Source organism: Psychrobacillus lasiicapitis (assembly GCF_006861795.1).
Classification (GTDB): Bacteria; Bacillota; Bacilli; order Bacillales_A; family Planococcaceae; genus Psychrobacillus; species Psychrobacillus lasiicapitis.
This window is the reverse complement of record NZ_VDGH01000005.1, coordinates 115,343-230,685: the sequence shown is the minus strand read 5'-3', so window position 1 is coordinate 230,685 and position 115,343 is coordinate 115,343. Positions and strand designations below refer to the sequence as shown.

106 protein-coding genes, 1 riboswitch and 1 other annotated feature (1 of these 108 cut by a window edge) are annotated in these 115,343 nt (G+C 37.1%); of the genes, 89 read left to right on the top strand and 17 right to left on the bottom strand.

Translation table 11 applies throughout. The features are described from left to right. Position 1 precedes the first annotated feature (1 nt). On the bottom strand, positions 2-481 hold the full coding sequence (locus FG382_RS10240; protein ID WP_142538807.1) for a GAF domain-containing protein: 480 nt from the start codon (positions 479-481) through the stop codon (positions 2-4). A 15-nt stretch (positions 482-496) separates the two neighbouring features. After that, on the bottom strand, positions 497-1,294 hold the full coding sequence (hisJ, locus tag FG382_RS10235) for a histidinol-phosphatase HisJ (RefSeq protein WP_142538806.1): 798 nt from the start codon (positions 1,292-1,294) through the stop codon (positions 497-499). Positions 1,295-1,443: 149 nt separating this feature from the next. Here hisJ and ezrA point away from each other — a divergent pair, with 149 nt between their 5' ends. The 10 genes from ezrA (at position 1,444) to FG382_RS10180 (ending at position 12,669) form a co-directional block, all read left to right on the top strand. Continuing rightward, the gene (gene ezrA, locus FG382_RS10230) at positions 1,444-3,144 is read left to right on the top strand and encodes a septation ring formation regulator EzrA (protein WP_142538805.1); all 1,701 of its coding nucleotides are present in this window, start codon (positions 1,444-1,446) and stop codon (positions 3,142-3,144) included. 115 nt (positions 3,145-3,259) lie between these two features. Further along, complete coding sequence (locus FG382_RS10225; RefSeq protein WP_142538804.1) at positions 3,260-4,393, top strand: cysteine desulfurase family protein; 1,134 nt, start codon at positions 3,260-3,262, stop codon at positions 4,391-4,393. 5 nt (positions 4,394-4,398) lie between these two features. Beyond that, positions 4,399-5,601, top strand: a complete 1,203-nt coding sequence (gene thiI / locus FG382_RS10220) for a tRNA uracil 4-sulfurtransferase ThiI (RefSeq protein WP_142538803.1) — start codon at positions 4,399-4,401, stop codon at positions 5,599-5,601. 82 nt (positions 5,602-5,683) lie between these two features. After that, a complete protein-coding gene (locus FG382_RS10215) occupies positions 5,684-5,893 on the top strand; it encodes an alpha/beta-type small acid-soluble spore protein (RefSeq protein WP_142538802.1) in 210 nt (69 codons plus the stop codon). Positions 5,894-6,425: 532 nt separating this feature from the next. Further along, a complete protein-coding gene (gene mbcS, locus FG382_RS10210; RefSeq protein WP_142538801.1) occupies positions 6,426-7,997 on the top strand; it encodes an acyl-CoA synthetase MbcS in 1,572 nt (523 codons plus the stop codon). Positions 7,998-8,193: 196 nt separating this feature from the next. After that, positions 8,194-9,090 (top strand): EamA family transporter RarD, encoded by an 897-nt coding sequence (gene rarD, locus FG382_RS10205; RefSeq protein WP_142538800.1) that lies wholly within the window; start codon positions 8,194-8,196, stop codon positions 9,088-9,090. 387 nt (positions 9,091-9,477) lie between these two features. Beyond that, a complete protein-coding gene (sppA, locus tag FG382_RS10195) occupies positions 9,478-10,491 on the top strand; it encodes a signal peptide peptidase SppA (RefSeq protein WP_142538799.1) in 1,014 nt (337 codons plus the stop codon). 12 nt (positions 10,492-10,503) lie between these two features. Then, positions 10,504-11,085, top strand: a complete 582-nt coding sequence (locus FG382_RS10190) for an RDD family protein (protein WP_142538798.1) — start codon at positions 10,504-10,506, stop codon at positions 11,083-11,085. A gap of 36 nt (positions 11,086-11,121) precedes the next feature. Beyond that, the gene (gene tpx / locus FG382_RS10185) at positions 11,122-11,628 is read left to right on the top strand and encodes a thiol peroxidase (RefSeq protein ID WP_142538797.1); all 507 of its coding nucleotides are present in this window, start codon (positions 11,122-11,124) and stop codon (positions 11,626-11,628) included. 111 nt (positions 11,629-11,739) lie between these two features. After that, positions 11,740-12,669 (top strand): class I SAM-dependent methyltransferase, encoded by a 930-nt coding sequence (locus FG382_RS10180; RefSeq protein WP_142538796.1) that lies wholly within the window; start codon positions 11,740-11,742, stop codon positions 12,667-12,669. A gap of 63 nt (positions 12,670-12,732) precedes the next feature. On the opposite strand, the gene FG382_RS10175 is transcribed toward FG382_RS10180, so the two are convergent. Continuing rightward, complete coding sequence (locus tag FG382_RS10175; RefSeq protein WP_142538795.1) at positions 12,733-13,185, bottom strand: universal stress protein; 453 nt, start codon at positions 13,183-13,185, stop codon at positions 12,733-12,735. Positions 13,186-13,569: 384 nt separating this feature from the next. Between FG382_RS10175 and ald the strand changes: the two genes are divergently transcribed. The 3 genes from ald (at position 13,570) to crcB (FG382_RS10160) (ending at position 15,471) form a co-directional block, all read left to right on the top strand. Then, entirely contained in the window at positions 13,570-14,685 is a 1,116-nt protein-coding gene (gene ald, locus FG382_RS10170) for an alanine dehydrogenase (RefSeq protein WP_142538794.1), read from the top strand. Positions 14,686-14,758: 73 nt separating this feature from the next. Further along, positions 14,759-15,121 carry a fluoride efflux transporter CrcB gene (crcB, locus tag FG382_RS10165; RefSeq protein ID WP_229677401.1) on the top strand — a complete coding sequence of 121 codons (363 nt, stop codon included), beginning with the start codon at positions 14,759-14,761 and terminating at the stop codon, positions 15,119-15,121. Then, entirely contained in the window at positions 15,118-15,471 is a 354-nt protein-coding gene (gene crcB, locus FG382_RS10160; RefSeq protein ID WP_142538792.1) for a fluoride efflux transporter CrcB, read from the top strand. The genes crcB (FG382_RS10165) and crcB (FG382_RS10160) overlap by 4 nt, the downstream gene beginning before the upstream one ends. 28 nt (positions 15,472-15,499) lie before the next feature. Here the strand turns inward: crcB (FG382_RS10160) and FG382_RS10155 are convergent, their stop codons facing one another. Then, on the bottom strand, positions 15,500-16,594 hold the full coding sequence (locus FG382_RS10155; protein WP_142538791.1) for a M24 family metallopeptidase: 1,095 nt from the start codon (positions 16,592-16,594) through the stop codon (positions 15,500-15,502). 113 nt (positions 16,595-16,707) lie between these two features. Between FG382_RS10155 and FG382_RS10150 the strand changes: the two genes are divergently transcribed. Both FG382_RS10150 and FG382_RS10145 read left to right on the top strand, forming a co-directional pair. Continuing rightward, positions 16,708-17,397, top strand: coding sequence for a metal-dependent hydrolase (locus FG382_RS10150; RefSeq protein ID WP_142538790.1), 690 nt, complete (start codon positions 16,708-16,710; stop codon positions 17,395-17,397). A 55-nt stretch (positions 17,398-17,452) separates the two neighbouring features. After that, on the top strand, positions 17,453-18,760 hold the full coding sequence (locus FG382_RS10145; protein ID WP_142538789.1) for a DRTGG domain-containing protein: 1,308 nt from the start codon (positions 17,453-17,455) through the stop codon (positions 18,758-18,760). 88 nt (positions 18,761-18,848) lie between these two features. Here the strand turns inward: FG382_RS10145 and FG382_RS10140 are convergent, their stop codons facing one another. Further along, positions 18,849-19,157 carry a YtpI family protein gene (locus tag FG382_RS10140; protein WP_142538788.1) on the bottom strand — a complete coding sequence of 103 codons (309 nt, stop codon included), beginning with the start codon at positions 19,155-19,157 and terminating at the stop codon, positions 18,849-18,851. Positions 19,158-19,262: 105 nt separating this feature from the next. Between FG382_RS10140 and FG382_RS10135 the strand changes: the two genes are divergently transcribed. From FG382_RS10135 to FG382_RS10100, 8 genes are all read left to right on the top strand, one after another. Then, complete coding sequence (locus tag FG382_RS10135) at positions 19,263-20,192, top strand: DHH family phosphoesterase (protein WP_142538787.1); 930 nt, start codon at positions 19,263-19,265, stop codon at positions 20,190-20,192. A 15-nt stretch (positions 20,193-20,207) separates the two neighbouring features. Further along, positions 20,208-23,267, top strand: a complete 3,060-nt coding sequence (gene dnaE, locus FG382_RS10130) for a DNA polymerase III subunit alpha (RefSeq protein ID WP_142538786.1) — start codon at positions 20,208-20,210, stop codon at positions 23,265-23,267. A 109-nt stretch (positions 23,268-23,376) separates the two neighbouring features. After that, positions 23,377-24,021: a FadR/GntR family transcriptional regulator gene (locus FG382_RS10125; protein ID WP_188713335.1), complete on the top strand. Its 645-nt coding sequence runs from the start codon at positions 23,377-23,379 to the stop codon at positions 24,019-24,021. After that, the gene (gene accD, locus FG382_RS10120; RefSeq protein WP_142538785.1) at positions 24,018-24,887 is read left to right on the top strand and encodes an acetyl-CoA carboxylase, carboxyltransferase subunit beta; all 870 of its coding nucleotides are present in this window, start codon (positions 24,018-24,020) and stop codon (positions 24,885-24,887) included. Before FG382_RS10125 ends, accD begins: the two co-directional genes overlap by 4 nt. Beyond that, positions 24,881-25,834 (top strand): acetyl-CoA carboxylase carboxyl transferase subunit alpha, encoded by a 954-nt coding sequence (gene accA / locus FG382_RS10115; RefSeq protein WP_142538784.1) that lies wholly within the window; start codon positions 24,881-24,883, stop codon positions 25,832-25,834. Before accD ends, accA begins: the two co-directional genes overlap by 7 nt. 86 nt (positions 25,835-25,920) lie before the next feature. Beyond that, positions 25,921-26,880 carry a 6-phosphofructokinase gene (pfkA, locus tag FG382_RS10110; RefSeq protein WP_142538783.1) on the top strand — a complete coding sequence of 320 codons (960 nt, stop codon included), beginning with the start codon at positions 25,921-25,923 and terminating at the stop codon, positions 26,878-26,880. A gap of 40 nt (positions 26,881-26,920) precedes the next feature. Continuing rightward, a complete protein-coding gene (gene pyk, locus FG382_RS10105; RefSeq protein ID WP_142538782.1) occupies positions 26,921-28,681 on the top strand; it encodes a pyruvate kinase in 1,761 nt (586 codons plus the stop codon). A gap of 275 nt (positions 28,682-28,956) precedes the next feature. After that, positions 28,957-29,349, top strand: a complete 393-nt coding sequence (locus FG382_RS10100) for an FxsA family protein (protein ID WP_142538781.1) — start codon at positions 28,957-28,959, stop codon at positions 29,347-29,349. On the opposite strand, the gene FG382_RS10095 is transcribed toward FG382_RS10100, so the two are convergent. Next, complete coding sequence (locus FG382_RS10095; protein ID WP_142538780.1) at positions 29,327-30,301, bottom strand: AI-2E family transporter; 975 nt, start codon at positions 30,299-30,301, stop codon at positions 29,327-29,329. The genes FG382_RS10100 and FG382_RS10095 overlap by 23 nt on opposite strands. Before the next feature lie 191 nt (positions 30,302-30,492). Here FG382_RS10095 and citZ point away from each other — a divergent pair, with 191 nt between their 5' ends. From citZ to FG382_RS10060, 7 genes are all read left to right on the top strand, one after another. After that, a complete protein-coding gene (gene citZ, locus FG382_RS10090; RefSeq protein WP_142538779.1) occupies positions 30,493-31,608 on the top strand; it encodes a citrate synthase in 1,116 nt (371 codons plus the stop codon). Between the two features lie 73 nt (positions 31,609-31,681). Continuing rightward, positions 31,682-32,947: an NADP-dependent isocitrate dehydrogenase gene (gene icd / locus FG382_RS10085; RefSeq protein ID WP_142538778.1), complete on the top strand. Its 1,266-nt coding sequence runs from the start codon at positions 31,682-31,684 to the stop codon at positions 32,945-32,947. A gap of 309 nt (positions 32,948-33,256) precedes the next feature. After that, a complete protein-coding gene (mdh, locus tag FG382_RS10080) occupies positions 33,257-34,195 on the top strand; it encodes a malate dehydrogenase (protein WP_142538777.1) in 939 nt (312 codons plus the stop codon). A 95-nt stretch (positions 34,196-34,290) separates the two neighbouring features. Continuing rightward, positions 34,291-34,737: a MaoC/PaaZ C-terminal domain-containing protein gene (locus FG382_RS10075; RefSeq protein ID WP_142538776.1), complete on the top strand. Its 447-nt coding sequence runs from the start codon at positions 34,291-34,293 to the stop codon at positions 34,735-34,737. Between the two features lie 62 nt (positions 34,738-34,799). Further along, positions 34,800-35,513: a response regulator transcription factor gene (locus tag FG382_RS10070; RefSeq protein WP_142538775.1), complete on the top strand. Its 714-nt coding sequence runs from the start codon at positions 34,800-34,802 to the stop codon at positions 35,511-35,513. Then, positions 35,513-37,048 (top strand): two-component system histidine kinase PnpS, encoded by a 1,536-nt coding sequence (gene pnpS / locus FG382_RS10065; RefSeq protein WP_142538774.1) that lies wholly within the window; start codon positions 35,513-35,515, stop codon positions 37,046-37,048. The genes FG382_RS10070 and pnpS overlap by 1 nt, the downstream gene beginning before the upstream one ends. Positions 37,049-37,059: 11 nt before the next feature. Beyond that, on the top strand, positions 37,060-38,274 hold the full coding sequence (locus tag FG382_RS10060) for a carboxylate--amine ligase (RefSeq protein WP_142538773.1): 1,215 nt from the start codon (positions 37,060-37,062) through the stop codon (positions 38,272-38,274). Between the two features lie 511 nt (positions 38,275-38,785). Here FG382_RS10060 and FG382_RS10055 read toward each other — a convergent pair. Continuing rightward, positions 38,786-39,091 carry a monooxygenase gene (locus tag FG382_RS10055; RefSeq protein WP_142538772.1) on the bottom strand — a complete coding sequence of 102 codons (306 nt, stop codon included), beginning with the start codon at positions 39,089-39,091 and terminating at the stop codon, positions 38,786-38,788. A gap of 185 nt (positions 39,092-39,276) precedes the next feature. On the opposite strand from FG382_RS10055, the gene hflK reads away from it, so the two are divergent. The 15 genes from hflK to FG382_RS09980 all read left to right on the top strand — a co-directional run bounded on the left by hflK (position 39,277) and on the right by FG382_RS09980 (position 54,617). Further along, complete coding sequence (hflK, locus tag FG382_RS10050) at positions 39,277-40,254, top strand: FtsH protease activity modulator HflK (RefSeq protein WP_188713334.1); 978 nt, start codon at positions 39,277-39,279, stop codon at positions 40,252-40,254. Then, complete coding sequence (hflC, locus tag FG382_RS10045) at positions 40,254-41,231, top strand: protease modulator HflC (RefSeq protein WP_142538770.1); 978 nt, start codon at positions 40,254-40,256, stop codon at positions 41,229-41,231. Before hflK ends, hflC begins: the two co-directional genes overlap by 1 nt. 283 nt (positions 41,232-41,514) lie before the next feature. Beyond that, positions 41,515-44,142 carry a DNA polymerase I gene (gene polA / locus FG382_RS10040; RefSeq protein WP_142538769.1) on the top strand — a complete coding sequence of 876 codons (2,628 nt, stop codon included), beginning with the start codon at positions 41,515-41,517 and terminating at the stop codon, positions 44,140-44,142. Positions 44,143-44,155: 13 nt separating this feature from the next. After that, on the top strand, positions 44,156-45,028 hold the full coding sequence (gene mutM / locus FG382_RS10035; protein WP_142538768.1) for a bifunctional DNA-formamidopyrimidine glycosylase/DNA-(apurinic or apyrimidinic site) lyase: 873 nt from the start codon (positions 44,156-44,158) through the stop codon (positions 45,026-45,028). 12 nt (positions 45,029-45,040) lie between these two features. Then, the gene (gene coaE / locus FG382_RS10030) at positions 45,041-45,640 is read left to right on the top strand and encodes a dephospho-CoA kinase (RefSeq protein WP_142538767.1); all 600 of its coding nucleotides are present in this window, start codon (positions 45,041-45,043) and stop codon (positions 45,638-45,640) included. Positions 45,641-45,852: 212 nt separating this feature from the next. Beyond that, positions 45,853-46,875, top strand: a complete 1,023-nt coding sequence (locus FG382_RS10025; protein ID WP_142538766.1) for a glyceraldehyde-3-phosphate dehydrogenase — start codon at positions 45,853-45,855, stop codon at positions 46,873-46,875. Positions 46,876-47,082: 207 nt separating this feature from the next. Next, positions 47,083-47,466 (top strand): adenosylmethionine decarboxylase, encoded by a 384-nt coding sequence (gene speD, locus FG382_RS10020; RefSeq protein ID WP_142538765.1) that lies wholly within the window; start codon positions 47,083-47,085, stop codon positions 47,464-47,466. A gap of 280 nt (positions 47,467-47,746) precedes the next feature. Further along, the gene (gene nrdR, locus FG382_RS10015) at positions 47,747-48,211 is read left to right on the top strand and encodes a transcriptional regulator NrdR (protein WP_142538764.1); all 465 of its coding nucleotides are present in this window, start codon (positions 47,747-47,749) and stop codon (positions 48,209-48,211) included. A 27-nt stretch (positions 48,212-48,238) separates the two neighbouring features. After that, the gene (locus tag FG382_RS10010; RefSeq protein ID WP_142538883.1) at positions 48,239-49,594 is read left to right on the top strand and encodes a replication initiation and membrane attachment family protein; all 1,356 of its coding nucleotides are present in this window, start codon (positions 48,239-48,241) and stop codon (positions 49,592-49,594) included. A 9-nt stretch (positions 49,595-49,603) separates the two neighbouring features. Next, complete coding sequence (gene dnaI / locus FG382_RS10005; protein WP_142538763.1) at positions 49,604-50,545, top strand: primosomal protein DnaI; 942 nt, start codon at positions 49,604-49,606, stop codon at positions 50,543-50,545. A 349-nt stretch (positions 50,546-50,894) separates the two neighbouring features. Further along, the gene (gene thrS, locus FG382_RS10000) at positions 50,895-52,820 is read left to right on the top strand and encodes a threonine--tRNA ligase (RefSeq protein WP_142538762.1); all 1,926 of its coding nucleotides are present in this window, start codon (positions 50,895-50,897) and stop codon (positions 52,818-52,820) included. Between the two features lie 255 nt (positions 52,821-53,075). Then, a complete protein-coding gene (gene infC / locus FG382_RS09995) occupies positions 53,076-53,639 on the top strand; it encodes a translation initiation factor IF-3 (RefSeq protein ID WP_186321401.1) in 564 nt (187 codons plus the stop codon). 30 nt (positions 53,640-53,669) lie between these two features. Continuing rightward, positions 53,670-53,870 carry a 50S ribosomal protein L35 gene (gene rpmI, locus FG382_RS09990; protein WP_053588661.1) on the top strand — a complete coding sequence of 67 codons (201 nt, stop codon included), beginning with the start codon at positions 53,670-53,672 and terminating at the stop codon, positions 53,868-53,870. 43 nt (positions 53,871-53,913) lie between these two features. Continuing rightward, entirely contained in the window at positions 53,914-54,273 is a 360-nt protein-coding gene (gene rplT, locus FG382_RS09985; protein WP_142538761.1) for a 50S ribosomal protein L20, read from the top strand. A 59-nt stretch (positions 54,274-54,332) separates the two neighbouring features. After that, a complete protein-coding gene (locus FG382_RS09980) occupies positions 54,333-54,617 on the top strand; it encodes a DUF1294 domain-containing protein (RefSeq protein ID WP_142538760.1) in 285 nt (94 codons plus the stop codon). Between the two features lie 421 nt (positions 54,618-55,038). Here the strand turns inward: FG382_RS09980 and FG382_RS09975 are convergent, their stop codons facing one another. Beyond that, on the bottom strand, positions 55,039-55,425 hold the full coding sequence (locus FG382_RS09975; RefSeq protein ID WP_142538759.1) for a sigma-w pathway protein ysdB: 387 nt from the start codon (positions 55,423-55,425) through the stop codon (positions 55,039-55,041). A 92-nt stretch (positions 55,426-55,517) separates the two neighbouring features. Here FG382_RS09975 and FG382_RS09970 point away from each other — a divergent pair, with 92 nt between their 5' ends. From FG382_RS09970 to argF, 4 genes are all read left to right on the top strand, one after another. Beyond that, positions 55,518-56,003, top strand: coding sequence for a dUTP diphosphatase (locus FG382_RS09970; protein ID WP_142538758.1), 486 nt, complete (start codon positions 55,518-55,520; stop codon positions 56,001-56,003). A 139-nt stretch (positions 56,004-56,142) separates the two neighbouring features. Continuing rightward, positions 56,143-58,065 carry a DUF2207 domain-containing protein gene (locus FG382_RS09965; RefSeq protein ID WP_142538757.1) on the top strand — a complete coding sequence of 641 codons (1,923 nt, stop codon included), beginning with the start codon at positions 56,143-56,145 and terminating at the stop codon, positions 58,063-58,065. A 78-nt stretch (positions 58,066-58,143) separates the two neighbouring features. After that, a complete protein-coding gene (locus FG382_RS09960; RefSeq protein WP_142538756.1) occupies positions 58,144-59,232 on the top strand; it encodes a M42 family metallopeptidase in 1,089 nt (362 codons plus the stop codon). Positions 59,233-59,374: 142 nt separating this feature from the next. Next, positions 59,375-60,340 carry an ornithine carbamoyltransferase gene (argF, locus tag FG382_RS09955; protein ID WP_142538755.1) on the top strand — a complete coding sequence of 322 codons (966 nt, stop codon included), beginning with the start codon at positions 59,375-59,377 and terminating at the stop codon, positions 60,338-60,340. A 203-nt stretch (positions 60,341-60,543) separates the two neighbouring features. Here the strand turns inward: argF and FG382_RS09950 are convergent, their stop codons facing one another. Further along, positions 60,544-61,524, bottom strand: coding sequence for a bile acid:sodium symporter family protein (locus tag FG382_RS09950; protein ID WP_142538754.1), 981 nt, complete (start codon positions 61,522-61,524; stop codon positions 60,544-60,546). Between the two features lies 1 nt (position 61,525). Beyond that, the gene (locus FG382_RS09945; RefSeq protein ID WP_142538753.1) at positions 61,526-62,926 is read right to left on the bottom strand and encodes an FAD-binding oxidoreductase; all 1,401 of its coding nucleotides are present in this window, start codon (positions 62,924-62,926) and stop codon (positions 61,526-61,528) included. Between the two features lie 274 nt (positions 62,927-63,200). Here FG382_RS09945 and FG382_RS09940 point away from each other — a divergent pair, with 274 nt between their 5' ends. Both FG382_RS09940 and FG382_RS09935 read left to right on the top strand, forming a co-directional pair. Next, positions 63,201-63,410 carry a helix-turn-helix transcriptional regulator gene (locus FG382_RS09940; RefSeq protein WP_142538752.1) on the top strand — a complete coding sequence of 70 codons (210 nt, stop codon included), beginning with the start codon at positions 63,201-63,203 and terminating at the stop codon, positions 63,408-63,410. Beyond that, positions 63,407-63,907 carry a hypothetical protein gene (locus tag FG382_RS09935; protein WP_142538751.1) on the top strand — a complete coding sequence of 167 codons (501 nt, stop codon included), beginning with the start codon at positions 63,407-63,409 and terminating at the stop codon, positions 63,905-63,907. Before FG382_RS09940 ends, FG382_RS09935 begins: the two co-directional genes overlap by 4 nt. A gap of 300 nt (positions 63,908-64,207) precedes the next feature. Here FG382_RS09935 and sspI read toward each other — a convergent pair whose 3' ends face one another. After that, the gene (sspI, locus tag FG382_RS09930) at positions 64,208-64,414 is read right to left on the bottom strand and encodes a small acid-soluble spore protein SspI (RefSeq protein ID WP_142538750.1); all 207 of its coding nucleotides are present in this window, start codon (positions 64,412-64,414) and stop codon (positions 64,208-64,210) included. Positions 64,415-64,504: 90 nt separating this feature from the next. On the opposite strand from sspI, the gene FG382_RS09925 reads away from it, so the two are divergent. From FG382_RS09925 to pheT, 3 genes are all read left to right on the top strand, one after another. Next, on the top strand, positions 64,505-65,266 hold the full coding sequence (locus FG382_RS09925) for a TrmH family RNA methyltransferase (protein ID WP_142538749.1): 762 nt from the start codon (positions 64,505-64,507) through the stop codon (positions 65,264-65,266). 589 nt (positions 65,267-65,855) lie between these two features. Beyond that, positions 65,856-66,091 (top strand) — a binding site (T-box leader). Positions 66,092-66,266: 175 nt separating this feature from the next. Beyond that, the gene (gene pheS, locus FG382_RS09920; RefSeq protein WP_142538748.1) at positions 66,267-67,304 is read left to right on the top strand and encodes a phenylalanine--tRNA ligase subunit alpha; all 1,038 of its coding nucleotides are present in this window, start codon (positions 66,267-66,269) and stop codon (positions 67,302-67,304) included. A 12-nt stretch (positions 67,305-67,316) separates the two neighbouring features. After that, positions 67,317-69,728, top strand: a complete 2,412-nt coding sequence (gene pheT, locus FG382_RS09915) for a phenylalanine--tRNA ligase subunit beta (RefSeq protein ID WP_142538747.1) — start codon at positions 67,317-67,319, stop codon at positions 69,726-69,728. A 158-nt stretch (positions 69,729-69,886) separates the two neighbouring features. Here the strand turns inward: pheT and FG382_RS09910 are convergent, their stop codons facing one another. Further along, positions 69,887-71,134, bottom strand: coding sequence for a Zn-dependent hydrolase (locus tag FG382_RS09910; protein ID WP_142538746.1), 1,248 nt, complete (start codon positions 71,132-71,134; stop codon positions 69,887-69,889). 114 nt (positions 71,135-71,248) lie between these two features. Here FG382_RS09910 and FG382_RS09905 point away from each other — a divergent pair, with 114 nt between their 5' ends. Beyond that, entirely contained in the window at positions 71,249-72,133 is an 885-nt protein-coding gene (locus tag FG382_RS09905) for an AraC family transcriptional regulator (protein WP_229677404.1), read from the top strand. A 140-nt stretch (positions 72,134-72,273) separates the two neighbouring features. Here FG382_RS09905 and FG382_RS09900 read toward each other — a convergent pair whose 3' ends face one another. Further along, on the bottom strand, positions 72,274-72,936 hold the full coding sequence (locus FG382_RS09900; protein ID WP_373287620.1) for a GntR family transcriptional regulator: 663 nt from the start codon (positions 72,934-72,936) through the stop codon (positions 72,274-72,276). Positions 72,937-73,319: 383 nt separating this feature from the next. Here FG382_RS09900 and FG382_RS09895 point away from each other — a divergent pair, with 383 nt between their 5' ends. The 8 genes from FG382_RS09895 to FG382_RS09860 all read left to right on the top strand — a co-directional run bounded on the left by FG382_RS09895 (position 73,320) and on the right by FG382_RS09860 (position 82,542). Continuing rightward, positions 73,320-73,700: a RidA family protein gene (locus tag FG382_RS09895; RefSeq protein WP_142538744.1), complete on the top strand. Its 381-nt coding sequence runs from the start codon at positions 73,320-73,322 to the stop codon at positions 73,698-73,700. Positions 73,701-73,718: 18 nt separating this feature from the next. Further along, positions 73,719-74,945: a diaminopropionate ammonia-lyase gene (gene dpaL / locus FG382_RS09890; RefSeq protein WP_142538743.1), complete on the top strand. Its 1,227-nt coding sequence runs from the start codon at positions 73,719-73,721 to the stop codon at positions 74,943-74,945. A 69-nt stretch (positions 74,946-75,014) separates the two neighbouring features. After that, on the top strand, positions 75,015-76,172 hold the full coding sequence (locus FG382_RS09885) for a M20 aminoacylase family protein (RefSeq protein WP_142538742.1): 1,158 nt from the start codon (positions 75,015-75,017) through the stop codon (positions 76,170-76,172). A 246-nt stretch (positions 76,173-76,418) separates the two neighbouring features. Then, positions 76,419-77,870, top strand: coding sequence for an alanine/glycine:cation symporter family protein (locus FG382_RS09880; RefSeq protein ID WP_142538741.1), 1,452 nt, complete (start codon positions 76,419-76,421; stop codon positions 77,868-77,870). 150 nt (positions 77,871-78,020) lie between these two features. Then, the gene (locus FG382_RS09875) at positions 78,021-79,358 is read left to right on the top strand and encodes a sigma-54 interaction domain-containing protein (protein WP_142538740.1); all 1,338 of its coding nucleotides are present in this window, start codon (positions 78,021-78,023) and stop codon (positions 79,356-79,358) included. A 260-nt stretch (positions 79,359-79,618) separates the two neighbouring features. Then, positions 79,619-80,914 (top strand): CitMHS family transporter, encoded by a 1,296-nt coding sequence (locus tag FG382_RS09870; RefSeq protein WP_142538739.1) that lies wholly within the window; start codon positions 79,619-79,621, stop codon positions 80,912-80,914. Positions 80,915-80,924: 10 nt separating this feature from the next. Then, the gene (locus FG382_RS09865) at positions 80,925-82,253 is read left to right on the top strand and encodes an acyclic terpene utilization AtuA family protein (protein WP_142538738.1); all 1,329 of its coding nucleotides are present in this window, start codon (positions 80,925-80,927) and stop codon (positions 82,251-82,253) included. Continuing rightward, on the top strand, positions 82,240-82,542 hold the full coding sequence (locus tag FG382_RS09860; RefSeq protein WP_142538737.1) for an AtuA-related protein: 303 nt from the start codon (positions 82,240-82,242) through the stop codon (positions 82,540-82,542). Before FG382_RS09865 ends, FG382_RS09860 begins: the two co-directional genes overlap by 14 nt. A gap of 47 nt (positions 82,543-82,589) precedes the next feature. Here the strand turns inward: FG382_RS09860 and FG382_RS09855 are convergent, their stop codons facing one another. Continuing rightward, positions 82,590-84,311, bottom strand: a complete 1,722-nt coding sequence (locus tag FG382_RS09855; RefSeq protein ID WP_142538736.1) for a sigma-54 interaction domain-containing protein — start codon at positions 84,309-84,311, stop codon at positions 82,590-82,592. A gap of 353 nt (positions 84,312-84,664) precedes the next feature. Here FG382_RS09855 and hutU point away from each other — a divergent pair, with 353 nt between their 5' ends. From hutU to hutH, 8 genes are all read left to right on the top strand, one after another. Next, a complete protein-coding gene (gene hutU, locus FG382_RS09850) occupies positions 84,665-86,383 on the top strand; it encodes a urocanate hydratase (protein ID WP_142538735.1) in 1,719 nt (572 codons plus the stop codon). Between the two features lie 106 nt (positions 86,384-86,489). Beyond that, positions 86,490-87,305, top strand: a complete 816-nt coding sequence (locus FG382_RS09845) for a basic amino acid ABC transporter substrate-binding protein (RefSeq protein WP_142538734.1) — start codon at positions 86,490-86,492, stop codon at positions 87,303-87,305. 73 nt (positions 87,306-87,378) lie between these two features. Then, positions 87,379-88,035: an amino acid ABC transporter permease gene (locus FG382_RS09840; protein WP_142538733.1), complete on the top strand. Its 657-nt coding sequence runs from the start codon at positions 87,379-87,381 to the stop codon at positions 88,033-88,035. Next, on the top strand, positions 88,032-88,754 hold the full coding sequence (locus FG382_RS09835) for an amino acid ABC transporter ATP-binding protein (protein WP_142538732.1): 723 nt from the start codon (positions 88,032-88,034) through the stop codon (positions 88,752-88,754). Before FG382_RS09840 ends, FG382_RS09835 begins: the two co-directional genes overlap by 4 nt. A gap of 82 nt (positions 88,755-88,836) precedes the next feature. After that, positions 88,837-90,186 carry a YjiH family protein gene (locus tag FG382_RS09830; RefSeq protein WP_142538731.1) on the top strand — a complete coding sequence of 450 codons (1,350 nt, stop codon included), beginning with the start codon at positions 88,837-88,839 and terminating at the stop codon, positions 90,184-90,186. A gap of 52 nt (positions 90,187-90,238) precedes the next feature. Continuing rightward, positions 90,239-91,492 carry an imidazolonepropionase gene (gene hutI, locus FG382_RS09825; protein ID WP_142538730.1) on the top strand — a complete coding sequence of 418 codons (1,254 nt, stop codon included), beginning with the start codon at positions 90,239-90,241 and terminating at the stop codon, positions 91,490-91,492. A gap of 23 nt (positions 91,493-91,515) precedes the next feature. Then, positions 91,516-92,685 (top strand): M20/M25/M40 family metallo-hydrolase, encoded by a 1,170-nt coding sequence (locus tag FG382_RS09820; RefSeq protein WP_142538729.1) that lies wholly within the window; start codon positions 91,516-91,518, stop codon positions 92,683-92,685. Positions 92,686-92,706: 21 nt separating this feature from the next. Then, positions 92,707-94,248: a histidine ammonia-lyase gene (hutH, locus tag FG382_RS09815; RefSeq protein WP_142538728.1), complete on the top strand. Its 1,542-nt coding sequence runs from the start codon at positions 92,707-92,709 to the stop codon at positions 94,246-94,248. A gap of 89 nt (positions 94,249-94,337) precedes the next feature. Here hutH and rpoN read toward each other — a convergent pair whose 3' ends face one another. Beyond that, positions 94,338-95,633, bottom strand: coding sequence for an RNA polymerase factor sigma-54 (gene rpoN, locus FG382_RS09810; protein WP_142538727.1), 1,296 nt, complete (start codon positions 95,631-95,633; stop codon positions 94,338-94,340). Positions 95,634-95,813: 180 nt separating this feature from the next. Continuing rightward, positions 95,814-96,956 carry an MFS transporter gene (locus FG382_RS09805; protein ID WP_142538726.1) on the bottom strand — a complete coding sequence of 381 codons (1,143 nt, stop codon included), beginning with the start codon at positions 96,954-96,956 and terminating at the stop codon, positions 95,814-95,816. Positions 96,957-97,131: 175 nt separating this feature from the next. Here FG382_RS09805 and FG382_RS09800 point away from each other — a divergent pair, with 175 nt between their 5' ends. The 5 genes from FG382_RS09800 to FG382_RS09780 all read left to right on the top strand — a co-directional run bounded on the left by FG382_RS09800 (position 97,132) and on the right by FG382_RS09780 (position 100,038). Continuing rightward, positions 97,132-97,365, top strand: a complete 234-nt coding sequence (locus FG382_RS09800) for a hypothetical protein (RefSeq protein ID WP_142538725.1) — start codon at positions 97,132-97,134, stop codon at positions 97,363-97,365. 15 nt (positions 97,366-97,380) lie between these two features. Next, on the top strand, positions 97,381-97,941 hold the full coding sequence (locus FG382_RS09795; protein ID WP_142538724.1) for a ribonuclease FAU-1 family protein: 561 nt from the start codon (positions 97,381-97,383) through the stop codon (positions 97,939-97,941). Further along, a complete protein-coding gene (locus FG382_RS09790; RefSeq protein ID WP_142538723.1) occupies positions 97,934-98,464 on the top strand; it encodes a GrpB family protein in 531 nt (176 codons plus the stop codon). Before FG382_RS09795 ends, FG382_RS09790 begins: the two co-directional genes overlap by 8 nt. A 66-nt stretch (positions 98,465-98,530) precedes the next feature. Further along, positions 98,531-99,595 (top strand): NAD(P)H-dependent flavin oxidoreductase, encoded by a 1,065-nt coding sequence (locus tag FG382_RS09785; protein ID WP_142538722.1) that lies wholly within the window; start codon positions 98,531-98,533, stop codon positions 99,593-99,595. Between the two features lie 26 nt (positions 99,596-99,621). Beyond that, positions 99,622-100,038, top strand: a complete 417-nt coding sequence (locus FG382_RS09780) for an SRPBCC domain-containing protein (RefSeq protein WP_244950531.1) — start codon at positions 99,622-99,624, stop codon at positions 100,036-100,038. A 686-nt stretch (positions 100,039-100,724) separates the two neighbouring features. Here the strand turns inward: FG382_RS09780 and rnhC are convergent. Continuing rightward, positions 100,725-101,666: a ribonuclease HIII gene (gene rnhC / locus FG382_RS09775; protein WP_142538720.1), complete on the bottom strand. Its 942-nt coding sequence runs from the start codon at positions 101,664-101,666 to the stop codon at positions 100,725-100,727. 78 nt (positions 101,667-101,744) lie between these two features. On the opposite strand from rnhC, the gene zapA reads away from it, so the two are divergent. From zapA to FG382_RS09710, 13 genes are all read left to right on the top strand, one after another. Beyond that, on the top strand, positions 101,745-102,005 hold the full coding sequence (gene zapA, locus FG382_RS09770; protein WP_142538719.1) for a cell division protein ZapA: 261 nt from the start codon (positions 101,745-101,747) through the stop codon (positions 102,003-102,005). 4 nt (positions 102,006-102,009) lie between these two features. After that, positions 102,010-102,552, top strand: a complete 543-nt coding sequence (locus FG382_RS09765) for a CvpA family protein (protein WP_142538718.1) — start codon at positions 102,010-102,012, stop codon at positions 102,550-102,552. A gap of 73 nt (positions 102,553-102,625) precedes the next feature. Further along, positions 102,626-104,329: a DNA polymerase/3'-5' exonuclease PolX gene (gene polX / locus FG382_RS09760; protein ID WP_142538717.1), complete on the top strand. Its 1,704-nt coding sequence runs from the start codon at positions 102,626-102,628 to the stop codon at positions 104,327-104,329. Positions 104,330-104,344: 15 nt separating this feature from the next. After that, positions 104,345-106,708 carry an endonuclease MutS2 gene (locus FG382_RS09755; RefSeq protein WP_142538716.1) on the top strand — a complete coding sequence of 788 codons (2,364 nt, stop codon included), beginning with the start codon at positions 104,345-104,347 and terminating at the stop codon, positions 106,706-106,708. Between the two features lie 68 nt (positions 106,709-106,776). Continuing rightward, positions 106,777-107,190, top strand: coding sequence for a DUF350 domain-containing protein (locus FG382_RS09750; protein WP_142538715.1), 414 nt, complete (start codon positions 106,777-106,779; stop codon positions 107,188-107,190). 245 nt (positions 107,191-107,435) lie between these two features. Beyond that, on the top strand, positions 107,436-109,133 hold the full coding sequence (locus FG382_RS09745; RefSeq protein ID WP_142538714.1) for a long-chain-fatty-acid--CoA ligase: 1,698 nt from the start codon (positions 107,436-107,438) through the stop codon (positions 109,131-109,133). A gap of 165 nt (positions 109,134-109,298) precedes the next feature. Next, positions 109,299-109,880, top strand: coding sequence for a fatty acid metabolism transcriptional regulator FadR (locus FG382_RS09740; RefSeq protein ID WP_142538713.1), 582 nt, complete (start codon positions 109,299-109,301; stop codon positions 109,878-109,880). A gap of 18 nt (positions 109,881-109,898) precedes the next feature. Beyond that, positions 109,899-110,672, top strand: a complete 774-nt coding sequence (locus FG382_RS09735; protein ID WP_142538712.1) for an enoyl-CoA hydratase — start codon at positions 109,899-109,901, stop codon at positions 110,670-110,672. A gap of 25 nt (positions 110,673-110,697) precedes the next feature. Next, positions 110,698-111,471, top strand: a complete 774-nt coding sequence (locus FG382_RS09730) for an electron transfer flavoprotein subunit beta/FixA family protein (protein WP_142538711.1) — start codon at positions 110,698-110,700, stop codon at positions 111,469-111,471. Between the two features lie 42 nt (positions 111,472-111,513). Further along, a complete protein-coding gene (locus FG382_RS09725; protein ID WP_142538710.1) occupies positions 111,514-112,491 on the top strand; it encodes an electron transfer flavoprotein subunit alpha/FixB family protein in 978 nt (325 codons plus the stop codon). Between the two features lie 170 nt (positions 112,492-112,661). After that, positions 112,662-112,976, top strand: coding sequence for a thioredoxin (gene trxA / locus FG382_RS09720; protein WP_142538709.1), 315 nt, complete (start codon positions 112,662-112,664; stop codon positions 112,974-112,976). 50 nt (positions 112,977-113,026) lie between these two features. Continuing rightward, positions 113,027-114,802 carry an excinuclease ABC subunit UvrC gene (uvrC, locus tag FG382_RS09715; RefSeq protein WP_142538708.1) on the top strand — a complete coding sequence of 592 codons (1,776 nt, stop codon included), beginning with the start codon at positions 113,027-113,029 and terminating at the stop codon, positions 114,800-114,802. Between the two features lie 167 nt (positions 114,803-114,969). Then, positions 114,970-115,149, top strand: a riboswitch (Lysine riboswitch). A gap of 92 nt (positions 115,150-115,241) precedes the next feature. After that, positions 115,242-115,343 carry the start of an aspartate kinase gene (locus FG382_RS09710; protein ID WP_142538707.1) on the top strand. 1,119 nt of this gene lie beyond the right edge of the window, so only the first 102 of its 1,221 coding nucleotides appear in the window; it begins with the start codon at positions 115,242-115,244; the stop codon falls past the right edge of the window.

Here is a 115,343-nt window from a genome sequence, read left to right as displayed (position 1 = left end):
TTTAAATATGTTTAACTAATACTTGAACAAATTGTTCTAAACCAATTGCATCTTGCTCAGAAAAGCGTTCTTTGATAGGACTATCGATATCAAGGACTCCAACCAATACGCCGTCTTTCACTATAGGTACAACAATTTCCGATTGTGAAGCTGCATCGCAAGCTATATGACCTGGAAAAGCATGTACATCAGGAACGATAATAGTTTCTAATTTTTGCGCGGCAGTACCACATACCCCTCGACCAACAGAGATTCTTACACAGGCAGGCAAGCCTTGGAATGGTCCCAATACTAATTCGCCATCCTCCATCAAATAAAAACCAACCCAGTTAATTTGGTCAAAAAACTGATTTAGTAAAGCAGAAGCATTACTAAAATTTGCTATTGCATTTGTTTCTCCGGATAACAATGCATCTAATTGTTTCGATAACATAGTATAATTTGCTGTTAAATCTTCTGAATAAGTTGTTTTTGTAAACATTTTTTTGTCTCCATTCTACAAATATAGTTTTACTTCATTATAAAATTGATGCAAATCCTCTACATTATGGGCATCTGATCCAAAAACAACAGGAACTTCAAGCTGTTTTGCTAACTGAATATAAGGAGTAGCAGGATAGCTCTCCAGACAATAAGGCTTTGCAAGACCAGCACTATTGGCATCTAATTGAAGCTGTTGATTTTTCATTTCAGATAAAATAGAAATGATTTCTTGATGATCATCTACTTTTTCTGGAAGTGCATGCTGAAATTTATGTACGAGCGTAATATGACCTATTCGTTTCGGTTTATAAATTCCTAGAGGACTCGTTATTGAATCCATTAATGTTTTATAATACAATTTATACACAGCGTCCTGACTTCCCACATGTTTAACAAACTCTAAAAAAGTGGATTTAGAATAATCTATACATGTGTAAGTGTTTTGGAAGGGCAAAAAATGTACCGATAAAATGGAATCATCCAAATACATTCCGTATGTATTTAAAAAAGAAATGGTGTTTTGTTCAAAACCAGAGATAAAATCTATTTCCAATCCTGTAGATATAACAATATCTTTTTCATATTGTTTTTTCAACCGATTTAAATCTGTGAAGTACGATTCGAGTTGGTTGAAATCCATTCCGCTGTCTTTGTCGGGTGTTGGATCGGTAAAATTAATGGGTAATGGTGCATGCTCGGTAAATGTAATTTCATGAAACCCATTTTGAATTGCTTTTTCAATATATAGATGGAAGGGGTCAAGCGTTCCATGTGGGCAATAGGGCGTATGAATATGACCATCCTTTTTCAAGAAAATCTGCCTCCTCGTCGTTGAAATATCATTATTTTAAATAATTCATTGCTTTTCTATTGTTTTATGAAACAATAACATAAAAAGCATGGTAATATATAGAGTAACATTTGAATTAGAATTTTTTGATTTGGAACAGGGGGCTTACGATGAAGTATATCATCCCAGCAGTCATTATACTTTTAGTAATTGCAGTTTTTGCGTTTATCATAAGAAGAAAACACAATACAGAGATTGAACGTTTAGAGCATGAAAAACATCAAATTCAAAACAAGCCAATTTTAGAGGAAATGACAAAAGTAAAACAATTGAACATGAATGGTCAAACAGAAGAAATGTTTGAAAGATGGAGAAATACATGGACGGAAGTAATGGATGTTCAAATGCCGAAAATCGATGTTCTCTTGTTTGATGCTGAAGAAAATATAGACAAGTTTATATTTCCAAAAGCTTCTAAAATTGAAAAAGAAATTCAAGTATTAATTTCTTCTTGTGACGAAAAAATGTCTGGGATTCTAAAAGAACTGGAAGAGCTAATCGGAAGTGAAGAAAAAAACAGGATAGAAATGGAGCAGCTGAAAGAGCAACATCGTGCTGCTAGAAAGACATTGCTTGCACACCAATATTCGTTCGGGGATGCACTTCCAGCATTAGAAACAGAATTAGAGTCATTTATACCGGATTTTGAGGAATTTGATAAATTGACCGAAACTGGAAACTATTTAAGTGCACGCGAAATTGTGATTACTTTGCAAGAAAAGGGGAAAGAATTTTTCCCTAAACTACATGAAATTCCAACTATACTGACGGAAATACAAAATAAAATACCCGGTACGATTCATGAATTACGAAATGGCCAGAAAGAAATGGAAGAAAGCTCTTATTACTTGCAGCATCTTGAAATGACGAAGAAATTAGAAGAAATTGAAGCGGAGTTAGTTGACTTAAAGGCAGCAGTTGTGGACCTTCAAGTTGATAAAACAATTATAAGAGTCGAAGAAATCAAAGATGAGATGGAAACATTCTATGATTTATTAGAAAAAGAAGTACTTGCTAAAAAATATGTAGATCAACATAAAGATCATACAGCTAGCCGTCTAAGGGAAGTAACTACAGTTACTCGTGCAGTGAGCGCAGAAGCTGCTTATGTTCAACAAAGCTACCGCTTGCCAGAAAAAGAAGCAGAAATTCCGCAAAGCTGTTTGAAGGAATTGGAAGATTTAGCGAAAAAGTTCGACTTACTTTCATCCCGAGTAGAAGAAGAACAATCTGCTTATTCTAGCTTACAGGAAGAACTAAACGAAATAGCAGAAGAGCTGGATCGATTGTATGAAGAACAAGATCGTTTTGCGGATCGTTTAAAAAATCTCCGAATTGATGAAAACAAAGCACGTGAAAAACTTGATGAACTAAAACATATTTTGCACGACACAGATCGTATGTTACAAAAAGCGAATATTCCTGGGATTCCTGAAGATATGGATGTTCGATTAGAAGAAGCAGAGGAACATATTTATGTTGCAATGCAAAGTCTTCAAGAAGTGCCACTAAATATGACGTTAGTAGATAATTATTTAGAAAAAGCAGAGGCTTGCATGGAAGAAGTGCATAAACGGGCAAAAGAAATGTTAGAAAATGTATTGCTAACAGAAAAAATAATACAATACGGCAATCGTTATCGTACAAGCCATCCCCATATACATGCGCGCTTATTAGAAGCAGAGGAAGCCTTTAGACAACTTAGATATGCAAAAGCGCTAGAAGATGCAGCTACAGCTGTTGAAGAAGTAGAACCAGGCGCATTAAAGAAAATCGAAGTAATAGTTAAAGAAGAGGCCTGGCGTACATAACTAGAAAGTCTAACGCATTCAATCCTAGAAACAACTAATGGCTTTGTATACAAACGTGAACCACCTCACTAGAAAAGTGATGGTGGTTTTTTTCCGAAAAGGAGTTGGAGTTATAATGATTTATTTTGATAACAGTGCTACAACAAAAGTGCATCCCGAAGTGATGAAAACATTTGTGGCAGTGAACGAGAAGTTTTGGGCAAATCCAGCCTCTATCCATGAATTTGGTCATCAAACAAACGAATTATTACAAACAGCTAGAAAACAAGTAGCGGAAATTTTACATACTTCTGCCGACAAGATTTATTTTACCTCTGGTGGAACGGAATCCAATAATTTAGCGATTTTTGGTTTAGCAAATAAATATAAAAACCGAGGAAGACATGTACTTGTTTCAGCAATTGAACATCCTTCTGTGCTTGAAGCAGCAAAACAACTAATGAAAAATGGCTTTGAAGTTGAGTGGATTCCGGTAAATTCGGAAGGTGTAATAATAATAGATGCTCTAAAAAAACTTTTACGTGACGATACAGTTTTAGTAAGTGTCATGCATGTGAACAATGAAACAGGAGTGATTCAACCAATTCAGGAACTGATCGCTTATATAAGAGGTAATAGTCGAGCGCTAATCCACATGGATGCGGTGCAAAGCTTTGGAAAGTTGCCTGTAGATTTTGCGGAAATGGATGTGGATGCTATCACCATTTCTTCCCACAAAATTCATGGTTTAAAAGGTTCGGGGCTTCTAGCATTAAAAACATTTATTGAAGTGGAGCCGATGCTTTTAGGAGGCGGTCAAGAATATGGTATTCGTAGTGGAACAACACCTGTCCCTTTAGCGGTTTGCACTGCGAAAGCTATTAGGCTTGCACAGGATCACCTGCAAGCAAATGCAAGTAAGTTAAAAAAAATGACGGATGAACTTATTCATTTTTTAGTGTCGTTTCCTGCGATTAAAATAATCTCGCCTTCCAATAGAGCACCGCATATTGTTTCTTTTTCTGTCCGAAAAATAAAAGGAGAAGTTTTGATTAATGCTTTGCAGCAAAAAAATGTTATAGTTTCAACAAGTAGTGCTTGCTCATCCAGACATACAAAAACAAGCCATGTACTAAAAGCAATGCATTTACAGGATGAGTATATAAAAGGAGTTATTCGTTTAAGCTTTAGCCCGCTCAATACCAAAGAGGAAATCGATCAGTTTAAAAAAGTATTTACAAATGTAATGAATGTTATTAAAGGAGATTAGTTTTTATGAAATGGGAAAAAATATTAGTAAGATATGGTGAGTTATCAACAAAAGGAAGAAATAGAAAACAGTTTATATCACATCTTCGAAACAACATAAAGTTTTCTTTTGTAGACTTACCAAATATTAAAGTACATGCAGAAAGAGATAGGATGTTCTTAACTTCAACAGATGACAATGAAATCGAAGCACTAATAAAACGACTACCCAAAATATTCGGTATTCAGTCATTTAGCCCTGTTGCTTCTTGTTCGCAGGATGTAGAAGATATTCAAGCAACTGCTCTTCAAATAATGGAAAGCTTAGATAATGAAAATAAAACATTCCGTGTAACAGTGAAACGTTCTGATAAAAGGTTCCCACTTGATACGTATGAATTGCAAAAGACAGTAGCAAGTCATGTATTAAGACAATTCCCATCTTTGCAAGTACAATTAAAAAAACCAGAAATCGATTTACGAATCGAAGTGCTAGCGGATGCTGTATATATGATGGCGCAAGTAATTCCTGGTGCTGGCGGTATGCCACTTGGTTCAAATGGCCGCTCGCTTTTAATGCTATCCGGTGGAATTGACAGCCCAGTAGCGGGATATATGCTTTTAAAACGTGGGGTTAGATTAGATGCCATTCATTTTCATAGTCCTCCGTTTACAAGCGAGCGTTCAAAAGAAAAAGTAATGGATCTAGCAAACCAATTAAGTCATTTTGGAGCAACCGTACGACTTCATGTCATTCCTTTTACGGAAATTCAACAAAGTATTGCGGCTCAAATTCCAGAAAATGTATCTATGACAACGACAAGAAGAATGATGTTAAAAATTGCAGATATTGTACGAGAAGAAATCGGCGCATTAGGAATTGTAACTGGTGAAAGCCTTGGTCAAGTTGCGAGCCAAACGCTCGAAAGCTTGACTGCTATTAATGCAGTCACATCCACACCGATTTTTAGACCGCTCATTTCGATGGACAAGTTAGATATTATAGATATTGCCCGGGAAATAGGGACTTATGAGACTTCTATCTTGCCATATGAAGACTGTTGTACGATATTCACTCCTTCTTGCCCTAAAACAAAGCCTAAGTTGGAGAAAGTAGAATACTACGAGAGCTTTAAGAATTACGATGAATTAATAAAAGAGGCAGTAGAAAATAGAGAAGTTCTCTCGTTTCCAACCAAAAAGAAAAATGATTTTGAAAACCTGCTTTAAAAATTAACAAAATATACCTCTCATACTCCGTGCATGAAATTCGAAAAAACGACCATTCTAATTTCACAAGGAGGTGAGAGACATGGCAAACAACAACAGTGGTAACTCAAATCAACTTTTAGTTCCTGGTGTAAAACAAGCGATTGATCAAATGAAATATGAAATTGCTCAAGAGTTTGGAGTACAATTAGGAGCTGATGCATCATCGCGTGCCAACGGATCCGTAGGCGGAGAAATTACAAAGCGATTAGTGCGTCAAGCTCAATCACAAATGAACGGTTTTAATAAATAATAAAACAGATAAACCGGTAGCTTCGGCTGCCGGTTTTTTGTTGTGTGAAATGAACAGTTTAGGTAAACTGCGCGGTAAGGTGTCCACCGTGATTTTCACTCCAGCCGGGCGCTTTCCGTGGGGTGAGCGATGAGCCATCCCCGCCGCTTAGGCGTACGTTGGGATGTCTCATTAGCCACTCATCCCACAGGAGTCGCCGTCTGGAGCGAAAATCAATAGATATTTCTTACTTATTCAGTATCGACTTGTTAAAAACAAAATCATAAACAGTTTTTGTACTGTATAAATCCAATAAATGGCTAAGGGCGACCAAACAGCTGTCGAAAGCGACCAATTCTAGTCTGAGAGCAACCAGTAGCAGTCTAAAAGCAACCAATTCTTAAAATAACAAGTTTACTTGGAGTGAGACGCCGATAACTAAGTCGTAGTATACTCAAACCGTCACAATTACATATTCAGAAAATTATTTTTATATTTAACAATCTAACTAATTCCTTTATAATCAATAGTATGATGTAAAGGAGGAATAGTATTGAATAAACAAGACCTAATCGCACCAACACAATATAACTTAGTAAGTGAGTTTGAAAAATATAGTATAAATGAAGAAAAATTAGCGCTTATTTGGGAGTCCGAAAACGGAGAAACGAAAAAGAGTACATATAAACAATTAATCCAGCAAGCGAATAAAATTGCAAACGCATTTACTCGAAGCGGCCTTAAAAAAGGGGATATCGTACTTGTAATGGTACCTCGATTAATAGAAGCGTATGAAGTGTACGTAGCAGCTTTAAAAGCTGGGTTAGTTGTTATTCCAAGTTCAGAAATGCTGCGAGCAAAGGATATAGAATATAGGCTAGTTCATAGTGGTGCAAAAGCGATTATTGCATATGAACCATTTTTAAGCCAGTTTAATGAAGTATCGAACTTAGACGATAAATTATTATTTGTAATTGGAAAGGGCCAAGATAATTGGAAGTCTTTAACAGAGGAAATAGTTAGCGAAGATGATGTGTTCCCAACAATCGAAACATCTAAAGATGATATGGCATTCATATCATACACAAGTGGGACAACTGGAAATCCAAAAGGGGTCGTTCATACGCATGCATGGGCATATGCTCATCTACGAACATCTGGACCAAATTGGCTAAGTATACAAGAAGGAGATATCGTTTGGGCAACAGCAAGTCCTGGATGGCAGAAGTGGATTTGGAGCCCGTTTCTTGCGGTTCTAGGAAGTGGTGCAATTGGTTACGTCTACAATGGTAAATTTGAGCCGAAAACATATTTAAAAAATATTCAAGAGAAAAAAGTAAATGTGCTTTGTTGTACACCAACGGAATATAGAATTATGGCGAAAGTAGACGGCTTAACCGACTATGATCTTTCTTCGCTTCATAGTGCAGTTTCTGCAGGAGAACCATTAAATAGAGAAGTAATTGAAACTTTTGAGCGCAATTTTAATTTAGAAGTGCGAGATGGGTACGGCCAAACCGAAAACACATTACTCGTTGGAACAATGAAAGGAATGAAAGCTAGACCTGGTTCTATGGGGAAACCAACTCCAGGAAATACAGTAGAGATTGTTAATGATCTTGGGGAAATTTGTGCACCTGGTGAAGTGGGCGATATTGCAGTGCATATTGAAACTCCAGCTCTTTTTAAAGAATATTTAAAAGATCCCGAACGTACTGCGATGCAATTCAGAGGAAATTATTATATAACTGGTGATCAAGCGAAAAAAGATGAGGATGGCTATTTTTGGTTTGAGGGCAGAAGTGACGACATTATTATCAGTTCCGGCTACACAATTGGGCCTTTTGAGGTAGAGGATGCTTTAACAAAACATCCTGCTGTGCAAGAATGTGCTGTCGTTGGTAGTCCACATGAAGTTCGTGGGACGATTGTAAAAGCTTTTGTTGTTTTACTAGATCCTTCGAAGGAAGGTTCGCCTGAATTAGTGAAGGAGCTTCAAGATCATGTGAAAACAATTACTGCTCCATATAAGTATCCAAGAGAAATTGAGTTTGTGAAAGAATTGCCAAAAACAACTTCTGGGAAAATTAGAAGAGTCGAGTTAAGGCAACGAGAACAATTATAGATAAATGGTGGAAAAGAAGCACGAAGGACAAATGTTCTTCGTGCTTTTCCACGTCTAGACTCTGTGCAAGCTAGTACCTAGCCTGTCGCAAATTTAGACTGTATATCTCCGACAGAGTTTTGGTGTTTACTTTAACTGATTAAAGCAATATAATGAATCTATTGTTTTTTTGTGGAAAAAATAAGGAGATGGGGAAGTGCAAAAAGAAGAAAAACAAGGAATCATAATAGTCGCAACCGCTTATGTTTTATGGGGATTCATGCCGATTTTTTGGAAAATGCTTAGCCATGTGTCCAGTGATGAAATTTTAGCAGGACGTGTTATTTGGTCATTCGTATTCACATTGCTACTAGTTGTAATTGGTCGCAATTATAAACAACTTGTAAACGATATACAAGAATTATGGAAGGATAGAAAAGCTTTCTGGAGTTTAGTGCTAGCTTCTTATTTAGTAACAGGAAATTGGTTTATATTTATCTATGCAGTTAATGCGGGATACATAGTTCAAACAAGCTTAGGTTATTACATAAATCCTCTGCTTTCTGTGGTACTTGGGATTGTCTTTCTAAAAGAAAAGTTATCAAGAGCTCAAGTATTAGCAGTAGTAATAGCAGCTATTGGTGTACTCATATTATCCATTTCTTATGGACAAGTACCATGGATCTCTTTTTCATTGGCGATAACATTTGCCTTTTATGGATTGATTAAAAAGACATTAAAAGTGGATGCCCTAAGAGGATTAACGATTGAAACTTTCTTTGTCCTACCAGTAGCACTCATTTATTTTGCATACATAGTCGTGACCGGGAAAGCGGTATTTTTTTCAACGGATATTCTGACAGTGATATTGCTTTTGTTGACAGGCGTTGCCACTGCTGTTCCACTTGTCTTGTTTGCTAAAGGAACAAAGAATATTCCATTGTACATGTCTGGATTTATACAATACATAGCACCAACGCTTATGCTTTTAATCGGTGTCATCATCTATAAAGAGCAGTTTAGTAAAATCGAATTTCTATCCTTTTCGTTTATTTGGTGCGCGCTTATATTGTTCACTGTATCGAAAATTATGGAAGTACGGAAACGTAAATAGTATTTATTCCGCATTAACTGGCAGTAAGACTCCCACTTCAAGATTTGAGAAAAGCGAAAAGATAAGTGGGAGATCAACTGCTGGCATGCGCCCGATATAATGATCCCAGACTAAGTACGCAATATCGTGTTGCTCCTGCGCGAAGCTCGTCGCAAAATAAAAGAGCGTTTGCAACGTCTGTGTGACCCACATCGTGTGGGTCACAACTAACAATCAGTGGGGGAAAGCGGATTAAAAGCGCGACGTCCATGTCGCAACGTCCGCACCAGCACGTCCTGTGCGTCGGAAAACCCCCACTGATTGAATTTCAATTTATTTTAACGATTTATGAAACATTTGAATTTTTTTAACGTAAGTAAAGAGAGAACAAAAGGAGGAGAATATAAAATGAATATGAAACGTTGGCTTGCTATTTTGGGTGCAGCCGTATTATTAGTCATTTCCCTATTCGTCAATACGATGTCTAGTATATTTTCAAAGGACTGGACTGCTATGTTAGATGAATTTGCTGCTGTTTCGAGTTCCGAGTTTTTCGAGACGGTATTAGAAGAAGGTAGTATGAACGAACGTATCGCACTATTAACGGTTGATGGGGTTATACAAGATACTGGGAGTGCTACTTCCCTTTTTGCAACAGAAGGATATAATCATTCTGTGTTTTTACAGCAATTAGAACAAGTAAAAACGGACGATACGGTAAAAGCAATTGTGCTCCAAGTTAATTCTCCAGGTGGAGGAGTAGTTGAATCAGCAGAAATCTACCGCGAGATTAGGGAAATACAAGAGGAAACAGAAAAACCAATTTATGTGTCTATGGGTAGCATGGCAGCATCGGGTGGATATTATATTTCAGCACCAGCTGATAAAATTTTTGTAAACAAAGAAACGATGACAGGTTCTATCGGGGTCATTATGCAAAGTATTAACTACGGAAAATTAGCCGAAGAATACGGTGTTGAGTTTGTAACGATTAAATCAGGTCCATATAAGGATATTATGAGTCCTACGAGAGAAATGACGGAACCAGAAAGAAATATGCTGCAAGAGATGCTAAATGATTCCTACGAAGATTTTGTAGACATTATCGAACAAGGTCGAAATATGACAGAAGCCGAAGTGAAAAAAGTAGCAGATGGTCGTATCGTAAATGGTCGCCAAGCTATTGAAGCAGGGCTTGCTGACGAAATTGGATTTTTAGATGATGCTGTTGCTGCGATTAAAACAGATTACGATTTAGAAAACGCGGAAGTGTTTGAATATGGATACTCGCAGAGCTTTGGTTCATTATTTGCGATGAAAGCACAATCGTTATTAGGGGTGGACATAGAGACGAAGCTAATTGGTAAGTTAATCGCAGATAATAGTGCACCTAAAATGATGTACTTATACGGAAATAATTAAGGAGGGGTCTAAATGAGTGAGATTATACAGCCAGATGAACAAAATGTGCAAGAAAAGGCACCAGTGTTCGAGCAAGCGGTCGTAAATCGAACGGAACAATATGAACATAAAGCTGCCGGTTTTTGGATTCGATTTTGGGCTTATACGGTAGATATCCTCATATTATCTTCTGTTGGTATGTTGATCATCAAGCCCGTGTTCCGACTTTTCTCCTTGGAACTTAATGATCCAGTTTGGTATGCGCCTTTTAGCCTTATTACAGCATTTCTTTTTTATGCGTATTTTGTGCTGATGACTAAATTTTGTTGTCAAACAGTTGGGAAAATGATATTTGGTATCCGAGTTATTTCAAAAAATGGAGCTAAACTTGCATGGAGTACGGTAATCTTTAGAGAATGGATAGGAAGGCTTATCTCTACGATTCCTTTGAATCTACCATATATAGCGGTCGCGTTTACTCCAAAAAAACAAGCAATTCATGATTTTATCGCAGATACGCTAGTCGTACATGAAGCAGTTTATGATAAAAAAGAAAAACTGGTACAGGAACATACTTCTGTTGCAAAAGAGTTGCAAGAACAGAATGTATTCTAGTAAGATGAAGATAATGAAAAAGGAGGCTACATAATTATGGCTCAAGTAACATTTAAAAACAATCCAGTAACTTTAGTTGGTCAAGAAGTAGTAGTTGGAGAGAAAGCACCAAACTATACGGTGTTAGCAAATGATTTATCACCAGTAACGCTACAAGATTCTGCAGGTAAAGTACGTTTAATCAGTGTAGTCCCATCGTTAGATACAGGTGTTTGTTCAACGCAAACGAACAAATTCAATCAAGCTGCTGCTAGTTTAGGTGATGATGTGGTGATTTTAACAATCTCTGCGGACTTACCATTTGCACAAGCACGTTGGTGCGGAGCAAACGCTGCGGACGCTATTCAAACACTTTCCGATCACCGTGATTTTTCATTCGCTGAAGCGTTTGGAGTTGGTATGAAGGAATTACGTTTGCTAGCTCGTTCTGTATTCGTAGTGGACAAAAATGATGTTGTTACTTATGCGGAATATGTTAGCGAAGGAACAAATCATCCAGACTATGATAAAGCATTAGAAGCAGTAAAAGAAGCAACAAAATAATAAAAAACAAACCCACTTATTCCATCAATTTTGTCTTGGACAAAGAATTAGCAGGGAGCTTAAGCTCCCTGCTAATTCTAGTTTAGTGGGTTTTATTTGAGGGATGTATATATGCATACAAATGTAGAACAAATTTTTACGTTTATCGATCAAGAAAGCACATTTATAGAAGAACAACAATCAGCTACTTATTTAGAAGGAGTAGTATATGCATTAGAATTGTGGTTAGAACAGAAAAAAGTACCTGTAATAACTAATCCAACAAAAGAACAAATTCGAAAAGCGATTCAATTGGCGATTTTAAAAGGAATGAAAGCAAGTTCCCAAGTGAATCACCAAATGACACCAGATGCTATTGGACTGTTAGTAAGTTATTTTGTCCAAGTAGTAGCAAAAGACAAGAAAGAATTGTCAATTTTGGATCCCGCGTTTGGAACGGGAAATTTACTATACACTGTAATGAATGCATTACCTTTTGAAAATCATGCTTATGGTGTAGAAATTGATGAGCTATTAATCCAACTGGCAGCTCAAACTGGAGAATTGCTTACTCATGATATTCAGCTATTCCGTCAAGATGCATTAAAACCGTTGTTAATTGATCCCGTCGATATAGTTGTAAGTGATTTACCCGTTGGATATTATCCAGATGCCGAAACTGCCCAGGACTATTTTTTGCATAGTACAGAGGAAATGTCTTATGCACATCATTTATTCATCGAACAATCGATGAAGCATGTTAAACCTGGTGGATATTTGTACTTTTTAGTGCCAAACACTATCTTTGAAACTAAACAAGCGCCACAGCTTCATAAGTTTATTAAGGAAAACGGATGGATTCAAGCGGTCATTCAATTCCCAACTTCGATTTTTAAAACGAAAGGGCAAGAGAAAAGCTTGCTGATTTTGCAAAAGAAAAGCGATGAATTGAAAGCTCCACGGGAAGTGTTGCTTGCAAAAGTTCCGAATATGACCAATAAAGAAGCGATGGAATTATTTTTCCAAAAAGTGGACATTTGGCAAGAAGAAAACGCAAAATAAGAGGGTAGCCCTAATGCAGGGCTACCCTCTAGCTAATTTCTAGTTTTTTTGAACACGCTTTTCTTAGTCTGGAATTTCTTCCGTACGAACAACTAGTACGTCACAAGTTGCAGAGCGTACAATGTACTCCGAAACACTTCCGATTAAAAATCTTTCCATAGCATTAAGACCAGTAGCACCACAAATGATTAAATCTGCTACTACTTTTTTTGCAAGGTCTTTAGAAATCATCGTTTTAGGAGAACCATATTCGACGATGACATTTACATGTTGAACTCCGCCTGCTTGTGCCTCTATTTTATAACCTTCTAACAATTCTTCTGCGAACGATTGTGCTCGCTCAGCTATAGAACGGTCATAAGCTTCGATGGCAGCAAACGATCTTGTATCGATAATATTAACGAGATTTAATGTCGCACTGTTTCTCGCTGCGATAGAAACTGACTTTTTAAATGCGTATTCCGCTTCTTTTGAACCGTCTACAGCAACTAGAATTTGTTTATATTTTAATGACATAATAAAAACCTCCTTATTCTTTGTATATATATATTTCGATATATATTGACATATTCCTGCTTATTTTCATTATTTAATTTTACAAAGTTAAAGTGTTTGAACTTAACGAGTTCTACCTTATTCCATGGCACTTATTGCTTGAGAATGATGTATTAATTATTCCGTCTAAGCGTACCAAAAATGAACAAGCGCAAAATGAGGTTTTAGAGCGTTTAGTATGAAATTTTAGTGGTATAATTTAATTAATATAAAATGGTCCTTATATAATTAAATTATTGAAGCATTATGAATATAGAAGTGATAGAATGGAATTGTCGAAAGTGATTTATTATGCTTGGCGAATCATTTATTCAACAATATCGGATTACATAGGGGGATATAGAAATGCGTATTGGAATTCCGAAAGAAACGAAAAACAATGAAAACCGTGTGGCAATGACGCCGGCTGGGGTAGTAAGTTTAACGCATTATAATCATGAAGTATATATTGAAACAGGAGCAGGCTTAGGTTCAAGTTTCACCGATCAGGATTATATAGACGCTGGGGCAACCATCGTTCAAACAGCACAAGAGGCATGGAATCAAGAAATGGTTATGAAAGTAAAAGAACCTACACATGCGGAATTTGACCTTATACGAGAAGAATCTATTCTTTTCACTTATTTACATTTAGCGCCAGAAGATGATTTGACAAGAGTACTTCTGGAAAAGAAAGTAAACGCTATAGCATACGAAACGGTTCAGCTTCCTAATAATACTCTACCATTACTGTCACCAATGAGCGAAGTAGCAGGACGTATGGCAACTCAGATTGGTGCACAATATTTAGAGCAAATTAACGGCGGTAAAGGAATATTGCTTGGTGGGGTGCCAGGAGTTCCTAGAGCGAAGGTAGCTATTGTAGGCGGTGGTATTGCGGGAACTAATGCAGCAAAAGTGGCAGTAGGTATGGGTGCACAAGTGACGATTATTGACTTAGATCCAAATCGTCTTCGTCAATTAGAAGATTTATTTGGCAGTCATGTTCAAACTTTAATCTCTAATCCATATAATATCGGAGAAGCAGTAAGAGAGGCTGATTTAGTCATTGGAGCTGTTCTTATTCCGGGGGCAAAAGCACCGAAGCTTGTTTCAGAGGAAATGATTAAATCTATGTCTCCAGGTTCAGTTGTGATCGATATTGCTATTGACCAAGGTGGTATTTTCGAAACTTCTGACCGTATTACAACACATGATAATCCAACATATGAAAAGCATGGTGTAGTACATTACGCTGTTGCGAATATGCCAGGAGCAGTTCCTAGAACATCTACAATGGCTTTGATCAATGCAACAGTACCTTATGCGCTTCAAATAGCAAATAAAGGCTATAAACAAGCTTGCTTGGATAACCTTGCATTACAAAAAGGTATTAACACATTAGCAGGTCATGTAACATTTAAAGCAGTTGCTGAAGCACAAGGATTACCTTATGTAGATGTAGCAACTCTTTTGAATTAATAGTAGGACATCATATCACCCAACTCTGTTTAAAGATTTGGGTGATTTCTAATTTTGTAGCAAGATGGAGTGGATGCAATTGATTTATTTTTATATTGGATTAGCTGGAGCTTTAGGTGCCATTTCACGTTATTTAGTAGGAATCTTCTTTTATTCAAATTCATCCTTTCCTTTTGCAACATTACTCGTGAATCTAGTTGGTTGTTATGCTTTAGCATATTTAAGTTCTAGAAAATTTTCTTTTTCTAGTCAGTTAAAGACGGTGATTGGTACAGGTTTTATAGGTGCCTTTACTACTTTTTCAGCTCTAAGTGTAGAAACTATTCGATTATTTGAACAAGGGAAAGTATTGCTTGCTTTTATGTACATTATTGTAAGTATACTCGGTGGTATTTTTATGAGTAATTTAGGATGGAAAAAAGAGGTGGTCGAATGAGTGTCTATTACATGCTTGCTGTAGGAGCTGGAGGTTTTTTAGGTGCAATTACTAGATATTATATCTCTCAGAAGTTGAACAAAGCGGAATCAGATCGTTTACCTATTGGAACACTTACAGTTAATCTGCTTGGCTCTTTTCTTCTTGGGTTCATTTTGAGTGTAGGATTAAAGGATATTTATACTTTACTTATTGGAACTGGCTTTCTTGGAGCTTTTACCACTTTTTCTACACTTCACAAAGAGCTATTCATCCTTCAAAAGTATCCTCGCAAGTGGTTAATATATTTTGTTGTTACTTACAGTGGAGGACTAGTATTTGCATTTATAGGATATCTATTGGGAAAGTAAAAAGCACCCATTGAAGAGTGCTTTTTCATCAAGAAATTATTTGTAAATCTTTCGGAAACTTTGTTAAAACTTCCACGCCGTCTGCTGTTACAACCACGTCATCTTCAATGCGAACGCCTGTGATTTCTGGGTGGTAAATACCAGGTTCAATCGTAAATACCATACCAGTTTCTAATTTCATCTCATTGACACCTGTAATAGATGGGAATTCATGTACAGAAATTCCAAGCCCATGTCCTAAACGATGGGTAAAGTACTCCCCATAGCCTGCGTCTGTAATAACATCACGTGCTATTTTATCCAGCTCCATCGCAGTAATTCCTGGTTTTACGGCTTGAACAGCAGCTTCTTCTGCTCGTAGAACTGTTTCATAAATTTCTCGTTTATCAGCTGTTGGTTCACCAAATGCAACTGTGCGTGTAATGTCTGAGCAATAGCCATTATAAACTACCCCAAGATCTAATAAGATAAAGTCGCCTTTTTGGATTTTACGCTCTCCAGGTGTACCATGTGGAGAAGCAGTTTTTGGTCCACTTAATACCATTGTATCGAAAGACATTTGAGCAGCGCCTTTTTCTTTTACAGCTAGTTCGATTGCGTTTAATATTTCTAACTCCGTTTTACCTTCTGCAATTTCTTTGCATCCGACTTCAATTGCAAAATCTGCAAGTTCCGCAGCTTTGCGCATATTTACTAATTCCTCTTCGGATTTGATTACACGAAGATCGTTTATTTTCTCATCAATTCTAGAAACTTGTAGATTGGGAAGTCTTTCTATTAAAGCTTCTAATCTTTCGACAGTTAAATGGGCTTTTTCAACTGCAAGCGTTGTAATATCCCCTGCTTTTTCTTTCATTGTTTGAACAACAATATCCCATGCGTTATCTGTATCTTGATGTCCAACAATCTGACCTTTCCAACCGGAAGCTTTTGCATCTGGGATTTCCATTTGCGGACAAATGATAAAAGGCTCTGCATCTTTAAAAATTGCGACACCAAGTAAGCGTTCATGTGGATTACTGCGGAAACCAGTAAAGTAAAATACATTATCAGGAGTGGTGATGAAAGCTGCTTCCATATTGTTTGTTTGTAAAAAGTTTTGGATTTTTTTGACTTGATTCATACTGACACCTCTTTTAAATTTATAAATTAAGGATAGCAGAATAAAGGAATTATCGCATCTACGTAGAATCAATACTGTAAGAAGTATAATAATTTTTAAGGAGAGATGACAACATGAATATCAGTTATCACGGACATTCAGTAGTAAAAATTCAAACAAATACACATACAATATTAATTGATCCTTTTATAAATGGAAATGGACAAACTGATTTAAAGGCTTCGGAAGTAGCGGCTGATATTATCTTATTGACACATGGACATAATGATCATGTAGGGGATACTGTTGAGATTGCCAAAAGAAGCAATGCGTTGGTAATTGCGCCGTTTGAGCTTGCAGAGTTTATAGAATCTCAAGATGTTAAAGTGCATGCAATGGGGATAGGTGGTTCAAGAGAATTTGAATTTGGTACAGTAAAATTTACCCAAGCATTCCATAGCTCCTCATATACGAAGGAAGATGGTCAATCCGTTTATACTGGAATGCCTGCTGGAATACTACTTACAGTAGAGGGAGAGACAATCTATCATGCAGGGGATACCTCTTTGTTTGGCGATATGAAGTTAATCGGTGATAGAAATAATATTAAAGTTGCTTTCTTACCTATTGGAGATAATTTCACGATGGGGCCAGAGGATGCTGCCTATGCTGTAGAATTATTAAAACCTGAAATAGTCGTACCAATTCATTACAATACTTTCCCACCAATCAAACAAGATCCAAATAATTTCAAGGAATTAGTAAAATCAGCCGATGTTCAAGTTTTAAATGCAGGAGACAGCGTACAACTGTCACGTGATTAGAAAAAAAGGAAAATGTGGTACAATAAACGTATAACAAGCGTTTGGATGTGACTACATGACAACAAAACACGAACAAATATTAGCGTATATAGAAAAACTGCCAGTTGGAGATAAAATATCGGTTAGGCAAATTGCAAAAGACTTAGTAGTTAGTGAAGGAACTGCCTATCGTGCCATAAAAGAAGCGGAAACTAGAAGGCTAGTTAGTACGATTGAACGAGTAGGAACTATACGAATAGAGTTAAAGAAAAAAGAGCATTTTGAACGGCTAACTTTCGCAGAAGTTGTAAATATTGTAGATGGACAAGTCTTAGGTGGTAAAACGGGTCTTTATAAAACGTTGAACAAATTTGTAATAGGTGCCATGCAATTAGAAGATATGATGCGATATGTAGAGCCTGGTAATTTACTCATCGTAGGGAATCGCTTAAAAGTTCATGAAACCGCACTACAGGCAGGAGCGGCAATACTTGTAACAGGTGGCTTTGATGTTCCAGAGCCTACAAAGAAACTAGCTGATGAATTCGAATTGCCAGTTATCTCAACAAGTTATGACTCATTTACGGTTGCAACGATGATTAATCGTGCAATTGACGACCAATTGATTAAAAAAGATGTACTGCTTATTGAGGATATTTATATTCCTTTAGAAAAAACATCGTTTCTACGTACAAGCGATCATGTAAAGCAATACCGCGAATTGAATGATGAAACAACCCATGGTGGATTTCCAGTGGTGGATAAAGCCAATAAATTAGTAGGAATTGTCACAGCTAGAGATGTAATCGGAAAAGAAAATCATGAACTTATTGAAAAAGTTATGACGAGAACACCCATATCTATTACGATGAAAACGAGTGTAGCTTCGGCAAGCCACCGGATGATTTGGGAAGGAATCGATTTGTTGCCAGTTGTAGGAGATAACAATAATCTAGAAGGGGTTATTAGCAGACAGGACGTATTAAAAGCTTTGCAAGCAGCGTCTAGGCAACCTCAAAACGGAGAAACTATTGATGATATTGTGAAACAGCAAATAAAAGCAATTTCTTCAGAGGAGTTTATCTTTGAATTTGAAGTAACCCCTCAAATGACCGATCATTTTGGTGCTATGTCTTACGGTGCATTTACAATACTAGTAACGGAGACAGGCTCTCAAACGTTGAAAATTAGAAAACGTGGAGAAAGTGTTGTCGAGAATATGACGATTTATTATACGAAGCCCATCCAGTTGGAGAGTATACTTCGAGTACATGCTCGCGTTTTAGAAATGAGTAGAAAAGTGGCAAAAATGGACCTAGAAGTTTTCAACGAAAAACAATTAGTAGGAAAAGCAATGGTGACGTATCAGTTATTGGAGAGATAAAGTGAAACTTCAATCAGTGGGGGTCTTACTGCCCGTTAATGCGGGATAAAAAAATGATGCAGCTGTTAAAGCTGCATCATTCTAATACTTATTGATTTAACGTGAGTTCCTCTTGAACAAACTGTCCGTAATGCTTACTTGCTTTATAATTATGATACATAAAATAACCACCAAGTAAAACAAACAAACCAGTAACAGCATACGTAACAGAGGATTGGTAAATTACTAAAAAGTTAAGACCGAAGAAAAACATGAACGAACCAAGGCATACAGCTGCCCTTGCAGCAAACCATTTTTTTCGAATCGGTAAATTTGTTCGTAACTGTTTTGTTTTAAAATAGAAATACCAAACAAATGAGATAACTATTGCACATATCAATATTCCATTAAGAATCATTATGAACCTCCAATAAAGTGAAACTTCCATCATATCCTTCTATTATTGTAATAGTAAATTTCAAAAAATGCGAATGGTAAACCTGACTAACTGAGGAGAAATGACATGAAAAGACAAATCATCGACACAATCGAACGCTATGACAAAATAATAATTCACAGACATGTGAGACCTGATCCGGATGCTTACGGGTCTCAAATTGGTCTGAAAGAGTTAATATCTTTAAACTATCCGAACAAAAAAGTGTTAGCAACGGGAAAACATGAACATACATTAGATTTTCTCGCTCGTCCTGACACTGTGTTGGATGAGGATTTTCAAGATGCATTAATCATTGTTACAGATACAGCGAATACGGAAAGAATTGATGACGAGCGTTATAAGCTAGGTAGCTATCTGATAAAAATCGACCATCATCCAAATGATGATGCGTACGGTGATTTACTTTGGGTCGATACAAATGCAAGCTCTGTAAGTGAACTGATCTGTGAGCTTTTCACAGAAGCAAAAGACTATAAAAACTGGAAGATGAATGCGACAGTTGCAAGACTTCTATATGCAGGGATTGTTGGGGATACTGGTCGATTTATGTTCCACAGTACAACAGAGCAAACGATGAGATTCGCAGGCCAATTAATTTCTTATGGATTTGATCGCACGGAACTATTTAATGGAATGTATGAAGTAGAAAGCAACCTGCTTCAGTTAAAAGGATATATATATGCAAATTTTGAAATGGATGACAACGGTGTTGGGCATATGAAACTAACGCGGGAATTATTAAAGGAATACAATGTATCCGATTCGGAGGCTTCCTTATTAGTTAGTGTGTTAGCCGATGTCAAAGGGATGAAATGCTGGGTATTTTTTATAGAAGATACAGATACCATTCGTGTTCGCTTGCGATCTAAAGGTCCCGTCATTAACACAGTGGCGAAAAAATATGGTGGTGGGGGTCATCCACTTGCTGCCGGAGCTTCTGTACAAACTTGGGAAGAAGCAGATTTGGTAATTGAAGATTTAAAAAAGCTGTAAATTGAGGTGTGTTATATGGAAACAGTATATCCACAAATTGTAACATCAGCGGATATGCTGAAAAGTACAATTCAATTGGAGCCACTTATAGAAAAGTTAAAAAGTAATCACGCAAAGGCAGTCGCCATTACAAATAGTACTTTGTATGGCATAATGCCTTTTTGGCATGCAATGAAAAACCAACAAATTCATCCAGTGATTGGACTGTCGATTCATGTCCAATTAGACGATAAATGTGTCCCACTTGTTCTATATGCGGAAAATATTAAAGGTTATGAAAATCTACTGAAAATTTCAAGTGGTTTAGAAACAAGGGAATTAACAGAACTACCTAAAAAATGGCTTGCAGCTTATAAGGATGGGATCATTGCAGTTTATCGAGGAGATAAACAATTTTCTGAAGAGGCATTAAAGGAGTTAAAAGATTTATTTAGAGATAATGATTTATTTATTGGAATAGAACGAATAAATGGGATAAAGCAAGATTTCGAAGATGAAATAATCAAAGCATCGAAGCAATCCTCCGCTAATATTACTGTTTATCATAAGAGCCGCTATTTACAAAAAGAAGATGCGTTTGCCTATGAAGTATTGAACGCAATGGATCAATCTTTAAAAATGTCCGATCGAAATCGATTAAAACCTCCGGAAGATACCTATCATGTTTTGACAGAAAAAGAGTGGGCGGAATGGTTCTCCGATGTACCTGAATGGCTTGGAAATACGCAAGCTATGCTAGAAAGATGTTGTGTAAATTTCGATAAACAATCGCCTATTATGCCGAAATTTCCCTTACCTGATCAGCAAAGTGCAAAAGATTATTTGCGAGCACTTTGTGAAGAAGGTTTAAACCTTCGTTTAGGCGAAGTGACACAAAATTATAAAGAACGGCTTCATTATGAACTTCATATTATTAATGAGATGAATTACGAAGACTATTTTTTAATCGTGCAGGATTTTATAAAATTTGCCAAAAGAGTGGGCATTTTAACCGGTCCGGGTCGAGGATCTTCCGCAAGTTCACTTGTCGCCTATTCTCTTTTTATAACAGATGTGGATCCTCTCGTATATGGTCTTTTATTCGAACGATTTTTAAATCCCGAACGAATTACAATGCCGGATATTGATATTGACTTTGCGGATTCAAGAAGAATGGAAGTTATTCGATATGTTGCCGAAAAATATGGTAAAAACTATGTATCACAAATTATTACGTTTGGTACATTATCCGCGAAGTCAGTGGCGAGAGAGGTTGCGAGAATCTTTGGCTTTGAATCGTCAACATTAGAAGCTATTTCTTCTTTTATCCCAAACAAAAATGGCATAACTTTGAAAGAAGCTTATGCACAATCACAAAAATTACGTGAGTTTATCGAAACAGAAGAAATACGAAAAAAGTGGTTTCAAGTTGCACTAGCATTGGAAGGACTACCTAGAAACGCCTCTACGCACGCTGCGGGGGTTGTACTATCACCGGTTCCATTAGTAGACGTAGTTCCAATTCAAATGGGGCATGATGATCTATTTTTAACACAATGGCCGATGAAAGAAGTGGAACAGGCAGGCTTGTTGAAGATGGACTTTCTTGGTCTGAGAAACTTAACGATTATTGAACGAATTTTAAAGATTATCCATAAAAATAACCATCATTCATTTTCGCTAGCTACTATCCCTTTCGATGATAAGCGTACATTTCAGCTATTACAAAACGGCGATACGACGGGTGTCTTTCAACTAGAGTCTGAGGGAATGCGACAATCTCTAAAGCAAATCCAACCGACAAAGTTTGAAGACATTGTAGCAGTAAATGCTCTTTATAGACCAGGGCCAATGGAAAGTATTCCACTTTATGCAAAACGAAAACGAGGACAACTACCGGTGACATTTGAACATCCGGTTTTACAGCCGATTCTGCAAGAAACATATGGAATAATCGTCTATCAGGAGCAAATAATGCAAATCGCATCTCAAATGGCAGGCTTTACTTTTGGAGAAGCCGATTTACTCCGTCGAGCAGTAAGTAAGAAAAATCGAGAAGTCTTGCAAAAAGAAAGAACGCATTTTGTACAAAAAGCAATTTTACTAGGTCATTCCGAGCAGGCTGCTTCATCTGTATATGATCTAATTGTTCGCTTTGCAGATTATGGTTTTCCTAAAAGCCACGCGGTAGCATACAGTGTCATCTCGTATCAAATGGCTTTCTTAAAAGCACATTTTCCGGAAGCTTTTTATTGTGCATTACTAAGTACAGCAACTGGCAATCAAGACAAGATTAATAAACTAGTAATGGAAATGAAGCAAAAAGGAATTCCTATACTACCGCCCTCTATTTTTAATAGCAGTACTTTTTTTACAGTGGAAAACGATGGTGTAAGATTCGGTTTGCAAGCGATAAAAGGTGTTTCACATGCATTTATCCAAAAGTTATTGCAACAAAGAAGGAAAGGAACAAGGAAGTGGGAGGATCTCTTTGACCTTGCTGCTGATTTATCAGCGATTCATTTTACTAGGAAAAATATAGAGCCACTCATCAAAGCAGGAGCACTGGATCATTTCCAGGAAGAGCGATCTACCCTCCTTGCAACACTTGACGCAGCAGTGAAATATGCGGAACTTGTTAGCCCGACAGAGGAAACTGATTTATTTGAAGGAAATGCGACCCATTTTGGAAAGTCAAAATATATTCGAACGGATGAATTGCCGCTTATGGTCAAACTTCAATTTGAAAAAGAAGTATTAGGTCAATATTTTTCAGAGCATCCTACAGTTTCAAAGAAAAAGCACATGGCACAACAAATTACGAATATTTGGGATGTCGTCCAAGCTTCGAAAGATTGGAAAGTTACCATAGTAGGATTGATACAGGAAATAAAAAAAATTCGCACGAAAAAAGGCGAATCGATGGCTTTTGTCACGATACAGGATGAAACAGGAAGCGTTTCTGTCACGCTATTTCCAGAGGATTATGCAAAATATAATTCTTTGTTGGAAGAGCTAGCAATCATTGTAGTGGAGGGGAAATCGGAGCGACGTAATGGTCGAACTCAAATAATAGGAAAAGTAGTTTCAAGATAAACTGTACATTCCTAGTACAGTTTTTTCTTTACGAGACTCTCATTTTTTTGTATGCTATTAACTATGAGTGGTCAGACCACTTTGTAATTAATGGAAGAGTGAGGCTTGAATGATTCCAAATAATAACTCCAGGAAAATGTTTTTAGAAATAGTTAAGCAACTAAGAAAACTCATTCATGATGAAAATATTGCAGTTGGTGGAAAACTACCGTCTGAAAGAGAGCTTGCAGAACGACTACAGGTTGGTCGATCCACTGTTCGAGAAGCGCTTAGAAGTTTAGAATTGCTTGGAATAATAGAAACAAGAAGAGGAGAAGGAACCTTTCTTTCTGATTTTCGCAAACATCAGTTAGTGGAATTATTATCTACTTTTATATTACAGGATGTTAAATCCAAAAAAGATGTTCATACTACGATGCAAGCATTAGAAAAAGATGCAATTCGTACGATATGTATGTCAGATGTACTTCATAAACAATCAATATGGGATGCTTTCTTAGATAAATTACAAGAGGAAGTACTTCAAGAAGATATTATTCGAGAAATTATCATTATATCTAATAACCGCCTAGCCTTGAAAATATGGTTTTTATTGAAACAGTTTGCTGATGAACCTTATCGCAGTTTTATGAATGTAGAAGAGAAGAAAGCCTGGAAGCTACTTTTGACCAATTTAAAAATTGGGAATGAGCAACAAGCAATATCCTATTACAATGAATGGAAATTGTTAACGAATAGGGGAGAAATAAAATGATTCGAGATATATTTAGAAAAAACCAAAAAAAGAAATATGCAACAATACCAACAGAAAAAGCGAAAAATGATGTGCCAGAAGGAATTATGATGAAATGTCCGGAATGTAGAAAAAATGTCTTCACTAAGGACTTGATGAAAAATTTAAAAGTTTGTCCTACTTGTGATCATCATATGAAAATGACTGCACAGGAACGAGTAGAAATCTTTTTAGACGAAAACACATTTGAATCAATGGACGACCATTTAGAAACAGTAAATCCATTAAACTTTCCTAGCTATACAGAAAAAATCAAATCGGATGCAAAGAAAACTGGTATCAATGAAGCCGTCCTTACTGGTGTTGGTCAATTAGAAGGGCAAACAGTAGTTGTAGCAATTATGGATTCCCATTTCAGAATGGGTTCTATGGGCTCGGTTGTTGGCGAGAAAATTACAAGAGCTATTGAAAAAGCAACGGAGCTTCAAGTTCCATTTATTATTTTCACAGCAAGCGGTGGAGCTAGAATGCAAGAAGGTGTTCTATCGTTAATGCAAATGGCGAAAACTTCCGTAGCATTAAGAAGACATAGCGATCACGGCCTTTTATATATTTCCATTTTAACGCATCCAACTACAGGCGGTGTTTCAGCAAGCTTTGCTTCAGTAGGAGATATTAATATTGCTGAACCAAAAGCACTAATCGGATTTGCTGGTCGTCGAGTAATTGAACAAACAGTTCGTGAAAAACTTCCGGAAGATTTTCAAACCGCAGAATTTTTAATGGAACATGGTCAATTGGATGCAGTAATTCATCGAAAAGATATGCGTGAAAAAGTGGCAACACTTGTCCAAATGCATATGAGTAAGGAGGTTTCTACATGGTAAAAACATTGCCCTTTGAAGAACCAGTTGTTCAGCTAAAAGCTAAAATAGAAGAATTAAAAGAGTATACGGTAAATGCAGAAGTGGATATGACTGCAGAAATAGAAAATCTAGAAAAAAGATTACAAAGATTAGAAAAAGAAATTTATGAAAACATGGAGCCATGGGATCGTGTACAGGTTGCTCGTCATCCTAGCCGTCCGACAACAAGAGATTATATTCAATTATTATTTACAGATTTCATCGAGCTACATGGCGACCGTCTGTACGGAGACGATGCAGCAATTATAGGTGGAATTGCCTTATTCGATGGTAAACCTATTACGATTATTGGTCATCAACGTGGCGCTGATACTAAAGAAAATATTAAACGAAATTTTGGTATGCCTCATCCAGAAGGGTACCGAAAAGCACTACGTTTAATGAAACAAGCAGAAAAATTCAATCGCCCGATTATCTGTTTTATCGATACAAAAGGGGCTTATCCAGGTAAAGCAGCAGAGGAACGTGGACAAAGTGAAGCGATTGCTAGAAATTTAGTGGAAATGGCTGGTTTAAAAGTACCGGTTATTAGTGTTGTCATTGGAGAAGGTGGAAGTGGTGGTGCGCTTGCACTTGGCGTTGCAAACCATATTCATATGCTAGAAAACTCCACTTATTCGGTTATTTCTCCAGAAGGAGCAGCATCGATTTTATGGAAAGATGCATCACTCGCTAAACAAGCCGCGGAAGCGATGAAAATAACTGCACCTGATTTGAAAAAGATGAATATCATTGATGGAGTTATTCGCGAGGTTTATGGCGGTGCTCATAGAGATTCAGAGGCACAAGCAACGTATATGAAAGAAGTTCTTCTAAACTCTTTACGTGAGCTTTCCAAGCTTTCTGCAGAACAATTAATCGTTGAGCGTTATAATAAGTTCAAACATATTGGAGAATTCACCGAGTAAAAAAATGCGTCTATAGTGACGCATTTTTTTTGACTCCATTCATGATAAGATGAAATTATTAAATATAAAAGTTTGGAGGAACCATTGTGAAGCGTATAGGTGTATTAACGAGTGGTGGAGACGCGCCAGGGATGAATGCTGCAATACGTGCTGTTGTAAGAAAAGCAATCTATGAGGGGCTCGAAGTTGTAGGAATCTTTCATGGGTATCAAGGGTTAATCGATGGGAATATGGAATTATTAAATTTGGGCTCGGTAGGAGATATTATTCAAAGAGGTGGAACTAAGCTTTATTCCGCGAGATGTCCAGAGTTTCGAACAGAGGAAGGCCAACAAAAAGCAATCGAACAATTAAAAGCAAACGGTATTGAAGGGCTTGTTATTATCGGTGGTGATGGTTCTTACCGTGGTTCGATGACGTTAACGAAAAAAGGGTTTCCTTGTGTAGGAATACCTGGCACGATTGATAATGATATTCCAGGAACAGATTATACACTTGGTTTCGATACAGCACTTAACACCGTAATAGATTGTATCGATAAAATTCGCGATACTGCCACTTCTCACGATCGAACTTTTATTGTTGAAGTAATGGGGAGAGATGCAGGAGATTTAGCTTTGTGGGCTGGTTTAGCAGGCGGAGCAGAAACCATTATTATTCCAGAAGTAAACATGAATATGGAAGAAGTAGTGGAACGTTTAAAAAGCGGAACTTCTCGTGGAAAAAAACATAGTATTATTATTGTGGCTGAAGGGGTTATGAGTGGATCAGAATTTGCTGCTAAACTAATGGAGCATGCAAATATTGAAACCCGTGTTTCCGTTCTAGGGCATATTCAGCGCGGGGGATCCCCGACTGGTCGTGACCGAGTGCTTGCAAGTATGTTTGGTGCAAAAGCTGTTGAAGTTTTAATGGCCGGTAATGGGGGACGTGCAGTTGGCATACAGAACCATGAAGTGGTAGACTATGATATGAATGAAGCATTTGAAAGAAACGAAGTATTCGATAAGGATATGTATCAATTATCGAAAGAATTATCTATTTAAGACCAGATAATAATTCTTTTACATAGAAAGGATTTGGACAATGAGAAAAACAAAAATAGTTTGTACAATAGGGCCTGCAAGTGAATCTGAGGAAAAGTTAGAAAAATTAATCGAGGCAGGGATGAATGTAGCCAGATTAAACTTTTCACATGGCAGCCATGAAGAACATGCTGCAAGGATTAAAACAATTAGAAAAGTGTCCAAAAAAGTAGGGAAAATTGTAGGTATTTTATTGGATACGAAAGGGCCGGAAATTCGTACACATAAAATGGAAAATGACGCAATTGAACTTGAGTCTGGTCAAACAATTGATATTTCTATGACAGAAGTTTTAGGAAATACGGAACGTTTTTCTATTTCATATGAAAAACTAATAGAAGATGTACAAGAAGGTTCTATAATTTTATTAGATGATGGTTTAATCGAATTAATCGTTACGAATATTAATATGTCTGATGGTATTATCTCTACGTATATTCAAAATGCTGGCACATTAAAAAATAATAAAGGTGTAAATGTTCCAGGAGTTTCTGTACAATTGCCAGGAATTACTGAGAAAGATGCGAAAGATATTCTATTTGGAATAGAGCAAGATGTAGATTTCATCGCAGCATCTTTTGTACGTCGAGCAAAAGATGTACTAGAAATTAGAGAGTTGCTTGAAAATAATAAAGGTTCACACATTCAAATCATCCCGAAAATTGAAAACCAAGAAGGTGTCGATAACATTGATGAAATTATTCAAGTTTCGGACGGTTTAATGGTTGCAAGGGGAGATCTTGGTGTAGAAATTCCAGCAGAAGAGGTTCCTTTAGTACAAAAAAGTCTTATTCAAAAATGTAATGAAGCAGGAAAACCAGTTATTACAGCAACCCAAATGCTAGATTCCATGCAACGTAATCCAAGACCAACTCGTGCGGAAGCTAGTGATGTTGCAAATGCCATTTTAGATGGAACAGATGCTATTATGCTATCAGGTGAAACTGCGGCAGGTACCTATCCTGTAGAAGCTGTTCAAACAATGGATAAGATCGCAAAAAGAACAGAAAATGCAATCGATTATCGTGGACATGTATCCAAGCTAAGTAAAGCGCGTGACGTTAATTTAACAGATGCCATTGGACAAGCTGTCGCTCATACTGCGATTAACTTAAAAGTAAAAGCAGTAATTGCTCCTACAGAGAGCGGTCATACGGCTAAAATGATTGCTAAGTTTAGACCAGGAGTTCCAATCATCGCAGTGACGTCTTCTGATTTGCCGTCTAGAAAGCTAACCCTAGTATGGGGAGTTTACCCAATCGTTGGGAAAAAAGCTTATTCAACCGATGAAGTACTAGAAACAGCAATTGAAGAAAGTATTGTCCACCAATATGTAAACCATGGGGAATTAGTTGTAATTACTGCAGGAGTTCCAGTTGGTGAAGCGGGTACAACAAACTTGATGAAAGTTCATGTAATTGGTGACAAGGTTGCTAAAGGGCAAGGAATTGGGAAATCCTCTGCACATGGAAAAGCCATTGTAGTCAATAATGCAACTGAGCTGGCAGGACAGGACACAACTGATAGTATTATTGTTACGATTGGTTCTGATCGTGATATGGTTCCAAGTATTGAAAAATGTAAGGGGCTTATCACGGAAGAAGGCGGATTGACTAGTCATGCAGCAGTTGTCGGGCTAAGCTTAGGAATTCCGGTCATCGTTGGTGTAGAAAATGCCACCAAATTAATAACAGATGGTCAAGAATTAACAATAGATGCAATCAGTGGGGCAATTTATAACGGTCACGCTAGCATTATTTAAAAAATTGCCTCACCGTTTAAGGTGGGGCAATTATTCTAGGAGATCTAGCTCCAGCGCCTTACCCCTCGGGGTCAAATGTGAAAAAGCTGCTCCTGCGCACAGCTCGTCGCAAACAAAATCGCTTGTGGTGGCTGAGGAGCTGCCTACTTGACCCGCACGATGCGGGTTATGTCTGCTTTGCCACAGGATGTGGCATACTTTGCAGACCTACCACGTCCCCATTTGCCTGTCGGGGCAGACATAGGCGCTTGCGCTTTTCATAGGAAGGTGAATTTATGAAATGGATTATAGGCTTAATCATAGTTATTCCAGCAATAGAGTTATATATATTGCTGCTATCTGGTAGAACGATTGGAGCAGGGTATACATTACTCTTGATCCTAGCAAGTGGAATAATTGGTGCGTATTTTGCAAAGAGACAAGGAATGAGAGCCTTTCGAGAAGTTTCGGATAATATCAAAAACGGTCAAGCGCCAGGTGAGGTTGCTATTAATGGAATTTTCATTTTTATTGGTTCTATCTTAGTAATACTACCTGGTTTTATTTCGGATCTCCTTGGCTTTATGTTGTTATTTTCCCCTACAAGAAACCTATTTAAACCGCTACTCTATCGCTGGATACGTAAAAAAATGAAAAATGGTCAAGTTATCGTGATGAAGTCTTCGTAAGGTTTTCCCACTTGTTTGCGACCAAGTAAATAAATGGGCTAAATAATATTCCTATAAATCCAAAGATTAAAATGGCTGCCGCGCTTAGAAAGAATACGTGGACGGCCTTTATTTGCATAGAGGAAGACCACAAAACATTTTCTACAATATGCCTAGTTAACTGAACAAATATATATAGTAGTAAAACGATTATCCCGGCCATTCGTTGCTCCATCAAAAAAAAGTAAACACTAAGCGGTATTAATAGTATGCCTGTTCCTAAAAAAGGGATGCTATCTACTAACGATACGAGAAACGCATATTTTATAGGATTAGGGAAACCTAATAATTTGAATCCTATTGCTAAAAGAACAAATGTCAAAAAAAACAGCTTTAACTCTACCGAGATAAATTTATTCATGACGCCAGATGATTTTTTTAGCGCTCTTTGAGAGAAATTTCGTGCTTTTTTAGGAAAGTAAACGAGAAACCAAAGACGATCTTTCGTAGATTCGTATAAAGAAAAAAATAAGCCAATACTAAATAAAAAAACTTCAAAAAAATAAGAAGGTAAATTTGTCAAATTTAATAATAAATCATTCAGTAGTTTGTTTAAAAGGTTTTGAAACTTTCCTTCAAAAAATAGGAAAATAGGATGCTGTTTCAACTCGACAAATGGTAATAACAAAATATGCTCATGAATAAGCGGAAGAATATCAAGGAGAGCTTGTACTATTACAAATAAAAATAATATAAAACTAGACAAAATAACTGCTTCTGTTAACAGGACACTAATAGTAACAGGTAGTTTCATATTTTTATAAAAGAAATTTGTAATAGGATATAAAAAATAACCACATATAATCGCTAAAGATAAAGGGTAAGCAACAAGTGAAATTAGTATAATAATTCCAAATGGTATCCAAAGCGACATAAATTCTTTCTTATTTATTTGTAGAGTAATCATTTTCATCCATTCTTTTCAAAAAATTAGGATATACAAACATTATTTTTTAATAATTTTAAGCGTTTTCATTCACAAAATCGCCAAATATGATTATACTAGAATTGTAAGGCTTAAAAGGTACATAATATATACAGGTAATATTTCGTCCAACGGTTAAGTGGAGCGAATTGTTATACTGTAGAAGGGGAGATTTCGAAATGACAACAACTCGTGGTTTAGAAGGTGTTGTAGCTGCGGAGACTGCCATCAGTTCTATCATTGATGACACACTTACATACGTTGGCTACAATATTGACGATTTAGCAACAAATGCAAGTTTTGAAGAAGTAGTATATTTACTATGGCATAAACGCCTTCCAAAAGCAGATGAGCTAGCAGAACTAAAGCAACAATTAGCTGATAATATGGCTGTTCCTCAAGAAGTTTTAAATCATTTCAAAACGTATCCGATTAATAATGTTCACCCCATGTCTGCTCTAAGAACAGCAGTATCTATGCTAGCATTATATGATGATGCTGCAGAAGATATGTCCGACGAGGCTAATTACTTAAAAGCAATTCAATTACAAGCAAAACTTCCAACATTAGTAACAGCATTTTCACGTGTTCGTAAAGGCTTAGAACCAATTGCACCTAAAACTGATTTAGGATATGCTGCAAACTTCTTGTACATGCTATCTGGTGATCTTCCAGATGACATTGAAATAGAAGCTTTTGACAAAGCACTTGTACTACATGCAGATCATGAGTTAAATGCATCTACATTTACTGCACGTGTTTGTGTAGCTACGCTATCAGATATGTATTCAGGTGTAGTAGCAGCACTTGGTGCCTTAAAAGGTCCACTTCACGGTGGTGCAAATGAACAAGTTATGAAAATGTTAACTGAGATTGGTTCATTAGAAAATGTGGACAAGTATATTAATGAAAAACTAGAAAACAAAGTAAAAATTATGGGCTTCGGTCACCGTGTATATCGCAAAGGGGATCCACGTGCAAAACACTTGCGCGAAATGTCTAAGAAACTTACTACGCTTCGTGGTGAATCAAAATTATATGATATGTCTGTACGTATTGAAGAAATCGTTACTGGACAAAAGAATTTACCACCTAACGTAGATTTCTACTCTGCTTCTGTGTATCATTCATTAAACATTGACCATGATTTATTTACACCTATTTTTGCAGTTTCACGTGTGTCTGGTTGGACTGCCCATATTCTTGAACAATATGCTAACAACCGCTTAATCCGCCCTCGTGCAGATTATGTTGGACCTGGTTTGCAAACATATATTCCGATTGAGGAAAGATAATCTTATTAAAATTTCGCTTTAACAATTAATATGAGTTGATAGCATTATAGATATAGTAGGAGGAAATTATAAAATGACAACTGGTAAAATCACTGTAGAAAACGGAGTACTTAACGTACCGAACACAGCAATTATTCCTTTCATCGAAGGAGACGGGACTGGTCCTGACATTTGGGCATCAGCTTCACGCGTTCTAGAAGCAGCAGTTGAAAAAGCATATAATGGTGAAAAGAAAATTGAATGGAAAGAAGTACTTGCTGGTCAAAAAGCGTTTGATCAAACTGGCGAATGGTTACCACAAGAAACACTTGATGTAATCAATGAATATTTAATCGCTATTAAAGGACCTCTTACAACACCAATCGGTGGTGGTATTCGTTCTTTAAACGTAGCATTACGTCAAGAACTTGATTTATATACTTGCTTACGTCCAGTTCGTTATTTCACTGGTGTTCCTTCTCCAGTAAAACGTCCAGAAGATACTGATATGGTTATTTTCCGTGAAAATACAGAGGATATTTATGCCGGCATTGAGTATGCAAAAGGTTCGGATGAAGTGAAAAAGTTAATCAGCTTCCTTCAAAACGAAATGGGCGTTAATAAAATCCGTTTCCCTGAAACTTCAGGTATTGGTATTAAGCCAGTTTCTGAAGAAGGAACAAAACGTTTAGTTCGCGCTGCACTTAACTATGCTATTAAAGAAGGGCGCGAATCTTTAACACTTGTTCATAAAGGAAATATCATGAAGTTCACAGAAGGAGCTTTCAAAAATTGGGGCTATGAAGTTGCTGAGCAAGAATTCGGCGATAAAGTATTCACTTGGAACCAATACGATCAAATTAAAGACGAGCAAGGAACTGAAGCTGCAGACAAAGCACAAGCAGACGCACTTGCAGGTGGTAAAATCTTAGTAAAAGATTCAATCGCTGATATCTTCTTACAACAAATCTTAACTCGTCCAAAAGAGTTCGATGTAGTTGCTACAATGAACTTAAACGGAGATTATATTTCTGATGCATTAGCTGCTCAAGTTGGTGGTATTGGTATCGCTCCAGGAGCTAACATTAACTATGTAACTGGACATGCTATTTTCGAAGCAACTCACGGAACAGCTCCAAAATATGCTGGTCTTGATAAAGTAAATCCATCTTCTGTAATCCTTTCTGGTGTATTAATGCTTGAACACCTTGGTTGGACTGAAGCAGCAAAATTAATCATGGATTCAATGGAAAAAACTATTGCATCTAAAGTAGTAACTTATGATTTTGCTCGTCTAATGGACGGAGCAACAGAAGTTAAATGTTCTGAGTTCGGTGATGAATTGATCAAAAACATGTAATTTGTAAATGAATTTTGATTTTGAAGGAAGGGATTTTTCCCTTCCTTTTATCGTCATTCAGTAAAGTACCCCCACTTATTTGGGTGGTGAGATGAATTCGGTTTTGTTTACTGTTCAGTAGATGTTCAAAAGCCTACTGAACAAAGATAGAGCCTCTGGCGGATGTCACAGATTTCAAAAGGAGTCAGGGAAGGCAGTCTAAGATCGCTACGTCTTATCGTAACGACTGCAATGTCTTTCTGCTCGAGTCAAAATCTGGACGCAACTACGCCAAGGTGTAATTGATTTATACAAAAGGAGAGTTTTCTTATGACATTGAAAAGAAGTAAAATATCAGTAATCGGTGGCGGATTTACAGGTGCAACAACTGCTTTTCTACTTGCTCAAAAAGAACTTGGTGACATTGTATTAGTAGACATTCCACAAGCAGAAAATGCTACTAAAGGTAAAGCATTAGACATGGCACAAGCTGGGCCAGTACAAGGATTTGACGCAGACATCATAGGTACTTCTGACTATGAAGATACAAAAAATTCGGATTTAGTAATTATTACGGCGGGTATTGCCCGTAAACCAGGAATGAGCCGTGATGATTTAGTTCAAACAAACCAAAAAGTAATGAAAGCAGTAACAAGTGAAATTGTCAAATATTCGCCAAATACTACTATCATCGTATTAACCAATCCAGTTGATGCAATGACCTATACGGTTTATAAAGAGTCAGGTCTGCCAAAAGAACGCGTAATCGGACAATCTGGTGTACTGGATACAGCTCGTTTTCGTACGTTTGTCGCACGAGAGTTAAACTTATCTGTTAAAGATGTTACTGGTTTTGTTCTTGGCGGACATGGCGATGATATGGTTCCATTAGTAAGATACTCCTATGCCGGTGGTATTCCATTAGAAAATCTTATCGACGCTATCCGTCTAGAAGAAATTGTGGAACGCACTCGCAAAGGAGGAGCTGAAATCGTTAATCTTCTAGGTAATGGCTCAGCTTATTATGCTCCAGCAGCATCGTTAGTCGAAATGGCTGAAGCGATTCTGAAAGACCAAAAGCGTGTATTACCTTCTATTGCTTATTTAGAGGGTGAATATGGTATGGATGGTATATATCTTGGAGTTCCCACTATACTTGGTGCCGGTGGTATCGAGAAGATTGTTGAGCTTGAACTGACGGAAGAAGAACAGGGCTTACTAAGTAAATCTGCTGATTCTGTTAAAGCAGTTATGAATGTTTTAGCATAATTCACGATAATATTAATCGAGTGTGGGAAACCCGCTCGATTTTTTTTGTACTTATTGTTAAGATAGATATAGCTAATTGATGGGAGGATGAAATCTTGTTATTGGGAAAAATACAGAAAAAGGGTAAGAATATAAATGATTTAATTGTTGGTGAAAAATTAACAATTACTGAGAAAATAGAAGATAAGGATTTACTTCTATACTTAGGGTTAACAAATGATAATAATCCTTTATATATTCAGCATGATTTTGCTTCCAAAACAATCTATGAAAAGCCTATTGTCCCACCAATTATGTTAATGGGTATTATTACAGCTGCTATCTCTAAATACTTACCCGGTCCAGGAGCTTATATTACAAAGCAAAACATCAGCTTTTTAGCACCTGCTTATCACTATTCAACTTTAAAGTTTACGTTCGAAGTAATGGAGATTGATATAAGTTTAAATGAAATAGTAATTTCAGTTATTGCTAATAATGAACAAAATAATGCAGTATTAGCTGGTACTTTTTACGTTAATCCACCAGCAATCGAACAGTAAGTCGACATTTGAGGTCAAATGATTTGGAATGGGGGTTTCAAATCAACTTTGGAGGCAAAAAAATGAAAAAAGTATTAGTTGTGGATGATGAAAGCTCAATTGTAACATTATTAAAATATAATCTAGAGGATGCAGGTTTTGAGGTAATTACTGCATACGACGGTTTAGAAGGCTTGGATCGTGCAGTGGAGGAAAATCCGGATGTCATTGTGTTAGATTGGATGTTGCCACGTATGGACGGAATGGAAGTATGTAAGGAACTTCGACTCAAAAAAATTCAAACACCGATTATTATGCTTACTGCAAAAGACGAAGAGTTTGATAAAGTGCTCGGTCTTGAATTGGGTGCGGATGATTATATGACCAAACCGTTTAGCCCACGTGAGGTTACTGCTCGTGTGAAAGCTATGCTACGCCGTTCTAATATTTCTTCAGAGCATCAAATGAATGAAATAAAACCAAAAGAAGAAATGTATTCCTTTGGACCATTACAAATTTATCCAGAGCGATTTGAAGTCCTTTTAAATGAAGAGCCAATTGAGTTTACCCCGAAAGAATTTGAATTGCTTGTTTACTTAATTGAAAATAAAAATAGAGTACTTACACGCGACCAATTATTAAGCGCTGTCTGGAACTACGATTTTGCGGGAGATACGCGGATTGTGGATGTTCATGTTAGTCATTTACGAGATAAGATTGAAGAAAATAGTAGAAAGCCAATTTTCATTAAAACAATCAGAGGGCTAGGATATAAATTCGAGGAACCTAAATTGTAATGAAAAGATTTCAATCCAAAATATTACGAACGTACTCTATAGTAATTGGATTAATTTTAGCTAGTCTTGGTCTCGTTCTTGGGCAACTTTATCCTATTTTTGTTCATCATTCCACTGTTGTTTTAATAGACTCCAAAATGGAACAAATAGCTACAGATTTAGCTACAACAGAACTTTCAAAAGAAGAGCAATCGACTATAAAGCAAACACTAAATTCAACGCTTCAAAATACTGAAATGGCGAATGAACAACAATCACTTTGGTTATTTTTGTTTTTTATTTTATTCATCACTTTTCTTGTTGCTTTGTTTTTGGGAGCAAATATATTTAAAAAATATGCTCAACCAATAGAACATCTAACTGAAACCGCAATGGAACTTGCAAGGGGTAACTATCGTATTCGGGCATTTGAAGATGATTTCTCTGGTATGTCTACATTGAGCAATTCCATCAATATACTTGCACGTAATTTACATGATATTTCTGTGATGCGTGAAACGGAAAAAGAACGTTTAAAAACATTAATTGAAAACATGGGTAGTGCCTTAATCATGATTGATCGAAATGGATTAGTAACGATTGTGAATCGATCATTTTTAAAGCAATTGCAAATTTCATTTGAAAATATCGATGGGAAACTTTTTCGTAAAATAGGTCTTCCAGATAAGATAGAAGCTTTTATCGATAAGCTTTTTTTAACGGAATCCTCATCCCGTGAACAAATTCAGATTAAGCGAAATTTACATACTTATTATATGGATGCTTATGGGGCACCTGTAATTGGAGAACACGGAAGATGGCTAGGTATCGTTGTGGTAATGCATGATATCACAGAGCTTATTAAGTTAGAGCAAGTACGAAAAGATTTTGTTGCAAATGTTTCCCACGAACTCAAAACTCCGGTAACTTCTATTAAAGGATTTTCGGAAACATTACTTTATGGGGCTTACAAAAATGAGGATACATTGTTATCCTTTCTTGAAATTATTCATAAAGAAAGTAATCGATTGCAAATGCTTATTACCGATTTGCTGGACCTTTCCAAGGTGGAGCAAGTTGGGTATGAAGTGAATTTGAGTAATGTAAAATTGAAGGATGTATTGGATCGATGCATCGAGATGTCGACCCATCTCTTGGAAGAAAAAGAAATAGAATTGGCATTAGCGGTAGAAGACTCCGTAAAAGTTTTAGGAGACTCCAATCGTTTAATGCAAATTTTGATGAACTTAGTAACAAATGCAATTACGTATTCGCCTGATCATACTATTCTACATATTTCCATTTTCAAGGATAACAAGTATGGCATATTCCGAATTCAAGATGAAGGAATTGGAATTAGTAAAAAAGAGATTAGTCGAATATTTGAACGCTTTTATCGAGTGGATCGTGCAAGAAGTAGAAACTCAGGTGGTACAGGCTTAGGTCTTGCCATTGTGAAGCATCTAGTAGAAGCGCATCATGGGTTGATAGAAGTAGAAAGTGAAGTAGGAAAAGGTACATGTTTTACCGTGTACATTCCACTTGTGCAAAGTTAATGGAGGTAAATATGAATAACGAACCTTTTATCCCAATTATTGTGGGGACTGATATGAATGCTTATAATATGGCAATTTCATTTCATGAGGAATATAATATAAAACCAATTTTAGTCGGAAAGGAAGAAATGTCCTTTACGAAATGGAGTAGTGTCATTGATCATATTGAAATTCATCCGAATCTATGGGATAAAGCTGCGTTTGTCACAGTTTTAACGGAAGTGGCGATGAAATATAAAACGGCTGGAAAACAATTGTTGTTAATCGGCACAAACGATTTCTACGTCCGACTAATTATCGAAAATGCCAAAGCATTAAAAGAAATGTATGTATTTAACTATATGTCAGAAGAGTTGATGAACAATCTTCTCGTAAAGTCTAATTTTTATAAGCTGTGCGAGGAGCATGGCATTGATGCACCAAAAACATACTATTATTCTTGTGCCAAAAAGGAACCTTTTACAGAAGAGGTATTATTTCCATTAATCATTAAACCAAGTAATGGAGTTCAATATTACAAAAATAAATTTCCGGGTCAACAAAAAGTATATCGTGTAGAATCACACGAGGAACTAAATAATGTTATTAACAAAGTAAATGCAAGTGGATATAAGGAAGATTTAATCATTCAAGATTATATTCCTGGTGATGATACGTATATGTGGGATTCTGTATTTTATATGAATTCAAAGGGGAAAGCGCAGTTAAGTACGTTTGCACAGGTTGTGTTACAGGAGCATACAGTTACTGCAATCGGAAACTATACGGCGCTAATCACGAGATATAACGAAGAATTGATGCTTAAGCTTCAACATTTTTTAGAAGCAGTAGGGTATGTTGGATTTGCTAACTTCGATTTGAAGTATGATGAACGCGATGGTAAATTTAAAGTGTTTGAAGTCAATATTCGTCAAGGGCGCTCCAGTTATTATACGACAGCTCTTGGACATAATATGGCAAGATATTTTGTCGATGACGTCATTTATAATAAAGCAAAACCGCTAACATTATTAGATGAGCATTATTTGTTTACCGTAGTCCCTAAAATTGTCTTAAAGAAGTTTGTTGATAATAAAGAAATTCAAAGAGAAATAAGACATCTATTAAGAACGGGAAAATGGGGAAATCCCATGTTTTATAAAAAAGATACGAGTTTTATGAGAAAGTTGTATTTAATTGCTCGCCAGTTTAATTATTATAAAAAATACAAAAATAATAATTGGTAAAGTAAAATTTACAATATATTCATCATAGATTTACAATCGTCTGTTACATTTAAATAGACCCCTTTTCCAAACGATTTACCTGAAAAAGCTAGCTCTTCGCTAGCTTTTTTCAAATGTTAAAAAATAATTTTATAGCAAACGCAAAAGTTTAATTTAAGCAAATACAAAAACTCCTGCAAACAACTGTTATAATCAACTTGTTTATCCCGCATAAACGGGCAGTAAGACTCCCACTTCAAGATTGAAGAAAAGCGAAAAGATAAGTGGAGATCAACTGCCCGTAAAAGCCCGATGAAATGATCCCAGACTAAGTACGCAACATCGTGTTGCTCCTGCGCAAAGCTCGTCGCAAAATAAAAGAGCGTTTGCAACGTCTGTGTGACCCACATCCTGTGGGACACAACTAACAATCAGTGGGGATGACGGGGACTAAAAGCGCGACATCCATGTCGCACCGTCCCCACTAGCACGTCCTGTGCGTCGAAAAACCCCCACTGATTGAAGTTTCACTTTATTTAATTGGTGCATTATTAATAAGTGACAAAGCTTTGTTCACTTCAAATATTTTACCTCGAATATTAGTGATACCGAAACTTGTTAAACGAGCTGAATGCATATCTAAATATTTTTCAGCATCTTCTTTCGTTTCGAATAAGTATATCCCACCAGCTTCCTTAGCAGCCGCATCCTCTGTCCAAATCTTCCAAATCACACCTGGCTCTTCATTAATACTATTTGCTAAGTCAGCGAACCCCTTTGACATCTCTTCACCGAATGGGCCATCCATTATAAAATCTACTTGTAATAAATATTTCATGTCTAACTCTCCTTTGGTTTTAATGATAAGAATAATATCATACATACAAAAAATAATACCCCATATTGCTCATTGCGGTGCCGAGCTTCCACAAACGAACCTTTTTCAGTATAGTTTTTTTATTTTTGAAACCAAAAGAGGGGGTATTCCGTAAAAGGATTATACATATAGAAAGGGGAAATATGATGAGTACAAAGAGATTAATATCCATCATTGTTGCATCAATCCTAGGAATTATTTTATTATCTGCTGTATTTACGTCCTGGTACACAGTTGATGAATCAGAACAAGCAATCGTTATTACATTTGGAGAAGCAGGAGAACCAATTACAGAATCAGGGTTGAAATTTAAAATGCCTTGGCCAATTCAAAAAGTAGAAAAACTGTCTAAAGAAACGTTCAGTCTGCAATTTGGATATAAACAAGCAGCCGACGGGGAAATAGAATCTTTTGATAAAGATACAAAAATGATCACGGGAGACGATAATATTGTCTTAACCGATTTAGTTGTACAATGGAAAATTACTGATCCAAAAGCGTACCTATTTAACTCCGAAAGTCCACAAGATTTACTGCATGATGCAACGTCCGCCTCTATTCGCTCGATAATTGGGAACTCCAAAATCGACGATGCCTTAACGTCCGGAAAAGCACAAATTGAAGCAGATACTGTTGAACTATTAGGTTCTTTAATAGACAAATATGACATTGGAATAACCGTACTTACTGTAAAGCTACAAGATGTAGAGCTACCAAATGCAGAAGTTCGAGCTGCTTTTACTGCTGTAACAGATGCAGAGGAAACGAAAAATACTAAAGTAAACCAAGCAGAAAAATATATGAACCAAAAGATGAGTGAAGCTGAAGGGGAAAAGGATGCAATCATTTCGGAAGCAACTGGATATAAAACGGCTCGTATCCAGCAAGCACTCGGAGATGTGGAGTTATTTAATAAACTTTACGTTGAATATGCAGACAATAAAGAAATCACGAGACAGCGACTTGTGATGGAAACACTCGATGCAGTATTACCGAATGCCCAAATTTATATTATGAATGATGATGGTGGAACGATGAAGTATCTGCCGCTCCAATCATTGGAATCTAATAAACAAACACCACCACCAGCAACCACTGAAACAGAAGAAGGGAGTGGGCAATAATGGCGGATAACAATAATCCATTTTCAAATCTTGAAGAAAAATTTAATGCGATGCAAAAGAAAAAGAAGCCACAAAAAGAAAAAACACCAGTCGATTACAAAAAATATACAAAGCCATTTATCGGTATTTTTATAACATTCGTTGTTATTATAATAGCACTTGCAAATATCTATGTCGTAAAGGAAGGCGAGTTTAGAGTAGTTCGACAGTTTGGAGAGATTAAAGACATTAAAAATACACCAGGATTGCATATGAAAATACCATTCATACAAAGTGTTACAACCATTCCAAAACATCAAATGAACTATAAATTATCAGAAGCAGAGATCAACACGAAAGATAAACGTCGGATTATCATTGACAATTATGCGGTTTGGCGTGTTGTAAATGCAAAAGAAATGATTTCGAATGCTGGTAACTTGATAAATGCAGGCTCTCGTATGGAAGAATTCATCTATTCAGTCGTACGATCAGAGCTTGGTCAACTAGAATATAGTGAGATTATTAATGATGAAAATTCTTCCCGAGGAAGTTTAAATGATCAAATTACAACACATGTAAATGAATTACTTAAAAAAGATAAATACGGTATTGAAGTAATAGATGTACGTATAAAACGTACAGACTTACCGGAAGAAAATGAGCAATCCGTTTACAATGAAATGATTTCTGAGAGACAAAGTATTGCACAAAAGTTTTTATCTACAGGTGATGCAGACAAACGACGTATTGAAGCGGATACAGATCGTCAAGTAAAAGAAATGCTTGCGACCGCCAAAAAAGATGCTGCAATGATTGCTGCAGAAGGCGATGCAGAAGCTGCCAAAATTTACAATCAAAGTTTCTCTAAAGATCCAGAGTTCTATTCTCTTTACCGGACACTAGAATCTTACAAGCGAACAATTGGTGAGGATTCGATGATTATCATCCCGTCTGATTCTCCTTATGCGAAAATTCTTTCTGGTTACTTAGAATAGTATATCCCGCATTAACGGGCAGTAAGACCACCACTTCCAGATTTAAGAGAAGCGAAAAGATAAGTGGAGGATCAACTGCCCGTAAAAGCCCGATTGGTTCAACTAACAATCAGTAATGGATGGCGCAGACTTAAAAATACGATGGCCATGTCGCAACGTTCTCACTTGCACGACCTGAAAACCTCCACTGATTGGAGTTTCACCTTATGAATCGTCATTCCCCTTACTATCATGGTAAGATATAGGGAATGACGATTTTTTTTATTTTGAGGGAGTGAATGGAATGTCCAACGAAAAAATACTTTTATTGGATGGGAATAGTCTCGCATACCGAGCTTTCTTTGCTTTACCATTATTATCAAATGAACACGGCATACACACAAATGCCGTATATGGTTTTACATTAATGCTACAAAAAATTATGGATGAGGAAAATCCAACACATATGCTTGTTGCGTTTGATGCAGGCAAAACGACTTTCCGTCACTCTACTTTTGGAGAGTATAAAGGTGGAAGACAGAAAACACCACCTGAGCTTTCCGAACAATTCCCTTACGTTCGAAAATTAATCGATGCATACGGGATTAAACGATATGAATTGGAAATGTATGAAGCGGACGATATTATTGGGACACTAAGTAAACAAGCGGATGCAAAAGGTCAACAAGTGGTCATTGTTTCAGGAGACAAAGACTTGACGCAGCTAGCAACGGACCGTACGACTGTATATATTACCCGAAAAGGTATTACAGACATTGAAAAATATACACCTGCACATATAGAAGAAAAGTACGGGCTTACTCCACAACAAATTATTGATATGAAGGGGCTCATGGGGGATGCTTCCGATAATATTCCAGGTGTACCAGGTGTCGGAGAAAAAACAGCGATTAAACTATTAAAAGAACATGGTTCTGTAGAAAAGCTTTATGAGGCATTAGACGCTGTTAGTGGAGCGAAATTAAAAGAAAAACTAGTTGCAAATGAAGAACAAGCGAAAATGAGTAAAATACTTGCGACAATTGAAACGAGTGCTCCAATTGAAGTAACACTTGATGATCTGACATACAATGGACCTAATATGGAAGAGGTAGTAGAGATTTGGAAAGAGCTGTCCTTTAAAACACTATTAGAGAAATCTGATTTCGTCGCGGAAGAACAAGAGACTGCTGAAATGAATTATCAAGTGTTAGAAGAAGTAGATGCTTCCCTTTTAAAAGACCAAATGGCTGTTCATTTTGAAATGTATGATGAACAATATCATACAAGTGAATTATTAGGAATCGCTTTTTCAGACGGTGAGGATTCGTATTTTATCCAAGGGGCCAAAGCATTTCAATCCGATGCATTTTGTGCTTGGCTAGAGGATAACGAAAAACATAAATTTTTATCGGATTCGAAAGCTACACAAGCAGTAAGTAGAAAACATGGCATTAGTATCCAAGGAGCAGAATTTGATCTGCTATTAGCAGCTTATATTGTCAACCAATCTATTTCTTCTGGAGATGTATCGACACTTGCAAAAGAATTCGGAAACTTTAATGTTTGGACAGATGAGAGCGTCTATGGAAAAGGTGCGAAAAAATCAACACCGGAACTAGAGAAGCTCGCTGAACATGCTGCACGAAAAGCGCAAGCAATATGGCAACTAAGACCGACGTTAGAAGAAAAGCTGAAGGAAAATGAACAGTACGAGCTATACAAAGAATTAGAATTACCACTTGCATCTATTCTAGGAACAATGGAATCTGACGGGGTAAAAGTGGATAAACAAATACTTGTCGAGATGGGACATGACTTAGAAGTGAAGCTTCAATCCATTGAGCAAGATATATTCGCGCTGGCAGGGGAGAAATTTAATATTAATTCTCCGAAACAATTAGGCGTGATATTGTTTGAAAAAATAGGGTTAACCCCTATAAAGAAAACAAAAACAGGTTACTCCACAGCAGCTGATGTATTAGAAAAGTTAGCTGGAGAGCATGAAATTATTGAACAAATTCTTCTTTATCGCCAATTAGGAAAGTTAAATTCAACATATATTGAAGGATTATTAAAAGAAATCCACGAAGCAGATGGAAAAATCCATACACGTTATCAGCAAGCGCTAACTTCAACAGGGCGACTAAGCTCTATTAACCCGAACCTGCAAAATATACCGGTACGTTTAGAAGAAGGTAGAAAAATTCGAAAAGCATTTGTCCCATCGCAACCTGATTGGGTAATGTTTGCAGCGGATTATTCACAAATCGAGCTTCGTGTGCTTGCGCATATGTCGGAAGATAAAAACTTAGTGGAAGCTTTTATTAATGATTTGGATATTCATACGAAAACGGCAATGGATGTTTTCCATGTAGATGCAGAAAATGTGACTTCGGACATGCGTCGCGCTGCAAAAGCAGTAAACTTCGGTATTGTGTACGGGATTAGTGATTATGGTTTATCGCAAAGCTTGGATATAACGAGAAAAGAAGCAGCCATATTTATTGAGCAATATTTAAATAGTTTCCCTGGTGTAAAAGAATATATGGATGATATTGTACGAGAAGCAAAACAAAAGGGATTTGTTACGACGATATTAAATAGAAGAAGATATTTGCCTGAAATTACGAGTTCTAATTTTAATCTAAGAAGCTTTGCTGAGCGTACTGCGATGAACACGCCAATTCAAGGAAGTGCAGCAGATATTATAAAAAAAGCGATGATCGATATGGCACAGCGTTTAAAGGATGAGAAAATGCAAACGAAGATGCTTTTACAAGTGCATGATGAGTTAATTTTCGAGGCACCAAAAGAAGAAATTGCATTACTTGAAAAAATTGTACCCGAAGTAATGGATACTGCGATTAAATTGCTCGTACCATTAAAAGTCGATTATGCATTCGGTTCTTCTTGGTACGAAACGAAGTAAGGAGTTTTTGAATATGCCTGAATTACCCGAGGTAGAAGGAGTCGTCCGGTCGTTAAGACCGATTGCGACAGGCAAGACAATTCAATCTGTAGACGTTTCCGAAACAATTATTACATCTAAAGCCAATGGCAAAGAGGCGATCATTAAAGGGGCAGACGTAGATGTATTCAAAGAAGCACTACCTCAAATGACGATTGAAAGAATAGATAGACGTTCTAAATATATTTATTTTCATTTGGTGAAAGATGGGATCCCTCATTTACTCGTTTCGCATTTGGGGATGTCTGGAGCTTGGTTCTACGTTCGTAACTTGCATGAAATTGAAGAAGAAAAATTTAAACGGCATTCGCATGTCATATTCCACTTGGAGGAAGGTGACATGCTTGTATATGCTGATATTAGACGATTCGGAGAGCTTCGTTTATTAGAGAGTGAAGCAGATCATCCACCATTGTTGTTAATGGCTCCAGAGCCTTTTGACCAGGACGCTTTAGATCATTATTTGGCGATGAGTATTTTACCAAAATATGAAAATAAAGCGATAAAGGAATTTATCATGGATGGCCATGTCGTTTCGGGCTGTGGAAATATTTATGCGACAGAGGCATTATTTCGATTAAGAATGCATCCCGCACGAAAAGTGAAACGAATCAGCAAGGAAAGAAAAATACAATTATTCAATGAGATTGTCATTGTACTTCTTGATAGTATCGAAAATGGAGGTAGTACGATCTCCGATTATCGTTCCATCAATGGAGAAGCAGGCAATATGCAAAACAGATTACAAATGTATGGAAAAAAGAATTGTCCTATTTGTGGTCGAAAAACGTTGCAAAAAACGATAGGTGGTAGAACATCAACTTATTGTGGTGCATGTCAGAAATAACGGAGGATTGTTATGATCATAGGTTTAACTGGAAGTATTGCAAGTGGGAAAAGTACCGTTTCCAATATGTTAAAGGAATTAGGATACCCAATTGTGGATGCAGATGTTGTAGCCCGTGTAGTCGTTGAAAAAGGAACGGAAACACTGAAAACGATAGAGGAAGCATTTGGCCAAGAAGTAATTGCAGATGACGGTTCCTTAAACCGCGGAAAACTAGGTGACATTATTTTTTCTAGTCCTTCCAAGCGGAAACAACTTAATGATATTATCCATCCTGCAATTCGTGCAGAAATGCTCAGGCAAAAAGAAGAGCTAAAAAAAGTGGGTCATCCAACCATAATCATGGATATCCCATTATTATTTGAAAGTAGACTGCAATCGTATGTAGAGAAAATATTGGTCGTAACCGTTACAGAAGAAACGCAATTGGAACGATTAATGGCAAGAAATAATTTTACGCTAGAAGAAGCGAAATCAAGAATCCAATCACAGCTCCCATTATCTATTAAAGAAAAAGAAGCAGATGCAGTTATTTATAATAATGGAACATTGGAATACACAGAACAACAACTAAAAAAAATCTTAAGCGATTGGAATGTGTTAATCGTGTAGCATTAAAAACCGAAAACGACTCGAAAAACGAGTTGTTTTCGTTTTTTTTGAGAAAATTTTTAGCTACTTTACTTATTGAACAGGGATAAATAACCCAATTACAAATAAAAATATCTTTCTTTTAATTTAGTGCTACATGATTCGTATAATGTGTTATACTAATTACAAGTTGTAAATATAAAGTATCACACAGTTACAGGAGGATTTTTCACATGACAGCTTCAATTGCAATTAATGGTTTTGGACGTATTGGACGAATGGTGTTTCGCCAAGCGATAGTACAGGAAGAGTTAAATGTTGTCGCAATTAATGCAAGATACCCTTTAGAAACATTAGCGCACTTAATAAAATATGACTCTACACATGGTACTTTTTCAGGAGAAGTAAAAATAGAAGAAAATGCGCTTGTTGTAAATGGCAAACGAGTTCAAATTGTGAATGATCGTGATCCAGCGAATCTTCCTTGGAAAGAATTAAATGTCGACATCGTAATTGAGTCAACAGGAAAATTCAATGATGGTGAAAAAGCTAGTGCTCATTTAGCGGCTGGAGCGAAAAAAGTAATTATCACTGCTCCTGCCAAAAACGAAGATGCCACTATTGTGATGGGTGTAAATGACGATAAATTAGATTTAGAAAGTCAGGATATTATTTCTAACGCAAGTTGTACGACAAATTGTTTAGCACCTGTTGCAAAAGTATTAAATGATACGTTTGGTATCGAAAATGGATTAATGACAACAGTTCACGCATACACAAATGATCAAAATAATCTAGATAATCCACATAAGGATTTAAGACGTGCGCGTTCATGTGGGCAATCTATCATCCCAACATCCACTGGTGCAGCAAAAGCGCTTACATTGGTGTTGCCAGAGTTAGAAGGGAAAATTCATGGTATGGCACTTCGTGTACCTACTCCAAATGTTTCTTTAGTTGACTTAGTCGTAGATGTTCAAAGAGATGTAACTGTGGAAGAAGTAAATGCGGCATTTATAAAAGCTTCTGAAGGATCTATGAAAGGAATCTTAGGCTTTACAACTGAGCCACTAGTTTCGATTGACTTTAATACGTCTACTCTTTCCTCTACAGTAGATGGATTAACTACAATGGTTATTGGTGATCGTAAAGTAAAAGTTCTAGCATGGTATGATAACGAGTGGGGTTATTCTGCACGTGTAGTTGATTTGACGAAAAAAGTAGCGTCTGGTCTTAAAGTAGGTTCGAGTTTATAAGATCAAAAAATCCTCTTTCTATGTTTTTAGAAAGAGGATTTTTTATTTGTTGCTTATTTTATCAATACATCATATAATGATAATCGTGTACTTCACGTACATGGACTACTTAAAGGGTTAGGACCTCTTTGGACTAACTTTCCCCCGTGGTAGTCAACTTTGATTGTTAAATTTTAAACTAAAACTTATCAAAGGGGGAAACGGACATTGGAAACAATGGGACGTCACATTATTGCAGAACTATGGGAATGCGATTTCGACAAACTTAACGATATGCAATTTATCGAGCAAACATTTGTTGATGCTGCACTTAAGTCTGGTGCGGAAGTCAGAGAAGTTGCATTTCACAAATTTGCACCACAAGGTGTAAGTGGAGTCGTTATAATTTCCGAATCACATTTAACGATTCACAGCTTTCCAGAGCATGGTTATGCGAGCATTGATGTGTATACATGTGGTGATTTAGATCCATCAATTGCTGCTAATCATATTGCAGATGCTCTTAATGCTGGAATACGCGAAACGATTGAAATGCCTCGTGGTATGGGTCCAGTTAATGTACCTAAGTCGCGCATGACAGTTCAAGCGTAATAACTTAGCCGAGATGACTTAGCAGAGGAAGCGATTCCTCTGCTTTTTCGATTTTAACTTGCTTCAGCAGAGAGCTTAATCTCCCTGCTGAAGCAAGTTAAAGCCACCGGCGGATGTCACAAATTTTGAACAGAGTTTAGGACGGCAACCTAAGTTCGGAGCGTCCTGAGGGCATAAACACAATTCAAAATTTGGACACAATTAAGCCAAGTCGCAATTGATAAGAGATTATTGTTATAATAGATATACAAATTAATGTAAGGAATTAGGTGAGACAAATATGAGATGTCCAACTTGTCAATATAATGGTACGAAAGTAGTCGATTCTAGACCTGTTGACGATAATAAGGCGATTAGAAGAAGACGAGAGTGCGAGGATTGTGGGTTTAGATTTACCACATTTGAAAAGGTGGAAGAAACCCCTTTAATCGTCGTGAAAAAAGATGGTTCGCGGGAAGAATTTAGCCGTGAAAAAATACTTCGTGGTCTGATACGTGCATGTGAGAAAAGACCAGTTGCACTTGATCAACTAGAAGATATCGTGTTTTCAATTGAAAAAGAATTACGAAGAACAGGAAATTCCGAAGTGAAATCGGAGGAAGTTGGCGAAAAAGTGATGGACAAGCTTGCAGAAGTAGATGAAGTGGCTTATGTTCGATTCGCTTCTGTCTATCGTCAATTCAAAGATATAACAGTCTTTATAGAAGAATTAAAAGAAATCATAAAAAAGAATCCAACATTATAAGCAGCAAGAGAGTAGGTGCAAACGTTGATGTTATATAAAGAGCTTCAGCCAGCAGACATGTATATGATTCGCTTGCCATATTCTTTTTCGGATTATGATCGCCAGTTATTAACACTATTGTATCAACCATTAGTTGGTGCAGAGAGTATTAGCCTGTACTTAACGCTATGGGCCGATGGAGAAGCACAAAATAACGAGCAATCGCCTCATTATCAGCTCATGAACGTTTTAGGTGTTTCTATCGGTAAAATTTTTCAAGCGAGAATTGCGTTAGAAGCAATTGGCCTACTTCGTACTTGGCAAAAATCAGAGAATGATGGCCGTGTCTTTTATTATGAATTAACTGCACCACTTGATGCAGAGTCCTTTTTAAAAGATCCATTATTGTCAATGTTTCTGTTAGGCAAAATTGGGGAAAATGCATATAAACAATTACGGAGTCGCTTTATTCAACCTACTAACTGGAATGACGGATTTACAGATGTTTCTCGAACGTTCATGGACGTATTTAAACCATCTTCCAAAACAGGGAATGCTGTATCTTATGCAGACGATTTTCAATCTAAGAAAAGAATGGAGTCTTTGCCTTTTTATTTCGATCAATTTGATTTTGCTTTATTACAGGAAGGGCTGTCGGAACAACTTGTTCCAAAGTCAGCGATGACGATAGAAGCAAAAGAAGTAATCGCCAAACTAGCTTTTTTATACAACTTACATCCAGTAGAGATGCAAAAAGTAGTCATACTTGCATTAGATGATGAACTACATCTCTCCGAAGCAAGATTAAAAAAAGCGTGTGCTGATTACTATAAACTAACTGTTTCTAAAACTGCCCCCGTTATGGAGAAAATCGAACAATCGGCTAAAGCAGTTCCTGAAAAGAGCCAACCCTTATCGAAAGAAGAAGAACTTATCCATTATTTAGAAACGACAGCTCCAGCAGTTGTATTAAAGGATATTGCGAACGGCAAAGAACCAATTTTAGCAGATGTCCAATTAGCCAATCATTTTGTTACCCACTTTAAAATGCCAATTGGTGTTGTGAATGTGCTATTGCAATATGTGTTGCTTCGTACGGATATGAAACTAACAAAAAACTATGCTGAAAAAATTGCTTCTCACTGGATAAGAAAAGATGTAAAAACAGCCAAACAGGCGATGGAGCTTGCAAGAAGTGAACATGAGCAATATATAAAATGGAAAAGTGAAGGATCCAAACAGAAATCCTATACGAAAAAGCCAGTGCGCGAAGAAAAAGTACCGGATTGGTTTTATAAAAAAGATGAGGAAACGAAACAATCCGGGGAAAAAACCAATGGTATTCAAGACATAGATCAAGAAAGACAAAAGCTATTAGCAGATTTGAATGCATTGAAGAGGTAGGTGGAAATAATGGAACGTATTAATGAAACGTTAAAAAGAATGGTTCAAACACCAGAATTCTCATCAAGGCTAGATGAAATGAAAAAAGAAGTGTTAGAAGATTCAGGTGTGCAAAAGTTTTTAGAAGAAAACGCGGGGGATATATCAAAACGAATCGTAGATCGGGGCTTGAGTAAATTATACGAATATAAGTCGCAATCCCATGACTGTGGTTCTTGTGAATCCCTTGAGCTTTGCATGAATGTTATGAAAGGCTATGAGCCTAAATTAGTTTTAGAGCGTGGCCTAATCGGTTTAGAATATGTTCGTTGTCAACGAGGAATAATCGAGGATGAACGCAGAAAAGTGACTTCTATGATTAATAGCATTCATATGCCAAAAGAGGTTATGGAAGCGCGTCTTAGGGATGTTGATGTGAATGATGGAAGTAGAGTGGTTGCTGTTCGTGCAGCAGTTGACTTTCTAGAGGAACTAAATCGAACCAATACATTACCGAAGAAAGGGCTTTATATTCATGGTAAGTTTGGTGTTGGGAAATCCTATCTTCTAGGGGCCTTGGCAAACGAGTTGGCAGTAAAGCATATCCATTCTGTAGTAGTTTACGTTCCTGAATTTTTGCGTGAAATGAAACAAGCGATTCAAGATCATTCGCTATCCGAAAAAATAGAGTTCGTCAAAAAAGCCCCTGTATTAATGTTAGATGATCTTGGTGCCGAAGTAATGTCCAGCTGGACGAGAGATGAGATACTAGGAACAATCTTACATTACCGAATGTCGGAACAGCTTCCTACATTTATAACATCTAACTTCAATTATTCTGAGTTAGAGTATCATTTGTCCGTTACACAACGTGGGGAAAAAGAAGTGGTGAAAGCTGGACGAATTATGGAGCGCATTCGTGCACTTACAATTCCCATTTCTCTGCAAGGAAAGAATTGGAGAGAAGAATAACCTTCTACAATGACTTGCAAATGCACATGGTGTGGAGTATAATCATTTTCATAAGAATAAGTAAATGCATTGAAGAGGACAATAATCAGTTTGTACGACTTTTTAGAGAGAGAAGCCTGGGCTGGAAGCTTCTTAAGTACCGGCAATCGATTTACCACCTCCGAGCAGTAACTGTGAATACATACTCTAGCAGTTTACCGGTCACCGGCCCGTTAGCCGATGCAGAGCTTCGTCTACTTTTGTTTTTAGTAGACAGAAGAAGGGTGGAACCACGATTTGAACCTCGTCCCTTTTTAGGGATGAGGTTTTTTTGCGTTTTCCGATACATAATTTAAAAGGAGTGTTCAACATGGCAGAAGTTATTAAGTTAAAATTTCCAGATGGAGCAGAAAAGGAATTCCCTGTTTCGACAACTACCGAAGAAATCGCGCAATCCATTAGCCCTGGATTACGTAAAAAAGCGTTAGCAGGTAAACTTAGTGGACAGCTAATCGATCTTAAGACACCAATTACAACAGACGGAGAAATTTCAATTATTACACCTGAATCCGATGAAGCGTTGGAAATTCTTCGTCACAGTTCTGCACACTTGCTTGCACAGGCTGTTAAGCGCTTGTTTAAAGATGTAAAACTTGGAATTGGGCCAGTAATCGAAAATGGTTTTTATTATGATATTGATTCTCCGGAACCGATTACAGCAGAAGATTTCCCGATGATTGAAAAAGAAATGAAAAAAATTATCAACGAGAATATTGAAATCATTCGACACGATGTTTCTCGCGAGCAAGCATTTGATAAGTTTAAGGAAGATGAGTATAAAGTAGAGCTTCTTGAAGCAATTCCAGAAGGAGAGCAAGTATCCATTTATGAGCAAGGAGAGTTTTTCGACCTTTGCCGAGGAGTACATGTACCATCTACAGGAAAACTAAAAGAGTTCAAATTACTAAGTATTGCAGGTGCATATTGGCGCGGAAATAGCGACAATAAAATGCTTCAACGTATTTACGGTACTGCATTCTTTAAAAAAGAAGAGCTTAAGCATCACTTAGATATGCTAGAAGAAGCTAAAGAGCGTGACCACCGTAAAATAGGGAAAGAGCTAGCATTGTTTACGAATTCACAAAAAGTAGGACAAGGTTTACCACTTTGGTTACCAAATGGTGCAACGATTCGTCGTGTTATTGAGCGTTATATTGTAGATAAAGAACTTAAACTTGGCTACAAACATGTATATACACCAGTACTTGGTTCAAAAGATTTATATGAAACGTCCGGTCACTGGGATCACTACCAAGATTCTATGTTCCCGCCAATGGAAATGGATAACGAGACATTAGTTCTGCGCCCGATGAACTGTCCGCATCATATGATGGTTTTCAAAAACGGTATGCACTCTTATCGTAACCTTCCATTACGTATTGCAGAGCTTGGTACAATGCATCGTTATGAAATGTCTGGAGCACTTTCAGGCTTACAACGCGTTCGCGGTATGACTTTAAATGATGCGCATCTTTTCGTACGTCCAGACCAAATTAAAGCAGAGTTCCAAAAGGTTGTAGAGCTTATCATCTCTGTTTATAAAGATTTTGATTTAAAAGATTACACATTCCGTCTATCTTACCGTGATCCACAAGATACTGAAAAATACTTCGACGATGACGCAATGTGGGAAAAAGCACAAGCGATGTTAAAAGAAGCAATGGACGAGCTTGGCTTAGATTATTTCGAGGCAGAAGGCGAAGCAGCATTCTACGGACCGAAATTAGACGTTCAAGTGAAAACGGCTATTGGTAAAGAAGAAACACTATCCACTGTTCAGCTGGATTTCCTATTACCAGAGCGTTTTGACCTAACGTATGTTGGAGAAGATGGTAAGCCACATCGTCCAGTTGTAATTCACCGTGGGGTAGTTTCTACAATGGAACGTTTTGTTGCATTCTTAATCGAAGAATATAAAGGTGCTTTTCCAACTTGGTTAGCTCCAGTTCAAGTAGAAATCATCCCAGTATCCAATGAAGTACACTTCGATTATGCTAAACAAATCGAAGAGCAATTAGTAGCAGCAGGTTTCCGAGTGGAAATGGATGATCGGGAAGAGAAACTTGGTTATAAAATTCGTGAAGCGCAAATGCAAAAAATTCCGTACATGCTCGTTTTAGGTGATAAAGAGCTAGAAGCAGGTAATGTAAACGTGCGTAAATACGGAGAACAGCAATCGGAAAGTATTCCATTTGAGGAGTTTTTAACTCGCATTCAAGAAGAAACAAAACATTAATCATAAATACTGTTGACATGTAAGAATCTACATGGTATAGTTATTTAGGTTATTGAATACAAGTTTGTGGTATAAGAAGAGGCTGCCCGCTTCTCACCTGTTTGACACTTTTTGTTGTTGACTGGTAAGCACACGATCGACTGTAACATGTAGGCATCTGCATGTTCTTATATCGGCGGGCAGACATACATCTTATGTCTGCTCGTTTTTTTATTTGATCGAAAACGGCGTAAGTAATTCGTTTCTACGAAATTTATGCCCAAACCATGTATTCGCGACACTATTTGGAGGTGGATTGTTATTAGCAAAGACATGTATGTGAACGATGGCATTCGAGCACGCGAACTACGAGTTATTGATCAAAATGGCGATCAGTTAGGATTGAAAACACGTAACGAAGCACTTGAAATCGCAGGTCGTGTAAATTTGGATCTTGTCCTTGTGGCTCCTCAAGCCAAGCCGCCAGTCGCTCGTATCATGGACTATGGTAAATTCAAATTTGAGCAGCAAAAAAAGGATCGTGAAGTCCGTAAAAATCAAAAAATCATCGTGATGAAAGAGGTTCGTTTGAGCCCAACAATCGATGAACATGATTTCCAAACGAAACTTAAAAACGCGATCAAGTTCCTTGAAAAAGGAGATAAAGTGAAAGCATCTATTCGTTTTAAAGGTCGTGCGATTACTCATAAAGAGATTGGTCAACGCGTTTTAGATAGATTTGCCGAAGCTTGTGCGGAAGTATCTACGGTTGAATCAAAACCGAAAATGGATGGCCGCAGTATGTTCTTAGTGCTTGCACCAAAGAACGAAAAACAGTAATAGAGTACAATTGTTTAGGAGGAATTCGACATGCCGAAAATGAAAACTCACCGTGGAGCTGCAAAGCGTTTCAAAAAGACGGGTACAGGAAAATTAAAACATGACCGTGCTTTTGGAAGCCACTTATTCGCTAACAAATCTACTAAAGCTAAACGTAAACTACGTAAAACTAAAGTAGCTTCTTCAGGCGATTACAAACGTATCAAAACACTACTTACTTACATGAAATAATAAGAAATTTAAATCTCGAAAGAATAGCAGGAGGTAATGAATCATGCCACGCGTAAAAAGCACACCAGTAACAAAAAAGCGTCGTAAAAAAGTATTAAAATTAGCTAAAGGTTATTACGGTTCAAAACATACATTATATAAAGTAGCAAACCAACAGGTTATGAAATCTCTAATGTATGCATACCGTGACCGTCGTAACAAAAAACGTGAATTCCGTAAATTATGGATCACACGTATCAATGCGGCAGCACGCCTAAACGGTCTTTCTTACAGCCGTTTAATGCACGGATTAAAATTAGCTGAAATCGAAGTAAACCGTAAAATGTTAGCTGATCTAGCTGTAACAGATGCTCAAGCATTTACACAACTTGCAGATGCAGCAAAAAAAGCAATCGCTAAATAATAAACGATAAAGAAGCTGATAGAGATTCTATCAGCTTTTTTTGTACAAGGGGTAGAAATATGAAGGAAATTATTCCCTTTTTTATATTGATCATGTCCGTTATTTCGTTTATCGTTATGGGCTATGATAAATCTCAGGCGAAAAACCATAAACAAAGAGTTTCAGAGCGTACATTATGGTCACTTGCTATTTTTGGTGGAGGCATTGGTGCTTATATAGGTATGCAGCTGTTCCGACATAAAACAAAGCATACGAATTTTCGTGTAGGCTTTCTAATGCTACTCATCGTCTATGTATTTATACTTTTTTGGTTAGTAAAAGCGAACAACCCAAGTATGATCTAGGGTTGTTCGCTATTTTTATGTTCAGCAAATTATGAAATTCTAGAGATATGAATATTTTTGAAGTGAGTTAAATTACTTTTCTAAATCGAATGAAGTATAGGGAAACTGCGCGGTAGCGAGATGAATGAAGTATCCGCTTGGATTTCCGCTATAGGGTGGACGCTTTCCGCGGGCACGGCTTCCATCTCCTCGAAGCTCTCGCTCCTGCGGGGCTTTCAGCTCGTACTGCGCGACAGGGGAGACCCCGCAGGAGCGTGCGACGAGGAGGCTCACCGCCCGCCCCGCGGTAAGCGTCCGCCTGGAGTGGAAATCAATTTCCTTTGCCATGTCTCTTAACCGCACAGTTTCCCTATTATGTGCGATATCCCATAAATATTTCTCTTTTTTATTTGCAATATTGGGTCAGAGATAGGTGCTTTTGTTATGTCTCATCTTTCATGAGCTGCTCAATCGGGCTCTTCCAATTGATTTTGGCAGATGGGTAATTCATACGTATTTCATTTTGTAAGAAACGAAAATCCTCTTTAGTAAACCCTTGTAGTTTGGAAGGATCTTTTATCCAAACGAAAATAGACACAACTTCAAATGCTTGCTCAGTCGTACCTAAATATTTTTCTCCTTCAAACAATGCACCTTTATAGGTTATGAAAAAATTCTTACGGACATTTTTTATATCATCATAAAAATAGTACTGTTCTTTCTCATAGGATTCGTCTAACTTTCTCTTCGGATCAAACAAATAGCGAAGAATTTTATAAAATGCATATATGATTATGACAATTATTAGCAGTCTAAGTAATACAATCATCAAAATGTCCTCCTTGAAAAATACATAGTAACTGCTATACGATAGAAGAGGTAGTTTGGTTTCAAAATAATTTAAAATAATTGGAGGAAATGATGAATTTACAAAAACTTTTTACAATGCAGACTGCATTAGACGAATATATTCAATCGAATAAACAAGTAAACGAAGATATTTTTATGAAGAAAGGATTGGCACTAATTGTAGAGCTTGCAGAACTAGCAAATGAAACACGTTGTTTCAAGTTTTGGAGCGACAAGGGACCGTCTGAACGAACGGTTATTTTAGAAGAGTATGTCGATTCTATTCATTTTTTATTGTCATTAGGAATTGAAAAAGGTTTGGATGATTTAAAAGAGTGGCCAATAGAAAAGAAAGAAGAAGATTTAACAACATTATTCCTTCAAACAAACGAGGCGATCATCGCATTTTTACAGGAGACAACAAAAAATACATATGAGAAGATTTGGGTTTTATATGGTGCAATTGCAGAAAAGCTAAGCTTTAGTAGTGAGGAAGTATTGCAAGCGTACATTTCTAAAAATGAAATAAATTATGAAAGACAGAAGAATGGTTATTAACTTGAAACAGCTAAGAGTTTACACTTCTAGTTGTTTCAAGTAACACCTATCCGTAATTGAACAGTAAAATAATTGGAACTTTTTCTAATGTCACCCGTAAACATACTATAAAAAATTATGTGATGTTGGAGTGATATCAATGAAAAAGTTCTTTTTTTTACTTGTATTATTTTTAGTAGCTTTTTCATCTAGTGTAGTTGCGGAAGAGAGATCCTACTCAATAGACACAGTACATATTAAGTCCTGGATTCAACCAAATGGCGACCTTTTAGTGAATGAAGTATTTACGTATAATTTTGATGGGAATTATAAAAGCTTAAAGCGATCCTTTCCAAAAGAACATGCGAATAATGTGGAAAATTTTTATGCTCATGAAATAACTACTTTAAGCCCAGAACCAGGTTTCATCGAGAATAATACATTAAAAACATTAAATGTTAAGAAAGAGAATGGGGTATATCGAACAAGTATTAACAAAACAAACGAAAAAGTTTCTTTTTTGTATGTATATACTCTTAAAAATGCAGTGAAAGCGTATGATACATATAGTGTTGCAAATGTTACGTATTTTGGAGATGGAGATGCACATGATCAAGATTTTCATAATGTTACAATAGATTTTATTCTGCCACAAACGATGGATTCTTCTAAATTTGATGGAGTTATTTTCGATCGAAATGCAAAGAAAAATGGGAAGTCTGAATATGGAATTCGGTTTAAAACACCGATTTCGGAGGCATATTCCTTAACGAAGACAACTTTCTTTTTCCCTTCAACTGTTATGACGAACATGGTGAAAACGAAAAGTACTAGCTCTATGAAAGAAGCTTTTGCAATTGAAAAGAAACAAGCGGATGCGATGAAAAAAAGGCTATCAGAAATTCCTGTGCTTATAAAAATATTACCAAATGTTTCGCTTGTATTAGTGATCATTGCCGTACTCTTTATTATTGCTTTACCTCAAAGACATTTTTGGAGAAAAGGAAATGAGGAGCACATACTGGACATCGATATTTTATACTTGTTTTCCGTATATAAGACAGGAAAACGGGATAAGAAAACTTTTTTAGCCGGTTTGTTTTCGCTAGTTGAAAAAGAAGCTGCCATAGTCAAGCCATCACGAGCGGCAATACGTTTTAAAAATGACCCGAAAGCGCCTGAAGAGACTTTATTGTTTCGCTTGAAAAACGGAGGAATTGCAAAGGGCTTATCCGAATCTTATTTAATCCAATGGTTATTTAGTACCAAAAGTGGTTCAAGTAAATGGGCATTCCATTTGCATGATGCAGCAGGAGCGCCAAGAAAAGAAAGAGATAATGGGATGGCCAATTACTATCATACTAGGACAAAAGAGTTTAAAAAGAAACAAAAAACTTGGCATAAAAAAGTACAGAATGAACTAGTAGAAGCGGGAGCTTTCCATCACCAACTACCAAAGCTCCTTATTAGTTTAGCAATCATATTGTTAGCGACTTTCGTTGCCATAAGCTATTATGCAGATTTCAGAAGCAGTGGAAGTATTGTATTCATTGTGATTATTACGATACTAGTTCTCATTATTAATTGGGTTAAACTAACTGCTCACTGGTACTTTGCTCTTTATATGATTGTGATTAGTTTAATGGTAGGGAACATAGTAAATGATGAATTGATGAGGGAAATCTTTGGTTTAATCTTAGCGGTTGTTCTTTTATATATCGCTGTACCGATAAATATTCTTTCCATGAATGCTGTCCGTGTAAAAGATAGTATTCGCTCTTTCCAAAGAAGTATAAAAAATGGCATGCCTGCCGGTCTCTCGAAAAATGAGCAGGAGAAGTGGACGATACGGGCATATCTTTTTGGTAGAAAAAATGTGCATATACCAGTTGTGGATGAAACGATTCCCTTGGCAGCGCTATTAATAGCTGGAACAGATCCGATGGACTATGTGGCAAAAACATGGTACTGGTCACCGGGTACTATGTCTAGCGGAGGTTCATCCGATTCAGGAGGATTCTTCGGTGGAGATAGTGGTGGTGGAGGTGGTGACGGAGGAGGCGGCGGAGCAGGAGCCGATTAAAATCTATCACTTAATTTTGAAAATAGGATGAGTTTAGAATATAATTGATATGGCAGTTATATTTAGGAGGGCGAAATAATGACAAAGTTAGATGAGACATTGACAATGCTTAAAGAGTTAACCGATGCAAAAGGAATTCCAGGGAATGAGCGTGAACCTCGTCAAGTAATGGAAAAGTATATAAAGCCCTTTGCAGATAAAATAGAATATGATAATTTAGGAAGCTTGATCGCAGAAAAAGTGGGGGACGCAAATGGTCCCAAAGTTATGGTAGCAGGACATTTAGACGAAGTTGGGTTTATGATTTCTAAAATTGACGACAAAGGATTTTTAAGCTTTCAAACAGTTGGTGGTTGGTGGTCACAAGTAATGCTTGCACAACGAGTGACAATCGTGACTCGTAAAGGTGATACAATTACCGGTGTGATTGGCTCAAAACCTCCTCATATTTTAACAGCGGATGCACGAAAGAAAGCAGTGGACGTAAAAGATATGTTCATCGATATAGGCGCTTCCTCGAAAGAAGAGGCGATGGAGTGGGGAGTATTACCGGGAGATATGGTCGTACCATATTTTGAGTTCTCCGTGATGAACAATGAGAAATTATTACTTGCAAAAGCATGGGATAATCGTATTGGCTGTGCAATTGCAATCGACGTGTTAAAAGGATTGCAAGATGTAAAACATCCGAATATTGTATATGGTGTAGGAACTGTTCAAGAAGAAGTGGGTCTTCGTGGTGCTAAAACCTCTACAGTAAAAGTAAATCCCGATATCGGATTTGCAGTAGACGTTGGTATTGCAGGAGATACACCTGGTATTACTGCGAAAGAATCGACAAGCAAAATGGGGGCGGGTCCACAAATTGTATTGTTCGATGCATCGATGGTATCGCATAAAGGATTGCGTGATTTTGTGATTGATACGGCGGAAGAAAATAATATCCCATATCAATTCGAAACGATACCTGGTGGAGGAACAGATGCGGGCTCTATGCATATTTCATTAAATGGTGTACCGGCCTTATCTATTGGTATTGCAACGCGTTATATCCATTCACATGCAGGGATTCTTCATCGCGATGATTATGAAAACATAGTCAAATTGATTATTGAAGTAATAAAAAAATTAGACCGCGACACAGTAAATAAAATTACGTTTGATTAATAATAATGTCTAGAAGAGCATAAGGAATGCTTTTCTAGACATTTTTAATTTTTTAATTTTGCATATAAATTCAATTGACTTTATGTTTATTCATATTTATAATGATAATTACATAAATATACGAAAAGGAGTGTTTTTATAAATGAAACTTTTAGAATGGGCGAACTTAAAAGTTGTGGATAGTTTAAAAGGAAAAGATCTATTAACGCTTTTTGATTACTCAAAAGAGGAGATAGTAGATATAATTCAGCTTGCAGTTGAGCTGAAAAAGCTAACAAAGGCGGGGAAATGCCCACCCCTTTTAGAAGGTAAAACATTAGGAATGATTTTTGAAAAACACTCTACTAGAACTAGAATTTCTTTTGAAGTTGGTATGAAACAATTAGGCGGAAATGGTATGTTTATGCATTCGCGTGATTTGCAGATTGGTCGAGGTGAATCAGTTTATGATACGGGGCATGTACTGTCTGGTTATTTAGATGGCATAATGATTCGTGCAAATTCCCATGAAATGGTGAAAGAATTGGCGGAGCATGCGAGCATTCCTGTCATCAATGGGCTAACAGATATGTATCATCCTTGCCAAGCACTGGCAGACATTTTAACGATTCATGAAGTGAAAGGATATACACAAGGTTTAAAAATTGCATATATCGGAGATGGGAATAATGTTGCCCACTCTCTAGTCATAGCTTCAGCTTACATGGGAATGCATATTGCTGTTGCAACACCAGTTGGATATGAACCAAATGCAGAAATTATGGAAAAAGCAAAAGTGATTGCTTTACAAAATGGTGGTTCTCTGTTCGTATCGAATGATCCTGTAGAAGCAGTTGTGAATGCGGATGTTATTTATACAGATGTTTGGACATCGATGGGGCAAGAAGAGGAAATGCAGAAACGTTTAGCAGACTTTAAAGAGTTCCAAATCAATGAAGCGCTGGTGGCAAATGCAAAGAATGATTATATATTCTTACACTGCCTGCCTGCTCATCGTGAAGAAGAAGTCTCCACTGCTGTAATCGATGGACCGAACTCATATATTTTCCAGCAAGCTGAAAATCGCTTGCACGCACAAAAAGCAGTGTTAGCTTCTCTAATGGCTTAATCGAATTCTAGGAATAATAGACTGGAAAGACAGGGGTTGTCACCAGGCTATTCCAATACATGCGATGTGGATCGTCAAGATGGACGGCTTCATCGCTACATAGTAAGAGTGATTCAGGAGACGCTGAATCACTCTTTATTATTTTAGACAAAAAAATCTATCTCAAGTCGAAAGATCGACAATTGAGATAGATCCGGGAATACTTATTGTGCCTGTGAAACTTTACTTTGTGCTTTTAAAACAGGTGCTTCTGTTTCTTTTACTGGACGCTTTGACCAGTAGGTAGCTAAAATTGGTCCAGAAATATTATGCCAAACTGCACCTAGAGCACTCGGAAGAGCCGCTAATGGACCTAAGTGAGCTGTTGCTAACGCAACTCCTAAACCGGAGTTTTGCATTCCTACTTCTATAGAGATAGCACGACGATCCAATTCGGAAAGACCCATTAGTTTCGCTGCATAAAATCCTAATAACAAGCCCGCTCCATTATGAAGAAATACACCAAGAAACACTAGTGGTCCTGCAGAAGCAATATTATTAACATTACCTGCAACGACTGCGGAAACGATTGTAATAATGGCTAGGACAGAAATAAGTGGAACAATGTTTAAGCTTTTTTCAACGATATTTGGTAAAACTTTTTTCACAAGTAATCCAAGTATGATTGGAATAATAATTACTTGTATGATAGACATGAACATATCAACCGCATTGACTGGCATCCATTGTCCGGCAAGTAAAAGTAATAGTAATGGTGTTAATAAAGGTGCCATGATAGTCGAGAAAGATGTCATTGTAATCGACAATGGAACATTTCCTTTGGCTAAATAAACCATAACGTTCGAAGCAGTTCCTCCAGGTACAGAACCGAGAAGAACAAGACCAGCCGCTAATTCACTTGGCAATTGTAAAAGATAAGCAATTGTAAATGCGGCCAAGGGCATGATGATGAATTGTGCTAAAACCCCAAAGATAACGGGTTTTGGGTGAGTTAAAATCAGTTTGAAGTCAACTGCTTTTAGCGTAAGACCCATTCCGAACATAACGATACCCAGCAAAATTGTAATATACTTACCAAACGGCAGAAACGTATCAGGTATTAAAAATGCAATGACTGCAACTGCAATTACCAAAAATGCAAAGTACTTTCCTGCAAAATTACTAATAGACTCTAATATTTTCAAATTATTCACCTAAACTTTCTATTTTTACAATTTTATTTGGATTTAGTATATTATTTGGATCAAGCGCAATTTTAATTTTTTCCATTACTTGTAATGCTGCTCCGTGTTCAGCAGCTTGATACTTTTGTTTTCCAATCCCTACACCATGCTCGCCAGTACAAGTACCGTCTCGTTCTAGAGCATAGTGAACGATTTTTTCATTGAAAGCTTCCGCTTTAGCTACTTCTTCTGTATTACTCATATCAATCATCAATAACGCGTGGAAATTGCCGTCCCCGACATGTCCTAGAACTCCTCCGACAAGACCAATTGCATCCAGTTCTTTTCTAGCATATATGACAGCGTCTGCTAGCTCTGAAATAGGTACACAAACATCGGTTACCATCATTTTTTTGCCTACGTTTCCGTGAATATATGCATAAGCAAGATTATGTCTAGCGTCCCAAAGCTTTGTGCGTGCAGTATTATCTGTCTCGAACTGAACTTCTTCACAAAGATGGTCTTCCATTATTTCTTTTGTGAACTCTACATCTTGCTGTAATCCTGCTTCATTTCCGTCAAATTCTAAGAAAAGAGTAGGCTTTTCCACATAATTTGTTTCACTAAATCGATTTACTTGTCGTATGGAGCTTTCATCTACCAGCTCTACCCGTGCAATTGGTATGCCTGCCTGCAAAATGGAAGTAACTGCTTCCACTGCATTTTGGACAGTGGGGAACACTGCTCTTGCTGCTGTTGTAAACTCTGGGATCCCGTACACTTTTAATGTCAATTCTGTAAAACAGCCAAGCGTTCCTTCTGAACCTACAAAAAGTCCGTTCAAATGAAAACCTGATGCTGATTTTGCGGCTAGATTCCCTGTATGTATGATTGTACCGTCTGCAAGTACTACTTCTAAATCACGAACTTGATCTCGCATTACGCCGTATTTCACGGTAGTTGTACCACTAGCGTTTGTAGCGGCCATTCCACCTAAAGTTGCATCTGCTCCAGGATCTACAGAAAAGAATAATCCGTACTTCTTTAATTCTTTATTTAGTTGCGATCTTGTCACACCTGGTTGGACTTTTACTAATAAATCATTTTCACGAATTTCTAATATTTTATCCATCAATGAAAAGTCAATCGTAATCCCCTTGTCATATGGAATAACATGTCCTTCTAAGCTGGAGCCACGTCCAAAAGGAACTACTGCTACTTTTAAGTTGTTTGCTATTTTCATAATTTGACTTACTTGATCTGCTGTTTTAGGAAAAACAACAATATCAGGAAGGCAGACATCATGATAAGATTCATCTTTACTATGTAGTTCTCGTACTGTTTGATTGACAGACACTTGGTTTTCGTCTAAAAATTCCTTTAATGTTTCTACAATTTGTTCTGTTGATGTTGATACCGTCATGTTAGATCGCCTCTTTATAAAAATATAATTATATGTTTTATTGGGATTTTTCGGTTAATTCCAATAGAGTAATTATACAGATAATTCGACAAATTGCAATTACCTCTTTATGAATTTTTTCACAAAGTATTTTTTGGAAATAATAAGTATAGAATTTATGGGAAATGTAGAAGGTTAAAAATAGTATGCATTAAGTTAATAATAATTGACTTAATGTTAACTATACATTACAATTTGTATATAATAGTTAACACGATGGAAGCGGGAGTTTAATATGCTCAAAAATAGAGTAAAAGAATTAAGGGCAAGATATAGTTATACACAAGGTCAACTAGGGGAAAAAGCGGGGGTAACCAGACAAACTATTGGGTTTATCGAAAAAGGAGAGTTTTCCCCTTCTATAACGCTATCATTAAAGCTTGCACATATATTGGAATGTAAAGTAGATGAATTATTTTGGTTAGAAGGGGAGGAATGGAAATGAAAAAGGATTTTCGAGTACAGTACCCATTGTGGCAAATTAGTTTTATGTTGATATTTTTTATAATTGCATTCATAATTTCCGGCGCAACTACTTCTTATTTTAATGATAAAACTTCATTTTCTTATTCAATACAGCTAGAGGCATTGGAAGGGGGAATCATGTTTTTAATTATTCCAGTGTATCTCATTATGATGATTATATTATCTAGCAAGGTGAGCAAATATAATAAAGAGCATCCAACAAAAAAAATATCCGTGTGGAGAACTAAACCGCTTGAGTACTTGGAAGATGACGAAGCGTGGCAAATGATTACAAGAGCTGCAACACAGAAAGTTTATACTTTCTTTACCTGGTCATTACCTCTTTCAGCAGTTTTTCATTTAATAATTCCTACCACTAAATTACTAATTATTTTAAACATTGTTATTCTATCATTGGTGCAATATCTCATTTTTTATGTTCATGTACGAAAGCATGTGACAGAAGAAGAGGGATAAAGTGAAACTTCAATCAGTGGGGGTTTTCCGACGCACAGGACGTGCTAGTGCGGCCGTCGCGCATTTAGTCCGCTTTCCCCAACTGATTGTTAGTTGTGTCCCACACGATGTGGGTCACACAGACGTTGCAACACGATGTTGCGTACTTAGTCTGGGATCATTTCATCGGGCTTTTACGGGCAGTTGATCTTCCCATTTATCTTTTCGCTATTCTTTAATCTTGAAGTGAGAGTCTTACTGCCCGTTAATCCGGGATAAAAAAATAATCCGTGAAGATATAATACTCTTCACGGATTATTTTTATTTGAATGCTGCTGAGATTTCATTTAGTACGGAGCTTCGTTTTGTATCATCGGCCATCTTCCACCATTTTTCGAAGATAACTCCAAGCCCAGGTAGAAGATGTTCCTCACCTCTCTGAATAGCATCTTCGACTACATTACGAATATCTGTTGCTGAATTCCCTTTTAAATTGTTTGATATCGCTTCTCGAATTTGAAAATCCATTTTCATCACTCCTCGCAATTATCTTTCCCAAACTCTCGCAAGGTATACACGAATTTGGTACTATTAAATAAAAAAGGCGGTTACATATAAATGAAACGAATTGAATCTCTCCAAAATTCACTTGTGAAGCATTGGAAAAAACTATTAAGTGTACGAAAAGAACGAGACAAAACAGGTGAATTCATTATAGAAGGCTATCATTTAGTTGAAGAAGCGATTAAACAAAAAGAACAAGTGCTTACGATTATGCTAAGTGATACGAGCGAGATTCCAGTAAATTGGGATGTAGACAACTTAGAAATCGTGGAAATAAATGATGTCATTAAAAAAGAGCTTGCTGAAACAGAACATACGCAAGGTATATTTGCACATTGCAAACAGCAAACTGTAGATGAGCAAGTACAAACAAATTGGAAACGTTTGTTGTTGATAGATGCTGTCCAAGATCCTGGAAATATTGGCACAATGATACGCACGGCAGATGCTGCAGGAATCGATGCGGTGATTCTCGGAAAAGGTTCCGCAGATGCATATAACCCTAAAACATTACGGTCAGCACAAGGATCACATTTTCATATCCCTATTGTAAAAGGAGATTTACATGAATGGATCGTTGCATTGAAAAATCGACAAGTAACTGTCTTCGGAACAGCATTTGAAAACTCTACGCCATTCCACCAAGTGGAGAAAAGCGATTCTTTTGCGTTAATCGTAGGCAATGAAGGAAGTGGCATTCATAAAGAACTACTAGAGCAGACTGATCAAAATATTATTGTGCCTCTTCTAGGACAAGCTGAGTCATTAAATGTAGCGGTAGCAACAGGGATTTTGTTATACGGATTAGCATTATAATAGTTGGAGTCAGAGATGTCACATTACGTAGTTTAGAGAAACTGCGCGGTAGCAAGCTCTATTTAGGTGACCACTGGGATTTCCACTACAGGGTGGACGCTTTCCACGGGCACGGCTTCAATCTCCTCGGAGCTCCCGCTCCTGCGGGGCTTTCAGCTCGTACTGTTCCCGCCGGAGTCGCCACCCCTTCGCTACAATCCAATAGAGTTTGCTATTTACTCCATAATGAGACACTAAATTTAGTACGATGTTGCATTTTCTATGGGTGAAAACCTTTGATTAGTTGAATAAGAAAGACTATCTAGCGATTGTGATAAACATTGCTTGAATGGCTAATAGCAACTTTCCTATAAATTATACTGTACATAAATAAAATAAATAGCTTTTTGCATTTAATTATGGATTAGTCAGCAAGTTCTATTGATTGAAGCGGAAGGAGGCGACTCCCGCGGAAAGCGTCCTCCTGAAGCGAAAATCAGTTGCCTTTGACGTATCTCTTTACGACGCAGTTTTCCTATTATGCGCAAGATAAAATAAATCACACTTGAAGTAACGTTTAAAACTTCGTATAATGAATATAATTTGATATATAAAAGCTGTCATCGGGAAAAGTATATATGGCGATTCGAAAAAAGGAATTTTACACCTTGACTGAAAGTGTAAATAGAGAATGCATATAGAAGTTCACCCCGCTAGCTGCCACCGGGACCAGTCATTGACTGTAAAGGTGTGCCGGTGTAGAGCCGTTATTCGAATTGAGTGATTGCACAAATTTGAAAGTGCAATAATCAGGGTGGTACCGCGAAATTGTTCCTCGTCCCTTTTATAGGGGCGGGGTTTTTTATTTTCATTTCAATCAGCTAAAAGCATGCTATTGAAATGAAACAGCCTCCGGCGGATGTCGCAGATTTTGTAAAGGAGTTCATCGAGGCGAGCTCGATGCAAAATCTAGACGCAAATACGCCGAGGCGAATTTGTATGAAAAGGAGAATATTTAAACATGGAAGCACAACTTCAGCAGTTAAAAGAAGAAGCATTACAAAAAATTGAAGCTTCTCAGAATGTCAAAGAACTAAATGATGTGCGTGTAGCATATTTAGGGAAAAAAGGACCGATTACGGATCTACTAAAAGGAATGGGTAAACTTCCTGCAGAAGAACGTCCGAAAATGGGAGCTCTTGTAAATGTAGTTCGTGAAGAGGTAACAGAAGTACTAGAAGCTCGCATGGCACTTCTACAAGAACAAGCTATTCAAGCACAATTAGAAAAAGAATCCATTGATGTGACATTACCAGGTCGCCCTGTGAAAACAGGAAATCATCATCCGTTAACTCGTGTGGTGGAAGAAATTGAAGATTTATTCATTAGCATGGGTTACGAAATCGCAGAAGGTCCAGAAGTAGAAAAAGATTACTACAATTTCGAAGCGTTGAACTTACCTAAAGGTCATCCAGCTCGAGATATGCAAGATTCTTTCTACATCTCCGAAGATATTCTGCTTCGCACACATACATCACCAGTGCAAGCTCGTACGATGGAAGCAAAAGAAGGAAAGCCAATTAAAATTATTTGCCCAGGTAAAGTATACCGCCGTGACAATGACGATGCGACGCATTCTCACCAATTTACACAAATCGAAGGGCTTGTTATTGGCGAAAATATTCGCATGAGTGATTTAAAAGGAACGCTTTCTGTATTTGCGAAAAAAATGTTTGGAGAAGATCGTGAAATCCGCCTACGTCCAAGCTTCTTCCCATTCACAGAACCATCTGTTGAAATGGATATCTCTTGTTTCAAATGTGGCGGCAGTGGTTGTAATGTTTGCAAGAAAACAGGCTGGATTGAAATTTTAGGTGCTGGTATGGTGCATCCGAATGTTTTAGAAATGGCTGGATATGATTCGAAAAAACTTTCTGGCTTTGCATTTGGTATGGGTCCAGAACGTATTGCAATGTTGAAATATGGAGTGGAAGATATTCGTCATTTCTATACAAATGATGTGCGTTTCTTATCGCAATTCCACCGAACAGAAGTGTAAGGAGGAAATGACATGTTAGTTTCTACGAAATGGTTAGCGGAATATGTAAATACACAAGGACTTGATCCGAAAGATTTAGGGGAAAAAATTACTCGTTCGGGTATAGAAGTCGATGCAGTAATTGATCGTTCACAAGGAATGACAAATGTGGTAGTTGGTCATGTGAAGGAATGCGTGAAGCATCCTGAAGCGGATAAACTAAATATTTGCCAAGTAGACGTTGGAGAAGAAACAACACAAATTATTTGCGGTGCTCCAAACGTTGCAGAGGGACAAAAAGTAATCGTTGCCCGTCCAGGAGCAGTACTTCCTGGTGGAATCAAAATAAAAAAAGCAAAACTACGCGGTGAAGAATCGAATGGTATGATCTGTTCGCTACAAGAGCTTGGTATTGAAGGAAGACTAGTACCAAAAGCGTACGCAGAAGGTATTTATGTGCTTCCAGAAACAGCGACTCCTGGTGAAAGCGCACTTCCACTTCTAGGGTTAGATGACATTATCCTTGAACTTGGATTAACACCAAACCGTTCGGATGCGCTAAGCATGCTAGGTGTTGCATATGAAGTTGGAGCTATTTTATCTGAAGATATGAAATACCCAGAAGCAATGTACACAGAAAGCAACGAAAAAGCGTCTGATTACTTAAATTTACGTGTAGATGCAATCGAAGAAAACCCTATGTACGTAGCAAAAGTAGTAAAAAATGTACACATTAAAGAATCACCACTTTGGTTACAGCATCGCTTAATGGCAGCTGGCGTTCGCCCTCATAATAATGTAGTGGATATTACAAACTACGTGTTAATGGAATACGGCCAACCACTTCATGCATTTGACTATGACCGTCTAGAAACAAAAGAACTTGTCATTCGTCTTGCAAATGAAGGAGAAAAGATTGTTACTCTTGATGATCAAGAACGTACACTTAAATCGAATCATTTAGTCATTACAAATGGTAAAGAGCCAGTAGCTATTGCTGGTGTAATGGGTGGAGCGAATTCAGAAGTGCATGACGGTACAACAACCGTTGTCATTGAATCAGCTTATTTTGCAGGAGGGTCTGTTCGTCAAACGTCTAAAGACCAAAATTTGCGCAGTGATGCAAGTGCTCGTTTTGAAAAAGGTGTCGATCCGAAGCGCGTTATTTTAGCGGCAGAACGTGCAGCAAGTCTACTTGCTGAACTAGCTGGTGGAGAAGTGTTAGCAGGGTCTGTTGTGGTAGATGAATTAGATAAAACACCTGTTGAAGTTGTTGTATCTCCAGACTTTATCAACAATCGTTTAGGGATGAAAATTTCATTAGAAGATATGACTTCTATTTTAACAAGATTAAAATTTGACCACCAAGCGGCAAATGGGTATTTATACATTAATGCACCGACTCGTCGTCAAGATATTAAAATTCCAGAAGACATTGTAGAAGAGATTGCGCGTATGTATGGATACGATGAAATCCCAATGACACTTCCAGTGGAAGAATCTAAACCAGGTGGATTAACATCTTACCAAGCAAAACGCCGTCAAGTTCGTGCTTACTTGGAAGGTGCAGGCCTTTATCAAGCAATCACTTATTCATTAACTTCCAAAGAAATGTCTCAAAAATTTGCATTAGAAACTGCTCCAGTAACAGAGCTATTAATGCCAATGAGCGAAGAACGCAGCACACTTCGTCAAAGCTTGATCCCGCATTTATTAGATGCAGTAACATATAATACTGCTCGCCAAGCAGATACAGTTGCTCTTTATGAAGTTGGTTCGGTTTTCTTGGGTGAAACAGAGTCGGGTCTTCCTCATGAACAAGAACATTTAGCGGCAGTCATTGCTGGTAAATGGGTGGACCACAGCTGGCAAGGTGAGAAAAAAGCAGTAGATTTCTTCGTACTAAAAGGAATCATCGAAGGATTAATGGAGCTACTTGGTCATTCAAAAGAACTTACTTTCGAACGTGCTGTAGTGGACGGATTACATCCAGGACGTACGGCTTCCATTAAACTTGGAGGAGAAGAAATTGGTCTAATCGGTCAATTACATCCATCTGAACAAAAAGTACGTGACTTAAAAGATACGTATGTAATGGAATTGAACTTAGCAAAAGTATTAAACAAAGAAGTGGAAGCATTATACTATGCACCAGTTTCGAAATTCCCTTCCATCACTCGTGATATTGCATTGGTAGTAGATAGCGAAAAAGCAGCTGGAGAATTACAAGCAATCATCCAATTATCTGGAGGAAGACTATTAAAAGCTGTACATCTATTCGACTTATACGAAGGAGAAAAAATGGAGCCAGGCAAAAAATCGGTTGCATTCTCTCTAACTTATTTCGATCCAGAACGTACACTAACAGATGAAGAAGTTGTAAATGCACATAACAAAGTACTAAAAGCACTTGCAGAACAAGCAGGAGCAGAACTTAGAGGATAATACAAAAAGGAGCAGCACCAATAATGGTGTTGTTCCTTTTTTGCATTCATTCAGACCTGGTAATTGCCCATCGAATACTAAAGCACATTCAGATTTATTTTTTAGCAGAAGACGTTCAGACTTTTCAAGTGCGTTCGAAAAATCTGGGCGTAATTTGATTATTTGCCTGTAAGCTGGCTGACTACGTTAAGTAATACATTAGCTCCAAGTATTAAGTCTAGATCTTTTGTATATTCCTTGGGATTATGACTAATACCATCGATACTTGGAACGAAAATCATGGCTGTCGGGCAAATACGAGCGATCATTTGAGCATCATGCCCTGCAACAGATGTCATTCGGGTTGATTGGAGCCCATGGTCGCTAGCAACTTGCTCTATTAATTTAACAATTGTTTGGTCAAAAGTAACAGGATTGAAACGTACAAGTTGTTCGGATGTTATGGATACTCCTTCTGATGCCGCTAGTTCTTTCAAGTAGCCTGCAAGTGCTTGCTCTTCCTCCTGCAATCTCTGCTCGTTTGGATTACGCAAATCAACCGTGAATGTTGCCATAGAAGGAATGACATTAACAGCATTTGGCTTAAAATCAATAGTTCCAACTGTTGCAACTGTCGATCCATTAGAATTGTTGGCACGATCGCGTAAATATGTTATTACCCGCGCAGCAGCAAGTCCTGCATCACGTCTCATTTCAGTTGGCGTAGTACCAGCGTGATTCGCAACACCTTCAATCGTAATACGCTGCCAAGTAATGCCTTGAAGATTTTCAACAGCTCCAATTGGAACACCCAATTTGTCAAGAATTGGGCCTTGTTCGATATGAAGCTCAATATAGACATGTGGCTTTAAAAAGCCGGGCTCCTTCGTACCAGCATATCCAATACGTTCGAGCTCCTTACCTAATCGTGTGCCATCCGTCCCTATTGCCGAAAGTGCATCGTCAACTGAGAGCCCACCAGCATACACGAGGGAGCCCATCATGTCAGGCTGATAGCGCACTCCCTCCTCATTAGTAAATGCTGCAACTGCAATTGGACGAGTTGGCATAAAACCTTTCTCCTTCAAAGTGGTTATAACTTCAAGACCAGCAAGTACTCCATAGCAACCATCATACATACCAGCGTTAATGACTGTATCGATATGCGAGCCTAACAAAAGTGGTGCTTTCTTTCGATTTTCTGCACCATACCAGACCCCCAAAATATTACCGATTCTGTCGATTTCAACTTCCAATCCTGCTTCCTTCATCCAAATGACGAGTAGGTCACGTCCGGCTTTATCCGTATCTGAAGCAGCTAATCTGGTTCGTTTCTTGTCATTATCTACCCCCATTTGACCAAGCTCTTGAAGGCGGTCGAGTAGACGATTGGAGTTGATGGATAGATTGAATTGAGAATTTGTCATGTTCAAGTCTCCTTTAATAAATCAAATGATAATGTTATAGTAATGGAATATTTGTTTGAATAATACGATTATTGAATAGAATAATAAAAATATATTGAGGTGCTCATGATGCAAATGAAAGACTTTGTGATTGACGATAGTTTAAAAGATCTAACGAGCCATAATACGGTTGTTATGCCACTTGCATGTTATAAAATCACCATTAATCAAAATATTCATGGCTATATTCCACTTCATTGGCATGACGAAATTCAATTTGTTTTAGTCGTAAAGGGAGAAGCAATCTTTCAAGTAAATGAGGATTGGATAGAGGTTCGGGAAGGTGATGGACTGTTTATAAATAGCGGAAGCCTGCATATGGCCCAGGATAAGGAGCAGTCGGGCTGTGTCTATATTTGTTTAAATCTTTCTCCATTTTTTGTTTTATCACAAGAACTCTATACTACTTATGTTAAACCTTATATTCAAGCAACTAATTTAACTTACTTATATATTGGGGTAAATGAAATATGGGGGAAAAATATATTAGATGCTGTTTTAGAAATCTATCAATTTATTGAGCGAAAATCCCAACACTATGAAATTGATATAACGATTCAACTGGCCTTCATTTGGAAACAATTAATCGATAATGGTTGTAAATTAGAATATATTCAAACGGAAATATTAAAAAATCAACGAATGAAACAAATGTTAAGTTGGATACACGAGAATTATGCAGAAAAAATGATGTTAGGGGATATTGCGAAGGCTGGTCAGCTGAGCCGTTCTGAATGCTGTCGGTATTTTAAGCGGGTATTAAAAACTACTCCATTAAATTATGTTATAGATTATCGTATTCAAAAAAGTCTATATTTATTGCATCAAGATGATGCTACTATTACTGAAGTTGCTTACCAAGTTGGATTTAATAGCACAAGCTATTTTATTAATAAATTCAAAGCTTCTATAAACATGACTCCACTAGCATATAAAAACTCTAAAATTAATAATCGATAGTGCAAATGAGTGAGGATCTTACCATGTGTCAATAAACATATGGAAGGTATCCACACTCTTTTTGTCTTCAAAAATTTTCTTAAACAGAGCCTGTTAAGTAAAAAGAGGAAGTGAAACTAATTTCGAGTTGCTTTTCATATCTAGTTATCTAGTTGAATACGATCTAAACTATTTTTCCAGTTTGCTTTAATCGTATCTATTGCAAGATGTAAATCTTGTTTTTTAATAGCATCAATTATTTGTTGATGTTCATAATAGGATGTGTATTTGGTATCGATATGACTGAAATAATGTATTTCAATTCTTTGAATTCTTACTTTTAAACTTGAAAGTAAGGGAGGTAATTCTAAATTACTTGATAGTTGAATAATTCTATGATGAAATTTGTTATCCGCCTGAAGTATTGCATAAATATCTTCGGTTGCAATGGCTGTTTTAAAATTTTCATTAAGATGCTCCAATTCTTCAATGTCTTTTGAAGAAATATGGGGAAAGGCTTGCTCCAATGCTAAGCGCTCTAGTGTCCAAACAATAGAGTAGATATTTTTAGCCCCATTCAAGTCAATTGGAGATACTAACGTCCACCTATTAGCCTTGGTCACCACAAGACCATCACTTTCTAACCTCAGTAAAGCTTCTCGAATCGGGGTGCGGCTAATGCCTAGCTGCTCAGATAAATCCTGATCTCTTAATTTTGTGCCCGGTTCAAGTTCTCCAGTTACAATCCAAGTTCGTAGCTTATTATAAACCTCATCCTTCATAAACGTCCGCTTTAACTTAGTGTCACTCTTTTCAATCGTCACCTTCTAACACCTCACTCGGAAAATCATTCTTAATATGTAATATACCACAATTTGCTTTCTAATTATAAGCTTTAAGGAGAATAGGCACAAAGGGAAGACAAGAAGAAGTAATTATTTAAATATTTTATCGAATGAAAAAATTATATTGACTAGTATGTGAAGTGTGATATATTACTCTTATGAAATATAATTATTGCTTGAGGTCAAAATACGCAAAGTCTAGTTGGAAGATTGTAAACGTTAGAGATGCAATACTAGGTTTGGAAGCGTATACATTCATCAACTCTTTTGACAAGAGTACATTTTTTCTGAGACGAGTGTGAAATTTGGCAGAAGCTTAATTTGATAAGACGCAATAAGAAACCCTAAGGAGGAATTCAATTATGGTAAAAGAAGTAATTTCTACAGAAAATGCACCGGGAGCTATTGGACCGTATTCCCAAGCAATTAAAAAGGGTAAATTTATTTTTGTTTCAGGTCAACTACCCGTAAATCCTCAAACTGGTGAAATTTCAGAGGATATAAAAGAACAAACAATCCAATCTTTAAATAATGTGAAAAAAGTAGTAGAGGCAGCTGGAGCCTCTTTGGAAGATGTTGTGAAAACGACGGTGTTTTTGACAGACCTATCTAATTTTTCGGATGTCAATGAAATATATGGGAGATATTTCACAGAAAATTTTCCTGCTAGAAGCTGTGTAGAAGTATCCAGGTTGCCTAAAGATGTCGGTGTAGAAATAGAAGTCATCGCCATTTTAGAATAAATTACGAGGAGATTATAAATGAAAAATTTAATGGAAATTAACTATATTATCAATAAAAGTGCTGAAAGAAGAGATAGCGAGAAAGCATCGGTTGAATTTATGAATGGTGAAATAGCTGAAAAGGTGAGAAACTTTCACAAAAGCTTTCCAGAGTATAAAGTAACCCCACTTCACAGTTTAGATAAGTTGTCTAAACAATTCGGAGTTAGCCATATATGGGTGAAGGATGAATCTTATCGATTTGGACTGAATGCTTTTAAAGTATTGGGAGGTTCATTTGCTGTTGGTAAATATTTGGCAGAAATATTAAGCGTTGATATTTCTACTCTTTCATTTGAAAAACTAAGAAGTAAAGAAGTGAAAGAGAAACTTGGAGAGATTACTTTTGTAACAGCAACTGATGGAAATCATGGAAGGGGAATAGCTTGGGCTGCAAACCAATTAGGACAAAAATCAGTCGTATATATGCCGAAAGGGTCTTCAGAAATAAGGTTGAACAATATACGAAAAGAAGGATCGGAAGCTTCTATAACAGATCTTAACTATGATGATACTGTACGGCTAGCAAGTCAGCAGGCTGAAGAAAATGGCTGGGTTTTGCTACAGGACACGGCTTGGAATGGATATGAAAAGGTGCCAGCTTGGATAATGCAGGGGTATGTAACTCTACTGGATGAAGCTATAGAGCAGATTGCTGAATCGGGCGTTGATAAACCTACGCATGTGTTTTTACAAGCTGGAGTTGGGTCTTTCGCTGGTAGCATGCTTGGATACTTAGTAGATAGATTCGGAGATGAACGTCCTACTACGGTTATTGTTGAACCGGATGGAGCAGCATGCTTGTACAAATCCATTGATGTCGGTGATGGAGAGCCACATTCAGTAACGGGCGATTTGACAACGATTATGGCAGGTTTAGCATGTGGAGAACCAAGTACAACTTCTTGGGGTATTTTAAAAGATTACGCTGAGATCTTTGTTTCTTGTCCAGATTACGTAGCTGCTCGAGGTATGAGAATTCTTGCAAATCCATTAGGCAGTGACCAACATATTATTTCAGGTGAATCTGGTGCAGTTGGGGTGGGATTAGTTAGTCTATTGGCTGAAAATGACATGCTCCAAGATATGAAAAATGCATTGAATTTGAATAAGGATTCGAAAATTCTTATTATCAGCACGGAAGGTGACACGGATCCAGATCATTATAGAAAAGTAATATGGGATGGGGCATGTCCATCCGTATAAGGAAAGACAGAGCTACTTTATATAGTTAAAGATTATCACCAAAAAATGTCATGGGGGAGAGTAGTTAAAATGAGCAATGAAAATTTCAAGAATCAGCTTACCGATTGGCGGCACTATCTTCACTCACATCCTGAAACTGCTTTTGAAGAAGAAAATACATCTCGATTTGTTGCAGAAAAATTACTAGAAATGGGCTATGAAGTGGTTACTGGAATTGGAAAAACGGGAGTAGTTGGTACATTAAAAAATGGCGATGGTTCAGGAATTATAGGAATTCGTGCGGATATGGATGCTTTAAACATTCAGGAAGAAACCAATCTACCATATGCTTCAAAATATGCTGGTAAGATGCATGCTTGCGGGCATGATGGGCATGTTACTACCGCACTTGGTGCAGCAAAATTACTTGCGGATCGAAAAGATTTTAACGGAACCGTTCGTTTCATTTTCCAACCGGCAGAGGAACATGGCGAAGGGGCACTTGCAATGTTAAAAGATGGCTTATTTGAACGATTCCCGATTGATGAATTTTATGGATTACACAATATGCCTGGTTTACCAGAGGGGCAAATCCATTCTAAAGTTGGAGGAATTTGTGCAAGTGAGGATAACTTTGAAATTCGTATAAAAGGGAAAGGAGGACACGCTTCTGCTCCGAACATGGGGGTAGACTCATTGGTGACCGCTTCTCAAATAATACTGGCATTACAAACTATTGTAGCAAGAAATATAGATCCGATCGACACCGCAGTTGTTTCTTGTACGGAAATTCATACTGACGGTACAGTTAATGTAATACCTACTAATGTCGTCATAACTGGTGACTGTAGAAGCTATAATCCAGAAGTTCAATCTCTTATTAAAGAGAGAATGCAAGCCATTTGTGAAAATATTTGTGAAGCTAACGGGGCAACCTGCGAATTCACTTATAGAAACTCCTTTTCACCAACGATTAATTGGGAAGAGTGTCATCATACAGTCGTGCAAGCAGCTACAAATGTACTTGGGGAAGCAAATGTCGTTGATCATGCACAACCGATGATGGGTTCAGAGGATTTTGGGCATTTTATTGATAAAATTCCAGGATGTTATGTCTTCCTAGGTGGGAAGCGTGAGGGAGAAGAAGTATACCCGCTTCACCATGCAAAGTTTGATTATAAAGATGAAAATTTAGTTCGTGGAGCAGAATTTTTTGCAGAAATCGTTCGTATAAAATTACCAATTTAAATAAAATTTTTACCGAGTTAGTTTTGTCTATCAAATTATTAGCTAACTCGGAGATTTTAGAATGCAAGTTACAAATCACTTAAAAAAAGTGACTTCCACAAAGGTTACTGAGAGGGCTATTTATCTATTTTGATATCAGAAAATATTGAATGGTTGGTATATTTGGGTGTTGTAAAACGTTCGTTCCACATTGAATCTTAAGTGGATTTTGTGACCTAAAAATAACAAATAGACAGGAGTGTTGTTATGGAAATTATATATAATATAACTGACTGGCTTTGGGGAAACGTAATAGGATACGCTTTACTAGGTGTTGGTTTATACTTCACTATTAAACTAGGGTTCCCTCAGATTAAACATTTTATTCGGGCTTTTAGTACCATGAAAAAGAGTTTAAAAGGAGACGAAGGTGGACTATCTGGATTTGGTACTTTAATGGCTGCACTCGGCGGTCAATTAGGTACAGGGAGTCTAGTGGGTGTGAGTAGCGCATTATTTATAGGTGGTCCCGGAGCCATTTTTTGGATGTGGATGACTGCGTTGTTTGGTATGATTGTAAGTTTTAGTGAAACCGTTCTAGGGCAAGCTTTTCGAGTTAAAGATAAAGATGGAAATTACGAAGGTGGACCGGCTTATTACATTGAAAAAGGCTTGAGAAATAAGCCATTGGCTATTCTAATTTCACTTCTTTATGTGTTTGGTATTGGTATTGCCATCGCATCTATTCAAACGAATTCAATTGCAAATGCTTTTACGGGTGTCGTTAATATTAATCCTATTATTCCTGGAATATTTGTTGTAATTATGGCATTTCTAGTAATCATCGGGGGAATGAAAAGATTAGTAAATGTATCGACTTTCATTGTCCCTTTCATGGTATTTGTTTACTTTTCGGTTGTGCTTTATATAGTGATCATTAACATTACTTATATCCCGACTATCTTTAGTGCTATATTTGAAAGCGCATTCACAGGGAAGTCAGCAGTTGGTGGAGTAGTCGGATGGACTGTTGCAGAGGCATTTAGAAGTGGTGTTGCTAGGGGAATGTTTTCTAATGATGCAGGAAATGGTTCTGCTGCAATGATGCATGCTTCTGCTGATGTTAAACATCCAGTCGACCAAGGATTTTTAGCGATGATTGGTACTTTTATCACAACCATTATTATTTGTACAGCTACTGCAATGGCAATTTTGATGACGGGATCATTAGAATCAGGTCAGGATGGTATATTATTATTGCAAACTGCTTTTGGTTCTGTTTTAGGAAATTTAGGTAGTTGGATTGTATTTTTTGCAATGTTTTTATTCGGATTTACGACACTATTAGCAGATATGCGTTATGGTGAATCCAATTTAACTTATATTTTTAAAGATAAGAAGAAGTATCCTATTTTATCATACAGAGTCGTACTAGCTGTTATCCTTGTTATAGCAAGTGTTGTAGAATTGAATGTCATTTGGGCAGCTGTCGATCTAATCATAGGAATGATTGTATTTATCAACGTTATATCTTTACTGCTTCTTTTTAAATATGTTAGATATATTTATCAACATTATTTTAGAGAAGTTGAAAAAGGCAACGATAATCCTAGATGGAATTATGATCTAGATATTACAAAAATCGATTTATCAAATGTAGATGAACCTCAATATAATGAATCAACAGATGTGGAGACTAAAAATAAAAAAGTAGTATAAATTAGGTACCAGGTTCTAACACAATTATGAATTGTTTTAGAACCTGGTACTATTCTCTGCACGATCAACTGGAGCTAAGCAATAACAGGCAACCTCAAAAGATGCTATATTATTGTTATACAGTATCTAACAGCAGTCAGGAGGGGAGCCATGAGAATTTATTCAAACAAATGGTGGGAACAAGTGATCACATCGATAAATGATGGAATATTAGTCATCGATGAGTTTGAAAAAGTTCTATTTATTAACCCGGAATATTCTAGGATCACAGGGGTTGGGAAAGAAATAATAGGAAAGCTACTTTCTGCATATAGACCAGGCGCTCAATTACCGTCAACATTGAAGGACGGGAAAACGAGGGTTGGTGTTTATCGTGAGATTAATGGTCGAGCATACGTAGTGGATATGGCTCCTATTGAAGATAACGGTAAAATTATTGGTGCGGTGTCTGTTTGTAAAAGTATTAATGAAGTAAAGGAACTATCCAATGAACTAAATAAAAAAGTTAGGCAAGTGATCGAATTACAAGAGAAGATTTCAACGCTTTCCAGTGTAAAATATACATTCGATCAAATTATTACGCAAAGTGCAGAGATGATCGACAATAAAAATATTGCAAAAAAGATAGCGGATTCAAATTTGCCAGTATTACTAATTGGAGAAAGTGGTACAGGAAAAGAGCTGTTTTCCCAATCTATCCATGAAGCCAGTGATAGAAGAAATCATCCCTTCATTGCTGTAAACTGTGCTACCATTCCAGACACGCTTATTGAAAGTGAACTGTTTGGATATGTAGATGGGGCATTTACTAGCGCGAAAAAAGGCGGTAAAGTGGGATTATTTGAAATGGCTAATAAAGGCACACTGTTTCTAGATGAGATTGGTGACTTATCCTATAATGTACAAGCAAATTTACTTCGCGTATTACAGGAAGGAACCGTACGAAGAATAGGGGCTTCAACGGAGATAGATGTAGATGTTCGAATTATCGCCGCAACACATCAAGACTTAAATCAAATGGCACAGAAAAATAAATTTAGACAAGATTTATATTTTCGATTAAATGTTGCTCATTTAACAATACCTCCTTTACGTAACCGAAGAGAAGATATCCCATTTCTAGTAGAACGCTTTTTACCGCCCAACTATCGTTTAAGTAAGGATGTTATGCAGTTTTTACAGTCCTATAGTTGGCCGGGGAATGTACGTGAATTAAAAAATATGTTAAGTTATGCTTCCTGCTTAGCGGATAATGGAATAATAGAAATGGATCATTTGCCTGAAGTTATGAAAAATCAAATAATAGAAGATAACATTCAAACTGATGGGACGTTAAAATCAGTAGTTGCATCAGCGGAAGCTAGGTACATAAAGCAAATGCTTATGCAATACGAAAAGAATATTGAAGGTAGAACATTAGTAGCTAATAATTTAGGTATTTCCTTAGCCAGTTTATATAATAAAATACGTAAGTATGAACTAGAATAGAGATTCATTCTAAAATAATAGAATAAAGAGGGATCATTCTATTATTTTAGAATGATATTTTAAAAGCGTGATTTCCATCGTGAAATTGCGCTTTTATTATGAAATGAAAACAAATTGATTCTTTCATTCTAAAAAAATAGAATATCGTGTTGCCGAAAAAGTGAAAAATAGCATAGATAAAAGGTTTTTTAGTTGGCACAGAACTTGCATATTACTAAATTGTACGAAGGGGTGTATTACATAAGGGAGTGAGAAATTAGATGTTAGCTTTATTAGGTTTTTTAACGATTGGTGTATTTTTATTAGCTATTTTTACAAAAAAATTATCTGTGATCGTTTCGTTAGTTATTATCCCAATCATTTTCGGTCTTATAGGCGGATTTGGAGCGGAAATTGGAGGGTTAATGCTTGATGGACTGATACAAGTAGCTCCAACGGGAATTATGTTAGTTTTTGCAATTATGTATTTTGGTTTAATGATGGATGTCGGTTTATTTGATCCAATGATTAAAAAGATTATTCAAATCGTAAAAGGAGATCCGCTAAAAGTAGTAATGGGTACTGTTTTTTTAGCAATGATTGTTCACATGGACGGTAATGGATCTGCCACATTTATGATTACTGTTACAGCTATGCTGCCTATCTATGAAAAGTTGGGAATGAATCGACTTATTTTGGCAGGGGTTGTTGCCCTAGGAGCAGGTGTGATGAACATGATTCCGTGGGGTGGACCAACTGCACGTGCGATGACCACATTAAATGCAGAAGCAGTAGATATTTTTAATCCTGTCATACCAGCGATGGTTGCCGGTATTGCTTGGGTGTTGGTGGCAAGTTATTTAATCGGACGGGAAGAGCGGAAACGCTTAGGCATTATTGATATAGAGAAAATAGATTTTAATTTGGAACTAGATGAAGAAACGAAAAAGATTCGTCGCCCTAAACTATTTTACTTTAACTTATTACTTACATTACTAATGCTTTGTGCTTTGTTACTTGTTTGGCTTCCAATGCCTGTTGTATTTATCGTAGGGTTTATTGTCGCGTTAATGGTGAATTATCCAAAAAATGCGGATCAGCAAGCACGTATTTTAAGTCATGCAGGTAATGTATTGCTCGTTGCTTCAATGATTTTTGCGGCAGGTATTTTTACAGGAATACTAAATGGGACTGGCATGATTGGTGAGATGGCATCTGCGCTTGTTCGTTTAATACCAGAATCATTAGGTAATTATTTACCTACTATCGTAGCTATTACAAGTATGCCTTTAAGTTTAGTGTTTACACCGGATGCGTACTATTTTGGCGTATTGCCGATCATTAGTGAAACTGCTTCGAATTTAGGGATTAACCCTCATGAAATTGGCCGAGCAGCAATTCTAGGTCAAATGACGGTTGGATTTCCATTAAGTCCATTAACAGCAGCGACATTTATATTAATTGGTTTAACGAAGGTTGACTTGTTTGAACATCAGAAATTTATATTTAAATGGGCGTTTGGTACAACAATTGTCATGACAATTGTTGCACTACTTACAGGCGCAATATCAATTTGAGGTGAATGAAATGATACGAATTGGATCAGGTGCGGGTTTTGCGGGGGACCGTATTGAACCAGCAGAAATATTAGTGGAGCATGCAAATTTAGACTATTTAGTATTAGAATGTTTGGCAGAGAGAACAATTGCTTTAGCACAAAAAAGAAAAAAACAAGATGCACATTCTGGATATGACGTACTGTTAGAAAAACGCATGAGATCTTTGATACCAAAGATTTCTGGAAAAAAAGTAAGGATTATTACAAATATGGGTGCTGCAAATCCGATAGCCGGAGCAAATAAAATAATAGAAATTGCGAAAGAGTTGAATATAACCGTAAAAGTTGCCGCTGTAACAGGAGACGATGTGTTAACTAAAATTTCTCCGGATGATCTAGCTTGGGAAACAGAAAAACCTTTAATAGAACATGGACAAATAGTTTCCGCAAATGCTTACATAGGGGTGGATGCTCTGTTAGATGCACTAAAGTCAGATGCACAAATTATTATTGCAGGTCGAATTGCTGATCCTTCTTTATTTTTGGCGCCGATGATTCATGAATTTAACTGGGCTATAGATGATTATGACTTACTAGCTAAAGGAACGGTAATCGGTCATTTATTGGAATGTGCTGGCCAACTAACAGGCGGATATTTTGCAGACCCAGGAAAAAAAGATATAAAGGATATGGCGAATTTAGGATTTCCTTTTGCGGATATATTAGCTGACGGCTCGGCGACGTTCAGTAAAGTAGAGCGTACCGGCGGACAAATCACACTTCGTACAGCTAAAGAGCAATTACTATATGAAGTGGTTGATCCAAATGCCTATATAACACCCGATGTTATCGCAGATTTTACTTCGGTAAAACTAGAGGAAATATATGAGGGGCTGATAAAAGTAGATGGAGCAGTAGGACTTCCTATGCCACAAAAGTTAAAAGTAAGTATCGGCTATGAAGCTGGATATATTGGAGAAGGAGAAATCTCTTACGCAGGTCCCAATGCAACGGCAAGGGCTAGTCTAGCAGGCGATATTATTCAAGAAAGAATTGGTCACTTATTTGGTGAATTTCAGGTTGATTTAATTGGAGTGAATGCTTGTCACCGGAAGAGCTTTCGAGAGTCAGATCCTTATGAAGTGCGTTTAAGGATTGCTGGAAAAGCAAAATCGATGGCAGAAGCAGCAATAATAGGAGAAGAAGTAGAAGCACTTTATACGAATGGTCCAGCAGGTGGTGGGGGTGCAAGAAAAGTGGTAAATGAAGTAATTGGTGTAGTTTCTACTTTTATAGATCGAGACCAAGTCCGCTCTCAAACCGAGGTAAAGGAGTATGTAGCCAATGAAACTTTATGAAATTGCACATTGTCGAACAGGGGACAAAGGAAACACCATTACGCTATCTGTTATCCCTTATGAAAAGTCTGATTACGAGTTTCTAAAAGAAAGATTGACTGCAGATGTTGTAAAACAGCATTTAAAAGAAATTGTAGAAGGGGAAGTAAAACGATTTGAGGTTGAGAACATACAAGCGCTACAGTTTGTTTGTTCGCAAGCTTTAGCAACAGGGGTGACGACTTCATTAACATTGGATACACATGGGAAGTCGTTAAGCTTTGCTTTGTTGGAGTTAGAAATAGGTTGAACACACAACCCGAAAGTTTGTACTATAAACTCTCGGGTTGAGGTTTTTTAAATAGTTGGTTTTTCAAGCTCATGTTTTTTTATATGGTATTGCAAGCTTTGTCTGGTGATTCCCAATTTTTTAGCGGCTTGGGAAACATTCCAGTTTACTAGTTTCAAAGTCGATTCGATTAACTGCTTTTCAGTATTATTGAAAATTTTCTTTAGTGGTCTTTGAATTGCTTCAGATTGTTGTGATGATTCAATTGCATACAATGGGATTAATTTTGTGCGCATATAGGAAGGCAGATGATCTACATCAATTTCCTCAGCATTTTCAGGTACACGAATTATTAGGTTTTCTATTAAATGTTCCAGTTCACGAATATTACCTGGCCAAGGATACTGTAGCAAACTTTTCTGCAGTATATCCGATAACTCTGGAACCTTTTTAGATAACTTTGTTTGATAATAAGTGAGAAAGTAATTTATAAAAAAATGAACATCTTCTGTACGTTCTCTAAGTGGTGGGATGTAAAGACTTGTATGGGCAATTCTATAAAACAAGTCAAGGCGCATTTTATTTTCAATAATTAGTAGCTCGGGATCTTCATTGCATGCACTAATGACTGTACACTTTACAGAAGTCATTTCATTAGAGCCTACCCTTCGTACAAAACGTTCCTGTAATACTCGCATTAACTTGGATTGTAACGTCATAGGCATAGAGTTAATTTCGTCTAAGAATAAGGTGCCATCTTGCGCATATTCGAATAGCCCAATCTGATCTGTTGCGCCTGTATATGCGCCCTTAACAGTACCAAACAAAGTACTTTCTAATAAGTTTTCAGGAATTGCGGCGCAATTTATAGCAACGAATGGTTTATCTGCTCGTTTACTATGGTTATGCATGCTTTGTGCGAACAGCTCTTTCCCTGTACCTGTTTCGCCAACTATTAAGGTATCAGTATTGTGTATGGCTATGTTTTGTGCTTCCCTCATAAGGTTTAATAATGCGTGACTTTTCCCTTTAATATCTTTGAATGTATATATCGTGCCATTCTTTGCATAAACTTTCTCTTGTGCAGTAACATTTGCTTGTCTTTTTGACTCAATTGTCTGGTGTAGTCGATCTTTAAGTTTTGATTCATTTGTACTTAATGAAAAAACAGAAATGATATGCCCGTCTTTTTGAATTGGAAAAGTACTATAATTAACATACTTCGGAACTCCGTTTATTGTAGAGTGTGCCCGATATCTAGAGTATATTGGTTTACCTGTTTTAAATGTGTGCTTATGCTCAGAATATTGTGGATTGTAATTGTAAACAGACCACAAATGTTTTCCTATAATATCCTGACTATTTAATCCTTCCATTTTTTCCTGCGCTTCATTATAGAGAATAATCTCGCCTTCAGAGTTACTCATCATAACCCCTTCATCAAGTGAGTCAATAATTCTTTCCAAACAATATAATCTTTCTTCTAAATCTACTAAATTTGTCTTCCATTCTTTGAAGCATAAAAAAATATAGGTGGTTTCCAATGAAAAGAGTTTTACTTCAACTGAAAAACGCTTTCCGTTTAGCGAAAGTGGAAAAGTTTCGTTGTTACTAAAGCTAATATTATCCAAGCTAAAATAATTAGAAATCGAAGTACCTACTGAGATTTCAAAAGGAATTTCCCCTTCAATATCATGCCAAAGGATTTTGTGTTGTTCATCTAATATAATAATTCCGTTTACAAAACTTCTTAAGAATGAACCGATTGAAGAGACAAACAAATTACTCATACTCCTTTCACTAAATCAAACTATGATTATTGTAACATGATTCTGATAATTTAGAAGAGTCTGCATGCAAAATATATCTGCATATAGGACAACCAATAAACTCAAGGATTTTGCACTATTTATTTGCAAATTAATTTGCTGATAGAAAAAATATCTGCTATTAATTTTGTTTTGTATCGTGATAGTTGAAGTCGAAATTAGTAATTCAAAAATATTTCTTTCACAGAATTGTTGTTAGTACTATGAATTCCTACAATGAAACTAAATTTTACACCTTTCAATTAAAAGTTGGCACGAGACTTGCATTATATAAAAGTGTGAAACCAATTAAATTAGTTTAGGGGGAATTATTAATGACAACACCAGAAATTTTATATTCCGTAAAAGCACAAAGGGGACCGGAGTTACGTTGTAAAGGTTGGAGACAAGAATCGATTTTACGAATGCTCGAAAATAATATGGAAAATGCCGAGAAACCAGAAGAGCTTGTAATCTACGGTGGTATCGGAAAAGCTGCCCGTAACTGGGAATCTTACCATGCAATTGTGAAATCATTAAAAGAATTAGAAGACGATGAGACACTTGTAGTGCAATCTGGAATGCCAGTTGCAATTTTTAAAACCCACAAATATGCACCAACGGTTGTGATGGCTACAACGAATATTATGAAAGCTGATTGGCCGACGTTCTATGATCTACAAGATAAAAACTTAACAATTTACGCGAATTATACAGCTGCTCCATGGGAATATATCGGAACGCAAGGTGTTATTCAAGGTACTTTTGAAACACTTTCTGCAATAGCACGCTTGCATTATGATGACTCTCTTGTAGGGAAAATCCTCTTAACTGCTGGTGCAGGTGGGATGGGCGGAAACCAAACACGCGCGATGACTATGCACGGAGGAGTAGCGATTCTTTGTGATTCAAACGTAGAAATCATTCAACGTCGTATTGAAAAAGGATTCATCGATGAGTTAGCTAACTCGCTAGATGAAGCAATTACTAAAGCAAAAGAATATGCGGCAGCAGGGAAACCACTTGGTATTGCTGTTGTAGGTAATGCTGCAGATATTTATGAAGAAGTGCTCGAGAAAGGATGGCTTCCTGACATTTCAACATCGATGACACCAGGACATGACCCTATTTCATATTTACCTGCTGGTTACACAGTAAAAGAAGCGGAAGAGCTTCGTGATACAAATCGTGAGTTGTACTTGGCAAAAGCACGTGAAACGATGGTTCGTGAATTGAAAGCACTTATTAAATTCATGGATTTAGGTGTTCATTCATTTGAATACGGCACAAGTCACCGCAAAGAATGTATTGATGCTGGTATGGATGAAAAAGAAGCAAAGCGTCTTCCTGGTTTCGTAGCAGAATATATTCGACCACTTTTCTGCGAAGGGCGTGGACCATTCCGTTGGGTTTGCTTATCTGGAGATGCGGAAGATTTACGTAAAATTGACGATATGATTTTAGAAAAATTTAGCGATGATAAGCTCGTTACACGTTGGATTAAATTAGCGAAAAAGCATATTCCAATTGAAGCTTTACCTGCACGTATTTGTTATATGGGATTCGGACAGCGTAAAGCATTTGCGCTTGAAGTAAATGACATGATTAGACGTGGTGAATTGTCTGGTCCAGTCGCATTCTCTCGTGACAACTTAGACTCTGGTTCTATTGTAAATCCAACTTTTGAATCTGAAAATATGAAAGATGGCAGTGATTTAATCTCTGACTGGCCAATGTTAAATGGTCTTTTAAACGCAGTTGGTATGTGTGATTTAATCGCAATTCAAGCAAACTATTCAATGGGAGAAGCTGTTCATACAGGTGTAACAATGGTGGCAGATGGAACGGCAGAATCTGATATGAGACTTGAAGTTGCAATGACGGTAGACTCTGGGATTGGTGTTGTTCGACATGCACAAGCCGGCTATGAAACTGCACAGGATGTAGCGAACGGTAAAGGAAAACTAACAAATGAAAGTATCAAAATTCCATTGTGGTGGAAACGAGAAGCTACTTTTGGTCCAAAAGACATAAAAAAAGAAGTAAATGCGTAAGTAGGAAAAATGAAAAGGTAGGGAACATATAGATTTTATATTCTCTACCTTTTTTAATGGCTTTCAAACAGTGATCGAAAACTATTAAATATAAGGGGACAATTGAATGAAAAAGTTTTCTATTCTAATCATTGTCATGATCATCTCTTTAATTCTAGCAGCCTGTGGTTCAAGTGGGACAAATGCTGAAGCCGATGGAACAAGTGGTGAAAAGAAAAAACTTAAAATCGCGACTGAAGCAAACTATGCTCCATTTGTTTTTTTGGATAAAGGGGAGATAACAGGTTTTGACGTGGATTTTATGAATGCTGTTGCAGTAGAAGCGGGCTACGAAATTGAACTTGTAAATGTTGGATGGGATCCATTGTTTGTCGAAGTTAAAGATAAGCTTTCCGATTTAGGTATATGTGCAATTACGATAAATGACGAACGTGAACAAACCTATGATTTTTCTGTTCCGTATTATTTATCAACAAATGAAATTTTGGTACCAGAAGGTAGTGATATAAAAAGTGCTGCTGATTTAAAGGGCAAAGTTGTAGCTGTTCTAGGGGGTACCACAGGTCAGGAAGCGGTTGAAGGTATTCTTGGCAAAAACCATAAGGATATTAAGAAATTTGATAATAATAATCTAGCTATTTTGGAGTTATTAAGTGGCGGTGCAGATGCTGTTGTAGCTGACAATGCAGTAGTTCAAGAATATGCAAAAAACAATCCCGATAAAAAATTATCCATAATTAAAGATGAGGAAGGTTTTGAAAAAGAATTTTATGGGCTTATGTTTCCAAAAGGTAGCGAGCTTAAAGCAGATTTTGATGTAGCCGTAACCAAAATACTTGAAAACGGAACATATGAAAAGATTTATGAAGAATGGTTTGGTGCGGAACCTGATGTAGCAACAATACTAGCGGAACAGAAATGAGTAAATAAATCAAATTGCGTAACTCCCAATGTGCAGTTACGCAATTTTAGCTTACATACGAGGGGGGAAATCAATGGATTTTAGACTAGACATATTAGTAGAATATATTCCTTTCTTTTTAAAAGGGACATTATTGACAATCGGTTTGTCACTTGTCGGGATATTAATTGGTACGGTACTTGGCTTAATCATCGGTCTCGGAAAAATGACTCGTAACAAGTTAATTTCGTTTATATGTAACTGCTATATTGTATTTTTCCGTGGCACACCATTATTTGTGCAAATCTTACTAATTCACTTTGGTGTGGTACCGATGTTAATTGGTCATACAAACGGGATAGTAGCTAGCATTATAGCACTCTCATTGATTGCAGGGGCATATATAGCAGAAATTTTTAGAGCTGGTATACAGTCTATAGATAAGGGACAAATGGAGGCGGCTCGTTCACTTGGCATGAATCATGTTCAATCGATGAAAGATGTTATCTTGCCACAAGCTTTTAAAAGAATGATTCCGCCATTAGGGAATGAATTTATTGTACTTATTAAAGAATCCTCCCTTGCAGCAATAGTTGCAACTCCTGAGTTGATGTATTATGGACGGGCTTTGGCAAGTCAATATTACAGGGTATGGGAACCATATCTCACAGCTGCACTTATATATCTAGTGTTAACTACCTCTTTAAGCTACTTATTAAATCGTCTGGAAAGAAGGTTAGCGACAGAATGATAGAAGTAAAAAACTTGAAAAAAACGTTTGGGAGCAACGAAGTATTAAAGGACATTAATGCATTAATTAGTCCAAAAGAAGTAGTGGTAGTTATTGGACCGTCCGGATCAGGAAAATCTACATTCTTAAGATGTCTTAATTTGCTTGAATCCATTACCGCTGGACACGTTTCAATTGAAGGTGTCGATATTACAGATAAGAAAACAGATATTAATAAGGTAAGAACAGAAGTGGGTATGGTATTTCAACAATTTAACTTATTTCCTCATAAAACCGTGATAGAAAATATTATCCTTGCTCCAATGAGAATAAGAAAGTTATCTGCGGAAAAAGCTAGAGAAAGAGGTTTAGAGCTTCTTCGAAAAGTCGGGTTGAAAGAAAAGGCAGATGCGTATCCAGACTCCTTATCAGGTGGACAAAAACAGCGAGTTGCAATTGCTAGGGCACTTGCTATGGAGCCAAAAATTATGCTTTTTGATGAACCAACCTCGGCACTTGACCCAGAAATGGTTGGTGAAGTACTAGAAGTTATGAAACAACTAGCTCTTGAAGGAATGACAATGGTAGTTGTGACACATGAAATGGGTTTTGCTCGAGAAGTTGGTGATCGAGTTTTGTTTATGGATGGCGGTTACATTGTGGAAGAAAATATCCCGAAAGAATTATTTGAGAATCCACAGCAAGATCGAACAAAATCTTTCTTAAGTAAAGTTTTATAGGTTGTGGTTTTAATCAGTTCAAAAAATGAGGGAATTCTTACACTTTTTCTCAATTAGCTAATACAATCTATGGGGTGAAAATATGAATAATCTTCAAGAAACAATTGATAATTCTCCAATAGCCACTAGAGAAGATAGACGCGTTTACCAGTTTCGAAATGTTTTCAAATTTTTCTTTTTCAGTGCAGTTGGTATCTTTATGTTTTTTATTCCTATTGAAATGAACGACAAAAGTTCTATTCCATTAGATCATCTAGTTACATGGCTTCGATCATTGTCGAGTACTGCAAGTGCATACTACGCGATGATTCTTGTCTTCTTAGGAGCAGCTTACCCATTTTACACAAAAACTTGGCGAAAAAATAAAGTTGAAATGGTCCTATCTGGTTTGAAAATATTAGGAGCCATTGCAGCATTTCTAGTCTTATTTGAACTGGGTCCTGCATGGTTGATGGCTGAGGAAATGGGACCTTATTGGTACTACAGTTTGCTTATTCCTATTGGGGTGCTGGTTCCAATAGGTGCAATTTTTTTAGCAATGCTTGTTGGTTATGGATTACTAGAATTTATCGGTATTTTCATGCAACCGATTATGCGACCAATTTGGCGAACTCCGGGAAGATCAGCTATTGATGCAGTTGCCTCTTTTGTAGGTAGTTATTCGATAGGTTTATTGATAACTAACCGAATTTATAAAGAGGGAAAGTATACAAAGAGAGAAGCTACCATCATTGCAACAGGTTTTTCTACCGTGTCAGCAACATTTATGATTGTGGTAGCCAAAACGCTGGATATAATGCATATTTGGAATTTGTATTTTTGGCTTACTTTTTTAGTTACCTTTGTCGTGACTGCAATTACAGTGAGGATCTGGCCTATTAATAAAATAAGTGATGATTATTATACTGAAGAAGGATTTCCGGAAGAAATTATTAAGGAAAATCGTATAAAGCACGCGTGGGAGCAAGCCATGATAACGGCTCATAATACACCAAAGTTGAAAGAAAATATATATGTAAACGTTAAAGATGGATTAGTGATGGCGATGGGTATTTTACCATCCATTATGTCAATTGGATTATTTGGTTTAATTTTGGCCAATCATACACCAGTATTTGATTATCTTGGTTATATTTTTTATCCATTAACATGGGTACTTCAAATTCCGGAACCATTTCTCGCGGCAAAAGCTGCGGCTATTAACTTGATAGATATGTTCTTACCGTCACTAGTAGTGTTGCAAGCAAGTTTAGAAACTAGATTCATTATTGGTTCTCTATCTATTTCAACCATACTCTTCTTTTCAGCATTGATACCTTGCATACTTTCTACAGAAATACCGATCAAAATGAGTCATATACTGACAATCTGGTTTTTAAGAACGGTGTTAACGTTAATCATCGTTACACCACTTACTTTTTTGTTCCTTTGAGTTACATGTTAATAAAATGAGTCTCTGAATATTTTTTTAAGGAGGTATTTGAATGAATGCAGATACTAAAGTAAAGACAAAAGTAGATTTAGTTATTTGTAATGCGGCTGAAGCGATTACCTGTATTGGGAACGGTATGCAAGAAATTGGAGTTATTCAAAATGCTTGGATAGCTGTTAAAGATGACATCATTGTTGGGGTTGGATCTGAAGAAGAGATAAATAACCAATTTGACTTAGAAAATTCAACAACGATTAATGCTATTGGTAAAATTGTCGCACCGGGGTTCGTCGATTGTCATACACATCTCGTTTTTAATGGATCACGAGTGGAAGAATATGCGGCAAAGCTAGCTGGCAATGTTACTAAAAACTTGAAAGAACTTGGTATTACGACTGGTCCGAATAGAACAATCGAACTCACACGTCATGCATCGGAAGAAGAGTTATTTCAACAAGCGAAAAAAAGAATGCTATCAATGCTAGACTATGGTATTACAACAATCGAAAGCAAGAGTGGATATGGTTTGACCACAGAAAGTGAAATTAAAATCCTTGAAGTAGGAAGAAGGCTTAATAAGGAGACACCAGTGGATGTTCTCAATACATTTTTAGGTGCCCATGGTATCCCGGAAGGTATGACCAAAAATGAATACCTGGACATCATTATTTTTGATATGATTCCAAAAGTTGGCGAGTTAAGACTTGCTGAATTTTGTGATGCATGGTGTGACGAAGGATACTTTACAGCTGAAGAGTCAAAGCAAATCTTACAAGCAGGATTACAATATGGGATGAAGCCTAAATTACACGCGGATGCGTATTCCTATATCGGTGGTTCTGACTTAGCAGTTGAGATGAACATGGTTTCCGTAGACCATCTGAATTATACACCTGTTGAAGTGATGGAAAAGCTCGCAAAATCGGAAGTAACTGGTGTGTTAATGCCAGCACTTGACTTTGCAGTTGGTCATAAACAGCCTTTTGATGCGAGGAAGATGCTCGATTTAGGTATGAACATTGCACTTGCAACAGATTTATGTCCGGCATGTTACACGGAATCTATGCAGTTTGTTATTAATCTTGCCTGCCGATTGTATAAATTTACTGTAGAAGAGGCCATTAAAGCGGCAACTTACGGCGGAGCACGTGCCCTTAATTTAAACGATCGCGGAGTGATTCAAGTTGGTAAATTGGCTGACTTGCAAATTTGGGATATTCCTACGTATAAGCATGTTGCATATGAACTAGGGACAAATATCGTGGAAACGGTTATTAAAGATGGAAAAGTTGTTGTTAGAAGGTAAACTCAAAAATAGGAGGAATTTCAATGACAAAAAATCAATTATCCACTACAGCTGCGGATCAAGTAAATGAGGAACGTTTACTAAATCTATTTTTTGAACTTGCGAAAATAAATGGTCCGAGTATGAAGGAACAACCAGTAGCTGATTATTTGGTGAAGGCTCTAACTGAACTTGGATTTACACTTGAATTTGATGATGCACATAAAAAATTTAATGGTGAAGTTGGTAATTTGATTGCTTGGAAAGAAGGAACTGATTCATCGATTCCACCATTATTTTTCTCGACGCATATGGACACAGTATTACCTACTAAAAACCTACAGCCAGTTATTAAGGATGGTGTTATTTATTCCGATGGCACAACGATATTAGGAGCAGATGACCGTGCAGCTTTAGCTGCCTACTTAGAAGGGGTTCGGTCGATTATTGAAAGTGGTGTACCGCATGGCCCGATTGAGCTTATATTAACGGTCAATGAACAACCGGGTCTTGTTGGCGCAACGCATATGGATTATAGTAAGGCAAAAAGTAAAGTTGGCTATATTTTTGATAGTAGTGGCAATGTTGGTCAAATCATTTTAAAAGGACCATATAGTAGTCGAATTTGGATGGAAGTTCAAGGAAATGCCGCTCATATTGCACTAAACGCAGAAGAAGGGAACAGCGCATTTCTCATCGCAGCAGAAGGTTTGTTAAACATGAAACTCGGTACGATTGATGAAGAGACACTTGCAAATATTGGGATATTGGAAGGCGGCGAGTTGACATCAATTATACCTGGTTCTGTGACAGTAGCGGGTGAAGTTCGCAGTTTTTCAAAAGAAAAGTTAGATCGCCAGCTTAAACATATGGAAGATACGATGCATAAAGCTGCTGAGAAAAATAGAGGAAAAGTAACAATAAAAATCGAAAAGAAATATAGTGGGTTTGATATTCCTAAAGACCACGTATTAACAAAAACGGTTCAATCGGCAGCTAGTAAAATAAACGTAAAACCGTATACTACAGAAACACTAGGCGGTGCTGATACGAATGTGTTAAACGAAAATGGTTTGACATGTCTCACACTAGGAAATGGATTCCAAAATATTCATTCATTCAGAGAGTGTATTAGCGTAGAAAATTTAATAAATACCGGTAGATTAACGGCAGCTTTAATTGAACAATGGTATGAAACTCATAAACAAGCTTAACCATTAGAAGGAGTGAGCATGATGAAAAGTGAAAGAACAGTAGAAGAACTTGAGAGACCACTAGTAAACAAACTAGTTGAACTAGATGGGATTACGTTAGATAGACATAAAATAGAAAGTGTTGTATTTGGAAATGCGAAAGTGGTCGTACCCGAAGCAGATTTAATTCGAGTTAGAGCAAGCCGTGAACGAATTGAAAAACAATTGAAAGACGGGAAAGTTATCTACGGAGTAAATACTGGGTTCGGCAAATTAAGTGATATTGAAATTGAAAAAGACGATATTGCGAAATTGCAGTTGAATTTACTTCGTGCAGATGCAGTAGGTGTTGGGGAACCATTACCAAAACCAGTAGTAAGAGCGATGATGGTGCTTCGTGCCAATGCACTAGCGAAAGGCTTTTCAGGAATTAAAGAAGACACGCTTTTATTGTTAGTCGATATGATTAATAAAGGTGTACATCCAGTTGTTCCTTGTAAAGGTTCCGTTGGTGCAAGCGGTGACTTGGCGCCGTTATCTCATATTGCAATCGTATTAATCGGTGAAGGAAAAGCAGAGTACGAAGGGGAAGTTCTTTCAGGCGAGGAAGCGCTTAAGCGTGCAGGGTTAAAACCAGTTAAGCTAGAAGCAAAGGAAGGGCTTGCTTTAATTAATGGAACCCAAGCAATGTCCGCTGTTGGCGTAGTTGCTCTAAATGAGGCAGAGCGTGTTGGCTTAGCTGCAGATATGGCTGCATGTCTCACAATGGAAGCGCTTCAAGGAATCATTTCTGCATTCGATAGGGAATTATTAGCAGTGCGCCCGCATCCTGAATTGGAATTTGTTGCTTCACGAATGAGAAAATGGTTGGAAGGTAGTAAACGGATTACGCACCAAGGAGAAGTGCGTATGCAAGATGCCTACTCTATTCGTTGCATACCGCAAGTACACGGAGCTTCTTGGCAAGCGTTCAATTATGTAGAAGATAGATTGAAAGTGGAAATAAATTCGGCGACGGACAATCCAATTATTTTAGAAAGTGGAGAAATCATTTCAGGCGGGCATTTCCATGGTCAACCAATTGCACTAGCAATGGATTTCTTGAAAGTAGGAGCAGCTGAGTGGGCGAATATTTCCGAGCGTAGGACAGAGCGACTTGTTAATCCGCAGTTAAGTGGCTTATCACCTTTCTTAGCAATGGATCCAGGCTTGGAATGCGGTTTGATGGTTGCACAATATGCAGCAGCAGCACTAGTTTCCGAGAATAAAGTACTTGCTCACCCTGCAAGTGTTGACTCTATTCCGACATCCGCAAACCAAGAAGACCATGTTAGTATGGGGACAATCGGATCCAGGCAAGCTCGAGAAATTATTCATAACAGTGCAAGAGTAATAGCTATAGAGTTAATATGTGCTTCACAAGCTATTTATTTGGAAAAAGCTGAAAACCAACTGGCTACGTCGACAAGAAAATACCTAGAAAGGGTAAGAAAAATATGCCCTCCGTTAGAAAGTGACCGAGCAATTTCAGACCAAATGGAGGAATTAGCACAATATATTTTACGAGCAGATGATTTGAAATAATTGTCATTCTAAAAAACGGTGGCAAATGAAAAGAAGGGTCAATGGAGGAAAATCCATTGACCCTTTTTAATAGAAGAAAACAATGAAATTCAAATACTTATTTCTTTCCGTAAACTAGAAGATGGTATATTGAGTTCTTCTCGATATTTACTGATTGTTCGTCTAGATATGTTGATCCCGTTTTCTGTGTTTAAATAATCGGCTATTTTTTGATCGGATAATGGCTTTGTTTTGTTTTCGTTTTTTATGAAATTGGCTAAAAGCTCTTTTACTTCGGTTTGTGAAATAGAACTTCCGTCTGCCGTTTCTAACTTGGATGTAAATAATGACTTGAGATCAAATGAACCACGTGGTGTCTGGATGACTTTGTGCATCGTAGCACGACTTATGGTGGATTCATGCATATCTATTTCCATTGCGACTTCTTTTAAGGTCAGTGGCTTTAAGGAACTATATCCTTCTGTAAAAAACTTTTTTTGTTTTTCTAGCAGGACTTTCACTATTTTCAATATCGTTGAACGTCTTTGCTCAATGCTACTTAACAACCATTTATATTGTGTGTATTGATTGTTTATGTATTTGGACGTTTCATCCTTTTCTTGAAGCAATCCTGCATATTCATTGTTAAAGTGAATTTCAGGTAAGTAACCATCATTTAAATAATATGTGAAATTGCCTTCTTTATATTCCACAATAATATCTGGATTTACATATTCTACGGAATCATCAGAGCTACTGAAACTTGGCTTTGGATCAAGTGCTTGAATGAAATCATACATTTCCTTTACATCTGCCAAAGAGATTTTCATAAGCCGTGCAATTTCGTTCCATTTTCTATTTGCTAATAAATCAAAATGATTTTCAAGTAAAGTTTGAACTAAATTTGCTTCTGGAAACTCATATATTACCTGCAACATCAAGCATTCCTGCAAGCTTCTAGCGCCAATTCCAACTGGGCCAATCTGTTGCAGAAGATGAATACCTCTTTCTATCGTGTTCTCATCAAAAGGATCTTGATCTGTTACATGAAAATAGCCATTATCGTCTAAATTATAAATGATATAGTAAAGAAGTTGCTGATCCTCTTTCTGTTTAAAATATAACTTAGCTTCCTGGTATAGCTTTTCTCTCTTACATATATCTCGGCCTTTTACGTAGTCAATAAGTTGTTTAGTTGAACTGGAGGACAATTTTCTAGTGGACTTTTCAACAGATGAAAAATCCTTCGAATGTTCTTCGAGCTCTATTAATGGATTTTCTAATTCCTTTTCTTTTATATATTGATAAAGATCATAAGTGGAGTATTGTAATAATTCAATGGCTTGCCTTAGCTGAAAGGTCATTGTTAAACTTTGTTCTTGTCTTTGATTGAGAACGAGTTCCATAGTTATCCCCCTCATAAAATCTTAATGGTTTGAAAGCGTTTTCTTTTAATTATTACCTATTATACTACGGATTTGTTTGATTGGCGATCCAAAAATAGAATATTTTTAATAGTATGATATAGTAGTGTAAAATAAAATGGAGCAAGGCGATTTTGTTTGCCTTGCTCCATTAGAATCATATTAACCTCTTTTACGCTGACGAACCATTAAGAAAATACCAAACAAAACGCCGATAAATGACATGATTGAAATAATGAAATAAAACGAATGGCCACCTAATTCATGATATATATATCCTCCAGCGTACGACGCGATAATACCGGACAATCCAAAGAACAAAAGCGCAAGAACGGTTTGGCCAGTAGCTCTCCATTCTTTCGGCATAATTTGGTATAAATATTGGATTGCAGCAGTATAGAAAATGGGGAATGTAACCATTTGCAATATTTGAACGGCCGTTAATGCAATGGGATTAGAGACAAAGGCAGACACTAGAAAACGGACAAAATAGAAAAATGTCGCAATCGTAATCATTTCAAGCTCTTTACCTTGCCGCAGCCACCAGAAACTTAGAGCAAAAATAACAATTTCACTTGTGGCTGATATGAAAAAAGTAACCCCGACTAATGAAGCATCTCCTCCAAGTGCTAGCATATGAATTCCTAAAAAAGTATCATTCATACGTGCTGGTACTGAACTGATAAATATCAATACTAAAAATAAGAGCATTTCTTTATTTTTTAATACTTGTTTCAGTCCAGCCATAGTGATCGGTTTCGAGGAAGCTTGTACATTTGGCATCAACCAAACAATGACGAATGATATAAGTCCCAATAAGACAAATAATATCGAAATGCTACCCATACCAAAATAATCCATCGCAAAACCTGCAATTAACGACAACACAGCATATCCGAGTGCTCCATATGTGCGAATGGAACCGTAGCTGATGCGCGCCATTTCAGAAACCGTGAAATTTAAACTCTCGGTCAGTGGATCTAGTGGCATGAGGAAAAAATAAACGAGCAATGCAAAAACGATAAGTAATACATAGCTGTTTACGTTAAATAGAAAGTATCCCGAAATCGCAGTAAAACAAACGAGTAATAGCATGACTCTACGGATGGTTTTTGTCTTATCACTGATAAATCCCCATAGAGGCTGTGCAACTAGCGTCACAAAACCCCCAGTTCCAATGATTAATCCTATCTCACTAGCCGATAAACCTTGTTCTCCTAAATATACTGGTAAAAAAGGAATAAAGAGTGCAAGCAAGCCAAAAAATAAAAAGTTATATCCTTTTAATAAAACATGTACTTTCAAATAAATTCTCCTTACTAAGTACGGAAATGATTCCTTTAATTGTATCTGACTTTGGTCGGGAATAAAATATTCAGAAGGGATATCATAGCATATTTAACTAACTTATAGAATCGTAAAGAGGAAAAATCCTTCCTTATAGAGAAAATGCATAATAAGATAAATTGGAGGTCACACGATGGGCAATATAGATAAAAGAAATCGTTTGGATGAAAATCCATTTAGTTATCAAATTACAAAAGATGATACAGTTTTCATCCTATTTCAAGGAAAACGAGTGAAAACTTTAAAAGGCAAGGAGGCAGAAAAATTTTTAGAAAGAATAGAAGATGCAGTAGACGAAAAAGAAGAGCAATTAATTTTAGCAAAAATTACTGGGAACTTTAAACGTGGAAATGAGCGAAGAAAGTAGAGGGTGTAGAATAGAATGTTGAGGAAATATGGGGATCGTTCAGATTGGAAACGAGTTATTCAAAGGGAGTATGCTCAATCTTACTTAGGGACAAAAGATTTTACAGGATACATTACTCTTTTAAATCTACTTCAAGTCACCGAGCCGCTTTGGGTGCAATACGGAGAAAAGAGAATTTGTATAGTAGATAATAATTATATGTGGCTGCAGCATTTTCCGTTGGAGAAAAATTATGCCGTCACTACGATGTTTGATGCTAAAGGGGAAATCGTACAATGGTATATCGATATCTGCCATGAAGTAGGATGGGAGAATAGTATACCTTGGATGGATGATTTAATTCTAGATATTGTGGTCTTACCTACCGGAGAAGTTTTTCAATTGGATGAAGAGGAATTAGAGGAAGCGCTTGAAAATGGTAGTATCAATCAGGAAATGTATGATTTAGCGAGAAATGAAGCCGCTAGGATTACTACTTGTATAAAGGAAAATCAATTTAAACTTCTTGATTTTTCAAAAATTCATCGAGAAGTGTTAGAAGAACATTTGAAAAAGGCGGAAAATGAACATGCGTAAAGTAGTGGTAGAAGCGTATTCAGCAGACTGGAAGAATAGGTTTGAGGAAGAAGCAGTAGTACTTCGAACAATTTTTGGTAACGAAATTCAATGGATTCATCATATTGGAAGCACATCGATTGATGGGTTGAGTGCCAAACCAATTATTGATATGATGCCAATAGTTGGGGATATCTCAAAAATTGATAGCTTTAACAACGCAATGATAGCTATTGGATATGAACCAAAAGGTGAAAACGGTTTAACTGGTAGAAGGTATTTTCAAAAGGGAGGTAACGATCGGACGCATCATGTTCACATATATGAAGCTGGTAATCTCGGGATTGAACGACATTTAGCTTTTCGAGATTACTTGAACACACATCCCCATGTTAAAAAGAAGTATGGGGATTTAAAAGAATCATTAGCTAGGCAGTTTCCATACGATATTGAATCATATATTAATGGAAAAGAACAACTAGCATCGGAAATAGAACGAGATGCACTTAAATGGTACAAAATTGACAAAACAGTTCATCGATAATTCGTTATTTGTTGGTTTTAGTATCAAAATAGAAGTTGTTTCTTCAAAAGAAATCGGGAGGTAAATATGTTAACGAATCTACTTACCAATCTATTAAAGATAAACTATCCGATCATTCAGGCGCCAATGGCAGGAGGAATTACTACATCCAATTTAGTAGCTGCTGTATCGAATAACGGTGCACTAGGCATGATCGGGGCAGGGTATTTAAGCCCTGCGCAATTACAGAAACAAATTCGCGAAATAAAGGAACTCACATCCAACAGCTTTGGGGTTAACTTATTTGTGCCGAATGATTTTCAGGTGAAGGAAGATGAAGTGGATATAGCAAGTAATTTATTGCATCAATTTCGAGCACAATTAAATATAGAAAATGACCAAAGTGTGATTCCTGAGAAGGATGGTGCACTCAAAGCATACAATGAGCAAATTGAAATAGTCATAGAAGAAAAAGTGCCAATCTGTTCTTTTACTTTCGGTGTTCCTTCTATTGAAATAATTTCACAGTTAAAGCAACATGGAATCATTTTAATAGGAACTGCTACAACAGTTGTGGAGGCAATGGCTATTGAGGAATTAGGAATGGATGCCGTTGTAGTGCAAGGAAGTGAGGCAGGGGGACATAGGGGTAACTTTATAAGTAGTCACGAGGAAAGCTTAGTTGGTTTAATGTCATTGATTCCTCAAGTTGCAGACCAGGTCTCCATACCGGTAATTGCGGCTGGAGGTATAATGGATGGAAGGGGGCTGCTTGCTTCTATTTCCTTAGGAGCACAAGCTGTTCAAATGGGTACAGCCTTTTTAACCTGTGAAGAAAGTGGAGCCCATCCGGTGCATAAAGAAGCAATTTTACAAGCGAAAGATGAAGATACCATTTTCACTCGTGCATTCTCTGGTAAATGGGCAAGAGGCATTCAAAATAAGTTTATAACTGAAATGCAGGAGCATGAGGCGGAAATCCTACCATTCCCAGTCCAAAATACATTCACACAATCGATTCGAAAAGCTTCGTCCTCACAAAACAATAAAGATTTTATGTCGCTTTGGTCAGGTCAAAGTCCAACACTAGCAAAAAATGAGACAGTAGAGATGCTCATACAACGAATTATTAAACATGCCGAAAAAGGATGATTTAGATGGTCAACAACCTTACAAAAATGAAGATTTTAAAGCCAGCGAGTGAAGTATTTGAAGCGTTCGTAGATCCAACAAAAATAGGGAACTTTTGGTTCTCATCAAGCTCAGAAAAATGGCAACAAGGTAGAACAATCACATTAGAGTATAAAGAATATAATGCAATCGTTGAAATTCTAATAATGGAAATCGAAGACAATAAAAAAATTGTGTTTCAATGGGGAGAGCCAGAACAAGAACGTACTGTAACTATTTCCCTAACAGAACAAGATGACTTAATTACAATTGTGGAAGTAAACGAGGAAGGTTTTAAAGAAGAGCATTCTGATTTTTACCACCAGCTTATTGACAATAAAGAAGGATGGGTATTTATGTTAACCTGTTTAAAGGGCTATTTGGAGCTTGGTGTGAATACATTAAGAACAGGATTGGCAAAGTAACAAGATAGAAATAAACGCATGAAGTAAAATATATTTTCTTCGGGCGTTTTTTCTTTATTTATATGTCCAACAAACAAAAGCAAAATTTCAGTCACTAACAAAGCATGACCTGTATAGTGTATCAATATCCTTCACATTATAAGGAAACTGCGCGGTAAGTCTTTATTAGGTATCCGCCATGATTTTCGCTACAGGGTGGACGCTTTCCGCGGGCACGGCTTCAATCTCCTCGTCGCTCACGCTCCTGCGGGGCTTTCAGCTCGTGCTGTTCCCGCTGGAGTCGCCACCCTTTCGCTACAATCCAGTAGAGTTTGCTAATTACTAGACATAATGCACTAGATCTAGTACTACATTGTTTTTTCTATAGGGAAAACCTATGGTTAATTGAATAAGACATACTTTATAGTGATTATTAGTAGGTTCGATTGATTGGAGTGCAAGGCGGCGACTCCTGTGGGATTAGCGTGACAGGTGAGACACCGCACGTAGAGTTAGCGCAGGAGGAGGCTCACAGCTCGCCCCAAGGAAAGCGTCCGCCTGGAGCGGAAATCATGGCGAACATCTGAAGCTCTTTACCGCGCATTTTCCCTATTATGTGCAATATTCCATTTTTCGTTCCCCTGAACTAAGTTGTATCGGAGACATGCGCTTTTATGTTTCGATTTATAAAAATCTCCCTTATACAGTTAAAACCTTCTCTTATTTGCGAGGTTCATCGCTTTCCCTGTATTAGCAAAATGCCACTTGGTGATTGATTTTAAGAAATCAGTTCCATGCTTCAAATAAATTTTCGCTGCTATTTCATCGACTTTGCTGCTCGCTCCTTTAGGGATAGTTGTACCCGCTATTTCGGTCAGACGATCCATTTCCTTTAAGAATGCATATCTTGCAATAATGGAAGCAGCTGCAACGGAAACATGTAATTGCTCAGCTTTTGTAGAAAAAAGGACATTTTCGCGAATAATTTCTTTTTCCGCTTTAATATGATTATAGTAAATACCACGTTCTGCAAACTGGTCTATTAATATATAGGCCGGTTTCTCTGGAGCCATTTTCTTTAATACATGTTTTAGAGCTTGGTTGTGCATAAGTGCTTTTATCTTCCCTTGGGACCATCCACGACTTTGTATGTCATTATATTTTTCGTTTTTTAATACTAAAACATTATGTGTTAGGGTGGCCATTAAATCGGGAGCCATTTTACGCATAATATCATCCGTCAGCATTTTGGAGTCTTTGACACCTAGTTCTTTTACTAGCTCTACTTGATCTTCTCGAACGTAACAAGCACAAACAGTAATGGGACCGAAATAGTCACCGGTTCCTGTTTCGTCTGAACCAATGACAGAAGCGGTCTCAAATTGCTTAGGTAATGTATCTCCTTTTGTATTCCCGCTGAATACTTTTTCCACTTGTTTATTTGTAGCTCCATTCCAAAGAGAAGCCTCTCTAGCTGCTCCATTTCCCTGAAACATAACTTTACCAGATTTATAGATGGTGACTGCGGTATCTGCTAGCTTTGCAGCGAAAACAACTCCAGGAGCGGATCTTTCTACTTTATATTTGGCATAATGCGCTTTGACTTTTTGTATTTCTTCGGGTTTCATTAATAATACTTCGTTTGACATTCGGTTGTTCCTTTCTTCACATCGTAATCTATTTCGTGTTATTATTGTAATTAGGATTTTTGCGGGGAGGGTATGACTTTGTCAGAACAGCAAAAAACGAGAATTTCTGTTGAAATATATGGGCAAACTTATAAAATGGTAGGCTCCGAAACTACTGGTCATATGCGTCTTGTAGCCTCCATGGTGGATGATAAAATGCGAGAAATACAAGCACATAATAGTCAGCTAGATATTCCAAAACTTGCGGTGCTTACTGCGGTGAATGCGGTAAACGATTACATAAAAATAAAAGAGCAATTAGAAATACTAGAAGCTGAATTGAAAAAATTAAAGGACTGAAAAAATGTTAGATATTCTTATATTAATTTTATTAGTTGCCGGTTTGATCACCGGTGCAAAACGAGGGCTAATTGTCCAACTCATTCATATGACCGGTTTTATCATCGGACTTATTGTTGCGTACACTTATTATAAACCACTGGCAGACAAATTTGTTCTATGGATTCCGTTTCCAGCGATAACTGCTGGATCGAAGTTGACAATTGCAGTAGAGAATTTGGAATTGGACCAAACTTTTTATCGTGTTATTGCTTTTGTTCTTATTTTTATAGCGGTGAAACTGGTTCTTCAGTTGATCGCTTCTATGTTTGATTTCTTGAAATATTTGCCTATTCTTGGCTTTGTGAGTAATCTTGTAGGAGCTGTATTAGGCTTTATCGAATTTTACTTTATCTTATTTGTTCTATTATATGTGTGTGCCCTGTTACCAATCGATTTTATTCAAAACTTAATATCGACGTCCATCTTAACTGGGTGGATGTTGGAACACACGCCGATTTTATCGGAATTAGTGAAGAATTGGTGGTATATCTATATAGAAAAATGACTTCTCTCACTAGAGGGAAGTTTTTTTAGCTTCATTCTGTAGAGGTCACCGATTTTCAAAAGGAGCTATTGTCATGGATAAAAAAACAATCATAAAAACATTAGAAAAAATTGCTTTATATATGGAATTACAAGGAGAAAATTCTTTTAAAGTATCTGCTTTCCGAAAGGCGGCACAAGTATTAGAACTAGATCCACGTAGCCTAGCAGAGATGGATAATATATTAAAGCTAAAAGGAATAGGTGCCTCCACTGGTGCAGTTATTGAAGATTTACTAAATACAGGAGTTTCCTCTCTGTTAGTAGATCTTCAAAACACAGTACCTAGTGGCTTACTGCCGATGCTGAAAATTCCAGGGCTGGGCGGCAAAAAAATTGCGAAGTTATATAAAGAATTACAAATCGATTCGATGGATGCATTAAAATTAGCATGTGAAGCAGAAAAAGTACAAACATTAGCTGGATTCGCAGCAAAAACAGAAAAGAAAATTCTCACAGAGATTGAAAACCTACAATCGAAACCAGAGCGTACTGCAGTATGGCAACTAGAACCAATTGTAGAAATGGTCGAAAGCAAGCTAGCTACTATAGGGGAGATTGAAAAATATTCGGTTGCTGGTTCATACCGAAGAGTCAAGGAAGCAAGTAAAGATATTGACTTTATCATTGCTACAAAATCCCCACAAGAGGTACGAGAATTACTTTTAAACGAACTACCAGTGTTAAAAGTAATCGCGGCTGGAGATACGAAGGTTTCTGTTACACTAGATGGAGAAAACGAAATCGACGTAGATTTCCGTTTAGTCGAATTGCATCAATATGCTTCTGCATTAAATCATTTTACAGGCTCGAAAGACCATAATATTAAGATGAGACAAATTGCAAAAGAACAAGGAAAGAAAATAAGTGAATATGGTGTGGAACTTGAAGATGGTTCCATGCAACATTTCCATTCTGAAGAGGAATTTTATGCGTATTTCGACTTACCATTTATACCACCGACCGTTCGAGAAGATGGCTCGGAGTTTTCGAAATTGGACCAATTACCATTACTCGTTACATTAGAGGATATTAAAGGTGATTTTCATATGCACTCCACTTGGTCGGATGGTGCCCATTCTATCGAAGAAATGGTGGAAGCTAGCCGAGCGAAAGGTTATTCCCATATTGTAATAACGGATCACTCCGATTATTTAAAAGTAGCTAATGGTTTGTCCAAAGTACGGTTATTGAAACAAATCGAAACAATTCACGAATTAAAGAATAAATACACCGATATCGAAATTTTCACTGGAACTGAAATGGATATTCTTCCAGATGGATCGCTCGATTTTGAGGATGAGTTATTAAAGCAATTGGATTTTGTCATTGCTTCCATTCATTCAAGTTTTAGTCAGCCACAAGAAAAAATCATGGAACGATTATACAATGCGGTCAAGAATCCATATGTCCACATGATTGCCCATCCGACTGGAAGAATTATCGAGCAACGAAATGGATATAATCCAGATGTACCGACATTAATCGAATGGGCAAAGGAAAACGGAAAAGTATTAGAATTAAATGCAAACCCGTATCGACTTGACTTGCAAACGGAATATTTAAAACTAGCACAAGAAAAGGGCGTGCCTTTAGCAATCAATACAGACGCGCATCATATCGCTCAATTAAAATATATGGATATTGGCGTACGCTATGCACAAAAAGCATGGTTACACAAAGAAACAATTGTAAATACTTGGACGTTAGAGAAGTTTAAACAATTTATCAAGAAATAATGAGGAGGTGCGCTAGTGATAGCTGAAAGAGCACTGAAAACGTTAGAATATTATAAAATACGAGAAGAAGTGGCAAAATATTGTACCTCTTCTGTAGGAAAAAGCCATATAGACAAACTAGTGCCTTCTGTCGATTTTGCAGAAGTAACGAAGCTTTTAGAAGAAATGGATGAAGGATTGTCTATTCTTCGTCTTAGAGGCAATGTACCGATGGGAGGCATTACAGATATCCGCCCACATGCAAAGCGAGCGCAAATAGGTGGTATGTTAAGCCCAATCGAGTTAATGGAAACAGCAAGTACTATTCGTGCCAGTAAAATTTTACGTCAGTTTTTAGAAAATGTAGCTGAGTCAGAAGATGTAGCAATTCCACATTTTCTAGAGAAAAAAGAAGCAATGCCGATTCTTACGGCGCTTGAGCATGAGATAAATGATTGTATCGATGAAAACGGGGCTGTATTAGATAGTGCAAGCAGTACTCTGCGGGCGATCCGTCAGCAATTGCGCATTCAAGTGAGTCGCGTACGAGAAAAACTCGAAAGCTACACAAGAGGTGCAAATGCATCTAAAATGCTTTCGGATTCTATCATAACGATTCGCAATGATCGATATGTAATACCGGTGAAGTCAGAGTACCGCAGTCATTATGGTGGGATTATTCATGATCAATCGTCATCAGGTCAAACTTTGTTTATCGAGCCTTCAGCAGTCGTACAAATTAATAATGAAATCCGTAGTTTAAAAGTAAAAGAACAAGAAGAAATTGAACGAATCCTGATCAAATTGACAGCAGAAGTAGAAATAGTCAGTCATGATATCTTCTTATTAGTCAATATTTTAGGTGAAATCGACGTTGTTTTAGCAAAAGCTAAATATGGACAAGCAGAGAAATGTACGATGCCAATTATTAATAATGATGGGTACATTCGTTTAGTAAAAGCGAGACATCCACTTATCCCGATGGACACAGCTGTTACGAATACAATCGAATTTGGGAAAGATATTACGGCAATCGTTATTACTGGACCAAATACAGGTGGTAAAACAGTAACGTTAAAAACCGTTGGGCTGTGTACCTTGATGGCGCAAAGTGGAATCCCAATTCCGGCACTGGACGGATCAGAAGTAGCGCTATTTGAATCGGTATTTGCAGACATAGGAGATGAGCAGTCGATTGAGCAAAGCTTAAGTACATTTTCATCTCATATGGTGAATATTGTAGACATTTTGAAAAAATATGATGAAAAATCCTTAATTATTTTTGATGAGCTTGGTGCAGGAACTGACCCACAAGAGGGAGCAGCCCTTGCCATTTCTATTTTAGATGCAGTGCATGGAACTGGAGCACGAGTGATGGCCACCACCCATTATCCTGAACTAAAAGCGTATGGATACAACCGACCAGGTGTTGCGAATGCCAGTGTTGAGTTCGATGTGGAAACGCTAAGCCCAACTTATAAATTGCTAATAGGGGTTCCTGGACGCAGTAATGCTTTTGAAATTTCCGAGCGACTTGGTCTACCGTCGCATATTATTTCCCAAGCGCAAACATACACGGGAGCAGATCGCGGTGAAGTCAATTCGATGATTGCCTCTTTAGAAGCAAGTAGAAGACAAGCCGAAAGAGATGCAGAAGAAACAGAAGAGCAGCTAGAAGAAGCAAAACAAGTAAAAGAGGATTTAGAGCAAAGGCTAGCTGAGCTAGAACAAAAGAAAGAGCAATTAGAGCAAAAAGCAAAAGACAAAGCTAAAAAAATTATAGAGGACGCTAGACGCGAAGCAGATGAAATCATTAGTGACCTTCGTAAAATGCAGGCAAATACGCATAAATTAGTAAAAGATCATGAACTAATCGATGCCAAAAAACGTTTGGACGCAGCACTTCCAACAAATCCAGTATTAAAAAAACAAAAGAAATTAAACGAGCGTGCAAAAGAATTGAAAGCTGGAGACGAAGTAAAAGTACTAAGCTTTGGACAAAAAGGTACCTTATTAGAAAAACTGTCGAAGTCTGAATGGTCAGTGCAAATAGGTATGCTAAAGATGAAATTAGATGAATCTGATTTGGAATATATTAAACCGGAAAAGCAAAAACAAACCGTTTCTGTCAATGCAGTTCGTGGCAGAGATTCTCATGTGAAATTGGAGCTTGACCTTCGTGGAGAAAGATACGAGGATGCGCTTATTCGAACAGAAAAATATTTAGATGATGCCATTTTAGCAAATTATCCTCGCGTTTCTATTATTCACGGAAAAGGAACCGGCGTATTAAGACAAGCCATTCAGCAGTACTTGAAAAACCATTCGCGCGTGAAAAGCTACCGTTTTGGTGAATCGGGAGAAGGCGGTCACGGAGTTACGGTAGTCGAATTAAAATAAAGAAAAAGAATTTGAAACTTCTTATCTATTCACACGTATAGTAAGGAAAATTTAAAGGGGTTTTTAGCATGTTGCTTTCTGGTTTTTGGGCAAACCCACTAGTGGAGTCAGCTGGTTATTTTAGTGTCGTTATTTTATGTTTAGTTGTTTCCATGGTTATATTTGAACTTGTTACAAAGTATAAAAACTGGGAAGAAATTAAAAAAGGGAATGTCGCTGTTGCAATGGCAACTGGCGGAAAAATCTTTGGAGTATGTAATATTTTTAAGTATTCAATAGAACAGCATAATTCATTTTTTCAAATGATTGGTTGGGGATTATTCGGTTTTACTTTGCTAATCATCGCATACTTGCTATTTGAATTTTTAACCCCAAGTTTTAATGTGGATAAAGAAATAGAAAATGATAATCGCTCCGTCGGATTTATTTCCCTTATTATTTCCGTTGGCCTATCATTTGTTATAGGAGCGAGCATTTCATAGGAGCGATTGTAATGGAAAAATTGTCGAAAGTTTTAATTGCTGTAGGCATACTTTTTGTCCTTGTCGGAATAATATATGTAGTAATGGATTAATAGGATGAGTGAACAGCTCATTTTAGAGACTGTTGAGATAAAATAATCACAACAGTCTCTTTTTCTAATATGAAATAAATTGAATTGTCATTCATTTATCTTTATAATGAAAGTATGAATGTTCGAACGATTATGAAATAAGGGGGCAAAAGAATGACAGAGAAGATTTGGCTTTCCCAATATCCAACTGAGATCCCACATACGCTTTCCTATGAATCTATTCCAGTCCAAGAATACCTAACAAGAACGTATAACAAATTCCCAGAAAAAATAGCTATTCATTTTATGGGAAAAGATGTGACCTACAAGGAGCTCTATGAATCTTCCTTAAAATTTGCGAACTATTTACAAATGCTAGGCATTCAAAAAGGGGACAGAGTAGCTATTATGCTACCAAATTGCCCGCAAGCGGTTATTGGCTATTACGGTGCTTTATATGCAGGGGCAATAGTAGTGCAAACAAATCCGTTATATACAGAGCGAGAAATTTCTTACCAGATGAAAGATTCGGGTGCGAAAGCAATTTTAGCATTAGATATTCTATATCCTCGAATTTCGAAAGTAATAAAAGACACAGATCTTGAAAATATCATTCTAACAGGCATTAAAGATTACCTTCCTTTCCCCAAAAACTTGGTGTATCCTTTTATACAAAAGAAGCAATACGGATTTAGTGTAAAAGTGGAGCATAGGGGGATCAACCATTTATTCCCTGAAATAATGAAAGTAGCAAAAGCAAATCCAATCGATATGCCTTTTAACTTTGACGAGGACATTGCGCTTTTACAATATACAGGTGGTACTACGGGGTTTCCAAAAGGAGTTATGTTAACGCATAAAAATTTAATATCGAATGCATCAATGTGTGATGCATGGCTATATAAATGCAAGAAAGGTGAAGAAAGCATACTAGGCATTTTACCTTTTTTCCATGTGTATGGGATGACCACTGTCTTAATATTGGCTGTTATGTTAGGTAATAGAATGATATTATTGCCAAAGTTTGATGTGGAAACTGCGCTTAAAACGATTGATAAACAAAAGCCGACTCTATTTCCTGGTGCACCAACTATCTACATTGGCATATTAAATCATCCGGATGCAGAAAAATATGATTTATCTTCTATTGTAGCTTGTTTGAGTGGATCTGCTGCCCTACCTTTAGAAGTACAAGAGAAGTTTGAAAAAGTTACGGGTGGTAGACTAGTAGAGGGCTATGGATTAACCGAAACTTCCCCTGTATCTCATGCGAACTTAATCTATAGCGAGAATCGAGTGAAAGGTTCAGTTGGTATACCGTGGCCAGATACAGATGCGGCCATTTTCAGTTTAGAGTCCACAACTCCACTTCCTCCTGGAGAAATTGGAGAAATAGCAGTTAAAGGTCCTCAGGTCATGAAAGGTTATTGGAATCGTCCGGAAGAAACGGAGATGACAATGCGTGACGGTTGGCTTTTAACAGGGGATTTAGGATATATGGATGAAAGCGGTTACTTTTATGTCGTAGACCGGAAAAAAGATATGATTATAGCTGGTGGCTATAATATATATCCGCGTGATGTGGAAGAAGTGCTGTATGAACATCCTGCGATACAAGAATGTGTGGTTGCGGGAGTACCTGATGCATATCGTGGAGAGACGGTAAAAGCGTACATCGTGTTAAAAGAGGGAGCGTCCACCACAGAAGAAGAGTTAAATACATTCTGTCGTGAAAATTTGGCCTCATTTAAAGTACCAAGAATTTATGAGTTTAGAAAAGAACTACCAAAAACAGCGGTTGGAAAAATATTAAGAAGAACTTTAATAGAGGAAGAAAAATTAAAGCAAGTAGCGCAAGAGCAAACATCCTAGATTTGTTATAAAAGTAGAGATTCACATATTGACATTACTGAAAATTAAATATAATATAAAAATATGAATGAATAATCATTCATATTTTTATTTTTTCCAAATTTATTAACCTAGGCCAAAGAAATTATTGCCTATTGATGTAATTGAGTATTGGTGGTGAATATATTGAAAAAAGACAAGCCGAAATATAAGCAAATTATAGATGCAGCCATTATCGTAATTGCTGAAAATGGCTATCATCAGTCACAAGTATCTAAAATTGCTAAACAGGCTGGAGTGGCGGATGGAACCATTTACTTGTATTTTAAAAACAAAGAAGACATATTAATCTCCGTATTTGAAGAAAAGATGGAGGTATTCGCGGAAAATCTAAAACAAATAATTGAAATAGACGCGAGTGCATCAGAGAAATTATTCCAAATGATTGAAAATCATTTTAACGTACTTGCGAGTGATCATCATTTAGCAACCGTTACTCAATTAGAGTTAAGGCAGTCAAATTTGGCCCTGCGTTTACGTATAAATGCCATATTAAAAAATTACTTAGTGCTACTAGATTCCATTTTAAAAGAAGGTATTGAAAATGGAGAATTTAATGAAAAGATAGATATTCGGTTAGCAAGACAAATGATTTTTGGTACAATAGATGAGACGACCACTACTTGGGTGATGAATGAGTATAAATATAACATTATAGACTTAACTCCTAAAGTACATCGTCTATTATTAAATGCTATAAAAGTATAACAAAGGGGAAGTGAAAGAATGGGATTTTTGTCATGGGAAATCGAAGACGGTGTAGCTACGGTTATACTAAATCGTCCACCAGCAAATGCGCTTGCAAGAGGGGTAATCTTAGAGATTAATGATCTTTTAGATGCAGTTGAAAATGATGACGCAGTTCGTGTTCTTTTGCTTAAAGGGGAAGGTAGATTCTTTTCTGCTGGTGCGGATATTAAAGAATTTACTGCTGTTTCCACAGGTGAAGAATTTTCCGAATTAGCTGAAAGTGGGCAGATGATCTTTGAAAGATTAGAAAGATTTTCAAAGCCGGTCATTGCAGCAATTCATGGTGCTGCCCTCGGTGGTGGTCTAGAATTAGCGATGAGCTGTCATATACGTCTTGTTTCAGAAAATGCTAAGCTTGGCCTACCAGAATTACAATTAGGTTTAATACCTGGATTTGCTGGAACTCAGCGTCTTCCACGCTATGTTGGATTTGCAAAAGCGGCAGAAATGCTGTTAACAAGCGATCCAATCAGTGGCTCAGAAGCAGCTAAAATTGGTTTAGCCAATCACGCATATCCTGAAGAAGAGCTATTCAGTCGTGCACAAGAGCTTGCAGTCAAAATTGCAAAGAAAAGCCCGATCGCTGTAAAAGCAGCATTAGACATGCTCCAATATGTTAAGCCAGCCTCATATTATGAAGGGGTGCGAGCGGAAGCGAATGTTTTTGGAAGTGTGTTTATTTCAGATGATGCAAAAGAAGGTATTTCTGCATTTTTAGAAAAAAGAGAACCAGTTTTTAAAGGCAAGTAATTAGATGCTAAGGGAGGATAACTAAATGAATATTTATGTTTTAGTGAAACGCACATTTGATACAGAAGAAAAAATCGTAGTGAGTGGCGGTAAAATCCAAGAAGATGGAGCAGAATTCATCATCAATCCTTATGATGAATATGCGATTGAAGAAGCAATCCAAGTTCGCGACGCACAGGGTGGAGAAGTAACTGTACTTACTTTGGGCGGAGAAGATGCGGAAAAACAACTTCGCACAGCACTAGCTATGGGAGCCGACAAAGCTGTTCTTATTAACATAGAAGATGATGTAGAAGAGCTGGATCAGTTCACAGCTGCTCAAATCATTTCGGAATACTTAAAAGATAAAAATGCTGATTTAATATTAGCAGGAAATGTTGCAATTGACGGTGGGTCTGGACAAGTTGGACCACGTGTTGCTGAGTTACTAGGTATCAACTATGTAACAACTATTACGAATCTTGAAATCGACGGGACTTCTGTTTCAATCAAACGTGATGTAGAAGGGGATACAGAGGTTCTAGAAACTTCTTTACCACTTCTTGTTACAGCACAACAAGGTTTGAACGAGCCGCGTTATCCGTCTCTACCGGGAATCATGAAAGCGAAGAAAAAACCTTTAGAAGAAGTAGAGCTAGATGATTTAGATATTGACGAAGATGATGTAGAAGCGAAAACAGAAACATTAGAAATTTATTTACCTCCTAAAAAGGAAGCTGGAAAAGTATTAGAAGGCGAACTAGCTGACCAAGTAAAAGAGTTAGTTCAATTACTTCATTCGGAAGCTAAAGTCGTTTAATGTTATTTGAATTAATACTCAACAAAACGGGAGGAAAAGAATATGTCTAAAAAAGTATTAGTACTTGCAGAAGCGCGTGAAGGAGCTCTACGTAACGTTTCTTATGAAGCAATCGCTGCTGGAAAACAAATTTCAAATGGCGGGGAAGTTGTTAGTGTTCTATTAGGAGATTCAGTGCAAGGTTTGACAGCTGAACTCGGCAAATATGGTGCAGATCGTGTAATCACGGTGGAACATCCTCATTTAAAACAATATACATCAGACGGATATGGACAAGCATTGCTGGCTGTTATTGAACAAGAAAATCCACAAGCAATCGTATTCGGACATACTGCTTTAGGGAAAGATATCTCTCCAAAAATTGCAAGTAAATTGCAAATCGGATTAGTATCCGATGTGACAGCTATTGAAGGAGAAGGAGACGCGGCAGTATACATTCGCCCAATCTATTCTGGTAAAGCATTTGAGAAGGTGAAAGTAAAGGATGGTATCGAATTTGTTACGATTCGTCCAAACAATATTGCACCATTTGCAAAAGATGACAGTAAATCAGCAGATGTCTCTTCGTTATCGGTAGATATTACAAACCTTCGAACAATTATTAAAGAAGTGGTTCGTAAATCATCTGAAGGTGTAGATTTATCTGAAGCAAAAGTTGTTATCGCTGGTGGACGTGGAGTGAAGAGCGAAGAAGGTTTTGCTCCATTAAAAGAGCTTGCAGACGTATTAGGTGGAGCAGTTGGAGCTTCTCGAGGAGCTTGTGACGCGGACTACTGTGATTACTCCCTTCAAATTGGGCAAACTGGTAAAGTTGTAACACCGGATCTATATATCGCAGCAGGTATTTCAGGAGCTATTCAGCATTTAGCTGGTATGTCGAACTCGAAAATAATTGTAGCGATCAACAAAGATCCAGAAGCAAACATTTTCAAGGTGGCAGACTACGGAATTGTTGGCGATTTATTCGAAGTTATCCCAATGCTTACGGAAGAATTTAAACAATTGAAAGTAAATGCTTAATAAGGACTCGGCTCTTTTTTAGAGCCGAGTTTTTACTTGTATAGATATAGCTCCAGCACCTTGCCCCTCGGAGGCATAGGCGCTTTCACTTTTCGTGTAAGCTAATATGTAGATGTAGCAATATGAGTCTGCTATAATCTATTTATAGGTAACTAAAGGAGGAATTTTTAATGGCAATAGTTCATGGAACAGATCAGACTTTCTCACAAGAGATTGAGAAAGGTTTAGTATTAGTAGATTTTTGGGCAACATGGTGTGGGCCTTGTAAAATGATTGCTCCTGTACTTGAAGAAATGGACGCTGAAATGAGCGATAAAGTAAAAATCGTTAAAGTGGATGTGGATGAAAACCAAGCAACTGCTAGTCAATTTGGTATTATGTCTATCCCAACTCTAGTATTATTCAAGGATGGTCAACCAGTAGACAAAGCTGTTGGTTTCCAACCGAAAGAAGCACTAGTTCAATTTGTAGAAAAAAACGCATAATATAAAACCGGGTCCTCTAAGGTGCCCGGTTTTTTTAAACGGGTGATAAAATGAATGATTTGATACAACAAAAATGTGCCATATTACCAGGCGAACCTGGATGTTACTTGATGAAGGATCGGCAAGGAACCATCATTTATGTCGGCAAAGCAAAAGTATTGAAAAATCGTGTACGTTCTTATTTTACTGGATCACATGATGGGAAAACACAAAGATTAGTACAAGAAATAGTTGATTTTGAATATATCGTTACATCGTCAGAGTTAGAAGCCCTTATTCTAGAACTTCATCTCATCAAAAAGCATGATCCAAAATATAATATTATGCTAAAGGACGATAAAACGTATCCATACATTAAAATAACTGCAGAAAAAAATCCAAAATTAATCATTACAAGACAAGTGAAAAAGGATAAAGGGAAATATTTTGGTCCCTATCCAAATGCACATGCAGCTTTTGAGACAAAAAAACTATTAGATCGAATATACCCATTAAGAAAGTGTGCAAAATTACCAGATCGTGTTTGCTTATATTATCACTTAGGTCAATGTCTAGCTCCATGTGTAAAGGAGATAGAGGATTCCACTTATAAAAAGTTAACGGATGAAATTACAAGCTTTTTAAACGGTGGTTATACAGATGTAAAAAAAGAATTAACGGAGAAAATGACAGAGGCAGCAGAAAACTTAGAATTCGAACGTGCGAAAGAGTATAGAGACCAAATATCTAATATTGAAATGGTTATGGAAAAACAAAAAATTACAATCAACGATTTTACGAGTCGTGATATATTTGGTTATGCCGTCGATAAAGGGTGGATGTGTGTCCAAGTATTTTTTATCCGACAAGGAAAACTAATCGAACGAGATGTATCGCTTTTTCCTTTATATCGTGATCCGGAAGAAGAGTTTTTAACGTTTTTAGGTCAGTTTTATGCAAAGCCTGAGCATATTAAACCTAAAGAGGTGTTCGTTCCTCATGATACAGATGTCCATTTAGCTTCTGAATTATTAGAAATGAAAGTGTTCACTCCTCAAAAAGGCTTGAAAAAAAACTTAGTAGATCTTGCAAAGAAAAATGCAGTACTTGCTTTAAGTGAGAAGTTCCAACTGATAGAAAGACAAGAAGAGCGCACGATAGGAGCTGTGGAGGAATTAGGGAATGTGATGGGGATTGCCACTCCAAACCGAATTGAAGCATTTGATAATTCTCATATACATGGAACCGACGCTGTTTCAGCGATGGTTGTCTTTGTAGATGGTAAAGCATATAAAAAGGACTATCGAAAATATAAGACGAGAACTGCTGCCAAACATGATGATTACGGAGCGATGCGAGAGGTCATTCGAAGAAGATACACACGAGTGTTGAAAGAAAATCTACCTTTACCAGATCTCATTATTATCGATGGAGGAAAAGGGCAAATAGAAGCTGCTCGAGAAATTTTAGAGGATGAGTTAGGCTTAGAAATTCCTATTGCTGGGCTTGCAAAAGATGGAAAGCACCAAACTTCACAGCTACTTTACGGAAATCCTATTGATTTAATTCCAATGAAGCGGACGAGTGAAGGATTTTATTTGTTACAGCGTATTCAGGACGAGGTACACCGCTTTGCTATTACGTTCCATCGTCAACAAAGAGGAAAACATACAATTGCTTCTTCTTTAGATGGTATTGAAGGAATAGGTCCGAAACGAAAAAAAATACTATTAAAGCATTTCGGATCGATCAAGAAAATGCAGGCAGCGACGAAGGAAGAATTTATAGAAGCAGGGCTTTCTAGCAAGCTAGCAGAAACAATGGTAGAACATTTTCAGAAAAAGTAATTGTCTTCTGAATTTTCTTGTGGTATGGTTGATACAATTTAATATTCACTATAAACTTGAAGCAGCTTTTGCTGCTTCAAGTTAAGCCTGCGGCGGATGTCACAGATTTTGAATTGCGCTAGCGCAATTCAAAATCTGGACGCAATTACGCCGAGGCGTAATTGATAAGTGAAGATAGAGGTGCAAACTGACAAGAGTACTTAGCAGGAGGATGAAAAGATCCGTCAATTGCTAAAGGAAAGGGTCATTTGCCGAAACCTAGTATAGCTTTTCCTATTCTAGGTTGGTTCTGCATTGAAGAAATGTAGGATTGTCAGAATTCAGTATTCTGGAGGGCTATCTCACATGGACATTATTTGACCGTGTATGAGACAATGCTTTTCACAATATGTGGAAAGCATTTTTTAATCCTTACAGATAAACAAGGGAGAGAATATGCATGAGTAAAATTGTGATGAAATTCGGTGGTACTTCTGTAGCAAATACAGAAAAAATTGCAAGCGTAGCAAACAGAATCAGTAAAGAGAAAGAAAAAGGGCAT

Excerpts from the sequence above, each read along its gene's own strand:
- trxA (WP_142538709.1), top strand. The coding sequence starts at position 112,662 with ATGGCAATAGTTCATGGAACAGATCAGACTTTCTCACAAGAGATTGAG.
- FG382_RS09910 (WP_142538746.1), bottom strand. The coding sequence starts at position 71,134 with ATGACAAATTCTCAATTCAATCTATCCATCAACTCCAATCGTCTACTC.
- FG382_RS10240 (WP_142538807.1), bottom strand. The coding sequence starts at position 481 with ATGTTTACAAAAACAACTTATTCAGAAGATTTAACAGCAAATTATACT.
- accD (WP_142538785.1), top strand. The coding sequence starts at position 24,018 with ATGATTCGAGATATATTTAGAAAAAACCAAAAAAAGAAATATGCAACA.
- FG382_RS09975 (WP_142538759.1), bottom strand. The coding sequence starts at position 55,425 with ATGATTGTATTACTTAGACTGCTAATAATTGTCATAATCATATATGCA.
- dnaE (WP_142538786.1), top strand. The coding sequence starts at position 20,208 with ATGGAAACAGTATATCCACAAATTGTAACATCAGCGGATATGCTGAAA.
- FG382_RS09765 (WP_142538718.1), top strand. The coding sequence starts at position 102,010 with ATGTTAGATATTCTTATATTAATTTTATTAGTTGCCGGTTTGATCACC.
- FG382_RS09820 (WP_142538729.1), top strand. The coding sequence starts at position 91,516 with ATGACAAAAAATCAATTATCCACTACAGCTGCGGATCAAGTAAATGAG.
- rpoN (WP_142538727.1), bottom strand. The coding sequence starts at position 95,633 with ATGGAACTCGTTCTCAATCAAAGACAAGAACAAAGTTTAACAATGACC.
- mutM (WP_142538768.1), top strand. The coding sequence starts at position 44,156 with ATGCCTGAATTACCCGAGGTAGAAGGAGTCGTCCGGTCGTTAAGACCG.
- polX (WP_142538717.1), top strand. The coding sequence starts at position 102,626 with ATGGATAAAAAAACAATCATAAAAACATTAGAAAAAATTGCTTTATAT.
- FG382_RS10180 (WP_142538796.1), top strand. The coding sequence starts at position 11,740 with ATGCATACAAATGTAGAACAAATTTTTACGTTTATCGATCAAGAAAGC.
- FG382_RS09725 (WP_142538710.1), top strand. The coding sequence starts at position 111,514 with ATGTCTAAAAAAGTATTAGTACTTGCAGAAGCGCGTGAAGGAGCTCTA.
- crcB (WP_142538792.1), top strand. The coding sequence starts at position 15,118 with ATGAGTGTCTATTACATGCTTGCTGTAGGAGCTGGAGGTTTTTTAGGT.
- FG382_RS09745 (WP_142538714.1), top strand. The coding sequence starts at position 107,436 with ATGACAGAGAAGATTTGGCTTTCCCAATATCCAACTGAGATCCCACAT.
- FG382_RS10100 (WP_142538781.1), top strand. The coding sequence starts at position 28,957 with ATGAAATGGATTATAGGCTTAATCATAGTTATTCCAGCAATAGAGTTA.
- FG382_RS10010 (WP_142538883.1), top strand. The coding sequence starts at position 48,239 with ATGTTATATAAAGAGCTTCAGCCAGCAGACATGTATATGATTCGCTTG.
- FG382_RS10025 (WP_142538766.1), top strand. The coding sequence starts at position 45,853 with ATGACAGCTTCAATTGCAATTAATGGTTTTGGACGTATTGGACGAATG.
- hflC (WP_142538770.1), top strand. The coding sequence starts at position 40,254 with ATGGCGGATAACAATAATCCATTTTCAAATCTTGAAGAAAAATTTAAT.
- FG382_RS09970 (WP_142538758.1), top strand. The coding sequence starts at position 55,518 with ATGAATTTACAAAAACTTTTTACAATGCAGACTGCATTAGACGAATAT.
- FG382_RS09925 (WP_142538749.1), top strand. The coding sequence starts at position 64,505 with ATGAAACGAATTGAATCTCTCCAAAATTCACTTGTGAAGCATTGGAAA.
- FG382_RS10150 (WP_142538790.1), top strand. The coding sequence starts at position 16,708 with ATGAATATCAGTTATCACGGACATTCAGTAGTAAAAATTCAAACAAAT.
- rnhC (WP_142538720.1), bottom strand. The coding sequence starts at position 101,666 with ATGTCAAACGAAGTATTATTAATGAAACCCGAAGAAATACAAAAAGTC.
- mdh (WP_142538777.1), top strand. The coding sequence starts at position 33,257 with ATGACATTGAAAAGAAGTAAAATATCAGTAATCGGTGGCGGATTTACA.
- hutI (WP_142538730.1), top strand. The coding sequence starts at position 90,239 with ATGAATGCAGATACTAAAGTAAAGACAAAAGTAGATTTAGTTATTTGT.
- FG382_RS10055 (WP_142538772.1), bottom strand. The coding sequence starts at position 39,091 with ATGAAATATTTATTACAAGTAGATTTTATAATGGATGGCCCATTCGGT.
- FG382_RS10145 (WP_142538789.1), top strand. The coding sequence starts at position 17,453 with ATGACAACAAAACACGAACAAATATTAGCGTATATAGAAAAACTGCCA.
- FG382_RS09940 (WP_142538752.1), top strand. The coding sequence starts at position 63,201 with ATGCTCAAAAATAGAGTAAAAGAATTAAGGGCAAGATATAGTTATACA.
- FG382_RS09835 (WP_142538732.1), top strand. The coding sequence starts at position 88,032 with ATGATAGAAGTAAAAAACTTGAAAAAAACGTTTGGGAGCAACGAAGTA.
- FG382_RS09785 (WP_142538722.1), top strand. The coding sequence starts at position 98,531 with ATGTTAACGAATCTACTTACCAATCTATTAAAGATAAACTATCCGATC.
- FG382_RS09735 (WP_142538712.1), top strand. The coding sequence starts at position 109,899 with ATGGGATTTTTGTCATGGGAAATCGAAGACGGTGTAGCTACGGTTATA.
- dpaL (WP_142538743.1), top strand. The coding sequence starts at position 73,719 with ATGAAAAATTTAATGGAAATTAACTATATTATCAATAAAAGTGCTGAA.
- pnpS (WP_142538774.1), top strand. The coding sequence starts at position 35,513 with ATGAAAAGATTTCAATCCAAAATATTACGAACGTACTCTATAGTAATT.
- sspI (WP_142538750.1), bottom strand. The coding sequence starts at position 64,414 with ATGGATTTTCAAATTCGAGAAGCGATATCAAACAATTTAAAAGGGAAT.
- FG382_RS10095 (WP_142538780.1), bottom strand. The coding sequence starts at position 30,301 with ATGAAAATGATTACTCTACAAATAAATAAGAAAGAATTTATGTCGCTT.
- FG382_RS09800 (WP_142538725.1), top strand. The coding sequence starts at position 97,132 with ATGGGCAATATAGATAAAAGAAATCGTTTGGATGAAAATCCATTTAGT.
- FG382_RS09730 (WP_142538711.1), top strand. The coding sequence starts at position 110,698 with ATGAATATTTATGTTTTAGTGAAACGCACATTTGATACAGAAGAAAAA.
- FG382_RS09905 (WP_229677404.1), top strand. The coding sequence starts at position 71,249 with ATGAAAGACTTTGTGATTGACGATAGTTTAAAAGATCTAACGAGCCAT.
- rpmI (WP_053588661.1), top strand. The coding sequence starts at position 53,670 with ATGCCGAAAATGAAAACTCACCGTGGAGCTGCAAAGCGTTTCAAAAAG.
- infC (WP_186321401.1), top strand. The coding sequence starts at position 53,076 with ATGCCCAAACCATGTATTCGCGACACTATTTGGAGGTGGATTGTTATT.
- FG382_RS09855 (WP_142538736.1), bottom strand. The coding sequence starts at position 84,311 with ATGAGTAATTTGTTTGTCTCTTCAATCGGTTCATTCTTAAGAAGTTTT.
- FG382_RS09895 (WP_142538744.1), top strand. The coding sequence starts at position 73,320 with ATGGTAAAAGAAGTAATTTCTACAGAAAATGCACCGGGAGCTATTGGA.
- ald (WP_142538794.1), top strand. The coding sequence starts at position 13,570 with ATGCGTATTGGAATTCCGAAAGAAACGAAAAACAATGAAAACCGTGTG.
- tpx (WP_142538797.1), top strand. The coding sequence starts at position 11,122 with ATGGCTCAAGTAACATTTAAAAACAATCCAGTAACTTTAGTTGGTCAA.
- FG382_RS10140 (WP_142538788.1), bottom strand. The coding sequence starts at position 19,157 with ATGATTCTTAATGGAATATTGATATGTGCAATAGTTATCTCATTTGTT.
- FG382_RS09795 (WP_142538724.1), top strand. The coding sequence starts at position 97,381 with ATGTTGAGGAAATATGGGGATCGTTCAGATTGGAAACGAGTTATTCAA.
- FG382_RS10070 (WP_142538775.1), top strand. The coding sequence starts at position 34,800 with ATGAAAAAAGTATTAGTTGTGGATGATGAAAGCTCAATTGTAACATTA.
- FG382_RS09980 (WP_142538760.1), top strand. The coding sequence starts at position 54,333 with ATGAAGGAAATTATTCCCTTTTTTATATTGATCATGTCCGTTATTTCG.
- hflK (WP_188713334.1), top strand. The coding sequence starts at position 39,277 with ATGAGTACAAAGAGATTAATATCCATCATTGTTGCATCAATCCTAGGA.
- hutU (WP_142538735.1), top strand. The coding sequence starts at position 84,665 with ATGACAACACCAGAAATTTTATATTCCGTAAAAGCACAAAGGGGACCG.
- citZ (WP_142538779.1), top strand. The coding sequence starts at position 30,493 with ATGACAACAACTCGTGGTTTAGAAGGTGTTGTAGCTGCGGAGACTGCC.
- FG382_RS10135 (WP_142538787.1), top strand. The coding sequence starts at position 19,263 with ATGAAAAGACAAATCATCGACACAATCGAACGCTATGACAAAATAATA.
- FG382_RS09945 (WP_142538753.1), bottom strand. The coding sequence starts at position 62,926 with ATGACGGTATCAACATCAACAGAACAAATTGTAGAAACATTAAAGGAA.
- polA (WP_142538769.1), top strand. The coding sequence starts at position 41,515 with ATGTCCAACGAAAAAATACTTTTATTGGATGGGAATAGTCTCGCATAC.
- FG382_RS09840 (WP_142538733.1), top strand. The coding sequence starts at position 87,379 with ATGGATTTTAGACTAGACATATTAGTAGAATATATTCCTTTCTTTTTA.
- thrS (WP_142538762.1), top strand. The coding sequence starts at position 50,895 with ATGGCAGAAGTTATTAAGTTAAAATTTCCAGATGGAGCAGAAAAGGAA.
- FG382_RS10155 (WP_142538791.1), bottom strand. The coding sequence starts at position 16,594 with ATGAATCAAGTCAAAAAAATCCAAAACTTTTTACAAACAAACAATATG.
- coaE (WP_142538767.1), top strand. The coding sequence starts at position 45,041 with ATGATCATAGGTTTAACTGGAAGTATTGCAAGTGGGAAAAGTACCGTT.
- FG382_RS10215 (WP_142538802.1), top strand. The coding sequence starts at position 5,684 with ATGGCAAACAACAACAGTGGTAACTCAAATCAACTTTTAGTTCCTGGT.
- accA (WP_142538784.1), top strand. The coding sequence starts at position 24,881 with ATGGTAAAAACATTGCCCTTTGAAGAACCAGTTGTTCAGCTAAAAGCT.
- uvrC (WP_142538708.1), top strand. The coding sequence starts at position 113,027 with ATGAATGATTTGATACAACAAAAATGTGCCATATTACCAGGCGAACCT.
- FG382_RS09965 (WP_142538757.1), top strand. The coding sequence starts at position 56,143 with ATGAAAAAGTTCTTTTTTTTACTTGTATTATTTTTAGTAGCTTTTTCA.
- pheS (WP_142538748.1), top strand. The coding sequence starts at position 66,267 with ATGGAAGCACAACTTCAGCAGTTAAAAGAAGAAGCATTACAAAAAATT.
- dnaI (WP_142538763.1), top strand. The coding sequence starts at position 49,604 with ATGGAACGTATTAATGAAACGTTAAAAAGAATGGTTCAAACACCAGAA.
- FG382_RS09885 (WP_142538742.1), top strand. The coding sequence starts at position 75,015 with ATGAGCAATGAAAATTTCAAGAATCAGCTTACCGATTGGCGGCACTAT.
- crcB (WP_229677401.1), top strand. The coding sequence starts at position 14,759 with ATGCAATTGATTTATTTTTATATTGGATTAGCTGGAGCTTTAGGTGCC.
- FG382_RS09750 (WP_142538715.1), top strand. The coding sequence starts at position 106,777 with ATGTTGCTTTCTGGTTTTTGGGCAAACCCACTAGTGGAGTCAGCTGGT.
- rplT (WP_142538761.1), top strand. The coding sequence starts at position 53,914 with ATGCCACGCGTAAAAAGCACACCAGTAACAAAAAAGCGTCGTAAAAAA.
- argF (WP_142538755.1), top strand. The coding sequence starts at position 59,375 with ATGAAACTTTTAGAATGGGCGAACTTAAAAGTTGTGGATAGTTTAAAA.
- FG382_RS09790 (WP_142538723.1), top strand. The coding sequence starts at position 97,934 with ATGCGTAAAGTAGTGGTAGAAGCGTATTCAGCAGACTGGAAGAATAGG.
- icd (WP_142538778.1), top strand. The coding sequence starts at position 31,682 with ATGACAACTGGTAAAATCACTGTAGAAAACGGAGTACTTAACGTACCG.
- FG382_RS09880 (WP_142538741.1), top strand. The coding sequence starts at position 76,419 with ATGGAAATTATATATAATATAACTGACTGGCTTTGGGGAAACGTAATA.
- FG382_RS10125 (WP_188713335.1), top strand. The coding sequence starts at position 23,377 with ATGATTCCAAATAATAACTCCAGGAAAATGTTTTTAGAAATAGTTAAG.
- FG382_RS09860 (WP_142538737.1), top strand. The coding sequence starts at position 82,240 with ATGAAACTTTATGAAATTGCACATTGTCGAACAGGGGACAAAGGAAAC.
- pyk (WP_142538782.1), top strand. The coding sequence starts at position 26,921 with ATGAGAAAAACAAAAATAGTTTGTACAATAGGGCCTGCAAGTGAATCT.
- FG382_RS10225 (WP_142538804.1), top strand. The coding sequence starts at position 3,260 with ATGATTTATTTTGATAACAGTGCTACAACAAAAGTGCATCCCGAAGTG.
- hutH (WP_142538728.1), top strand. The coding sequence starts at position 92,707 with ATGAAAAGTGAAAGAACAGTAGAAGAACTTGAGAGACCACTAGTAAAC.
- FG382_RS09845 (WP_142538734.1), top strand. The coding sequence starts at position 86,490 with ATGAAAAAGTTTTCTATTCTAATCATTGTCATGATCATCTCTTTAATT.
- FG382_RS10175 (WP_142538795.1), bottom strand. The coding sequence starts at position 13,185 with ATGTCATTAAAATATAAACAAATTCTAGTTGCTGTAGACGGTTCAAAA.
- FG382_RS09960 (WP_142538756.1), top strand. The coding sequence starts at position 58,144 with ATGACAAAGTTAGATGAGACATTGACAATGCTTAAAGAGTTAACCGAT.
- sppA (WP_142538799.1), top strand. The coding sequence starts at position 9,478 with ATGAATATGAAACGTTGGCTTGCTATTTTGGGTGCAGCCGTATTATTA.
- FG382_RS10190 (WP_142538798.1), top strand. The coding sequence starts at position 10,504 with ATGAGTGAGATTATACAGCCAGATGAACAAAATGTGCAAGAAAAGGCA.
- FG382_RS09870 (WP_142538739.1), top strand. The coding sequence starts at position 79,619 with ATGTTAGCTTTATTAGGTTTTTTAACGATTGGTGTATTTTTATTAGCT.
- thiI (WP_142538803.1), top strand. The coding sequence starts at position 4,399 with ATGAAATGGGAAAAAATATTAGTAAGATATGGTGAGTTATCAACAAAA.
- FG382_RS09780 (WP_244950531.1), top strand. The coding sequence starts at position 99,622 with ATGAAGATTTTAAAGCCAGCGAGTGAAGTATTTGAAGCGTTCGTAGAT.
- FG382_RS09935 (WP_142538751.1), top strand. The coding sequence starts at position 63,407 with ATGAAAAAGGATTTTCGAGTACAGTACCCATTGTGGCAAATTAGTTTT.
- ezrA (WP_142538805.1), top strand. The coding sequence starts at position 1,444 with ATGAAGTATATCATCCCAGCAGTCATTATACTTTTAGTAATTGCAGTT.
- pheT (WP_142538747.1), top strand. The coding sequence starts at position 67,317 with ATGTTAGTTTCTACGAAATGGTTAGCGGAATATGTAAATACACAAGGA.
- FG382_RS09875 (WP_142538740.1), top strand. The coding sequence starts at position 78,021 with ATGAGAATTTATTCAAACAAATGGTGGGAACAAGTGATCACATCGATA.
- FG382_RS09865 (WP_142538738.1), top strand. The coding sequence starts at position 80,925 with ATGATACGAATTGGATCAGGTGCGGGTTTTGCGGGGGACCGTATTGAA.
- nrdR (WP_142538764.1), top strand. The coding sequence starts at position 47,747 with ATGAGATGTCCAACTTGTCAATATAATGGTACGAAAGTAGTCGATTCT.
- FG382_RS09830 (WP_142538731.1), top strand. The coding sequence starts at position 88,837 with ATGAATAATCTTCAAGAAACAATTGATAATTCTCCAATAGCCACTAGA.
- FG382_RS10060 (WP_142538773.1), top strand. The coding sequence starts at position 37,060 with ATGAATAACGAACCTTTTATCCCAATTATTGTGGGGACTGATATGAAT.